This window comes from Paenibacillus sp. sptzw28 (genome assembly GCF_019550795.1).
Lineage (GTDB): Bacteria > Bacillota > Bacilli > Paenibacillales > Paenibacillaceae > Paenibacillus_Z.
The window spans coordinates 1,579,559-1,694,901 of sequence record NZ_CP080545.1 but is presented as its reverse complement, the minus strand read 5'-3'; the positions used below and the strand labels follow the sequence as shown (position 1 = coordinate 1,694,901).

Sequence of the window (115,343 nt, the reverse complement as noted above, 5' to 3'; positions counted from 1 at the left end):
TCCCTGCTGGACCAGCTTTCGGATTCGTTCAAACAAGGCGGGCTCGTATTCCTCGACCCATTTGTACAAAATCACCTCGTTGTGATTAAACACATAACCTTCAAATTCCTCGCAAAAATCCGCCGCTGCGCGAAAAGTCGACACCGCGGCCGCCGCCCCTTCCTCCCACTCCCACTGCCATACCGGATCCAAATGGCCGTTGCTAAGTAAATGAAGCCTTTTCAATACCAATCCCTCCCGACATTAGAATTAAGTTCTCTCAGGACTATTCGGCAAGTTAAGCGCTGTCATTCATGGAGAAATCTTAGACGAAGCTACCAGCCCATCCGGTCAATCAGCCGTGTAATGTGGGCGATATGATGGTTACCGTGCCACGCATAGTTACCGATATTCCAGTCAAGACGGATACTGCCGCCTGATTCCGGATGAATGAAGGAATGCGACAGCTGCTCCCGCTGCAAAGATCGAAGCAGGATCAACCACCGGCTGTGCAGCGCATCCAGAAGTGTAAGCGATAGCTCGATTGGAGCGGTCCTGCCATCGGCCAGTTCGGCCCAACGATCCTCATAATAGGGCTTGATTGTCGGTTCTTCCTCAGTAAGAGCCAGCTTGAACCGGGTATAGCTGTTCAAATGGCTGTCCGCCAAATGATGAACCACTTGCCGCACGGTCCAGCCGCCCTGACGATACGGTGTATCAAGCTGCTCGTCCGTCAGTCCATCCACCGCTTCACGGAGCCTTCCCGGCATCGACCCGATTTCCGCCACCCATTGCCGAAGCTGTTCCTGTGTGATGTCTCCTTCATGAGTAAAAAGTCCGATTGGAAAACGTACTTGATCCATTGTCTCTGGTCTCCTTCTATACGATATTTGCTCCGGCCAAGATCGTCCATATTCCGGATATTATAATCAGCCATAAAGCCATTCTTTTGAAGGTGACTTCGTTAATCCGCTTCACCGCCCAAATCCCTAACAAAACCCCAACCACCATCGCCGGGATCATCCAGGATATGTATGTAACGACCTGCGTATTTAGCAGTCCGGTGAAAATATAGGTGCATACGGTAATGATATTCAGAATAATACCGTAAGCGGTGATATTCGCACGAAAGGTTTGTTTATCCGCTCCTTGGTTGGAAAGAAATAAGGCTACAGGCGGCCCGCTCATAGAGATGCTGCCGTTAAGCAAGCCGCTGGTGAGACCGACCGGAATAAAGGCGGCTTTCTCGTTTCGAACCGGAACTGAGAACCCTATTATGAGCGCCAGCGCAAACAGAACAATCAATACTCCGGTAAACATTTTCAGAATATTCGCGTCGACATATAACAGCAGATAAGTCCCTGCCGGAGCGGCTGCAATGCTGGAAATTATCAATATCCAGATCTTCTTCAAATCAACATACTTTCTGGCGTTAATCATAACGGCAATGTTTGTAAGTAAGCTCAGTACAACAACGATCGGTACAACCTGCTGCAATGGAATGAATTGGGTTAATAAGGGCATGGAGATCAAAGCAAATCCGAAGCTGGTCACGCCTTGCACAAACCCTGCCATGATGATAACAATAATAGCAATTCCAACGATTTGATATGTGTCCATTAGTTCCCCTTATATCTCCTCTACCGCAGCTAATTGCTGTGCTGCTCTTAGTATGATATGATTTATTTAACAAAGAGCCAAGTGCAGCGAACACTTGGCCTCGTACAATTGGCTTAAAAGACAAAAGCCCACCTCCGGCGTTGCCAACCTAGGGGTGGGTTTTTACTTTCTCTTGTTGTTATTACTGATGTATATTAAGAGAGCAATTATAAACATGCCAAAAAGAAACATGATCGTTATAGCATCCTTTACTTCCATGGCTTCACCTCCTTTCGAAGGGAAACCATACCCACCCAAGGTTCAATTGTGCTATCATTGTAACTTTTATTTCCAATGCGCACAAGTGTTCCATTCGTGTTTTATCCCCACTTGGGTTCAAAAGGAAAGGGACATTGGGAGGTTTGAAGTTTGGTTTTTATTTCAACGAGGCAGCCGCAGTAACGGCAGGTAGTACCATATTGAAGGGCCGGACAGCTAAGGCATATACCCATTCGCCGTTCATATTCTTCCTCCGGTACAGGCTCTTTGCCGGTCAGAGCGATCTCTACCAATCGTGCTATTCTTTCCGGGGAAATCCTGACGGTTTCCGAACATCCTTTGCAATCGGCGGTTTGTTTCATCCTTGTGCCCTCCCGTCCTGTTCAGGGCTGATGAATTGAGAATTCCACCGGTCCCCAGATAAAGGTAGCATGTTGTCCCTGTGGTGGCAACGAAAAATTTTAGCATTATTATTGCAGGGTTATATGGGCTTCCAGTCCATCCTGCCAATCGATGCCTGCTTTCTCGCCGGCGCGGCAAACAAGGTCATTCAAATACGGCATTAGGACGGGATACAGCTCCTCCCGCTGCAAGCCGATTTCAATGATGGCCTTAATGTAACCGATTTTGTCCCCAATATCGTATCGCTTCCCTCTAAGCTCCAGGGCCATCATCCCTTCCCTTCCGCACATTGCATGCATCGCGTCCGTCAGCTGGTATTCTCCTCCGGCGCCTCTCTGGATCGTCTCAAGTACGGGGAAAATCGACGGCTCCAATATATAGCGGCCCATAATCGCCAAGTTGGAAGGGGCATCGCGGAAGGAAGGCTTTTCTACAAGGCCGGTCACCTTATGGATTCCGTCCCGTTTGCCTGCAGAAGCAATAATACCGTATTTATGGACATCCGAGTCCGGAACAGGCTTAACTCCGACCACTTGCTTGCCGGTCTGCTCGTATACGTCCATCATCTGCATGAGCGCGGGCGGGTCCGATACCATGATGTCGTCTCCCAAGAGTACGGCGAACGGCTCGTCACCGATAAACTGTCTGGCGCATAGAATCGCATGGCCAAGCCCGAGCGGCTCCTTCTGGCGGATATAATGAATTCCTGCCACGCCGCTGATGGCCTGTACTTCCTGAAGCAGCTTCCTCTTTCCTTTCTCCAGCAGAAGCTGCTCCAGCTCAACGGATTTGTCAAAGTGATCCTCTATCGACTTCTTATTGCGGCCGGTTACAATGATGATGCTCTCGATTCCGGATTGAACGGCTTCTTCAACAATATATTGGATGGCCGGCTTATCGACGATCGGCAGCATCTCTTTAGGCTGGGCTTTGGTGGCGGGCAGAAACCGGGTACCGAGTCCTGCAGCCGGAATTACCGCTTTTTTTATCGTCATGTTGGTTCACTCCTTGTTATTTGCGAGGGAACCGAATACCCAATAACGGCTCCCCGCATAATTTATTACCATACTTGCACAAGTAACGATGAGCTTGCTTGCCGGGAGCGTCAGTGCGCTCCCGTCCGGTCGATACAGCCATGTCAGAAGCGCCGAGGAAACAGCCAGAGCCGTCAGATTGACGATGATGAAACGAATGATCTCTTTGCCCTTCCTGCTCGAGCCATGCCGGAATGTCCAGGACCGGTTGAGTAGGTAACTGTTAAGGACGCCGCAGCTGTACGAGATTATTTGGGCGGCGAGATACGGGAGGCCTTGTGCTGTCAATAGGGTGAACACGATCAGGTCGACTGCTGTATTGACTGCTCCGACAAGACCGAACTTGAGCATCTGGATAAACCGGTTATTCATATCCGACTGCGCGGCTCATGGAAGGACTCTCCTTCTTCTCCACACCGTGGCATTCACGAACGATGTACAAAGGCCGGCCTTTCGTTTCATCGTAGATGCGTCCGATATATTCGCCGAGTACCCCGAGCATCAGCAGAACGAATCCGTTGAAAATAAGCGTGATGCTGATGAGCGACGGCCATCCTTTAATCGTCTCATTGGTAAAGAAGGCCAGATAGAGCACATACACCAGAAAGACAAACCCTGCACCGGACAGCACCATGCCCAGATAACCGGCAAGCTTCAGCGGTTTATAAGAGAAAGAGGTGATCCCGTCCAAGCACAGCTTTACCATTCTACGGAGGGGGTATTTCGTTTCTCCCGCCAGGCGTTCGTCGCGCTCGTATTCAATGGCTGTTTGGCGGAAACCGACCCAACTGACCAGTCCCCGGACAAAACGGTTGTTCTCCGGAAGCCGCTTCATCTCCTCGCATACCTTCCGGTCCATGAGGCGGAAATCTCCGGTATCGACAGGTATGGAAATTTCGGTCGATGCGCGGAGTACGCGGTAGAACAGGCTTGCCGACCACTTCTTGAACAAGGATTCGCCGCTGCGCTTCACCCGTTTGGCATATACCACTTCAAAGCCTTGCTTCCACTTCTCGATCATTTGTAAAATCAGCTCGGGCGGGTCCTGTAGATCGGCGTCGATAATAATGACGGCGTCGCCCGAGGCATAATCCATTCCAGCCGTTATCGCAATCTGGTGCCCAAAGTTCCGCGAGAAGTCAATCACCTTCACCGTTTCGTCCCAGTAGCTGAATTCCTTCATCATTTCGGCGCATTTGTCCTTACTGCCGTCATTGACGAAAAGAAGTTCGTAAGTCTGCCCTGTCATGCCCATCACTTTCTTGAGGCGCCTGTAAGTTTCCTGAATGACGGCTTCCTCGTTATACATCGGGATGATTACCGAATAACGCACCTTCTGTGCCATTTTCAATTCCTCCTTAAGAGTTTTTTGCGATACTTCCCAAGACAATACAACTCTGAAAGCTAAAAACTCACTTCGGAAGCATACGCTTATAATTTCACTTCATAAAGAGTCATGCTTCCGCCCCGTCCGCCAAACGAAGCTGTCGATGCATTGCCGCTGCCGGTAGTTGTTTGCCATTCCGAGGCGGGAACAATAGTGCCATGCCCGGTGATCCATTGCGTCAATTCGGAGCTTCCTCCACGGCCGCCTCCCATGCCTCCACCCGAAATCATGAAGTATTTCAATTTGCCGCTGGCCACCAAGGCTTCCAGCTCTGCGACCGAATAGACAGGATCGGAGCCCGAAAAGCCTCCAAGCGTAACGACGGATTCTCTTGCATCGATGATATAAGGAGCCGCCGTATTGTAGTCGAAGGTGGCGAACAAATAGGCCTCGCCCGTGTTATGTTCAATGAGATACGACAACGTTTTATTGTCTACGCTGCCTCCTGAACCCATACCGCCAGGCATTCCGCCGGGCATACCCGTGGGCATTTCCCCGCCGGTTGCTGCGGCCGAGCCGCCGTTTGCTCCGGAGCTTGCTCCGTCCGCAACTGTATTTGTACCATCGGTTGGAGCTGCTGCCATTGCCGCTACGGCATTTGGACCGCTACCCATGCCGTTATTCGAGCCTGGTCCGGCTTGCGGAAGCATGCTGTTCTGACCGTACGTAATCGGCGTTGCGGCCCAGTAAAGGGGACCGACCAACAGCAGCAGCAGGCTGGTTAGCTGTGCGGCATAACCAAATGTACGTTCCTTGCGTTTAAGACCAATCAACAGAAGCGTCAACAACATGCCCGCGGTTGCAATAACAATGGGCCACCCGTTTCCAATCTTGGCGCCATAAGGCTGCAGGATATACCATTCGAATACAGTTGTAGCCAAGACCGCCGCCGGCAGCAGCCAGGATATAAATCCGGAGCGGTTCCGGTACGAATCCCACATTTCAATCCAACCCGCACCGACAAGCGCCGCGAGCGGAGGGGCGAGCATAATTAGATAATATTGATGAAAGAATCCTGCTACGCTGAAGAATGCCATCACGGGAACCAGCCAGGCGAGCCAGAACAAGGTTTCCTTATGCTTTTGCGTTATGCTTCTTCTCCGCAGGCCGGCAAACAATCCGATGCAGCCAAACAGCGCTAACGGAACCAGCCAGCTTGCTTGTCCGGACAGCTCGCTCTGGAACAGCCGCAGCGGTCCCGGATTGCCCGTACCGAACATTCCGCCCATACCATTCCTTTCGGGAAAGCCGCCGCTGCCGTTAAAGCCGGGAGGTTGGCCCATTCCGCCCCCAAAGTTCGTCCCCGTGGCACTGCCCCCAGTCTGTGCTCCACCGGAGCTCTGCGCTTGAGATCCAACACCCGGATTAGAGGCGCCATCCGCCTGATTTGTCACAGCGTCAACAGAGGGTGTACCGGGAGCACCGCCGCCACCGCCACCCTGCTGGCCGGTCAGGCGGGCAATCCCGTTATAGCCGAAGGCAAGCTCCAATACCGAGTTTGTCTGGCTGCTCCCGATATACGGGCGCTTACTGGCCGGGATCGAATCAACGATTACCGCCCAGGACAGCGAAATCACCAGCATAACTGCCGTAGCTCCAGCAAGAACGGCAATTTTCTTCTTCCAGCTCGTCCTCGCCGCGATTATATAAAAGAGATAAAATGCAGGTAAAACCATATAAGCCTGGAGCATCTTCATGTTGAACCCGGCACCGATCATGGCGAAACCTCCGAGCACACTCCAAACGTTTGTTTTTCTGACTCCCCTGAATAACAGCCATGCGCCGAGCAGCAGAGTGAAAACCAGCATGCTGTCAATATTGTTGGTTCGGCTGACTGCAACCGCCACCGGCATACAGGCCATCACTAAAGCGCCGATACGGGCTGATGCCAAGCCGAATGTCGGTTTGAGGAGCAGGTAAACCAGCACTACCGAACCCACGCCTGCCAAAGCCTGCGGCAGGATTACGCTCCAACCGTGCAGGCCGAATATATATGCGCTTGCGGTCTGAATCCAGAATGTCAGAGGCGGCTTATCGACCGTCACTGAGCCGGCTGGATCGAGTGACCCGTAGAAGAAATTGTGGAAGCTTTGCAGCATGCTTGCGACGGCGGTCGTGTAGTACGTGTTCGCATATTTATCCGTCCAAATGTTGTACCCGTTCAAAACAACCGATAATAGTAATATGAGGGCCAAGTAAATGTCACCGCGCAGCCTTGTTGTTGCTTTTCTCATCATTCACCACTCCTGCTCTTTTTTCAGATCGATTAAACTCCCGATTGCTCGTTCATCGACTGCCTATGTACACATTTTGGCCCCAGTTCCTGAAGTTGTTATGAATAGGTGCTGAATGTTTGCTGAAAGCGGACCATAGTCATTGCTTCGCGGCACTCAAGCTGCCTATAATGCAATTGTAGGAGGAGATTGTTATGTTAAAGCCATCTAAAGAAATTAAGATACTGCTTGCGGATGATGAGCCGAATATTCTGCAGTTTCTGGAGCTTGGTTTAGCAAGCGAAGGCTTTCTGGTACAGACCGCGTCCGACGGCATGAGCGCTTATAATTCAGCTCAGGATTTCCGTCCTCATGTAGCCATACTGGACGTCATGATGCCTGGCATGGATGGGTATCAGGTCTGCCGGATGTTGAAAGAGACGGGAGACAACATTGCGGTAATCATGCTGACCGCCAAGGATGAAGTCGACGACAAAGTGAAAGGCCTGCTGCTTGGAGCGGACGATTACGTCGTCAAGCCTTTCAGCTTCGAAGAACTGCTTGCCCGGATTCAGGCCCGGCTGCGCAACCAATTTCCCGATCTGCTCGGCAGAGTCGTATACGGCCCCTTCGGCATCGATGACCGCAGGAACGAAATCGTTTATCAAGAAAAGGTTTTGGAGCTGTCTCCGACGGAGCACGGGCTGCTCAAATTCATGGTGATTAACCACGGCACTGTGCTGAGCAAGGCATTGATTCTTGATAAAGTGTGGGGGTATAACTTCGGGGGCGAAGAAAATATCGTGGAGGTGTACATTCGTTCGTTAAGGGAGAAATTGAACGATAAAGAGCATCGTCTGATCCGAACCTTAAGAGGCGCCGGTTACAGAGTGGACCTGCCATGATGCGGAAATGGAAAAAGTCTGTAAAACGCTGGTTTATGCCCCGCTCCCTCCGCTACCAGCTTCTCACACGTTCCCTTTTTATTCTGGCCGCCCTTTTTATTCTTATCGGGCTTATGCAGAGCTGGTTGATGAGAGATTTTCTTTACCGGAATCAGGCGAATTCACTTGAATCACAGTTGATGTCGATGCCGAAGCAATTGTTCGGCGACCCGCATCCTGAACGACACAGCTTCAAATCTCGCCCGGGGCCTAAAGATGACGGCGCACCTGGAGAACCGGAAAAACCGACTCTGTTCTTGTCCGATACATCATTAGCAATTATCGGGTTCGACGGCAGCTTTACTGATATATCGGGAGGACAATCGGGAACCCCGTCGCCCCGGTTGACAGAACCGGAATATACGGAGATCAAGAATGAGCTCCTGAAACATGTTCATGTGAATTACAAGCTGGTTCAAGACCCGACGGGAATGGAGCAGCTGGTCGTGTACAGCCTGGTTGGTCCGCCGAATAATCCGGAAGGTCTATCCCAGATGGGCGCTGCGACAAGTCCTCTTAAACAGGTTATGATGCAGCAGCTTGTTATTTTTGCTTGTTTATCCGTGCTGGCGCTTGGCGGCGGGATGGCGCTGTATATGCCGGTTCTGAGGCGAACGCTGATACCTCTCTCCCGCATCGTAAGAGCCGTCGAACAGACAGACTCCGGCAATTTAACCGAGCGTCTGCCCGACCATCAGGGGCAGGAGGAAATCGACCGCCTGTCCGTCAGCTTTAACGGTATGCTTGAACGGCTTGATACCTCTTTCGAAGCCGAGAGAATGGCGAATGAGCGAATGAGGCGATTCATCGCTGATGCTTCCCATGAACTAAGGACTCCGCTTACTTCGATTCACGGTTTCCTTGAGGTATTGCTCCGCGGTGCCGCCACCAACTCGGAGCAGCTTTACGGCGCATTGAACAGCATGCACAGCGAATCCAGGCGCATTAACAAGCTGGTGGAGGATCTGCTGCTTCTCTCGAAGCTCGATCAGGCGCCTCAGCTTAGACTGACCGAAGGCGGATTGGATCATTTGATTCGCGAGATGGAGCCTCAGCTGCAGGTATTGGCGGGGAACCGGTCGGTCCGCTTTCATTTAGCCGAGAACGTAAGGGGAAAGTTTGACCTTGATAAGATCAAGCAGGTGCTGCTCAACCTGTTCCATAATGCCGTTCAGCATACGGATCCGGAAAGGGGAGTTATAACCGTTTCCCTGGAAATTGCAAAGGGGAAAGCCGAGCTGACAGTTCGGGATAACGGACCGGGTATCGGTAAAGAACATCTGCCGAAGGTGTTTGAACGCTTTTATCGCAGCGACTCTTCAAGAACGCGCAAATACGGAGGCGCGGGCCTTGGTCTGTCCATTTCCAAATCAATAATTGAAGCCCATGACGGGTCGATTGATGTAGAGAGCACGCCCGGGGAAGGCACTGCTTTTCGATGTACGCTCCCTATCCTTAGCTACGGGCGGTCCGAAACCTCTTCCTGATGATTCCGACCCCGAGAACCGTTGCAGGGAGAACAAATCCGATTATCGCGGAATAAGCCGGCCTAATGTTAATATGAAACGTCATCAGGTTGCTGATATTGGGAGCTATCAAGACCCCTGAAGCATAAAAGAGCAATCCCAGGGGCAGCGAAATTGTTCGATATTCGGATAGATTCAACGTCTGCGAGAGAGATAGAACCGTTATGTAGAAGACAAGGACCAGTTTAAAAAAAATGGTAATAAACCATATCGCAGCTATGATGACTTCCACCCTTTGGATAAAACCCCCTATTTCGATTTCTTTGGCTAATTCAAAGCTGGAAAATATATCGCTCGCTGTACTTTCGGCACCCAAAACCAGAATACTAAGCCCGGTAACCAGCGTGATAACCGATCCTCCGAGTAAAGTTCCCCGAAGGAAAGCTCGCCCGGCAGCTTTGGAATGCTTTACTTTCGGATAAACTATAAGCAGCAAAATAAGTTCCAAATACGGGAACGCAATATGCGGATATGCGCCTTTAAGGATGGATTGTATCCCTTCCCCATACACCGGCTCAAGTCGACTGATTTCAATATCCGGGACCAGCATGACAGCAAATAAGATAACCAGCCCTATAACCCATGGGAAGAAAACATCCACGGTGCGTGCGATGTTGGAAATTCCATAACGAACCCCAATTACTACAATACACAAATAGACGATAAATATCGCTTCGACCGGTGTTTCCGGTATCATCGTCGATTTCAGAAATTCACCGAGGCTGCGTAGAGCCAGAGAACTCAGAATGAAGGCATACAAAAACCACAGCAAGGAAACGAGCGAACCTAGCCATTTCCCGAAGGCTTCCTTACTGATCTCCACCAGGTCTTTGCCCGGGTATAGACGTCCCAGTGCGCTATACAGCAATACCAGCAGGACTCCGGCAGCCATCCCGACAATGGAGGAGATCCATGCATCCTGTTTGGCCTGCGATGCCATAATGGTCGGAATCACAATGCTTGAAGTGCCGATGATGAAGAGGCACACCAGTTTCATAAAGTGACTCGCTTCAATCTTATCATTGTCAGACACTGGGTTCACGCCTCACTTTCACATGTCTTGCTACGGTTTGTAAATAGCTCTGGCCCAAGTAAGCGGAGTCGGAACTTCAATACCGGTTATTTCGGCAAGGTTAAGAGCCAGGCCGGCCAGGAGCAGTAAGGAAAAAGCCCACGCTTCCTTCCGCTGTTTTCTCTTCACTAAAGACGGCAATTCGATCATCGCCATGATTATACAAACCAATAACAGCGCTGCGATATTTCCCACCATCCGTTTAGTCCCCCATTCTCTCTTCTACCGATCTCGTGGTTTTAAAGATTCGGCGGATATTTATATTTACATCAATGTTTACCTGCAGCTTTGAGAAAGGTTCATCCCAATTTTTTTTTACTTCCCCCCAATATTTAGGGTACTTTCGCGCAATATCGTCTCCGAACCCGAAAATATCCGACTTATACCGGCTTTGCACCGTTTGGACCGAAGAGGAGATCATGGATTTGATTCGACGGTTGGTCAGGTTCTCCAGCTCAGAGATGACCTGCGGTTTGGTCAGGTCGGCTGCGCATTGGGCTTCAGTCACAGCTCCATCTGACTTGATCTGGAGTTTGATTACCGGAATGCCATTCTCCATAGACACTTTCGTTTTATTAATGGTATGAAGCAGCTCGACTGTCACGTATTCTTTTTTCTTCTTCAGACAAGGTATACGAATGCTTGTACTTTTTATATTTCCCTGAGTGAAGTTGTAACCTATGCTATTCTCCTCGTTTAACCAGCCGAGCAGCTTGTCTTTTTTGAAAACACCCAATCCGTTGTATACGAGTTGGGCGGAAGGCTCAATTTTCTGTACATTCGAATTCTCATTACCCTTTTCAGGATTACCAGTGAGTGTGATAGCAGTTACAACGGGCTCTTTCCCTCTGCTTATAACATCGGAAAGCAGTTGTTCGAATGTAACCTGAGCGGTCGAACCCCATGCTCTCGCCGAGCTTTCGAGGGTAACTTTCATCTTGGTCGCCGGTATTTTCTCCAAAGGAGTGAGCACCTTGATAATTTCTTCCGCCTTTACTCCGCGGGCGATCACTACAGAAATATCCTTCCTGTATTCATGGTCTCTTGAGATATGATCCAGCACTTTCCCCAGGCCATCTCTTGCGAATTCCTCTCCGAAAATAAGCATCTGCATTTGTCCGACATATATTTTTCTAGTACTTTTCAATGTCATTTTTCTGGCTGTCTCCTGAAAAGCGTCTCCCTTCTCCTGAAACACTGTGACCGGGGCAGTGGCAGCGCCCGCCTTTTGCCCTGCAATAGCTCCGGTATTGAGAACCTGATTGGAGATCAAAATCTGATCTCCTGCTTTATCAACGCCAATGGCGACGGAAACGGCCAGCTCATTCAATTCACGGCGGTTCCAGCATCCCGACAGAAGCGATATACACAGGACGGAAACGATCGTCTTGTACCCTCTTTTCATATTGGCTCCTCCTAAAACTTTTCGAGGAAAAGTTGCTTCGTAAGTATAAGCTGACTTTTCGTACAACCCGAGGCAGCATCAGCTTTCGGGTTCCGGTTCCCGGGCCGGCCTGCTCTTCTCCCTATTTCTATTCCGGCTTAAGAACGAAGGGCGAGTATTCATGCTGCGCCATGAAACGCGCAGCGCCGTATCCTTATTGTCCATCGTAGTAGCAGGTGCGAATGAGGACATATACGGCACCCCGAATGAACGCAGATGACAGAGGTGCTGGACGATCCCGATCATTCCCGCGATAATGCCGTACAAGCCGAAGGAAGCGGCCAGCCCCATCATCCCGAACCGCAGTATCCGGATAGCGATGCTCATGTTATAAGCGGGAATAACAAAGCTGGCAATAGCCGTGATTGAGACGACAATGACCATGGCTGCCGATACGATTCCCGCCTGAACGGCTGCTTGACCGATAACGAGCGCTCCCACGATTGAGATCGCCTGGCCAACCGCTTTGGGTAGACGCACTCCAGCCTCCCGCAAAAGCTCGAATGTCACTTCCATCAATAAAGCTTCAATGAAAGCGGGAAACGGGACACCTTCCCTCTGAGCGGATAAACTTATCAGCAGTTGAGGAGGCAGCATTTCATGGTGAAAAGTGGTAACTGCAATGTATAAAGAGGGACCCAGCAATGCGATCGCCAAAGCCAAGTACCGGAGGAGACGCAGGAAGCTGGAAATATCGTATCGCTGATAATAATCTTCAGCTGCCTGGAAGAACTGTACGAATAAAGCCGGAACCAGGAGAACAAACGGCGTTCCATCCACGAAAATCGCGATTCGCCCTTCAAGCAGACCTGCTGCAATCACGTCCGGCCTTTCAGTGTTATAAATAGTGGGGAACAGGGTAAGAGACTTATCCTGAATAAATTCCTCAATATACCCGCTTTCCAAAATTCCATCTATATCAATGCCTTTAATTCGCGCACGGACCTCTTGAACCGTTTCGTCCTTAACGATACCGTTGATATACATGACCGATACGCCTGTTTTGGTAACCCGGCCAACCTCGAAGTGTTCAAACCAGAGATTATGGTCCTTAATTTTTCGGCGCACCAACGAAATATTGGTCGCCATATTTTCGGTGAAGCCTTCTTTCGGTCCTCTGATAACCTGCTGCGTAGAGGACTCTTGAACTCCTCGATCCTCCCCCCCTTTCGAAGCAATGAGCAGTCCTCGAGCACACCCTTGGCATAATATGATGGTATCTCCGGACAAAACAGCCGACAGCAGCTTGTCGAGATCATCGGTATCGCCAATCCCGCCGACAGGAAGCGATTGCCTGATAGTATCAATCAAGTTTCCTTCAGACGAACTTGCCGTGAGGGTGCTGCTGTTCCGGCTAAGCGACATCAGCGGTTCCATAATAAACTCATTGACGAATTTGGAATCTGCGAGACCTGAAGCATACACAATTGCGGCTTCGACGGACTCATGTCCGCCGGATCGCCATTCTCTTATGACAATATCCGGGCTGTTCCCGACTACCTTCTTGATTTCTTCAATATTCTCTCGGAGGTTGTTCTTCAGGCAGAGCTTGGCAAGGGTCTCCTGCTGCCGTGAATCCTGAGTCTCTGTTTGTGAATTTTGCCTTATTCTGTTGAATAAATATTTAATCATTCCCAAGTGTACGCACCTCCTCTCTTACAGAATTCGTTAAAAGTGGAGTTAATATTCACTTTGCTGCTCAGAGATAAAGAATGGGCTTATTAAGGCATCGATACCGGAAGATTGGCTCACAAAAAAAAGCTGCGGCAGTCATTGATATGACACCGCAGCTTTATTATTTTGCATATCCCTCAGTTTCCCATTCATCAGAAAACTTAACTGCTCTGGAATTCAGGTTGCCAGCGGAGTCGTATCGTGAAGCCACTTGGCCCAGCGCTTCAGCACGGCGGCCTGCTCGTCCGTCAATGCTTTACCGCTTTGTGCTGTCACTTGATTCATATAAGCTTCCAGGAGGTCGCGAGCCGCAGCGCCTTCCCCTTTAAGAGCGTTCGCACTGGCATTTTCCAATTTCTTCTTAAGTGCATCGGCAATGCCATTCGCACCGCTTGCCCCCGTCTCACCCAGGAACATATCTGTCAGCGATCCCAGACTGTTAAATGTTGCAGATACGGTAAACGAGAACTCAGCCGCCTGGCGATGTCCCGCAGCATCTTCGGCTGTCGCCGTCACAGTATGAATTCCAGGCGCCAAGTTATACGCTTTGGCCTGTAAAAGAGGTGTGGCACACGGCGAGCCGGCTATACCTGAAACACTATCGCTTGCTGTACAGGAAATGATGATGTCCTGATCAATTGTGTAAGAATCTTCCCCTTGAAACTGTACATGCGGCGGTGTCAGATCCGTTTGGATCGATTGCGATTTCGTATCTTCTACATTGCCCGCCCGGTCAATGGAACGGTACAGAATCTGGAACTGCCCTTCAAGATCCAGAGTAACCTGAGCGTTGTATGGCGTCCAGCTGCTTCCGCCGTCTAAACTATACTCCGTACCAGCTGCGCCCGATTGATTGTCGGTGGCGCTTAGGTTTAACGAAACCGGATTCACGTACCATCCGCTGAGTCCATCCGGTTCGGATGGTGTTACAACAGCTGTCGTCACAGGCGGTGTTGTATCTGCCGGTAACGTAAAATCGCTCAGACCTCTTGGTTTCAGCTGAAATACGCCTTTGAAAATAGAGGCAATCCCTTGGATGTTTACCGTTTGACCCGCATGATACGGGAATGTACTTTGCGTTAAACCGGTGCGTGCATCCACGCGAATATGATTGCTTACAGAGCCATTCACCGCATCGAATTCGAAAGAGCCTGCAGGTGAAGCACTGACGATACTGCTAATCGTTACGCCGCTTAGCTCTACCAGCTGACCTTGATTATCATTGGTAACGGCATTCGCAGGAGCTGCCGCCGGAAGCGCAGAAGTTCCTGTTTTCGCAATTTCAACCGGATCCGTCAATTCGAGCTCCGTGTTAAATACCGCTGTAGGGGCCGTGATTTTCACAATATCACCTTGATGGAATCCGCTTAAGCTTTGAAAGACGTAAATACCGCCCGTCGCATCCTGCAAGTAGAAGGCTTGACTTCCAAAAGCGCCTGGTTCCGTCGTTACAACACCCTCTAACGTGACCAGTGTGCCTGCTGCTTTGCTGCGAGCTTCTGCGATGGTGATTTTAGCAGGTATCGGGTTCTGCTCCTCCGGCAGCGGCTCGGCCGGAACGTTCCCGAGAGTTACCGATTCGGTTTTCAGGTTCGTGCCGTTTTGGCGCAGACGAAGGTTCGCTGGCGCTGTCGTCCCTGGTTTGATGCGGACATTCAAATCCTTGAAGGCATGACCCTTGCTATCGGAGGTCAAGCTGAATGCCGTACTGTAGCCGTCAGCAGCCGGCCATGAGCCGTCGGCATTCTGAACCTTGGCAATTTGCGCGCCGCCGCTTACCAAATAGATGCCTGTTTGAAAGCCCGAAACTGTCGTATTGGCAGGAAGATTATCAATGACTACACGAATTTGAAAATCCTGTGCGTTTGGCAAAACGGCTTGATGCACGAAACTGTAAACGGCACTGGCCGTTGCGGCCGGACCGCCATAGGAACCCGGTTTGAACGTGCTGCGGTCGTACCATTTGTAGCCGGCATTCGGCGGCGCCCATGGTTCGGGCTGCGGTTCCGTGGAAGCCGCCGGATCTTCGAACGGAAGCAAAGCTGTCGGCTCATCAAGCTGCAAGCCGCTCACTTGAGAAAGGCTGGTGTAGCTCTCTTTGGTGGCCAACCAATTAACCATATTTACAAGCAGCTTGCCGTCGTCAACTTCTTTGAAGCCATCATATGTCGTCTTCTTCGCACCCGTATCTTCACGTAAATATTTCGGAGTCGCATCCTCAACCGGCGAGGAATCGCCGATAAATGCGGCTTTCCCCGCTCCAGCTTTGGAAACTGCAACATATGGACCTTCAGCTGCGCCGCCGCCATTATATACACCCTGGTCAACCGCATTCGGCCAAGCCTCATTCGTTTGCGGCAGGTAGACGATCCCTTTGGCCTTCGTCGGATCCATGATCGCCAGTGTAGAGCCCGCATGCATGGCAACGCCGGACACGCCGTTCGTAATGCCGAAGGCTTGATCCGGGGCCACAATTTGATTCGCCGTAATGTCGCCGAGCGCGTTATATCGGAAACGAACACCGAATTGCGTGGCCAGCCAGTCGGAGTTAGCGACATCCACCATTGCAGAGGAAGCGCTCTCTTCGGCGCTCATGCCTTGTGCCGGATTCGTCCAGGCGCCGCGGCGATAGCCGTTGAATACTTCGGAGCCGTCCCAACGATTTTTATTGCGATCGGCATTATAATGGTCACCGATGAAGAAAATACTTCCGCCGCCTTGTACATATTGCACCATGGCCGCCTGCTCGCTTGTTTTATAAGGAACGTTCGCTTCCGCAACGACGAAGACATCGTAACCGCTTAGATCACTCAATGTGATAGGCGTTGTTTTGCGAAGCTCTTTCACGTAATAGCCGTTATCCGCAAGCGCATTGGCAAAATCGGAGAACCCTCCGTCAATGACCCAATCCGCAGCACCGGCCGTTTGTTCATGCGTATTATCGAAAAGCACTTTTTTGCCGGCATTCTGATTCACGACTTTGGCTTCTATGAACGGCGCCGGGTCAGCCGGCCCCTCCGCCACGACCGTTTGCCAGCTGCCTGCAGCCATTACTTGCAGCATTAGTGCAGCGGTTAAAGCGAATGTAGATTTAAACAATTTCTTTTTCCATTTTGCCCAAATCCCCATTAATATCCTCCTCGTAATAAAAGACTATGAAACTAGTGAACCTATTCTACCAATAATGTACAAATAAAAGTGATATATTATTGTAAATGACAAAAGATTCCGTAAATCGACAATGTTTCAGACAAAAAATATAAAAAAAGCGAGTCTCCCACCCCTGGGTGGAAGACATCGCCTAAACAACTGACTAATATATATTTGCTTGCCTGTCACTCTTTACGCACGGTAAAATTGTTCGAGCTGCTCTACTACGTCCTGCTTGCTGTGTTCGACGATCACTTGATGCTGCGGTTTATCGAAGAGCTGCTCTATAGCCTGCGGGAATGTTTGTTTGATTCCGCACAAGCTGATTGCTTCATCGAACTTTGCCGGATGGGCTGTCGCCAGCGAGATACAGATTTCGCCTTGACTGAACTTCTCGGAAGCGGCGATTCCGCACGCCGAGTGCGGATCGAGCAAATACCCGTAGCGGCCTTCATAAGCTTGAATCGTTTGCAGGCATTCCTCTCCGTTTACGCTGTGCGCGGCAAAATCCTTCTGTATCTGCTGCAGCTCCGCTTCGCCAAAGACAAGCTTGCCCTCGGACTTGAAGCGTTCCATCCGCTGCCCGGTTTCATTCGCATTCCCGCCACAAAGGTAATACAAATACCGCTCGAAATTGCTGGCGATTTGAATATCCATCGAAGGGCTGTGCGTGCTGTAAAACTTGTCCGGCATATAAACGCCTTCATGGACGAAGCGCTGAAGAATGTTGTTTTCGTTAGTGGCCAGAATCAGCTTATCAATCGGAAGTCCCATTTTCTTGGCTAAATAGCCGGAGAATATGTTGCCGAAATTACCGGTTGGAATACTAAAGCTGACGCCTTTGGCCCTTGCTTCCTCCGGTAACCGGAAATAAGCATAGAAATAATAAACCGTTTGGGCCAGAATCCGCACAAAGTTAATCGAATTGATGGCGCGCAGATGGTATTTCGTTTTAAATTCGAGATCGGCGAACAGCTCCTTAATGATCTGCTGGCAATCGTCGAAATTGCCCTTCACCGATAAATTCAGTACATTGTCATCCTGTACCGTCGTCATCTGCAGCTCCTGGACGCGGCTCACCTTGCCGTGAGGATGCAAAATGCAAATTTGAATGCCTTCCTTGGACCTTACTCCGCTGATCGCCGCGGCGCCCGTATCGCCGGATGTGGCGCCTAATATATTGATCACTTTATTCTGCTTGCGGGCGACATACGCGTACAGGTTGCCCATAAACTGCAGGGCTACATCCTTGAATGCAAACGTCGGTCCGTGATAGAGCTCCAGCACATACAGCGAATCGTTCAACGCCGTAAGGGGCGCAACTTCCGGACTGCGGAATCCGGCATAGCTCTCGTAGACGAGTTCCTTCAAATCTTGCCCCGGAATTTCACCATTCGTATAAAGCGAGAAAATGGCCAGCATGAGATCCTGATACGACAGCCCCTCCCATTCCGCTAATGTTTCCCTTGATACCGCAGGTATCGTCTCTGGAATCATCAGACCGCCGTCATCGCCGAGCCCCATTAAAAACGTATCGATAAAACCGCATTCCCGTACTTTGCCACGGGTACTGATAAAGTTCATCCTGCATTCTCCTCTTACTGTTGTTCGGTGTAACTCCTATTTTGGATGTAAAAGGCGAGGATTTCAAGATGTTTCGCCTCTTTTCCAGCAATAAAGCGAAAAAATGCCCAATTGCTTGAGCATTTTTCATTAATTCATGATGTTGCATCCCGCAAACTCAACTGATTGACGATGCTTCGGGCGCGGTCATATATACCTTCCTTGGACAGCGCTTGATGAATGGCATCGTGGAGCTCGCTCATATCCTTGTAGATCTCACGCATCGTTCTGTCCGACGTTCTCATGCGCTGCATATCGAGCTGACCCATTGCATCGTGCGCTTCGAGCAAATCTTTGAAGACCTTCAGAGATGTAAAGCCGATCATCGCCGCTCCGAGCGCCGTTGCCTGCTCATTCTTGTTAGGAATAATGACCAGCCCGTAAATATCTGCCTGAATTTGATTAAACAAATCGGATCGAACCAGTCCGCCGCTGACATGTACAGCCGTTATTCTCACATGACCAGGTTCCTGCTCACCCGCCAGAAGGGCGTCGATGATTTTCAGGTTTTTGTTCACTTCGAAGCAGATACCTTCCAAATATGCTCGGACAATGTCGCTCTTCTTGGATCCAAGCGTCATATTGAACAGCACGCCGGAAGCATTCGGATTCCAATAAGGGGCCGCGCTGCCTGCATAATGAGGAATATGGAGAATGCCTCCCGCACCCGGGCTGGACATGCCTGCGAGCTCGTTCAGCAGGTCATACGATCCGTCGGATGCCAGAAAATCCCGCAGCCAGCGATATGTTGACCCTGTCGTGAATATGCCTGCTTCGATCACATAATCGCCGGGAACAGCCGACGCGCTGCAAACGACCTTATGTTCCGAGCTCTTAACCGGCTCCTGTATCGGGGCGACGACGAACGAACCTGTACCTGTCGTCACCTTGACGATCCCCGGACGAATCGCACCGAGCCCGACAGCGGCGCACTGCTGATCTCCCCCTGCCATGACGACCGGGATATCCTCCCTCAGCCCGAAGCGGACTGCAGCCTCTTTCGTTACGCTGCCGGCTACCGTTCCCGTAGGATAAGCCGGCGGCATTTTAGCCAGGTCGACATTCATCCGGACCGCTATTTCCCCGTCCCACTCAAACGTATTAATATTGAACAGCATCGTCCGCGAAGCTTGCGTCCAATCCGTCTTGAACTGACCGGTCAATGCATGGACGACATAATCGTGAGCTGTCAGAAAACGGAAAGTGCGCGCGTAGATCTCCGGCTTGTTATCCCGGAACCACATGATTTTCGGCAGAGAAAAGTACGGGTCGATCTTGAGGCCGGTCCGCGAGTAAATATCGGCCGCCCCGATTCGCTCACCTATCTCCTTCGCTTCGCGCACACTGCGCTTATCCTGCCACAGAATCGCCATCGCAAGCGGATTGCCGCTCTCATCCACCGGAACGATCGTCGCTCTCTGGGTGGTTACGGAGACGCCGCTTACGCGGGCGATCTCCTCCGGCTTATCTCGGTTCAGCTCCGCGAGCCCTTCTCTAATCGCATCAAGCCATGTGGCGGGATCATGATCAATCACATTTGCCGCGTGAAAGACACTTGTATATTCCCGGTACGCCGTTCCGTGAATGTTACCGGCGGAATCGAACAGAATGACACGTCCGCCGGTCGTTCCAATATCCAAAACCATAATGAGAGGGCGCGAATCAGCCTCATATCGCATTCAGGTTTCCCCTCCACTCCTATTTATATCTCTAACAATCCGGTGAACACTCCCGCTGAGCGCGGACCACCGTGATTTTATATGAACAAGCTAAGAATCAGAATAAATCCGAAGGATACGAACGACAGAATGGTTTCCATTGCCGTCCACGTTTTTAATGTTTCCGCTACCGACATATTGAAGTATTCTTTGATCAACCAGAACCCGGAATCGTTGACGTGCGAGAGCATAATGGAGCCGGAGCCGGTGGCCAGAACAAGCAGCTCAAGATTGGTGCCGGGTACCGTAGCCGCGATTGGAGCGACGATTCCGGCGGCCGTCGTCATCGCTACCGTGGCAGAGCCTACAGAAGCCCGGATGAGTCCCGCTATGATCCAGCCCAGGAACAACAAGGAGATATGGGCGCTTGTCGCATAAGCCGCAATCGCATCGCCTACGCCGCTTGCGGTGAGTACAGCGTTGAAGCCGCCGCCTGCACCGATAATGAGGATGATGGAAGCTGTCGGCGCAAGACAATCATTCGTTATTTTGGCAAGTCGGTTAGCCGTTAATCCGCGTGAGAAACCGAATGTGTACATAGCAACAAGCAGGGCGATCAGCAGGGATGTGATCGGTGTGCCGATAAAATCAATCCACATCCGGAACACATTGCCTTCAGGTATCGTGAAATCGACTACCGTTGTGATCAGCATGAGAATAATCGGCAGCAGAATGGTGAACAATGTGATGCCGAAGCCTGGCAGATTTTTAGTCTCGCTCACGCTGAACTGTTCCATTAATTCTTTGGACGGCTCGACATGGACCCTTTTTGCAATCCAGCTTGAGAACAGCGGGCCTGCTATAGCCGCCGACGGCAGACCTACAATGAGGGACAATAATATGGTCTTCCCGATATCCGCATGCAAAATTCCGACGGCCGCAAGCGCGGCTGGATGCGGAGGCACCAGGCTGTGAACGACGGATAAGCCCGCAACCATCGCTATACCGATTTTAATGAGAGATGTTCCCGTTTTCTTGGCGAGCGTAAATACAAGCGGTATAAGAAGCACCACTCCGACCTGCAAAAAGACGGGAATACCGCAAATGAACGCGACGACCATCATGACCCAGTGGACTCTCTTCTCCCCGAACACGCGCACCATCGTGCCCGCCAGCCGCTCGGCTCCGCCTGACTCGGCCATCAATTTCCCGAGCATCGTTCCGAGGCCCAGCACGATTGCGATAAATCCAAGCACATTGCCGACGCCGGTCTGATACGCCTTCGCGATGTCCCCCAGCTTCATGCCCGAGACGAGACCCATGAACAAGCCTGCAATAATTAAAGCGATAAACGGATTAAGCTTGAATTTGGCGATCAGAAAAATCAATCCTGCGATTGAAATCGCTGCGTAAAGCAGCAAGCTTGCATTATGACTTAAGCCAAATAAAGTATCCACGTTGTTAAGACCCCCCGCGAAATTTTGCGAAATCTTCGAAGCATTGGGATTAAGAATTGAAATGAAAGGGCTTTCAAAATGTATTATAGAGCAGGCGCATTTCAGGCCTCATTGATATCGCCTCCGTCCTGCTTCTTGCAGGCAGGACGGAAGTTAATTGATATTATTGCGAGACTTCCGACAACGAGCTTAGCCATTCCTTTACTTTCGGATGGTTCAGCACCTCCGGATTTTTCACCCAGTTTGCTTTTCCGCCGTCCAGAATCTTCTTCACTTCCTCGGCAAGAAGATAAGGCGACTGCGTCAGAGCGTCAGAGGTTGTTCCCGCAATATGGGTCGTCAGCGTAACATTGTCCAGAGCGAGCAGCGGATGATCGTGCGGAATCGGCTCGATATCGAATACGTCAAGTCCCGCACCGGCGATCTTCTTCTCGGCAAGTGCCTGAACCAAGGCATCCGTATCCACGAGGCCGGATCTCGCACAGTTGATCAAATACGCCGTCGGCTTCATTTGCGCCAGCTCCGCATGACTGATGAAATGGTGATTTTCCGCGGTCAATCGCGCATGCAGGGAAATGAAATCGGATTCGGCGAGCAGTGTTTCCTTATCAACCAATTGGACACCCGGCATATCGATCGATTCAGGCTTCACGAACGGGTCATAGACTTTAATCTGCACGTCGAAGCCGCTCAGCTTCTTCGCAACCAGCCTTCCGATGTAGCCGAACCCGACAAGTCCTATGTTTTTCCCTTTCAGCTCCGGAATATAATCCGCGTTGCTGAACACTTTGCGCCATTCGCCGTTCTTGATCGACATATGGGCCCTCGCGATATTCCGCGATTCCGAGAGCATCAGGCCAACTGAGAAATCCGACACCGCTTGCGCATTCCGGCCCATGACATGCACAACGACGATCCCTCGGTCCGTAGCCGCCTTCACGTCTACATTCTCCGTGCCAGCGCGGGCAACACCGATCAATTTCAAATTATCGAATGAGTCCATCCCGTCAGGCGAGAACGGGCCAAACAAGCCAAGGACCATATCGGCATCCTTGTTTTCCTTGAACATCGGCGGTACTTCTTCGACGGCGGGACCCTGCTGCTCGATAACAAGCCGTCTGTTCTGCAATCTGCCCCAGTCCGGTTCCCAGTCCGTGGTTACGATCTCGTGGTTGCCCAGCATACGGGCCGCTTCGGTAAATTGCTTGCCGTTAATCATTGCATCGCCAAACGTTAAAATTTTCATTTTCATTCCTCTTTTCAGCTACGTTTTCAGTTTCGCCACCGCAAGTCTTGAGGCGTTTACCGCTTCAATGGCTGACTTCCCTTTCGCAAGAACGGTTTTGACGTACAAGCAATCGATAATAGTCAGCTGCACAATCCGGCTAACCATCGCATCGGACCGAAAGTCCGTTTCCGTTGCGCTCGTGACCAGCAGCTCATCCGCTAACTGGGCGACTGATGATTTGCTGAAACCGGTAATCACGATGATACGGGCGCCCTTTTGCTTTGCGATTTCCAGCGCGTTCAGCAGCGCCTGGCTTTCTCCGGAGTGGGATAGAGCGACAATGACATCTTCTCCGTTCATATGAGAAGCCGCTATCGCTTCAATATGAGGATCCGTAATATGAATGACGGTCTCGCCCAGTCTTAGAAACTTATGCGCGGCATCGCCTGCGATTATGCCCGATACCCCTTGCCCGAAGAAATACAGCCTCTTCGCATCAACAAGCAGCTTTCCCGCACGCTCTACAGCTGAGTAATTGATCAAATGCTTAGTCGTATTCAAAGCGACGACGGTCTGCTCGAGCACCTTCTCAAATACTTGCTCGGTCGTATCCGTAAGGTTAATGGCTTCGAATATATTTCTTGCTTCGTTATCGCTTGTATTTTCTTGTGCGAGAGCGACCTTAAGCTCTTGGTAGCTCGTGTAGCCCAGTCTTCGGTAAAACCTGACAACACTCGGTTCGCTGACCTTGCTTAATTTGGACAACTCATTCATTGAGAGTAAAAAAGGCTTTTCCTCACTCGTAAGTACGAACAGGATTTTCTTCTCAGAATTGGTCATCTCCTTTTCAATTGCGTTAACCCGGTTTTGAAAAGTAGCCATTATCGCTTCCCCGCTTTCGGTTAAATGTAATTTTACTACTTTTTAAATATAAAATCAATGTATTTTTTTCTACAAAAATGTAGTTTCAATAATCTTCGCTTAATTATACTACATGCATCAAATGATTTCTAATCCATATCAGAAGGATAAATTCAACCGATTTTCTGATGAAATGCTAGGATATTCCCTTATTAAAAAGTAATAATACTACATTGTATTTATATAATAAATGTAGTATGATTTCGGTATCTTATAATCTGGGTTGTAGTTTTTCTACAAATTAAGGAGATGACTTATGCTATCAAATACGAAAGCAATGTTAAGTAGAGCTCAAGTGAGCAAACAAGCCGTTGCCGCTTTCAACGTGTACAGCCTTGAAACGGTCCAAGCGGCGGTGTCCGCTGCCGAGAAGGCGGGACAGCCCGTAATTATAGCCCTTGGGGAACGTTACTTCGGCACGGTCGATGTAGAAGGCTTCGCGGCGATGGTTAAAGCGATCGCGGCGAAATCCGGCGTACCTGTCGCCCTTCATCTGGACCACGCTTATGAGAAACAATCAGTCATCCGCGCGATTCGCAGCGGTTTTACATCCGTTATGTACGACGGTTCCAAATTTCCGCTGGAGGAAAATATCTCGATTACCCGGGAAATCGTGTCGATCGCCCACATGGTTGACGTTGCTGTGGAAGCCGAGATCGGTTCGCTCGCCCGCGGAGCATTCTCGGACGAGGAAGAAGGGGACGGCACGCTGACCGATCCGCAGTCGGCCAAGCAATTCGTCGAAGCGACCGGAGTTGATTTCCTTGCTGCGGCCATCGGGACGGTTCACGGCATGTACACCGGCGAGCCAAACATTAATATTGGGCTGCTGAAGCAAATCCGGGAGGCTGTCCATGTACCGCTTGTCCTGCACGGGGGCTCCGGGACTCCGGATGAAGTCATCAGAGAGACAATTCGTAACGGTATTTGCAAAATCAATGTTAATACGGAAATATCCATGGCCGCTGTTTCCTATTTGAAATCTCTTCACGAGAATGCAAAAACACCGCACTTGTCAGACGTCATGTCGCATATGCAGGGCATTATGGAAGAGTCGATGGAGAAGTTTATCCGCCTGTTCTCCGAGTAGAATTGGCAGCCTCTTTTAACTTGCAGACGGATCAATGGAATCATTCTCCCTGCTCCGTTTTTCTTTTTCTAGCCCTCATTCGTCTTCCAAATGAAACAAAAGACAAAGAGCCTCATGGACAAACGAATCCATGAGGCTCTCTTTTTCAATTATTTCCTACACAAACCGCAGCCCTCGCACAAACAGTCCGATGTGATCCCGGTCAGACCACAGGATGAAATAGTTATATAAGGTTCCTTGAATGGAAACAGGACGGGGATACTTTACGATAAGCGCCGACTGGTTCCTCATTTCCGCCGGTTGATCGTCTGACGGGAATATGATGCAGGCATTCTGCAATTGGATCGATGCAGGGACAATCCGCGGATTGGAACCGTAAGGTCTTAAGGGGTGAAACGCTTCCGAACGGCATATTTCCTCGATTGGGTCCCCAGATGAAATGGCGGATATTTGGAAAAAGCCGTCCATGCCTTCGTACCGCTCCTCCGTTACTCTGTTCCAGTGTGCCGGATACGGAAAAGAGACACGATAAACGGAATTGATATACACGTTGAAACGGGGATTGACAAACGACGACGGCGACCACTGAATGGCGGTGATGCGGCCTCCTTCGATAATTTTATAGGATACCGGATTTCGCAAATCCACTACCCGGATTTGGTTTGCCGGTTCTTCATCCGTGCATCCGGATAAATACGCGATTTGATTACCGTCCGGTGACCAGGTTACCGGAGTGGCGAAGCAATCCGAGACCGCCCATGTTTGTTTATTTCCACCGGTGCGGCGGTCGGTTTGAACCAGGGATACGTATCTGTTTTCAATAAGATCGGTGGCGCTGTAGGCTATTGAGGACGAGTCCGGGGACCATTCGGGAAAGTAGTTTTTGGCTTGCGGTCCGCCTTCCAAGGTATACGTCTGCCCTGTGGCCAGATCGACGGTCGAGATAATGGAAATGCTCACCCCAGGTGAAGTGTAGAGCGCAAATCGGCCATCAGGGGAAAGCCTGACGTTGTTAAGCGGTCCCTCCGTGTTTTGCGTCAGCTGCCGTTTGTTCAGTCCACCAACGTCAATCATGTAAAGCTGGCTGATTCCGGCGGAATCAGGCGCGGCGAACAGGAGCTCCCTGCCCGAAGGAAACCACTGGGCGTCGCTTGCGCCCGGCTGGATGATGTTAAAGCTGGTGTGTGATTCCGTATCGTAAATAACGATCCTGCCATTATTGACATAGCTTAAGTACCTGCTGTCGGGGGACCAGTCCAGAAGTGTATATGGCTCGACCTGGTCGATGCGGGCAGCGAACCTCGTTCTTGTATCTATTACATAGACGATGTTTTGCTTTCCGATAAAGGTTATTTTACGGTTGTCAGGCGACCAATACGGAGTAGAAAATGCCTCTCCCAGCCCTTGAGTAAGCGCCAAATTACGGGCATCCTTAGGACGATATAGCCAAATATCGAAAACCCCGCTGCGATCAGACGTATAAGCAATCCATCCGGTGCCGATTGGCAGCCGCATTTTGTCATTTTGCATAGGCAAATCCCCCTGTGTGAACCCGAAGCTTCATTTCAGTTTATTCGGGGAGGGATACAATGTGCCTACTCCCGGTCCGAAAGCCTACAGCCTTAAGCCGCGCGGTACGATACCCGGCAGGGCAATGATAAACAATAGCAGCGCCGTCCTTGTCGATATCATGAAAGTCCTTTTTTCGCTGTCACGGTATGGATAAATTAACCCGCTGCGGAGAAGCTAATTTAAAACAAAGGGAGGGTCTGAGCATGCCCAGAGATAAAATCGTTGCAGAAACCGACGGGGATCCGAAAACGGAGTATGAGGATAAAACGGCTCACGAGCGGGCGGGATTTGTAATAGATGATTCGCAGAAGAGCGAAGAGCATCCGGAAAAATCTCAAGGACCGCTCTCGTGACAGCCTCTCGAGAAGGATAAGGAAGGTTTACCGAGAGCTCATATTTAAAGAAATACCGTCTGGGAAGAGCCCTGACGGTATTTTAGATTATTTCTCGTTCCCTCGAAGCTACGGTGTTCAGAAGAGTCGGCAGGAGCGAGTAATGCAGCTGCCGGATCCTTGAGATTTCCCCATTAGCGCATCATTCACCCTTTCACCGCTCCGAGCATAACGCTGTTGACAAAGTACCGCTGAAGCCACGGATAGACGATCAGAATCGGTACGGTCGCAAACACTACGCTGGCCGCCTTAAGGCTTTCCGGCATCATCGTTTGCTGCTGCGAGCCTTCCATTTGCGTTAGATCGGTGATCATGTTGTTTTGAATAAGCTGGTACAGCTTGAGCTGCAGCGGGTACAATTCCGGACTCGTGATATACATGAGCGTGTCCTGAAACCCGTTCCAACGTCCTACCGCGTAGAACAGGCTTAGCGTGGCTATAACCGGCATCGACAGCGGGATAACGATGCTCACAAGCGTGCGGAAATGGCTGCATCCGTCGATTTCCGCCGACTCCTCAAGACTGGACGGAATATTGTTAAAGAACGAGATCAGGATGATCAGATAGAACGGACTTATCAGTCCGGGCAGAATAAGCGCTCCCATCGTGTTAAGCAAATGCAGGCTGCGGACCAGGATATATTCCGGGATGATGCCGCCGCTGAAAAACATCGTAAGCACGATGATAAACATGAATATTTTGCGGCCCTTCAAATTCCGTTTCGACAGCGGATAAGCGGCGGCGATCGTCATGAGTATGCATGAAACGGTAAACACGACGGTGAGCAGCACCGTGAATCCGAGCGAGTGAATCATACTAGGATCGCTATACACCTGATAGTAAGCGTCGAGGGTGAAATCAACCGGAAACAGGTATACCTTGCCGGACATGATCGGCGCGCTCGAGCTTAACGATACTGCAATTATATTAAGAAACGGAGCCAGACACAGCAGCACACTGATTACCAGAAGAATGACGTTAACCGTATTGAACAGCCGGTTGGCGGTATGAACATTCATGCCGTACGCTCCTTTCACGCTTTCTAAATTATAGGATGCTTTCATCCGTCATTTTTTTGGATGCATAGTTGGCGCCGAGAATAAACACAAGCGCTACAACCGCCTGGAACAAGCCGACAACAGCAGCAAGCGTATACTGGCCGGACTGCAGACCGACGCGGTAAACGAACGTGCTGAGCACGTCGGAATAGTCGCTAACCGCCGCATTCCCCATAATAAACGGCCTGTCGAAGCTGATGGTAATCATATTGCCGAGCTGAATGATAAGCAAAGTGACAGTCGTCGTTTTAAGTCCCGGAAGCGTAATATGCCAAATTCGTTTCATGCGCCCTGCCCCGTCCACCTCGGCGGCTTCAAACAATTCCTTGTTGATGCCGGTCAGCGCTGCCAAATAAATGATCGTGCCCCAGCCTGCGCTTTGCCAGACGCCGACGAGAAGGTATGTGACAAGCCAGTAATTTTTGTCGGTCATAAACGGGATCGAATCGACGCCAAGCGATGCCAGGAGATTGTTGATCATGCCGGACTGCGTGCCGAACACTTGAAGGGCGATGCCGCCGATGATGACCCAGGAAATAAAATGCGGGAGATAAAGGATCGTCTGCGATAGCTTCTTGAACCAGACGACGTTCAGCTCGAACAGCATAATAGCCAGAAAGAGCGGCGCCGGGAAAGAAACGAGCAGATCGAAAAAATTCAGCATCAGCGTGTTGCGAAGCGTAATATAAAAATCTCGCATCCCGAACACTTCTTTGAACGCATCGAACCCGATCCATTTGCTGCCGCTGATGCCCTGAAAGAAGTTGAAATCCTTGAATGCGATCTGGATTCCGTACAACGGACCGTATTTGAACACGATGAAGTACGCCAGCGGCAGAACAAGCAGTGCATACAATTGCCAAAACCTGCGTAAATACGTGGCCATGCTCACGACGATTTGCCTCCTTTAACGGCCGGACAAGTGCCGGGGCGGGGGAATGCCCCGCCCCGAAAACACCTTGCCCTTATTTCGATTGCTGTGCTTTCCAGTCAGCAGTCCGCTCGTCCAGGATCGCCTGACCGCCGCTCTGCATGTAGTCTTTTATCATCGCTTCGTAAGTGCTTTCGAATTGGTTAGGCTTCACCATCGTCGTCTTGACGATAAGCGTGTAATATTTGTCCTCCAGCGTCGTACCGTATTTCGTTTCCGCTTCGATCGGCTTGCTGGTAAGCACCGGCGGGAATGTGTCACTATTGGAGATATTCAGCGCTTCGAGCGCTTTTTCCTGATATTTCGGATCCATTTTCAGCGAATTCGCTTCTCTATTTTTCTCGTCGCTGCCAAACTGCATGCCGTTCGAAACGATGGCCATGTCGCCCGCGGTGGCCAACCGTTTTTTCACGGCGTCCGAAGCATCCGGTTTCGCTACCGGGATGCCGTCCTTATTGAGCGTGTAGTTCTCTCCTTCGATGCCGTTCTGCATCTTCATCAGGTTGTCGCCCGAAGCCATCCAGTTCAAATATTTAATGGCTTCGGCAGCGCGCTCACTCGATTTCGGAATCATGATATACATGCCGTTTGGCGCGTAGCGCGGCTTTGGATGCTTGCCTTCCGAGTTCGAATAGGCATCCACGGGAATCATGTTGGCGCCCGGAACATTTTTATCCAAAGTCGTCAGCATACCGTCAGGATAGTAAGGATTAATATCATCCTCGCTAAAGAAGCCGACAAGTCCGTTTGAGATGTCCTGGCCCATTTGCTTCTTATCTTTGTCCAGGCTGAAATCCTTGCTCATCAGCCCTGCATTATAAAGCTTGTTCATAAACTGAAGTGCGTCCTTGAAGCCCGGCAGCAGAATCGGGAAATCATTGGAGCCAAGCCTCTGGGTCAGCGTATATTTCTGCTCGTCGGTTGTCGGTTGAATGAATGACCATACCAGCGGATCGATTTGAGCAGGCGCGATGGTCATGCCAAGCGGAATCACTTTGCCGCCTGTTTTGCCCGGATCCTTTTCCTTAAACGCTACCAATGTGTTGTAGAGCTCGTCGGTCGTTTTCGGCACCGGCAGGCCCAGCTTATCCAGCCAATCCTTGCGGATTGCGGAGGCGTATTTGCCCAGGTTAGCCCGCTTCGCCGGAATTGCGTACTGCTTGCCGTCGAATTGGCCGTAGGCGAGCGTGTCGTCGCCAAGGAACTTTTTCAGGTCTGGACCATGTTGGTCGAGCAGCTGTGCAAGGTCGGTCAAGCCGCCTTGCTCGGCGTACCGGTTAAACGTAGGCGTGTCGTAGGTGAACACGATGTCCGGAACGTCACCGCCGCTTGCCATCAGTACGTTCAGCTTCTGAACTTCTTCGGAGCGAGGAACCGGAACATACTGGACGTTAATGTTGTTCGGCTTCCCGAAGCTCTCATTAACAAATTGTGTCTCCCAATTGTTCGTTACGTTGACGCCGGAAGCGCCGCGGTCGAACACTTCGACCTTCAATGTAACAGGTGCTTCTTTGGATGAATTGCCGTCTCCCGTCGAACCCGTATCTGTTCCGCTTCCCGAATTGCTATTCGATGAACAAGCGGATAATACGAGTGTACAGATAAGTACGAGTGCAAGGGTAAGCGTTGCAGACTTTTTAAAGCGTCTTGTTTTGTTGCTGTCAGCCATTGTTACAACCCCTCTTCGCCTAAATTTATTACCGACATTCCGAATCATTAGGCTGGGTCTGCTTCATCCCGGGCGCTCATGTCCGGTTCGGATGTTCACAGTATGGCACGCACTACAAACTCCTGGCAATAAACCAGTTTCCAATCGGCAAACTGTTCAGCCAACCGATTTGAAAGCTCCGAAGCAACCGTTTTCCTGAGATAAACCGTTTTCTAAATCCGCAAATCCCTTGTGCTGCCTATCTTTTTTGCTATCCCGACACAAAAAAAGTCCAAGCAATACCGGCGGCGAACCGGGCTGCTTGGCATTATACTGGCACATTCTGAAGGGAAATAGATGGCTAATATCCTCGTCAAGGCGTCTGAGTAAAGCGGAAAAGAGGAAGCGCCGGGCAGGTTTCTGCAGGCGCTTCCCCTATTCAGACCGGGCTGTTCGACCGAACGGCTGCCCGGGATAGCAGCGGCGGAGGCAACAATAACCATAGGCCATTGGCCAAACCGTGTTGACGCAGCTGTTTACGCGGACTTTAAGTGGCCTTGTTCTTCTTGGCCGGTTCCGGCGGCCGATTTGTGCGTACGGCCCACAAAACCGTCGTGGAGTGAGCGCACCGTTGGCGAAGCGGACCGGAGGCTGCGGCCGGCCGGCGGTGGCGATGCGATGCCGGCCGAACGGTCTTCTACGCTCTGTGCCGCCTGTGACTTGGTAGAATGAGAGTGCCGTGGTTGAACCAGCACGGGGGTTCCGGTAATGCCACTCACCGGATGATGCGGCCCCGTGCGCGGAGGAAGCAGTTCCCCGCCGGTGTAAGCGGCGCGTACGATCGATCGATACAGCGCCACCGGTCCAACTGCAGGGGAGCCGGCCTCAATACGGGAAAGGAGCATCGGATTGGCCCCTCGCATCGCCAAGCCCTCCCGTGTCGTGAATGCGTATCGGATACCCGATTGTTTCAGCACCTTGATGACGATCGGCGTGTGAAGACCGTACGGATAGGCAAAGGTATCTATTGGCCTGCCGTTAAGCGGCTGCAGCTTGTTTATGCAGGTTCTCGTATCGTTAAGAATCCGCTGCACATACTGCGCGCCCGTTTCTTTCACTCCGTTTACGGTCAAATAGCCCGTAAGCGCATCATGTCTCTTGTCGGTTTTATAATGCAGCGAGTCGGTATGCGCTTGAACCTCGATGGATGGATCATCGGCGGTCATCGCAGAGATTTGAATAGGAGTCATATGGGGCGTATAGACGAGAGCGCCTTTACTGAAATCGCCGGTGATCACGAAGCAGACGCCGCCCATCCCATGCTTTTTCAGAATCGGATAGACATATTTATAGAAGCTTTCATAACCGTCGTCAAACGTAATAAGCGCCGCATTCGCCGGTACGCTCCCACCTTTCATGTAGCTTCGGAACTGCTGCAGCGTAATGAAATGCATGCCCTGTCTGTTGAGGTAATCGAGATCGCTCTCAAACTGCCGAGGCGTAATAATGTCATTATTGATGGATCTGGTTTCAATATCGTGGAACATAAGTACGGCGACCTTATTCGTGTAAAGTGTCGTACCCGGAGGAAGATTGAAATCTCCCGGGCCTGCCGCCTTTTGAGTCGGGGCGGAGCCTGCTTTTGAACCTGCCGGCGAATGAACGCCGCCCCGGAAGCTTGAACTCCGGAGAGCGCTGAGTGCAGGCCGTATCCCGAATAAGGCGGTCCCAAACAGGCAGGCTGCCGCGGTTATGCAGAAATAAATATATAATTTTTTGCGTCTCAATTGGTTCATACCGATCGCCCACCTCTCCGCTGGATATCCTGAATTCAAGATAGCACCGGATGCTTAAAAAAAACTTAAAAAGAGATTAGTTTTTCCAATGTCCGTTTAGCCATTCGAATTCTAACCATCATCCGCGGAAGGGCCGGATATAAAGTTTAATTTTTTACCTTAGAAGCGCCTCATCCTGCAATCTCGTCAAAATTTCGATTACGGTTTCATCAGGTGTCAATTCCGATGAGTCAACCCACATCCCGATTCGGGGTGTTTCATTTCGCAGCACATTGTCCAACCCCTCTACGGTCCAAGCACCATATCCTTTTTTTAAACGGGCTGCTTCCCTCTTTGCGACGACTGACGAGTCCGGACATAGCACCACAACATAGAAGGGGCGACTTTGAATGGAAGAAATAAAATCGTTTAGCATTGGACCAATTACAACATCCTGAACTACAACGGTAAACCCGGCTTGATAATAGGCATCCGCACACTGTGCGGCCAGTCGATACCTGAGCCGCAATTGATCCATCTCGTCTTTTCCCGCATTTGGCTGTACTTCTTTGCGGTTATTAACGATCATTCTCCGGAAGATATCCCCCCGTAAATGCACGGATTTCTCGAACCGTTCGGAAAGTAACTGTGCAACCGTAGATTTTCCACTTGCCATTATTCCTGTAACCAGAATGACAGCAGGACGTTCTGTGAGCATTATGATCACTCCTTAATCCAATTGATAAAAAGAGGCGAAAGATAAAGCCGGAAGGAGCATGCCAATGAAGAAGCTCCACCGTCAAATTTACCGCTGCGACCTGAATTGGCTCGGCGTAATACCCGTGAACCTTTTAAACTGCCGCATAAAATGGGTGTCGTTCTCATATCCGCACATCTTCGCAATGGCAGCTATCGATAACGAGCTGTTTCCCAGAAGATACTTGGCGTACTCCAGTCTGCTTTGGATAATGTCGGAAACCACAGAGCAGCCGAATAGTTCTTTATAGATATGCTGGAAATAAGACTTGCTCAAATTGACGCGTGAAGCAATCTGTTCTACCGGCAAATGTATTTGGGGCGAGCTGTACAGTTCATTGCGGAGCTCGGAGAACTGACGGAAGTAGCGGCTCGTTTTATCAGGGAGGACTGCTCTTTCGAGAAGATTGCTCAGCTTCATGAACAGCGATCTAATATCGGAATCAATAATCTTCTCGCGCAGCGGGCCTCCCAGCCTGTTAATGCTGTGCATATCCCGAATGTATCTGGTAATCAAAAGCGGATCAATAGCCTTGATGAGCGTGTCGAGCGGAAGATTCAATTCCTGTAGAAATTCCATCATTTCAATGCCTTCACAATGGAACCAATCGTTGACGAACGGGTTATCAAGTTCCCGGTAAAGATGGGAGGTTGCCGGGCTGAATATAATGTAGGAATTTTTTTCCGCAGTGAGCAGCCTCCCGTCCACTATAACCTCCGAATTGCTTCTGAAAAAGACAAAGGCATAATTCCCCGCCCCTGACGGACGATCGATCGTGATCCCGTCCCGATGGACAAAATTATATCCGCAGCTAATCAAATGTATCATTTATTTTCTCCCCAAAAAGCACGATAGGTAAGTTTTTAGCCATTATAAATTATTGTTTTTGAATGTACAAGCACTTAAAATTTAAAAATAAGAAAGAAGTAAAGGAGACAAAAAGCAATGAAAGCACAAGCGACGTTAACTATAGCTGCACAAGAGCGCGGAGCGGAATTAGGCGACTTGTTCGGCATTTTTTTCGAGGATTTGAATCATGCGGCGGACGGAGGGCTGTATGCGGAGCTTGTTCAAAACCGCTCTTTTGAATTCGACCCGATCGACCGAGCGGAGTACCATGCCTTGACAGCCTGGGAAAAAGTCGAACGAGGCGGCGGGAAAGCGGAAATCACCGTAGAAGAGAGCCGTCCTTTAAATGCGCGCAACGTGCATTATGCAGCCATCGATATTATAACGGAGGGCGATGGCGTCGGGATTATGAACCTGGGCTTTAACAGCGGTATTCCCGTCAGGCAGGGTGAAAACTATCTGTTTTCGATATATGCAAGGCGCGATGCCGGCTTTGACGTACCCGTGGTCGTAACGATTGAAGGGATTGACGGAACCGTTCATGCTGAGGGAACGATCGCGGTACAATCGTCCGAATGGACCAAATACGAAATGACACTGACATCGAATGCCACCGACTTCAGCAGCCGTCTTGTCATAGTGACGAAAGGAAAAGGAAAGCTTTATCTCGATATGGTGTCGCTTTTTCCGGAAAAGACATTTCTGGGCCGGCCGAACGGTATGCGTGAAGACATTGCGGCGCTGATCGCGGATCTGAAGCCGAAGTTTATGCGTTTTCCAGGAGGATGCCTGGTGCATGACGGTTCACTCAATCCCGACGACAGAAACTCGATGTACCGCTGGAAAAACACGTTGGGCGATTTGGAGCAAAGACCGCCCAGACGGAATAACTGGAGCTACAATCAGACACTCGGTCTTGGTTATTATGAATACTTTCTGTTCTGCGAGGATATCAGCGCCAAGCCGATCCCTATCCTTCCGGGCGGATATGACCCTCATCATAAACGAATCGTCCCGCTTGGTGAGCTGCAGCCCTGGATTGATGACGCGCTTGATTTGATTGAGTTTGCATGCGGCGACTCTTCGACCGAATGGGGAGCGCTGCGGGCGGAGCTTGGCCATCCGGAGCCGTTTGGCCTCGAGTATATCGGCATCGGAAACGAAGAGGTCGGAGAGCCGTTCTTTGAACGTTACGCGTATTTCCATAAAGCGATTAAAGAGAAATATCCGGATATCAAAATCATTAACTCCAGCGGGCCGTTTGCGGCCGGCGGCGAGTATGACCGCGGATGGAAATCCGCCAAAGAGAATGGCTCGGATCTTGTGGACGAGCACTACTATCAGACACCGGAATGGTTTCTGGCGCATTATGACCGTTATGACAATTTCAAAGCAGATGAACCGAAAGTATTTTTAGGCGAGTATGCTTCATGGGGTAATACGTACTATAACGCGCTTGTCGAAGCCGCTTTTATGACCGGCCTGGAGAAAAACGCGCATGCGGTGGGACTGGCCTGCTACGCGCCGATGCTCTGCAATGTCGATTATATCAATTGGAAACCGGACATGATCTGGTTCAACAACCATGAAGTATACGGCAGCGCAAACTATTATGTGCAGAAGCTCTTTATGCACCATCAAGGAGATCAACTGTTAAAAATTGAAGCAAGCGGATTGGAGAAAAAACAGGAATCTGAGAACGCGAAGCCGATTAACGGAGCTTTTGCGCTTGATACCGACCTTTGCTCCGTCCGATTCTGGGATATGAAACTGGTAAACAACGATACTGGTGAAACGAAGGACTTCGGCTCTGCCGAGCTATCTGATACGAGGGAAGATCGCGAACACGGAACCGCAAAGAAATCGGTGGATCTGGGAGAAACGGATTGGGAGAACTATACGCTGAGGCTCAAAGCTGCTAAAATGAGCGGACCGAAAGGCTTCAACCTTTATTTCGGAAAAAGCGACGACAACAATCAGTTGTTCTGGGATGTAGGGGGCTGGCAGAATCAGGATTCGGCGGTATGTTCCCGCGTAAATGCAAGAACGTCCTGCCTGACCCAAAGCATATTTACGTTGGAGCCCGGCATCGAATATGAATTTAGATTGGAAGTGTCGGGAAGACGGATCCGCACTTACATCGATAATGTGTTGATCAATGACACGGAAGACAAGCTACCGGTAATCGAGCCCTTGTATTATTCGGCAAGCTTTGAACATTCCACAGGTGATGTCATCGTCAAGGTTGTCAATGTGCAGGAGAATAGTGTTAATGCCCGGGTTGTTTTGGAGGATTTGCAAAAAACGTCTTTAACCGTTGACGTGTTCGAGTTGTCCGGTCACGCGCTAGATGAAGAAAACAGTTTTGAGGCGCCTGAGCGGGTACTGCCGAAACATAAGAACTTCAGCGCGGAAGGCTGCAGCTTTTCCCACGAATTTCCGAAGCATTCGGTTACTGTATTCAGAGTGAAATGATACGAACAATAGCACCGATCAAGATTTAAGGTTGGATACACTTACATGTAATTACGCAAAACAACGCCCGCCTTCCTTTTATTCGGAAGGCGGGCGTTGTTTTCTCACACGCTCGCGAGTGCGGCTTGGCATTCGAGTACTTGCGCTTGTGCGGTATTAATCAGATTGGCGGCATTAATCAGCTGAACATAGGCATTGATTTGGTTCTCCACTATAACTCGCTGGGAATCCAATAGCTGCGCCTGCGTAGTCTCTAGGAGCTGCTGGCACTGTATAAATTGAATAAGCGTATTGTTCAGCTCGGCTTGACACATGGCCAGCAATTCTTCGCAGGTCGGTCCGATAAGATTGGTTGTAAGAAACGGAATAAATTCCACCACGGATGGTACGTTATCATCGATTACGGCATCCCCGGTTCCGCCGGGATTGGCCGGATTGGTCGGTCCGGTCTTACTTCCCCAGAAGTTGTTCGTGGCATCCAGCCTCCGGTTCGGCGGCGTATCGTCATAAGCGCCTGCGTCGACCCTAAGCCCGGCGCTGTCGTTCCCCTGAATCGTGTTGTTTTTGGCGCGAATATTGGTGTTGGAAACGGCCAGAAAGATCGTGTTTACGTAAATTCCATTGCTAACGCTGTTCTGCAGATGATTCCCTTCAATTTCAATGAGGTTGTTCCCGCCGGCGATAAATATCGATGACCCCTGGGTATCGATCATCCTGTTATCCCGGATTTTTACATTGGTGGTATTTATGAGCGCAATCGAGTTGTCAGTCACCATTAGATTATTTGAAATTACAATATTTTCCTGCGTATTGGCAACTGAGGCAAAATTAATCGATGCCGCAGGCTGGTGACCGGTTAATTGGTTACTGTCGATCAAGATATTGACGGCGCCAATATCCGAGTAAATTCCGTTTCCGCCTGCGCCGCCCGGTTGGTTGTTTGCACGGAAAAAGTTTTGGATCGCTTGGGAGAATGTAATGTCCGGGGACGTCGAGTCCGAATTGAAATACAATCCCCCTTCATTGTTCTCCACGATGTTATTGAAAATCCAGTATCCGGAAAATAATGAAGATGTAACAATACCGAAACCAGTCGTGTTGTTCCTGACCGTAAACCCGTTAAAGACCACATTATTCTGGTTAATCAGCACGCTTCCGTTCGGGTCGACAATCTCGATGATGGATTCGTTTGTTCCAGGCCGCGTCCGGGCGTCGACATTCGCCTGGGCGCCAAGCAGCTGAACGATTTTAGTGACAATGATCGGACCGCCTTCGGTTGCGTTAGTATACAGACCGGGAGCGACACGAATTGTATCGTAGTCCATAACCAACGGACTAGCCAATGCCGAGTTGATCGTCGGAAAATCCCCAGGAACCTGCCATTCATTAGCCATTTATATACCTCCCTTGTATAGATGCTCTCTTTTACACAATATTCTCTTACCTCTACTCCGATAAGGGCCAAATCATATGGAGCAAACACACATTTGCAGCTCAGAATTATAAAAAACTGTTCTTGTCACTGATACCAATGAATTCACACAAAAACCCGTAACCATGAAATTGATTGCGGGTTTTTGTGGGTTTAGAATCTGAATAAGATTAGACCCGACTCAGGCTATGGGAAATATGCCTATCAAGAAACGGCAAGGGCAGCGATTTCTCCGGCAGTAAGATGTCGGGTATAGATTCGGAAATCATCCACAAGCCCATTGAGATATGGATCGTTATACTGGGAGCGGCCGATCCTGTTTTGTGTGGTGGCACCCATATCGGACGGTTTAAGGGTCATAGCGCTGTTGCGCCCTGCTTCAGCACCGTCAACATAGAGGATACCGGTAGCGCCATTTAATGTGACGGCGACATGATGCCAGCCGCCTGCCGCCAGCGCGGACGTCCCGTCAATGATTTGCTCGCTAGATCCGTTGTTTTTGATTGCAAAACGGATTTTGCCGGCTCCATTGCTCGGCGTCAGAAACATGTAAGTCGATGTTCCGGAACCGAAATCAAAAATACGCGCCCAGTTGCTAACGGTATCCAAATTAACCCAAGCTGCAACGGTTATCGTGTCAGCGCCTGAGACGATTCCGGCAGGAAGAGAAGCATAGTCATCGGTTCCGTCGAGATCCACTGCATTGCCCAATTGGCCTGTTGTCCAAGCTGCGCCGCCATTTAATATCCCGTTATTCGCATATCCGGATGAGTCTGCAGCTGCAGTCCCGCTTGTTTGGTTAAATTTATACCAGGTTATCAGGCTGGTATCCGCTATGCCGCCGGTCGCTGCTGAAGCAATGGCCGACATGGCGGATTCGCCTGTGGCATTTACGGCGGTCACCTTAAAGTAGTACGTTTTATTCGCCTTTAATCCCTGGCTGGTGTAGCTTGTCCCTGAAATCGCATCGCTATTTGACTTTGTATAGACGGCATTAACCGCTAAAGAATCCGAAACGTAGACATGATAGCCCGTTGCTCCCGTTACTGCCGGCCAGCTCAGGTTGACCGAACTGCCGTCCGCCGCCGCTGCCGTTACGGCTGTCGGCGCCGTCGTCACGGTGGCGAGCGTTTGTCCGTTCATGACATTCGTAGTTTCCGACGCGCTTAAGGCGCGATTATAGATTCGGAAATCGTCAATTTGCCCTTTTAAATATTTATCACCTGTCCATGCCGATTTTCCGATAAAGTTTCCACTGGTCGTCGGCGCCAAATCCGAAGGTTTGACCGTCATCCCTGTATTGGTTGCAGCCTGTACGCCATCTATATAGAGAATCCCGGTGCTGCCGGACAGCGTTACGGCAATGTGCTTCCATGTATTGGCCGTTAAATTGCCGCTCGGTGAAATATTCTGTTCCGCAATATTTCCGCTTGCGGTAATCGTAAACCGGCTTCCATTCAGAAGCATCATCATATATTTCGTAGGGGTTGCAGCAGCCGCCGGCCCGGCCGTAAACAAGCTTACGGCATCGGCAGTATTGCTGCAATAAACCCAGGCGGCGAATGTCATGCTGTTCATGTTGTCCACAAGATTGCCTGGCAGCGCCACATAGGCCGCAGTCGTATTCGTTCCTCCAAAGCTGATTGCATTGCCGTATTTGCCTGTTGCCCAGGTCGCATTGCTTCCGCCGTTTACGGTCCCGTTGTTGCCGTATCCTGATGAGTCCGCGGCGGTTGTCCCGCTTGTTTCGTCAAACTTGTACCATGTTTTCTGGCTGGTATCCGGGACCACTTTTACCGCTGCGTTGTAAGTTTGCCCGTTATAGGTGGCAGTAATCGTAGCTGTACCGGCGCTAATCCCGGTAACCAATCCCGCTGAATTTACAGTCGCGACGGCTGTGCTGGATGAAGCATAACTCGCTTGGCTCGTGAGGTCTTGTGTGCTTCTATCAGCATTAATAACCCTTAATACCGTCTGATGCGTATGACTGACATTCAGGTCATAACTGCTTGCATCCAAGGCAGGAACGCCCGTTCCTCCCGTTGTTGCGGATACGACGGACGACGTCGATCCTCCGGCTACTCCTACCTGATAATAGTAAATCGTATTGGGCGTTAGCCCCGTATCGCTGTAAGAGACCGATGTAAGCGGCTCGCTGTTAATCTTGGTAAAAGTGCCGTCTGCCGCTGTGGATCTGTAAATGTTGTAACCCAGTGCTCCCGATACGGCCGTCCAGCTTAAATCGATCGTCGTCGAGCCTGACGCCGTTGCAGTCAACCCTGTAATTCCGCCTAACGTGATTTGGTTGCTAAGGCCGACAGTCTTTGCCGCATCGGGCGTGTACAGCAAAGTGGCAAGCGGGTAATCCTTTGCTGCTACTTCCGGCATCCTCGTTTCATAGGCATAGGCCAGGTACTTGTATTTCTCCTGGGTCATATCCCGCCCTTCGATATATTTATAATAATTGTATAACACATTAAAGTAAGAATCGATTCTGCCCCGGCCGTCCGCGTTGATCGCATCATAATGCGCGGATCCGGATGTGGTTCCGTCCGAGTAGGCAGGTGTCCACAATACATCATAACCCAGATGGTACTTCAGCAGGTAAGTGACCCCTGCGAGCAGCCGGTCGTCCAAGAAATTAAACGGATTTACCGCATTGGCGGCCGTGGACATCGCTCCGCTTACAGGGTCAACCTTCGTGCCTTGGGCATAGATGGTTCGCGCCAGTGTTGAAAGTCCGCCAACATTGCCGTAGGAATGCCCCACATCGCGGCCCATTTCCATTAACTGCACATGATAATCCGAAGGAGACAAGGCGGCTCCGGTTACTTCATTGGCCGTCATATAACGCATCTCGTACTTGATCGAACCGTTTCTTCCGCCCGCTTGTCCTGCGGAATTCACTGTCGCTGCTTCTACGGCCTCCGCATAAAGCTGCAGGTTATTTGTAAAGATCGCTCTTCCCATCGTTCCCATTACGGTAAACTGATGCTGGTTCATAAAAAAGGTATGAGGATTATAAGTAACCGTAACAATGTTCATCGCATTGGTAAGATTCGTCGTATCCGCTTCTGTCCAATCCAGACTGGACGTTGGAGTATCGGAATAGCGCAAAATTTCTGCCGCCGCCGCGAGCAAATAAGTCATCGTAGCGAAACGGAAGCTCGTATGGGTAGCACAAGACTGTATGGCCGAATAATTTCTTATGATCGTCATGGCATTGGAACGATAGGTTTCATCGCCCGTAATATACCACATAATCGCCTGTATGAAAGCTGTTTCAGAATCGGTATTGGCACGCGTCCCTACATAATCGCTGGGATTAGAATAATACACGCCATTTACGGTTTCCGCCCAAGGACCACGAATATTTATGAATATGTCATTGCCTGCCTCATAGTAGATTCTTGGCGTTTTGCTGGCCTGGGAGTCGCTGGAAAAGGCACTGAATGCCGTATTCCAAGGCTCGTCTCCCGCTCTTACGTGATCGCGCATATTGTCCAAATCCGACTGTCTCATGGCAATACCCGGATGATGGATGGTTCCCGATATCGTGTTCCCGGAAGAATCCGTGTAGGAAACATCCACATCGGTGTTGACGACCTGCGGCTGGTAAGAAGTAATCAGCGGTGAAATCGCCGCATACGCCGTATCGCTGCTCCCCAGACCGAAAAAGGTTGTCGTTGTCAACATAAAACAAAGGATTCCGAAAAAAAACCGTTGGCAGCGCTTTCTTTCCTTGACTACATTCATTCCATTTTCCTCCTTTTTATTGATGCTCATCGTTTCTCCTGCCGCAGCATGTCGGCGTTTGCCCAATATCATCCTCCCTTTTCATTTCGACTTTATCCTGATTTCAGCTTGCCGGTCCATCACCTCCCTTAAGATGATCGATGCGTAGCGAAACGAAAATAGGTTTAATAGAGAGGAAGGCACTGCTGCCTTCCTCTCCTCTACTTACGTTAAATCACGATTTGAGCCCATCGGATCAGGATGTCCGCTTGTTCCTTCGTAAAGTATTTGCCGGTTTGATCCGTCACTTGCTTGATATAGTCAGCCATCATGCTCCTCGCCGCGTCGATTTTGCCGCTTTCAGCTGCATCTTTCGCCTGATCGAGCTTGTGATTGTACGAGCCGGCTACCTTTTCCCAAGCTTTGCTCCCTGTTGTCTTCAGGAAGCCGTTCGTCACATTCTTCAAGCTGTCAAACGTGACCGTTACCGTAAACGTATGGGTAACCGTCGTTTGATTGCCCGCCATATCCTCTGCCGTAACCGATACCGTATTCTGGCCCGCAGGCAGCGTGTACGCCTTCGCTTGAACAAGCGGCGTCCCGCACGGCGCACCATATACGCTCGAAATAACATCGGTCGCGCTGCACGTAATAGCGACATCCTGATCAATCGTGTACGACGCCGCGCCCGTTATCTGAACGACCGGTGCGGTACGGTCAATCTTGATCTCCAGCTTTTTGGCTTCTCCCGGATCGATCGAACGGCGGTACTGAACCTGATTCGTTCCCTCATGGTCCAGGGTGACAGGCGCGCCGTATACTGCCCAGGTGACTCCTCCGTCCAGGCTGTATTCCGCGATTGACGCGGGAGACAGCGTCACCATGACCGGGGACGTATACCAACCGTTCTTGCCGCTTGGTGCCGCAGGATCCAAGGATGCGGATACGTCCATCCACTGCAGCGCATCAAGCGCACTCTGCAGCTGTTCGGCCGAAGCGTCGATGGCAGCTTGATTGGCATTCGACGCCAATGCTTGTGCGTTCCGGGCGGCTGCCGCAACTGCTTGCCAGCTCGATTCGGTGTAAAGCTTGGCGTCAAGCGCTGCAGCTTTATCCAGCAGGTACGCCAGTAAGGAATTGTCCCCCTGTGGCGCCGTATTGTTTGCTAGCTGAAGGATCTCATCAGCGCTTAATACATGATCATAAATACGGAATTCGTCCAGCATGCCGCCAAACAGCGGATCGGCGTACTGGCTTTTCCCGAGATAATTTTGTTTCGGTTTGAAGTCGCTCGGCTTGATCGTGACATTAGTGGATGCCTGTTCCACACCGTTCACATACAGCTTCTCCGTACCGTTCCCGAGTGTTACCGCCACATGAACCCACGTATTCGCTGCAAGCTGCGAGGTTTGCACGATTTGCTCGCCGCCGCCGTTCTTGATCGCGAAACGCAGCGTGTTGCTGCCAGATCTCGGCGTCAGGAACATGTACTGGTTCGTGCCGTTGCCGAAGTCGAAGATGCGCTGCCAAGCGTTGCCGCCCTTCCAGTACACCCAGGTTGACAAGGTGATCTGATCGTAACCGGACAGAGGATGCGTAGAGGGCAGCGTGACATAACTATTGGTGCCGTTCAATTCGATCGCTTTCCCGACTATCCCGTCTTTGTACGAAGAGGTGCCGGAAACCGTCCCGTTGGCAGATCCGAATGCATTATCGGCGTTTCCTTCAAACGAATAGAGGGACAACGGATTGCCGGCAAGCAAGCTCTTCGCATCGTAAAGCTCCTTGGCAAGTTCCATTTCAGAATAACCCGGAGTCATTTCCGCTTTGATGCGTTCAACTTCTTGGTTGAACAGATAATAGCTCAGTCTAGAATAATTTCCTGCCTCAAGATTTGCCGCTTTATCGAGTGCAACCTGAAGCGGGTCAATGACCGTTACCGACGCACCGTCCGTGGTACCGGTCACGACAGGCCCATTATCGTACAGGATCACAAATGGAATTTTGCCCGTTTGATAAGTAGTTCCAATCGTATACCGGGCTTTCCAATGAAGATTGTCATCGGAAGTGGACTCCACCAATTTGTCGCCGAAATAAACCCTGACATTCTCAAGAGCCTTACCGGCAGCAAAATCCAGGGTGACCGTATTCCCCGTCACGGCTAAGGAAGAATCCTCCGGGTTATCCGACTTCAGCGATACCGTGTCCAGAAGGACCGGGCTACCCGTATGGATCATGGTACCATAGAACTTGACTTCGGCAAGATTGCCGAACCATTGGGCCCCGTTGTAAATCCGGATATAACGGTAGGCTTTCGGATTCTGGACCGTTAACGTTTGCCAATTCACCGTATTTACAGCCGGGGCGGTCAACGTCTCCCACGGCTCGTAACCGATGTGATTGGTTCCCTGGATGACAATACCTGCCGCACGGGCGGGAATGTCTTGTCTTGCAAGCAATTTGACTTGGGTTAATTGCACTTTATCCTGATCGCCGAGGTCAAATGCAACCCAAGAGCCCCAGCCTCCGCTATCGGAGCGAAAATCGGAGTAGCTGGCTGCATTCCCGTCAAACAGATAGGCCGCTATCTGAATTGTCGAATCCGTGCTTCGACCCGGTGTAGAATCAATCAAAGAAAGCTTCTTGAATGCATCGTTGATGAGCCCTTCTTCATTCACGATCGTCACCGAGGTGCCATCAATGGTACTTCTGACCGATTTCCCGAAATTCGCATCTTGATTGTAGTCGATGCGGAACTGGATTTTACCAGACGTATAGATTTCCCCAAGCTTTTGCGTCACGGTAAAATGACGGGCATCTGCGGAAACGGCATTCATCTTCGTATTGCCGAAATAAACGGCAACACTATCGATCGGTTCGCTGGCAGTAAACGATAACGTCACGGTATCTCCCGCCGTTGCGATGGAAGGATTGCCCGGATGATCGGATACGATGGATACATCTTGCAGCAGATCGACAAACGGGATATCCGCATTGTCAAAACTGAAGTAATCGACTTCCACACTGCCATCGGCAGTTCCGCCGGTTGCTTGCAGCCTGAGAAAAATCCCGCCTTCTCGCGCAGCATAACCCGATTTCGCCAAATCGTATGCGATCGTTACGAACTCGCCGTTCGTATTCGGAACAGCAAATTCAGCTACGGTATTCGTGGCTGCATCTCCATTGCGAAGATCGATGGCTTTCATGACAACTGGCTCGTTGCTCTTCACCCGCAAAGACATGAAGCGCCGGTCATCACCTTTGGACCCCATGTTGGCATTAGGATATGCGACTGCGGAGCCGTCTCCTTTTAATACGACATTATCCCCGATTTTCTGGGCGTTGCCGTACAGATCGGAAAAATAGCTTCCACCCTGCGTCTTTGTCGACTGAACTGTTCCGGAAGAGGATGGCGTTACGTATTTAAAGCTGTTAAAGGTCAGAGAGCCGGTCCCTCTGTAGACAAAATAAAGATCGTTGTTGCCTCCGTTATTGCCATATATAATTTCATCATTCTGATGGTCGAACGCGGCGGTCACCGTGCTGCCTGTCGTATCCTCAATCGGATACGTCTTGACGAGCTGGCCCTGCGGGCCTCCAAGCCTCATTTCAAGCATGCCGCTTCCTGCGGCTATGTGATTCAACTGCATCTGCATGGTTCCGCTGTCAAAATTCATATTGCGATATCCGATATAACCAACGTCTGTCAAGGTAACGTTTTTCGCCGCCTCGTTTTTCATATAACCTGTACTGCTCGTATAAGGGGCTTCAATCGCCTTGTTATCGGTTTTGGCGAATCCGCCCGAAAATTGAAACCAGAACGATTCGGCGGCTAAATTATAAACGTTGTTGGAACCCGTAATTTTGAAATACAGATTTTTCTTGCCTTTTAGTTTATCGCCGATGTTATCGAATTTTTGAACATGGGTGTTCTGTATTGTCCACCAGCCTGTATTGGGGATTTGGAAGACGGCCATCGGCGTTGTTTGGGCCATCGTCTCGTCGGTAAGCTTTACGTCAGGCTCGGTAACGTACATGCTGATGGTCGACCCGGCCGACGAGTTCATGGAATAGTTGTACGCGAGCGTATCTGCTGGAACCAAGCCGAAATCGAAGTTTTCGTAGCCGATCCAGTTGCCGTTCATCGTCCCTTCGGCTTTGTATTGGACAAAACCGTTTTCGTCCAGATAACTGGCGATTCCGGGTTTTACAAAGCCGTTCTTAAACCAAACTGCGTTGTTGGACGAAAAAGGTACAGACGGGTACCGGTTATACAGACCATATAAATTTCCCTTTTCCTGCAAAGGCTGCGGCGGGCCCTTCGGCTCCGTGGCCAAGGCACCGTTCACAGGGGTAAAGAGCAGCTGGCCAAAACCCGGCATATCGATGGACTGGCCTTGAGGATTGTCGACGCTCATCATAAGCTCGGGATATTTGTACAATTCGTCGTAAATACCGCCGGAATATCCTTTCTCATATTTATAATGATTGTAGATGGAAGCGATATCCGTTCCGCTTCCCCGTCCCGCCGGACTGACGGTGGACCATCCGGTCCTTTGTCCCAAGCCGTTGACATTGGGAATATAGTCCACATCGTTCCCTGCATTGTATTTCGTATAATAAGATAAGGCCTTTAGCAGCTTTTGATTCTGGAACTCATAGGGGTCTACCCCGCCCTCGGCAACCGGAACCCCGGTTACAGGGTCAAGCTTCGTCCCCTGAACATTGATGGTTCGGGCCGCTGCGCCGAGCGCCGCAACGTCAACGCCCGAATGAGGCTGGTCACGTCCCATCTCGACGATCTGTCCATTATCCAATACCATCGCGGCAACCGAGAAATTGATGCTGTTTGCTCCGGTTGTATTAGCGTCGTCTACGGCTTTTTTATTGTAGGCAAACCGCTCCACCGCTTCGTTATAACCGTTGATATCGTCCAGGAAGATGGAAATGGACATATACCCCATGTTCCCTACGGCCGCTTGATTGAAAAATCCGTACCACTTGTTCGTTTCCTGCCAGATGAGTCTGAAGAAATTATCGTAGACCTTCTTTGCTTCATAATCGATATTGCCTTGGGCGTCCCGGCACCACCCTGAGCTTGGCGTATAGAGAAGAATTTCTGCGGCGGCAGCCATCTTCTGACCTGCTACACCGGAGCTGAGAACGCTGGATGCCCCCCATACCTGTGCGACAGTATCCCAATTGGCCGGCTCCGTCGTATTGAAAAATTGCTTGAGACCATTGCCCCACGCGTCCAATACCTTCTTGGCATTGTTCAGGTAAACCTGATCCCCCGTGATGTACCACATGAGCGCTTGTTGATAGGCTGTCGTGGCATCCTGGCGCAATTGCTTGTCCCCGTTGCTGTCAGAGACTTGGGAATAAACGAATTCCTTCTGCGTTCCTCCGTTCCCATAGATCACTACATTCTTCGAAGATTCGGGAGTCTTTCTGAATTTATCGAATGCAGACGCCCAAGGCTCTTTCCCGAGCCAAACCATATCCCTCATGGTATTCAGATCCGCCCGCGAGTGCAGAACACCCGGGTGGACAAGTCCTGTCGGACCTTTGACCACGTAGTTGTCATAGCTGCGGTCATAGTTCGGATTGATGACTGCGCTATTTTGCGGTGTCGGCACAGTGGAAACATAGGTGGCATTGGGTGCAATGGCTGAGGCTTCGGCAGCATGTACGGTTACACTGCTATCCGGTATGGCACCGCTTAATATTAGCAGAGAAAATACGATAGAAAATAAACGCTTACATTTTGGCAGAAACCCTTTCATTTAAAGACTTCCTCCTTTCAAATTTGAGAGCCTTTTGAAACCGAAATCATTCATTCATTAACTCGATGTAAACTCACCCCCCTGACATCAAAATCATAGCCGTGAAGGCGTTCGTTTTCTTTTATAAAACAAGGGATGCCCAGATGCAAAAATCGCGATCGGAGCATCCCTTGAAGCCCTCAAGACATTAGTAGCCTTGAACGGCAGCGGAAATGCCATCTTCTAGGATGTCAATTTTTCTCACTTGACAGTAACGGAGACCGTCTCGCTGCTAGTCTCGCCCGCCGCATTGACCAATACGGCGCGGTACTCGTACACCCCCGGCACCTTGCCGGTAACATTCGTGACCGCCTTCTGGGCATTCGGCGTCGCTTCGCTCAGCGTCTGCGTGTCGATCAGTACGCCGTTCTCGTACAGGCGGTATTCGGAACCGTTCGTTCCCCACCACATGTTCATCGTGACGTCGTAATTCCCGTCTTTGTCCCAGTTATTATGGGACAAGACCGGCTTGCCCGGAGCGGCGTCAGTGACGGTGACGACAAGCGGATCGCATGCCGTCGTGCCGAAGACGTTCGTCAGTTCGCAGGTGTATGTATACGTACCGTTCGCTTTACCCGTGATATCGATTTTCACGGTTTGGGCCTCCGGCGAGTTGTCCGTCAGCTTCTGCGTGGAGATCAGCTTGCCGTTCTCGTACAGCTTGAACTCGGTGCCGTTGTTCCCCCACCACAGGTTCATGGTGACGGTATAGCTGCCGTCCTTCAATCCCGTGTCATATCCGTTGTTGTCCGACAGGACCGGTTTACCCGGTGCTCCCGATGCCAGCGGCGTCACATCGTGCAGCCACTGCGCCCAGCGGACCAGCACTGCCGCCTGCCCGGCCGTGAACACGTTACCGCTTTGCTTGTTCACTTCCGTTATATACGCTTGCAGCAGTTTGCGGGCTTCCGCGCCTTTTCTTTCTGCCGCTCTCGCTTCAGCCGTTTCCAGCTGCTGCTGCAGCGATGCCGCAACTTGATTGGCACCTTCAGCGCCGGTCTCAGCCGCGAACGTACCGGTCAGTGCAGACAGGCTGTCGAATGTCGCAACTATACTATACGAATATTCGGCCGATCCGCGATGTCCCGCGGCATCTTCCGCTTCCGCCGTCACCTTATGGACGCCCGGCTCAAGCGTATACGCCTTGACATTCACAAGCGGTTCATCGCACCGCGAGTAGGTCACGCCGGATACGGTATCAACCGCGCTGCACGTGATGCCGACCGTCTGATCAATGGTATACGAAGCTTCCCCGGCAATCGTGATTTGCGGTGCAGTCAGATCGATCTTGACATTCACCGATTTCGGATAGACCGAACCGGTCACCGTTACCGGTCGATACAGCATTTGGTTCGGCCCTTCCTGACCAAGAGCAACAGGCGTGTCATAGACGTTCCAGCTGCTTCCGCCGTCCAGGCTGTACTGCACACTTCCGTAGGCCGATAGCGTTACCGTAACGGGTGCCGTGTACCAGCCGTTCTTGCCGTTCGGCTGGGCCGGATCAATCGCTGCCGCTGCTTCCTGATTGATCGTGACGTCGTACTGCTTCTCTGTTCCATCTTCTGCCGTTACTAAAATCCGGACTACGGTGCTTTCACCGGCAAGTTCAACGCTGTGCGAGCTGCCGCTTTCCACTACAGTACCGTTAATCTGTACTGCGGCCGCATCGTTGCTCGCAACCGCCGTGATATTGACGGTTGATGTGCCAACAGGCACACTGGCTGAGTAGCTTGTTACGTCTTGCTGAAATACCGGGTTCAGCGATACTTCGCTCAGTGCCAAGCTGGACAGCGCGGCATCAGATGATTTTAGTTTTCTGAAGACAGCCTTCAGATTCCAGTCTCTCACGACATTGTAGGTCTTGACTCCCCCCAGATAACCGCCTGAATAGGTTGTCAGGTTGAACACGGGGTATGCCGTCCATAAATAATCTGCCATCATGCCATAGGTTGTCGTCGGCTCTACCCATTTGACGAATTCATAGCCTTCAGCAGGCTTCGCCACAACGGTCACGGCCGTTTGATCGCCATGCACCGTCAGAGAGGTTCCCTCATCCCCTGTCGGCTCCGGGGCAGGCGGAAGGCCGTTCGGATTGACATAAACCAAGGTCGTTCCTGCCGCGGGATCACTCGACGTTGTCGTGATTGTATACGTAGGGTCGTATCCCTTCAGATCCTCGCCGACTTTCCCGAACATACGCAGTTCCGAGATATTCCCAAACCAGTTTCCTCCGTAAATACGGAAATATCGGAAGGCGGCATCCTTGTATTGATCCAACACTTTAACCGGCTGCCAGGTATCATAGTTGTAACCCTTTGATACTTCGGATATGGTTCGCCAATTTACGCCATCCGCAGAAGCGCTTACGCTCACCGCTCCAGCCCTGCCAGGAAAGCCGCTGCGGTTCAAAATCTCGATTCGGTCAAGCTGCATCAACTTGTTGCTGTTGCTCGCGCCGAAATCAAAATTGTAGTATCCATATCCGCTGCCGCCGGCTCTTACATCGGGACCGGTGGATATTTTGCCATCGAACAAATAAGTGATTTCGGCCGCGTCCAATGTATTGTCTGAGCCGCTTATTTGCGATTCGGCTGCCGCATTGATCTCATTGGACGTATCGGAAATCAACACTTTCTGGGACACTTGTACGTTATTTGAATTGGTAATGAATGTATCCGGATAGCTGTACACGGTATAGGCCGGCGTGCCGTCCGCAAAGTTGTAGTCAATGGAAATCGCAGCGTAGCCTGACTTCGATCCGGCATGAACAACATACTCAGCGTTATAGGAACCGTCCCCGTTATCCGTAACGCCAACCGCCTCGCCCTGAATGGTGGCGCGCACATTGCTGATCGGTTGATCCGCTTTGAATGTGAGTATCACCTTATCCCCTATGACGGCTCTAGGCGGAATATCGATAATGTCCTGGACAGGCGAAGCAGATTGCAGTTTCAAGCTTATATCCTTCACCACATTACCCGTCTCAAACCGTTCGCCAAAAATGTGGAGGTCAGCGATAGTGAACGGTTGGTCCTCCGTATAATCGTCCTTGTTTAATACCCCGGAGGTCACATCCTTCATACGGAAATAACGGAATCCGGTATTCTTGTACTCCTCTTTAACCGTATAGGTGAACCAATCCGTGGTATATTCCGATATATCGTCAGAGATTCGTACCCAGTTCGTATAGTCATTGGATGCCAGGATGATGGCTCCCTCTGATCGTGCCGGGAATCCGGAGTCGGGCAATAGCCGGAATTCGTTAGGCTTTACTTTGAAGCCTTCACCGAAATCCATCGTAAACTGCTTCTGATCCCAAATCCATCTAATCGGAATGCCTGAAGCGTGGAGATCTACTAACGAACCCATATTGATGCCGCTGCTGTCCGGCGCTCCCACTGCGATCCCCGTTAAATCAAGGGCTCCGTCCGCTATCAACGGATTTAAGAGGCGCAACCCGCTCACAGCTTCCTTCAGATCAAGCAATGCCTGATTCATGGCAGCTGCGTCGCCGGATTCAACAAGAGCCAGCGCAGCTTCATGCTTCGTCCGGAATACGGTATAGCTTGCCGTTTCATACTTTTGAGCAGGATCATAGGTTCGGATTACATTCTCGATCGCTTCGCTATAGCTGCCTGTGACGGTGACGGTGACCGTCAGTACATTCATCGCCGTACCATTCGATGCCGTCACATAGAAGGAATAATTACCGCTTGGGAAGGATGACGGAATGTTCGCCGACAGTACGCCATTGTTATCGACGGTAATATTGGCATTACTCACGAATCCGGCGCTATCTTCAACTACGCTATACGTTATGCTTTGGCCTGCATTGCTTGCTGAATTGGACAAATCATATTGCAGCTGCGCAGAAATATAAGATTCAAGATGCAGCTCATTCACGCCTCCCTTGAAGTAAGGCGCTTTCACCGTTGTACTGTTGAGCAATAGGTGATCAAACTCGACGTATTCCCCCGTCTTGCCGAATACATTGAAATAAATCATGGAGTCTGCTTGGAAATCGGTGCCAGGCACACTTGCCAGGTTGACGATCACATACTTCCATTCCCCTCCCGTATCGGGCAGGTGAACCGCGGCAAACGGCTCTTTGCCAATATCGCGTTGGAACTTCAGCGTCGTCATCGCATTGCTCTTGATTCGGAGCGCCAAGTTGCCATTGCGCCAGATACCCATACTAGGGACAGCGAATAGTGAGCCGGATTCATCGGCCTCGATGCGGACCGAATCGTTTGTCCTCGCAATGCCGCTGTCTAACGCGGTAAAATGTTTTTCAAACTGGTACGGAACCGTGCTCCCATTCTCTTGGGCAATAACAGCAGGTACGGGTGTGCCTAAAGCGCCATCAGGAATATAAAGCCATAAATCGCTGGTTCTCAAACCATAAATATCCCAATACTTATTCATCGCTTCGGCTACATACTTAAAGTCGGGATCGTTATCCGCATAGCCCTTGCCATACTTATAAATGTAGTAATAGTCCTCGCGGGCACCAATGCGTCCTCGTCTGTCCGGGCTAACCGGATTATTCAAGCCGTCATTGAATGGTATAGCGTATCCCAGGTTGTATTTATAATAGGTATTGACACCCTTAAGAAGCCGGTCGTCCAAGAAGGAATAGACGTCCTTTCCATTGTCGGCTGTCGTAGCTGTCCCGCCCACCGGATCGAGTGACGTGCCTTGTGCCGCTATGATTTGAGCTATAATGGACAAGTTCACCACGTTGTCGAACGAATGCGGTTGATCCCTCACCATTTCCTTGACAGCCACGACAGGCTCGTCCAGCACAGTCCCATTGCTGTCCGTGGAGTATTCGAACATGGCGTTGGCTATCGCACCGTTATGGTATGCGTGTTGAGATGGAGTGCTGGCGTTTACTGTCGCCCACTCTAACACACGCTCATAATCCGCCTTGCTGTCCATGAAAACATAGGAGGACAATGTTCCCATAACCGAAGTTTGGTGCTGATTCATCCAGTTGGTGTTTCGTTCCAACCAGAGACGAAGCGCCGGTTTCTGAAAGTTATCGCTATATTTCTGGGAATACTCATCCTTCCATTTCAGCTCTTCATGACCAGTACTCGTATAACGCAGCAATTCCGCGGCCGCATTCATATAGTACACGGGCCGTCCTTGATGAATATGCGCATCCGTCACATACTTCGCTTTGGACGGATCCAGACTCCCCCACAGCAGGACGATTCGCATACCTTTTTCCCGATAGGCGGGATCACCTGTCATAAAATACATGATCGCCTGATAGTGCGCTGCGGTGGCATCCTGCGTCATCTGATTGTTAAAGAGGCTGGTGCTATAGCTGTCGTAGCTGTACCTCGGTTCAAGATGATCAAAGTCGGCAGACGGGTTATTATCATTTCGGATCGCATACGATTTGGAAGCGAAATCGCTGGATGCAAAGTTCGTATAATAGCCGTACCAAGGCTGATCTTTATTCAAGATATGCTGCCGTACGCGCAGCAAGTCCTGAGGTGCGACGCTAACGGCGGGATGGACAAGCTGTGTACCTGTGTTATTGACGAAATTTGGCAGGGGCTCAGCAAGACCTTGAATGGCGGCAAGCAGTTCTTCCGCCATTGCATCAATTGCCGCTTGAGTCGCAGCAGGATCTCCCTGCAATGCTTTCGCACGTTCGTAGACGTCCAGAAGCTTCGCCCAAGTTTCGTCGGACCAATATTGCTGTCCGCTGTCGATGATTTTTTGAGCTTGCGCGATCGTGGCTGCCAGATTGGAATCCTTGTATACCGTATTAATCTCGTCTGCGCTTAAGGCGCGATTATAGATGCGGAATTCGTCGATCGAGCCGCCGAACAACGCATCGGCCGCGAACTGGCTTTTGCCGATGTAGTTCTTGCTCGGTTTAAAATCGCTCGGCTTGATCGTCACGTTAGCGGTGGATTTCGCTTCGCCGTTCACGTACAGGGTCGCTTTCCCGCTCCCGAGCGTCAACGCCACATGAACCCACTGGCCAGCCGGAAGCGCCGCCGTCTGCACGATCTGCTCGCTGCTGCCGTTCTTGATCGCAAACCGCATGAAATTGCCGGTTTTCGGCGTTAAGAACATGTATTGGGTCGTGCCGGTGCCGAAGTCGAAGATCCGCTGCCAATCCTTGCCTCCCTTCCAATTCACCCAGGTTGATAATGTAATTTCCGTATAATTAGAAAGTGCGTGATTGGATGGAAGAGTTACATAGGAATCGGTGCCGTTCAGGGCAATGGCTTGCCCGACTCTGCCGTCTCCGTAGACGGAGGTGCCGGACACCGTACCATTGTATAACCCGTCTGTACTATTGGCATTTCCATCGAACGGGTACAAGGTCAATCCGTTCGTACCGGAAGTTGCGGTAACGGTGCTGTCCGCCGCTTGCGCAGGCAATACCGGTGTGATGAACAATATCAAGGCGACCACCAGCGCAACGAATTTGTGCATTTTATCATTTGGGGTTCTCATTGTTTCCTCCTAGAGTTCATTTTTTTGGTCATGTAAGAATGAACCCAATCTTTTCTTTGAAATCGCTTGCAATATTATACTCACCTCCTTGCCCCGAAGGATTGCAAAGTCGCCAGCAGAACCGATGGTTCTGCCGGCATTTATGCTATCACTAGGAAAAATGGCGGTGAATGCGGTCGTACTCCTCCGCCGTAATAGCAAGCACGGTACCATGCTTAAAGCGGTAGGGAAAGCTGAACCGCTCATCAGAACGGATAAAGCGTCCGCTCTTCAAGTCGTCTGCGATAAACGGGACATAGCCCTGACCTTCTCCTTGAACACCGTAATAGTCCAGCATCAGAACCCATCGCCCATCCTGGAGCTTGAATGCAGTGGGCCCCTCATACTGACCATACCCGAGTTTGACCATCTCTTCTTTGAAAGCTTGGTTCTCCACGTATTCGCCACTTATCGACTCCCCCTGCTCAAGAATGATGTGAATGGGGTTCTCATGCTTCACAAAGCGATAGTACATACCATTCTCTTCATATATAGCCGAGTCTATGATGCCGCTTCCGTCTTTCCTGCATAAGAGCTGCGGTTTATCGAAGTGTATAAAGTCCTTGGTTCGCGTATAAAATATCGCCTTATGTCCGTAGTTGTTCGAAGCATGGGACGATGACCAATGAATGACATAGTCGTCCCGGTTCCGATCATACAGTACGTCCGGTGCCCATAGCATGCCGTAATCTTCATCGCCAAGCTCGATCATTCGCTGCTCCGACCAATTCACGAGATCGTCCGACTCCCAGAGTGCCAGACACTTGCTTCCGTTCCGCGCAATATTTGCCCAGGTACCTTCATACTTGGTATCGAAGCAGCTCGCCAGGCTAAGGTCCGTAGACAAAATATAAAATTTACCGGACTTGGTACGGACTATCGTGTGATCCCGTACACCCTTGTCGCCTTTATCGCTCCATAACACAGGCTCGCCGCCATTCACCTGTTCCCAATTGAAACCGTCCTTACTCAAGCCAAAGTAGACCTGTTCGCCGTCCGGCGTTTTTTTCTCTTTGAAATGTACGAATAAATATGCACTCATCGACTTTCTCCCTTTTCGGTTACTTTTACGTCTGTATCGTTAAGAGATCTCTTCACCCGCATGACAGTAAGTGAATGCCTCGGAATCTCGTATTCGAACGCATTGCCTTGCAGATGAAGCGTCTGGTTCGCCGGCACAATCCGTTCCGGTTGTTCGAAGCTGTTCTCTTCTTCAAGCGAATATCCGGACAATTCCGAAATATCGATCATTACCTCTTCCTTCTCGCCAAGTCCCTCCAGCACAATCCCGGTACGGACCTGCGCATCCTGCACATTGACCACTTTCAGGATGACGTCGCCGGTCGCCTCTTCGATGCTCGAGGAATAGTAGAGCGGCTCGATGACAGGAATCAGATCCTCCGTATTGGCTACAAGAGCCCCGTCGATATAAGCCCGTATTTTTCTGCCGCAAACCTCTATCAACAGATGATAGTCCACATCGTCTTCTACATCGAACAGGCAATGGGTAAGGACGCAGCTTGTCCCGTTTATTTGAGAGCTGATTATTGAATCATTATTATGCCATCCTCCGATTCTCCACAGGAGCTCATTGCGATCGTCGACCTTCCCGAAGTGAATCATGAAGCCTCTGCCCCAGGCTTTCCTTCTTGCCGTCATCGATAGCGTATAATGCTCGCTATCTATCGATTCCAGCTCTGCCATTCGCCGTGCATGTCCATTGGCCCGGTCTTCCTCCGTATCGGAAAGGAGGAACTGCCCGTCTGCAAATTCTTGTAGGTCCCCGGTTACATGGTTGATGAGCTTAATCTGCGAATATTCGACCGTTCCGCCTTCGGTTCCGACGGCTAGCATTCCTGCAATCGGTTTGCTTTCGCTCTGAACAGGCTGTTCGAACCCTTCTGCTTGAACCCGAAGCGCATGATCGCCCTGATGATGCATAAAGAGCTTCTGGACATAGTAGTTGGCCGTTCCGAACACGTCATGATTGTTGAACCAGATCAAATCCGGCTTCCAGTTCACGTAATCGACGTTACAGAGCAAAGGCGCATAGCAGGCAAGGCCGACTGCGTGGGCATTGCGTTCAAGCCCGGTCATATAAGCTGCTTCCGCAAGCGCGTTGTAATAAGTATTGCCGCAGGAAGCATACTCGCCAAGGAATACTTTGGGATCGTAGGTCTTGAACGAATCGTAACGGCGATGATTGGCGAGCAGCCATTCCGGGGACTGGTAATAATGTTCGTCCACGAAGTCGGAGCCGTTCTCGCGGGCCGATCTCCAGCCGCGCTCGTACTCTTCTCCGGATGCGAACGGACCGCTGTTATTAATGATTTTGATCGCCGGATATTTGGCCTTGATCGCTCGATGAAAATACGCGTACCGCTCGAAGAACGGTTCGCCGACCTCTTCGTTACCGATGCCGATAAACTCCAGGCCGAATGGCTCCGGATGTCCCAGCTTGGCGCGAATGGCCCCCCATGGGGACGAGGCATCCCCATTCGCAAACTCGATCAGATCGAGCGCGTCGTCAATCCATGGCTGCAGCTCGTCCAAGGGCACGTTTCTCTTGTGATGCGGATCGGAGCCCGCCGGTACGACAGGAATCGGTTTGGCGCCAATGTCCTCGCAGAACAGAAAATATTCGTAATACCCAAGGCCCAACGTTTGATTGTACCGCCAATTGTTTCGCCGTGCAGGCCGCTCGGCGACATCGCCGAGCGTGTTCTTCCACCGGTACATCGAGTCACGGTCATCTGCATTCAGCGACCCGTCATGGATGAGACAACCGCCCGGAAACCGCATGAACTTAGGTCTAAGATCGGCAAGCAATGTGGCAATGTCCTCACGGAGGCCGTTGGGCCGATTGCGGAACGTTCGTGCCGGGAACAAAGAAACCATGTCGAGGCAGAGCAACCCGGATCCTTTCGTGGTGAGAACCAGCCGTCCGCTGTAATCGGTAGCGGAAGCCGTCAGCCTCGCTACGTATTTCGTCCATTGGTCCGATGCGACAACGATAGCCGCTTCCGAATAAACGCTTCCTTCGACTCCCTCCAACGTGACGGTGATTGGCACGTCGAAGCTGCTATTCCTGCGCGCATACATGGAGAAGACATAGGTTTCTCCTTCTCTGACCGGGATGCCGGTATTAAATCCGTGGTTCATGAGTCCAACGCCGTCACCTGCCATCCGAATGTCAATTACCGCATAATTGTTATTTTGCTTATTCAGGGGTAATCCGCTTTCGACTCGAACCTCGCACTCGCCGCCTCCCCGCTCCACCTTCTCCCATGCCGTCAGTGAATGGTAATCCGGGTGATCGATGGGACCAAATTCGAACGAACGGTTTCGTACGAGTTCGGCATACAGCCCGCCGTCGGCCGCATGATTCAAATCTTCGAAAAAGATGCCGAACAGGTCGCCCATCGCCGCCCCACGGTCTTTCGTATTTATGGTCAAAGTCCCTTGCAAGCTCATCTACTCTCGTCGCCTCCGCCAAATGTTAGGTTTAGTTCGAATCGTTCATCCCTAATATGGCTGTCCATGCGAAATCTGAAAAGCTTAATTAACGGGACATCGTTTAATAACGAGAAAACGGCGTATTTAAAAAATGACAAATTGAATAAATAACAAGCGTTAACGGCTTTTGCCGTCTTCTGATGGTAAAAGCTCGTTCCGCGGAAACGTCCTTTGCTTCCGGATGAAAAAAGACTCATAATTGTCCAGCGTAAACTCAACAAATGCCATTGGATGACCGAAGGCAGCCGTTCGTTCTGGTCGGCTGCCTTCGATTAAGTTTTTTTATTTAAGTACCGGATGTCAAATTTTATTGAGCAAGGTATCGATCTCGCTTTCATTAAGAGCTCTCGTGTAAATACGGAAGTCATCCACTCATCAATTGAAATACGGATCCGCGAATTGAGAACGGCCGATACAATTTTGTGTGGTGAGCATGGGCTTTATGTAAGTGAAAGCCGACTAGTCTTTAACTTCGTCGGCCTCACTTTATCTATTGAATTTTAGCTAAACCACGATTTGCGCCCACCGGATCAGAATTTCCGCTTGTTCATGCGTAAAGAACTTTCCGGCATGGTCTCTCACTTGATCGATAAAACCATCCATGATGCCTTTAGCGGCTTCGATCTTTCCGCTGTCGGCCTTCTCTTTCGCCAGATCGAGCTTTTGCTTGTACGACTTGGCCACCGATTCCCATGCTTTGTCGCCCGTTTGCTGCAGAAACGCATTCGTCACGGTCTTCAAGCTGTCAAACGTCACCGTTACCGCAAATGTATGGGTAACCGTTGTTTGATGGCCTGCCTCGTCTTCCGCTGTCGCTGTTACCGTATGCTGTCCGGACTCCAGCGTATATGCTTTAACCTGAAGCAGCGGTACGGCGCAAGGCGAGTACGTGACTCCCGACACTGTGTCGGTTGCGTTGCAGGTAATCGCGATCTGTTGATCAATTGTGTAGTACGTATCCCCGGTTACCGTTACTTGAGGAGCCGTTAGATCAATTTTGACCTCGAGCGAGTTCGTTTCCCCAGTACTGACGGAACGGCGGTACTGAACCTTATTCGTTCCCTCTTTATTCAAGATCACAGGCTCACTGTAGGCTAACCAAGTGGTTCCGCCGTCCAGACTGTATTCCGCGATTTTCGCAGGAGACAGTGTCAGCGTGACCGGAGACGTATACCATCCGTTCTTGCCATTCGGCTCGGCAGCATTCAAGGATGCGGTGATATCCTTCCACTGCAGTCCTTCGAGCGCCGCAAGCAGGCTTGCTGCTGCCGCATCGATCTCTTCTTGCGCTGCATCTGCTTTGTTATACACTGATTGAGCTTTCGTTACTTCCGCCTGAAGCGCTTGTACACTCTCCTCTTTGTAGAGTTCGTTGTCAGCAGCGCCGGCTTCTTCCAGCAAGACCGGGATTAAAGTTTTGTCAGTCCACTGTGTTGCCGTACTGTTCATGGCCGCCTGAATTTCTTCAGCGTTCAAGACGTAGTTATAAATGCGGAATTGGTCAATCATGCCGTTATACAGCGGGTCAGGCCACTGGCTTTTGCCGATGTAGTTTACTCTTGGTTTGAAATCGCTCGGCTTGATCGTGAACTTATTATTCTCAGCCTTCAACTGGCCATTTACATACAGCTTCGCCGTACCGGTGCCCAGCGTCACCGCCACATGCACCCATTGGTTGGCGGGCAGCTGCGACGTCTCCACGATTTGTTCGCCGCCGCCGTTCTTGATCGCGAAACGCAGCGTATTGCTGCCCGATCTCGGCGTAAGGAACAGGTAGTCGCTGGTGTTGTTGCCAAAATCGAAAATTCGCTGCCAATTGCCGCCTCCCTTCCAGTACACCCAGGTGGACAAAGTGACGAAGTCGGATGTGGACAACGGGTGCGACGAAGGCAAGGTGACGAAGTTGTCAGTGCCGTTCAGATTGATCGCCTGACCGGTCTTTCCTTCCGCGTAAACAGGTACCCCTGCGACAACCCCGTGAGTCGTCCCGAAAGCATTGTTCGCATTTCCTTCGAACGAGTAGAGCGACATGTGGACAAGAAGCTTCTCGGCCTGATCGAGTTGTGCCGCAAGTTTTGCCTTATCGGCTTCCGGCTTTTGCATCTCCGCTTCAATCCGCTCTACTTCATTCTTGTACAGGTAGTAGCTGCCTTTCGTGTATTCCCCGGCAGGAAGCACATGCAGCTTGACGTTAATGTCCACCGTCCGGCTCGCTTCGAAGCTCCCGTTGCTTACCGTGAAGGTTACCGGATGGCTGCCGTAGTCCGCTTGAGCCGGTGTCCAAGTGAGGATGCCGTTCGCGGAGTCAAACCACGCGCCTGACGGCACATTCGCTGCGCTGTATGTGAACGAAGCGCCTGATGGATCGGATGCGGCCACTTGATATGTGAATAACTGCTTCGCGGTAGCCTCCACCATCGTATCGGGACCGATTACCGGCTGCCCTTTGACGGTGATCTTGACCGTACGGGACGAAGACAAATCGCCGGAAGTGACGGTAAACGTCACCGAATAGATGCCGCTTTGTTCTTTAGCCGGAGTCCATTCGAACGTACGGGTTTCCGCGTTAAACGTTGCCCCTTCCGGCAAACCGGTTGCCCCGTATACAATATTATCCGCATTCGATGCTTGAACCGTGAACGCAAGCCGCTCGCCGGCCAAGACGAATTTGTTGCCAATGGGATCAAGCACCGGCAAGCCGGGAACATATTCCAGTCCATTGAGCGCCGCCAGCAGATCTGCGGAAGCCGCATCCACATCCGCCTGAGTCGCAATGGCGCTCGACGCAACCGATTTTGCATTCGCAACCGACGATTGCAACGCCTCATAACTTTCGGCTGTATAATGATCGGCGACAGCCGCGGCAGCTTCATCCAGCAGCAGCGTGAGCAAGCTATTGTCAAACCATGTCGACGTTTTATTATAGATCGCTATGATCTCGTCAGCGCTCAAGACGGAGTTATAAACGCGGAACTCATCAATTCTGCCGCTAAACAGCGGATCGGCAAATTGGCTCTTCCCGATATAGTTCTTACTTGGCTTGAAGTCGCTCGGTTTGATCGTGACATTCTTATTCTCGGCCTTCAGCTCTCCGTTCACATACAGCTTCGCCGTACCGCTTCCAAGCGTTACCGCCACATGCACCCATTGATTTACGGGGAACTGCGACGTTTCGACAAATTGTTCTCCTCCGCCGTTTTTGATCGCGAAACGCAGCGTGTTATTGCCCGATCTGGGTGTCAGGCTCATATATTGATTCGTGCTGCTGCCAAAATCGAAGATTCGCTGCCACTGGCTGCTTCCATTCCAATTCACCCAAGTTGTAACGGTGATTTGATCGGAAGCGGCCAGGTTATGTGTCGGAGGCAGCGCAACGTAACTGTCCGTGCCGTTCAGTTCGATGGCCTGACCGATCTTTCCGGCCGAATAAGCAGGCGTTCCGGCGACAGTACCGTCGGACGAGCCGAATGTATTGTCTGCATTCCCTTCGAACGAATAAAGCGATGTTGTATGCGGAACAAGCAAATTGCGGGCATAGTAAATTTCGTTGATCAGCGCATCCTCGTCGGCGTCCGGCTTCGCCATTTCCGCCTTGATGCGGCCCAGCTCCTTATGGAACAGGTAGAAGCTGGCCTTCGTATAATCCGAAGCCGGTAAGCTCTCCGCGTACTCCATAACGACTTCAATCTGATCCGCGGAAACTGATGCGGCATAGAACGGCTGAGGCGATCCGTCTCCGTGAACCGGCAGTATCTTGTAGTGCACGCTGCCGTGCCGCAGGCCCGCCTCCTGGTACGAAGTCGCTCTCGAATCCGCAAGAACGAGCTTCCAAGGGGAACCGTCCACCGGCTCCGCCGTACCCGGCTTCAATACCGGATCGGTCTGGCCCGCCGCCGCGTCTGTGGTGCGGTACAAGTTGAACCAGGAAGCCTGCTTCGGTTTGTTCCAGTACAGCGTCGCTTGATCCTGCACTTTGGCAACGAACGGTGTAAGGCTGCCTTGCGGCGTTTCTACTACCGTAACTTCGCTGAACTGTGCTGAATCGGTTGAGACAACGCCGATATAATACGCATAAGTCAACAGGGTAGACATCTTCGTCACATACTTCCAGTCCGTTCCGTCTTTGGAGACGAAAGCGTAGACCGTTTGTGAATCATGGTCGCGCATCAGTTTGACATAAGGATATTCCGCAACCGTGTAGCCTTCGATTTTCGCATTCAGCGGACTTGCGACTTCATTCGTCCATTGATGGAACGATACTCTCGTACGGGTTTGCAGGACAAGGTTCCCGTTCCCGTCCGCGCCAAAATAGATGTAGCGGGCGTTCTCGGACGTGAGCCGGTCACGCATCATGATTCCGCTTGCTTCACCGGATGAGCTCTCGATCTTTGCGCTGATCGAGCTGTTGCCGGAAGCGATCCGGCTTACATAATGAAGCGAATCCTTAATATCCCGTTTATAAATATTGCTGTCATCGCCTTCGCCAAGGCCTGTCCCGCCCACAGCGTCGATCGATATGGACGATCCGTCGATTGCAGCGCTGCCTGACGTCCCGCCGATCCGGTCGTCGCGCCAAAACGTACCCGTGTCACCTGACACCGGAGCCGGCAAATCGGCCTTAGCGCGGTACGAATCTGGGCCTTCGCCGTTCTCGTTTACTGCTGCGACTTTATAATAGTAAACGTTGCCGTTCTGAACCGTTGTATCCTTATAATAATTGCCGGTGACTCCGCTGGCGATAATCTCGTATTCGCCGTCTTCCGTTTCCGAACGTTTAATCGTGTATGATTCCCCGCCCGATGTCGTTTTCCACGAGATGCCCGCGTAGCCGTTGCCTGCAAGCGCATTAACGAAATCAACGTGGAATGGTTTCGGTGCGAGTTCGATATCCGACGCCAGCTTCAACACCATCGCGGTTTTCGGCGCAATGGTCACTTTTCCGTTAACGACCGGAACATTCGTCCCTGTGACAAGGTCGATCACCGTGCTGCCCGAGAAATCGGCCGGCAGCTCAACGTCGAACGTCTTCTTGTTGCCAAAATCATCGCGGGTCGTGTTGAAAATCATAAAATATTTGCCGTATCTCGAAGTCAGCAATTCCGGGTAACCGGAGTACGGGTTATCCACCTCGAAATTATCCCGCTTCACGGTCCCGACGCCCGGCTGATAAGAAACAGGCGATACTTCGCCGGCCAGCGCCTGCGGCACACCGTTCCAAATGGTCCCTCTGTCGGAGTAAATATCCACTTCCATGTTAGGCGCCCGCAAGTAATAATCTTCATACCTGAACACATTGTTGGTGGCGATCTGTACGATATGGTCGTAATTGTCTTTAATAATATGTAGGCGTCCGTTGCTTGTCATACCGCGATTGCGGTAAAACAGCGAGCCCAACATTCTGAAGTCGGCGTCTCTTACCGACACGTACATATTGTCGATATCCGCCCATGCAAACTGCTCGTAGTCGTCAGGATTGACGCCCCGGGCGGCGATTTCTTCAGGCTTGTAAGCATCGAAATCCGTGTGCGGAAGCACAACCTCTGCTAAAGCCTTGCCGCCAAACCGGCTGTAATTGGCCCGGTCGGAAGTGATATATTTGTAAGTTTCCGCTAACCGAAAATCCGGTCCGCTCATCGTTCCTCTGGATCCGAAGTCTTTCGTTTGCAACAGCTGGCGATCCGCAAGCTGCTGCTGCACGTAACCGACCGCTTCCCTCGCATGCTGCCAGTACTCGCCCCACTCCGGACCGTTGTATCTTTGCTCGTTCTTAGCCATCGTCATTTCCAGGGATGCAAACTGAAGCCCCATTCCGCGTCCCACACCCGCACCGTAAGCGATGAAGCCTGGCAAATTCTGATTTCGCTCATCCGTCGCTTGCTCCGCTCTCATCACTCTTCTGCCGCTGCCATCCAATGACGGAATACGGACAAATCCGCGGGCGTGGATCGATTTTAATGCCGCTTTCAGGATTTCGTCGTTCATTTCCTCGTCGCCGGCGTGGTTCAACGTCTTATAGAAATAAGTTACAAGATAGTTGGCCGCCTCTCCATAGTTGGCGACATAACCGTTCTCCCTAGACAGTCCCGCCTCCGTCAAGCCGGTATAATGTTCGCCGTAGGGCAACCGTCTGACGACGTTGCCGTCCGCATTCAGCTTACTCTTCGCAAGCCCTTTGCCGACAATGTGGACGAAGTCATCCGTAAACTGCGCTGCCCCGTCATGATAAAACAACGAATGGTACAAATCCAATTCTTCGCCGCTGGGACCGACCAGCACCTCTTCTCCCAAGAATGGTCTGATCCCCAATGATTCCAGCAGGATTTGATTGCTGCGCTCTTTGCCTTCGTAAAAGCTTGAGCCGATAAGACGCAGCCCTTCGTGAGCCTCCCACGCGCCTACGTACGTATAGTACACCTGGTTATAGATATAAGAAAGCCGTGTACGGGCAAAGTCGAAGTTCGCCTTCAGCACCCGCTCCCACGCTTCGCGGCGCGTCAGCTCGCCCCCGTTCCAGTCCGCGCCTGCAAGAGAGAATTCGCCTTCGACGGTTCCGGTGACGAACGGCTGATCCAGAAACGCGCCCCACGCCGTTTCCCCATAAATCGTGTCGTCTTTGATCAGGTTCTCGACGATGTACAGCGCTTCGCCAAGCGCGCCGTAGTAGCCGCCCCAATCGCCCTGGTGTCCGCCGCGCAGCACCAGTCTCGTATTGCCGTAGTAATCCTTGACATGATTATCGATCGTCTTGAAAATACGCTGAAGCGCCACCTGCTTCTCTTCCGGCGTCTTCGCCGGAGACCAGTCGTACTTGAGCACACTGGCGTAAAACATAAGCTCATCCTGATAGCGGATGATCGACATCTTACCGCCTGCGCTGCCATCCACTTTATTCGATAACGAGTTAAACAGATTGATCTGATCCTGCACGTATGCGTCTATGGTCGCCTGCTTCTCCGCATTCGTCAGATCCGGCGCCAGCATCGTATCCGGATTCTGGTCGGGCATGAATTTGTAGCCCTGCTGCTCTCCATCTACGTTAATATAGGCTGCCGTGTGAGTATAAGCATTGTAATAGCCTCTTGAGGCCGAGTTCATATTCCCGCCCACATGGATCGTTTTGATTGTAATTTCGACCATATTTTTCCCAATCGTTGATTCGAGCGGAAGCATGATCGTATTGTAGTAAAAACGGTTCGGCAATGACCCGCCCTTGTTAAGGGCATCATAATCGCCGTGGTCAACTCCGACTTTCTCGCCGTTAATCATGACCGTACTGAGGTAACCCTTCGAATCTTCCTCCCCCGAAAATTTCACGGTGAAATAGTTGCGTAGATTCGGATCGACCTTCATGGTAAACGTCAGATCCCCGCCTTGCCCTTCAACCGGAAAACGCGGATTCGATACCCGAGCGGGCTCGCCCATAAAGCCGGTGATTACACTTGTAATATCGCCCCTGAAATTGTGAGCGCTTTCAGATACCGCATTACCGAAATTGATGTTATCCAGAAAAGCGTCAGTTGACAGCTCTTCTGCCGCATGCACCACTGTACCCGGCACAGGTCCGAACACCGGTAAAATCAACGCGGCGATCAGGAAAATAATCAAGACCCTTCCGGCTTGTCTTTGCATTTTCTTTACTCGCTTGAATACGCCCCCGCTACTTTGCATTAATTTTTGTCCTCCCTTATCTTTAGCGATAACACTGCCTTCATTGCCTGCATTCCATTCTCCATTCATATCCGTTCTTTCTCCAAAAATGTTCTGAAATCACCTCCTGTAAGGGTATGATGAATCGGCAGCAGATAAATCTGCGCTGACAATCGAACCGGCATTACGCACTTTTTGTGATTGTCCTTTGTAGGGTATGGTTCTCTCCATTTGACCGCTCCTTTGAGTCTTGTTGTAACTGTTTCTATTAATTCAAATATGCCTATCCATGCAAAATTTGAAAAGCTTAACTAAAGATATATTGATTAATAATGAAGCAAACGACGTATTCAAAAAGCGGCAAATTGAATAAATTTCAAAGAAAAAGCTACAAAATAAACGAAAAACCGCCAGCTCCATAAAGGAATCTGGCGGTCAGTGTGCAATCCCCGTCTCCTTTCATTGCGTCAGCGAATCATCCCTTGACCGAACCGAGCAGTACACCTTTAAGGAAAAACCGCTGTGCGAAAGGATACATGACAATCATCGGAATCGAAGCGATGACCATCGCCGCCAGTTCTAGCGTCTTCGCCGATACGAGCTTTTGTCCGCCCGCGCTATTCAGCAGCTGCGACACAACCAGACTGTTTTCTTGAACCAGGCTCACCATATTTTCAACTGCGCGGTTGGACTGAATCAATCTTAGAATCATGTATTGCAACGTCTGCAAGTCGTTTGATTGCGTAAAGTAAAGCGTTGTTGCATAGTCATTCCAAACGCCGACGGCGGTAAATACGGAGAGAGCAGCCAGCACCGGTTTCGAGAGAGGAATGACGATCTGCAAGAAAATCCTGAATTCGCCGGCGCCGTCCATCTTGGCCGATTCGAACAAGGCGTCAGGAATACCTTTATAGTTTGCGTTGAATATGATCACATTCCAGAATCCCCCAAAGAGGGCTGGAATAATATACACGAGATAAGTATCGTACAGCCCCAGCCAATTCATCAGCATGAAAGAAGGAATCAATCCTCCGCTGAAATACATGCTGGTGAAACCGACGATAATATAAAACTTCTTGGCTCTCAAATAAGGCCGCGAGAACGCATAGGCGAACATCGCCGTATACAGGATGGAAACAACAGTCACAATGACCGTTCGTGAGGCGGTAATCCACAACGCCTTGAGAATGCCTGGATCCGCCAGCACCGTCTGCCAACTCGCCCATGTAAACTCTCTCGGCCAAAGAAACACCGGTCCGCGCACCAAATCATCGCCGTTATTCAGGGAGCTGATCAGCGAGAACCAGAACGGATATATGGTCAGGCCCATCAGAACGACCATGGTAAGGACATTGGAATAATGAAATGTGCGTTCTCCGAAGCTCTTGCCACCAACCATCGTATCAATCTCCCCTTAAAACAAGCCTGTTTTCGTTAATTTTTTCGAGAGCATATTCGCTCCAGCCAGCAGCAGAAGCGCGAAAACCGCTTTGGTCAATCCGATCGCCGTCGCCTGGGCAAACTGGAATTGCTGCAAGCCGATTTGATATACATACGTATCGATGACTTGACTCGCTTCCAAGTTCAAGCTGTTCTGAAGTACGTATATTTGTGTGAAGTTGTTATTCAGCATGCCGCTTACTGCAAATATGATCAACACCATCAAGGTCGGCAAAATCCCGGGAATGGTAACATGAATGATCCGTTTCAACCGGCCCGCGCCATCGATTGCGGCGGCTTCATATAAGCTCTGATCGATACCCGCAATGGCCGCCAAGTAAAGAATCGCTCCCCAACCGAGTTCCTTAAGCAGCGAAGTTCCGATTGCCACACCCCAGAAATATGCCGGATCGCCCAGAAACGAAATAGGATTGTCGAAGAATTGCAGCTTCATGAGCAACACATTGACGATTCCGTTCGTGTTCAGCAGCGTAATAAACAGACCGCCGAATATAACCCAGGAAAGAAAATGCGGAAGATAAGTAATCGTTTGGACCAACGATTTGAACTTCGGGTGGCGGATTTCATTCAACAGCAAGGCAAAGCCGAGCGTCACAGGAATTCCCACCAATGCGCCAAGAAGATTGATTCCCAACGTATTTTTCACCATCGGCCAAAACTGGAAGTTTTCGAAAAGACGCGTGAAGTGTTGAAAATTATTCCACGGGCTCGTAAAGATGCCTTGAATACCCATAATTGGCTCGAAGCTCTTGAAAGCCATCAACAATCCGAACATGGGAGTGAAATCAAACAAACAGATCAGAAGCACAGCAGGCCACAACATTACCAGCAGTTCCAACTGTGTCTTTGTATCATAGCCAAACCTGTACCGCTTATGTCTGCGCGACAGCATATCCTCTCCTCCAGTCTAATTGCAGTGCCAAAGCGCGAAATTCCAGACACGCTTTGGCACCGCACTTATCTACGGATGCGATTAGGAGTTGATCCCTTTCACATCGAGCCCGTATTCTTTAAGTTTTTGTTGAACGTACTTGTTTTTTTCCGCGATCAGCTGCTCAATCCCGAGCTTCTTCAGCTGAGTAATCATCTCTTCATACTGTTTTTCAAACTCGGCATCATTTTTGGCCATGACGATCTTGGTGATCTGTGACTCTCTATACGCTTTAATCTGCAGTTCATCGTTGGCGAATTTACTGTCAGGCGGGAATAAATCCCCTGGAAGCCCAAATGCCGCATTGTTATAAATATGGGTTTCCGGCGCCTTTCCGTATGCAGTTTGAACTCTGTTGGCCGTCACCGCTTGAAGATCCGTTTTCTCATTAGGAGGTTGTTGTATGCTCCAAGAGAACGAAGTGTGGTGGAACGGCCAGAAGGCGCTCACTCCTGTCTTCATATATTCCTGGGCATCCTTGATCCCTTGCTCCGTCTTGACCACAAGTCCGTCCTGATCAAGAGTGTAATGAACCCCTTCTATGCCGTATATATGCAGCATCATGCCTTCCCTGCTGCTCATAAAACTGAGCCATTTCGCAACTTTCTCCGGATTTTCGACACTCTTGGAAATATACGTCTTCATCCAGCCTCCGCCCGCCCGTTTGTTTCTCCCGAGCACAGGCTTCGTGCCGGCATCCGACAAGATCGGACCGGGAGATGTCCAGTAGTCGTTAATTTGGAAGGAAGTGTTCGCCGAGTTGCCGATGAAGGAGAACACCCGGCCCGAAGCCATATCCGCCTTGACTGCGGCGTTGTCAACCGTCATTTGGCCCGGATCGAAATAGCCGCCCTTTTGCGCCTTGTAGAGAAACTTCAACGCCAACTTCATTTCAGGAGCAAGCAGTGAGTCTCTAAAGTTACCGTCCTTGTCAACCGGCATGTACCCGAACGAATCCAGCAGGAAACCCACTGTAGGATACATATAACCCTTGCCATCCAAGAGCAACGGAATGACCGGCGCCCCATTGACCTTCAGGTTCATATCCTTGATTTTCTGGTACGCGGCAAGCAGTCCGCTTTCGGTTCTAATATCATCCAGCGTGAGACCGGCCTCTTTCAACAAATTTCCATTGACAACGATGGCCCCGTTGGATATGTATTCGGTCATATCCTTATAAAATTCGCCGGCAGGCGGATATTGCTTTCTCGCGTCCTCCGAACCGATATGGCTCGGGAACGCATAAAAGCCGCCGTCCCGCGCTACGATCGTTTCTTTCACGTCAGCCGGGAAATCTTGTAACAGATGGGATTCCGGATCGTATTTCTTTATGAACTCGTCCAACTCCCAAACCTTGCCGGCCTCAATCAATTTCTTGCCCAACACATCATTCGTTATCGTGATAATGTCGGGAAAATCGCTGCCCGATACGAGCATCAAGTTCAACTTCGTTTCCCCATCCTGCGCCGGAATGTTGAATTCGAAGGTCACACCTGTTTTCTCTGTGATTTTGCCTGTAACAGTGTTCGGATCCGTGCTCCATACGGAAGGCGGATTCCAGAAATCGATCGACGAGAACCACACAAGCTTTGTCGGCTTCCCGGATGCTTCGGCGTTCCCTTCCGAAGTCTCTGTGCCGGACTTCTGTTTATTTGATGTGTTAACGCTTTCATTTCCACCGCTTGTGCCGCATGCGGACAGCAATAGGACCAGCGCCAAAAAAACTGTTAATAACGGCTTTCCTTTCATCTTGAAAAACAACCTCCCCTATTTGCTTTGATTGCTTACACCTTCATATTAGCCTACCGCTCGGACACTCCATATGTTTAGATTTGATACTTTTGGTGTTCTGTTCACGAAGTTATATTTTCCGATACTTACTGGGCGTGATGCCGGAATGTTTCTTAAACAGCTTATTGAAGTGGAAATAATCTTTATACCCGACGCGTTGAACAATTTCGTGTATCGACAGAAAGGGGTCGGACAGCAGTTCCTTTGCCAAGCTCAATCTTCTATTGACAATATAATCGGAATACGTCTTCCCGGTTTCCTTCTTAATGAGTTTGCTAATGTATCCGAGGCTGACCTTGTATTTTTTCGCAAGTTGATTCAAGGAAATTTCTTCCGTGAAATGAGCGTCGATATCCTCGATAATTCTCTTGGCTTCCTCGTTTGATACCGGAATATCCGCTTGGGCGCTCCCGAACATTGCTTTGACCGAGTCAAACATCTGCTCGATCGAACGGTATTGCCGGACAATTTGGTAGTAGTTATAGTACTCAACTTCACTGGCGGTATAGCTGTCACTGTAATACTTGTAAATGAGCGAGACGATCTGATTGTACACATTGGAAACATGATGGATATACAATCGTTGCGATACGCACTCCTCCGACAACTCATCCAATCTTCTATGAATCAGCTCCTGCTTTTGCTCTTTAATCGCAAGTTCAATACTCCAAATCGACTTCGTCAGCTCCGCAGGCATTTCTGATTCCTTATATGCAATGATGCGGCTCTCCGGTTGGCTGAACGCGCTGAAGAGAGAGATATCCGACTCCTGATAAAGCTTGGCGATCGGTGTTGAGAATACTCCTATGTCGCTAATTCCGAGGTTCAGACAATCGTTCGAATGATCCGAAATGAAATTCAAAAAACCGATCGGCTTGTTCAACTCATCATAATTGATCAAGTACGAAAGCTTGTTTTGCCCGGTGCGGAAACGGATTACATTCATTTCATTGCCGTATGGCGCATCATCATGCAATTCCGAAGCAGTTTCAGACGGGTACAAACAACTCACAAACCGGTAATGGGGATACGAGAAGTCGTATCCTTTATTCAGCAAGAAATTTTGAATTTTGATTTTGTTGTCGGGCTCGAATAAATCGAACAGATCGTTTAGCAACAAATCAAATTCCTTCGACTCTTGCTTCTTTTTATCCAACTTCTCTTTTACTCGCTCTATCGTTTTTGACAGTTGTGTTTTGTCGATTTGTTTCAACAAATAGTCAAATGCGCCGAGTTTGAGCGCCTGTTGAGCATAGGCAAATTCGGCGTAGCCGCTGACAAGAATTACCTCTGCTTCTATTTCTTCGTCATGAAGGCGTTCCAATAGCTCTATGCCGTCCAATCCGGGCATCCGGATATCTGAAATGACAACATCCGGTTTTTGTTCTCTGATGGTCTGCAATGCCGATAGTCCGTCATAGGCTTCCCCAATAATAGTAAAGCCCTTGCTCTTCCAATCGATTAGCTTGGCAATGCCGCAGGTTACCAATGGCTCATCGTCCACGATCAATACTCGGTACATAAGCTTCCCCTCCCGCTTCTTCAATGTGTGGGACAATCATCGGAAATGTGATGCAGACGGTCGTGCCTTCATGCAACCGGCTCCATATCTTCATATCCGCCCCATCACCGTAAAACAGCTTCATTCTCCGATAAATGTTCAATAACCCGATTCCTTTTGCCGTGTCTTTATCCAAGAACGCTCCAGAATCGGCATAACGATGAAGCTTGCTCATCAAGTCCGAATAGCGGACCTCATCCATTCCATGTCCGTCATCTTGAATGGTGATCCCGATTTGGCCTTCGTCCATTCTGCAAACCCGGATGTGAACTTTTCCTTTCCCAATTTTTCTCTCCAAACCGTGAAACACCGCATTTTCAACGATGGGCTGCAGCAGCATTTTGAGCATACGTTCCGACATCAATCGTTCGTCGGTGTCGATTTCGATTTGAAATCTTCCTCTGAACCGGAACTCAATGATTTTCGAATATTCGTTCACATGCTCGATTTCTTCCCTCACGGTTACAAAATTGCTTCCCTTCACCGCATAGCGGAACATGTTCGACATGGAAGCGGATATGTCGGCGATCTCCTCAACATCGTAAATTAAAGCGACGGCACGAATGCTTTCCAACGTGTTATACAGAAAGTGCGGATTGATCTGGTTGCGGAATGCGGAAATTTCCATCTGTTTTTTCGCGAGCTCCATTTCATACATTCGCGCTTGGGTCGACTGCACTTGTTTACTTAACATATCGATGTCATCCAGCATGCTGTTCAATTTGGAGCCGAGCACGCCGATTTCATTATGATAAACGACATTGAACCGGCTCTCTCCGCCTTTCTTCGAGAAAGACTTCATAAAATCCATCAGCTCTTTGATCGGTTTCAATATTCGGGAGAAGAAAATGAATAAGAAGATGCACAATATGAAAAACATGATCGAATAAGTGACTATATTGAATCGTTTCACCGTATCCATGTCTTCCAACAGCTCGTTTCTCGGTATCAAGCTGATCAATTTCCATTCCGACCGGGGCAAGGTGATCGTTTGAATGATATAATCCTTCTTATTCTCCCACTGTTTGACATAAAACATGGTTTGACCCGGAGGAAGCGGCCCTTCCGCGGCGATGATATTGTTCATGGCGTCAATCAGCAGCACCTGGGAGTTCGGTGTGATCTTGGCGCTTTTCAGTATCGGGCTGAAATTGGTGGCATCCATAAAAAAACGGCCAATTCCCTTGTATCCCCTTACGAGTCTGTTTTGATCCAATTGATAGATTGGTGTGGAAATGGCATAGAATGACCGCTTGCTGTCCCGATGGTCTGACAGCGGCGTAGTCAATAATCCGGAGTATTCGATCGACTGAATCGGAGACGGAACGGAACGCACGGACCCGCTCCCGATCGACGCGATGATGTTTCCGTCCTTATCGAACAGTTGAATGCCTCTTATATTTTTTTTCAAAGAGACCGCATTCGCGAACATCGACACAACTTCCCGATTCCCCAAGATTCTCTCAAGGTCATCTTCCGTTCCCAAATAGTTTTGAATGGTCGGACTGTAAAAGAGAAAATCGAAGATTCCTTCGATATCCGAATTGAAGCTCACCATCTTCTCCTCGACCTGCAGGAAAATCTTGCTGACCGACTCCGTTACTTTGCGCTCTACAATACGCTTGGCGATCATATCGGAAATAACGAACGATGTAAGCAGGATAAGCAGCATTAATAGGATTAAAAAAATGATTTGCCGGATCAAACTAAGCTTGCGAAATCGACTCATCTTGTTTCACTCCCGCCATGTTTTCAGCCGTTCACCCTCACTGCATCGACGCTTTTCGCTGTACCGTCCCCTTTGTGTTCTCAGGAAACGCGAAAAAACAACCAAAGACTTCCGAGGATATCCCTGAAGTCTTTGGTGCTTGCTTTAATTAAATATTAGTATACTTCGAGCGTCAATAAGAACGACGTACCTTACCACTACCAGATGTCGTCAAACCGCCGACCAGCAGCATCAGCTTTCATCATCCGGCGATAACTTGAGCCCGAAACTCTCGTTCCGGTCACAGGTCAAAAAGCCGTCCAACACATCCAATCTGGCTACCTGTATTGAAGTACGGCGACATTGATAGGTTCCATCATCGATCCCGTTCACCCTTCCGGGATGAGTAAAATAAAAGATATAGGCTTGATCACCCTGGACGACCACGTCTGCGTGATTAGCGATCGTTCCGTCTTCCTCCCGCAAACCTGGCTTGTCAAGAATTCGGCCTTGCCGCTCCCATTTCTCCAAATCATCGGAACGGTAAACGCCTTGTCCCATCCATTCGTCTATGATAAGCCAATAATATCCTTTAAAGTGAAACACATTCGGTCCTTCGTGTTTTGTTTCGGTAATTACCGGTCCAATCGGCTGCCAATCATACAGATCCTTGCTATCCGCAGCGTAGGTATGATTCCACTGTTTAAACCACATCCGAAAGGTGCCGTTCGGCAGACGATACACACAGGCATCGATCACGTTCTCCTCACTAATTCCAAGCGTGGACTCGAACTTCCAACGAATAAGGTCGGGGCTTGTATAATGCCTGATACGAGCCTTGCCCGTCCAATCCTTTGGTACGCCGTGGACATAAGTGACATACATATGGTACAGACCATCATGCCAAATGATTTCAGGCGCCCAGAACGTATTTCTGCCCCAGCCTGTTTCGAGACCTTCCAAGGTTCCCCGGTATAACCAGGTTGATCCGCCATCCGATGAAGAAGCAACACCGAGATCGGTGCCGTGTACCCATCCGAACTTCGGACCTTCCTGCGTTGCCCGGCGATTCGTATAGATCATCCACCATTCCTTTGCTTCCCTGTTCCAGATGAGAACGGGATCGGCAGCTCCGTCATATATTGGATCCCTGAATAAAGGTGCATTCATATATATCCTCCTGTCGTAACGCTATCATAATTCAAGTACCCAGTAATTCAGGGCCCACCCGGCGCAGCACTTCAAGCCGGAAGGCTGTCGGCCACGCCACCAGCCATTCCGAAACGTCGAACGGCAGCAAAATCGAAAGCTTGCACGCCGCGGGCGATTCGCCTCGATAGGTGAACTTCCGCGTCCACTGGACCAATCCTTCCCTTAACTGTTCGAACGTATCGGTTGCTGCGAAGCGTTCATCCTCGAACGTCAAGACGTCTCCGATGGTCCTTTCGCCCAAGTGGAACCTATAGCCGTTGCCATTTTCAAGATGTTTCCAGTTGATCTCCACCGTTATACTTTCTCCTATAGAAACCCCCACGCTTCCTAAAGGAAGTATGGGGGTTTGATTAATTATTTCACCTTATAAAGAGACTTTCCGCTTATTTGCCGCCTGCATCAAGATAAGCTTGGACTTGCTTGATCACCTCTGCGCGTACCTTTTCAAGTCCTAATTGACGCCATTCGCTATTCGATTTCTGGGCAAGCTCTTTCCATTTCGGTTCCAAACCGGTCATCAGAATATCCGCCGTTTCCTGCAGCTTAGGCTTGATTTGAGCGATTTCCGTTGCAACTGGCTTGGAATCGAAGACGAATCCGGACAGCGGAATTTGGTAGTAGCTGTTTTTATCCATGGTATACTGAATATATTTAATCGTTTCCGGATCATTGTCGGTATTAATTCTGGACAAAGTCGGATTCCAGGTTAGTTCATAGCCTTGGAACAAATAGTTGGTTGTTTTATCCGTTGTTTTGTAACCGTTATCTCCGTCTTTGACCCAGTGCTCTCCCTCGATTCCAAGTTCGAACAAGTCATGATTGTCCTTGCTGCTGTACAACCAATCCAGGAATTTCATGGTGCGGTCGATATTTTTCGAGCTTGCAGGGATTACGACACTGTTATTAGCGCGGAAATCTGTCCGGATCGCGCCGGGTTTCATGTCCGCAATATCTTGGCTGGTATAGAAGAAAGGCTCAAGATCTCCATTTGGAACCACTTTCTTCAAATCTTTTTTTCCGAATACCAGGCCGTTGATGGTGCCTTCGGTTGAAGCGTTCTTAGCAGGATCGAGAGCTGAGTTTGCTTGGGCGGACAACGGATCCTTATTGTTGAACTTTCTAAATTCCGTTCTCAATCCGAAATGGCCGTAAATCGAATCGTGCGTATTAAACGGTGCCGGGAATGAAGCGAATTCGGAGTCCGGGTCGCCGATGGTTGCCGCACCGAGCATCTTCTTTCCGTCCGCCGACAGGGCTACGCTAAATGGAATTCCGCCGGTGAACGAATCTTGAACGACAGCGGCAAGCCGAATATCGTTGTGTCCTTTTTCCTCCGGTATGCCCAGTCTATAAATTCCACGTCCGCCGATGGCAGCCGGCACGTAATCCGGATGCTTCTCCTGAACTTTTTCCAAATAATTTTTGTAGTCCGCCAGGGTTTTTACCGGCGGCAAGCCCAATTCTTCCCGAATATCCTTCCGAATATTAATGACGAACGGATCCGAGTAAGAGGTCATAAACGGAATGGTATAGCTGTGTCCGTTAATTTTGTTCGCTTCAATAAGCTCCGACGGAAACGCTTGCTTCAGACCCGGATACTCGTCATTATTGAAGTACTTGTCCAATTGCTGGTAGTAGCCCTGGCTGACGTTGTTATAGAGGAACATCCAAGGTGCATCGAACATCAGGTCAACCGATTCGCCTGTCGACATTTTCAACTGCATTTTTTGTTTATGATCCGCAGGCGGGTTGTACTCAATATTAAGCTTCGTATTCAACGTATCTTTCGTCTCTTCCTCGAATTTGGCCAGCACCTTTTCCAAATCAGCCGGCTTCTCGCCGAAGAGCATTACTTTCAACGTTACCGGCTCTGGAGCCTTCGCATTGGAATCTGCGGTTTGCGCGGTGTTATTCTTGCCGGCATTCTTGCCGGCATTTTCACCGGCTGTCTCATTGCTTGAGCAAGCGGCCAAAAATGTGCTCATACCTAGGATCAGGGCAAGTGCGGGTAAAGCGGCCTTTCTGATTGTGCCTTTCATTTCTGTTTGCCTCCCTTAATGTTGTCGTTCATCTATACTAAACCGCTGCAAGCGTGTTTAGCCAATCATGAGGATCAGCCTTTAACTGCGCCGACCAATAAGCCTTTGACGAAATATTTTTGCAGGAACGGATACAAGAAGATGATTGGCCCGATCGTTACAACCGTTGTCGCCATCCTTGTTGTAAGCGTAGGGGTCACATAGTTTGGTATGAAAGAACTTGCGGCGAGCTGCTTCCCAAATTCGGCGTTTTCGAGAATCCGTTTAATCAGATACTGCAACGGGAATAGATCCTTGTTCGATATAAAAAGCATCGCCTCAAACCATTTGTTCCAAAAGGCCAATGCATAAAACAGGCTGATGGTCGCGATAGCGGGCAAGGAAATCGGAAGCATGATTCGAAACATAATATATATGTCGTTAGCTCCGTCGATTTTGGCCGATTCCGCGAGCGATTCATCAATCGATTTAAAAAAATTGCGCATTAGGAACATATTAAAAGGGTTGATTAATGAAGGGATGATCAGTACCCATATCGAATCTTTCATCCCCAAATATTTTGTTATCAGGATATAGGTGGAGACGAGTCCCCCATGAAACAGCATCGTAAAGAACACATAAAACGTGATAGGGTTGCGGTACTTTAAGGAACGAAGGGACAACGGATACGCCATTGCGCAAGTAACCAGCATAGCAAGAACGGTCCCGACAACCGTTATAAAGATGGTTACGCCGTATGCTTTATAAATCGTGCTGTCTTTGAATAACAGCCGGAACGCTTCTAACGAAAACTCTTTCGGAAATATGCTGAAGCCATACTTCATCAGGGCCGTTTCCGTGGATAACGAGCTGCTGATCACGGACACGAACGGAATCAAACAAGCAAGGGCAAATACGATAATTGCCGCATACATAAAAATGAGAAGCAAACGGTCCCCTATACTTTCTTTAATCGTCATGTTACATACCCTCTATCTTGTTAAAGTTTTAATACAAAGCCGATTCCGGCGAATATTTGCGCGTGATTTGATTCACCGTAACGACAAGCATGAACCCGATAAAGGATTGGAAAACCCCAACGGCCGCCGACATGCTGACGTTGCCTAAATCCACAAGCGCACGATACACATAAGTATCGATAACATCGGTGGTTGGATATAGAAGCGCATTCTTCCCGACAATGGCGTAAATCATTCCAAAATCGCCGTAGAAAATGCCTCCCAAGGCCAGGAGCAGCAGCAATATAATCGTCGGCTTCAACATAGGCAAGGTGATATAACATATTTTTTTCCACCTGCTTGCGCCATCCATCGACGCTGATTCATAAATCTCCGGATTAATGCCGCTTATCGTTGCTAAGTAAACAATTGATCCGAAGCCGGCACCATGCCAGATTTTGATGCATACAAGGAACAATGGCCAATATCCGGGTTCATTAAAGAATATAATGGATTCGAACCCGATCGCGTTCAAGATTTGATTGAGCACGCCGCCCTGATACGTAAAGTAAACCGATACGATCATAGCAACTACCGTCCAGGACAAAAAGTTGGGCAATGTTACCATGGTTTGCGTTATCGTTTTGAACTTTTTAGAATTCAGCTCCGAAAACATGATCGCAAACGATACGGAAACAATCGTCCCGCATAGAATAAACAATAAGTTAAGAAAAACGGTATTAAACAAAACCTTGACTATTTCGCTTGATCCAATTAAAAAACGGAAATTTTTGAAGCCTACAAACGCACTTCCGAATACCCCTTTCACCGGGTTATAGTCCTGAAAGGCAATGGCAATCCCGAATATCGGCAAATAAGCGAAAACAAAGATTAGCAGGATGCCTGGCAAAGTAAGAAGGTAAAGCAAATGATTTTTGCGAATTTCGCGAAAAAACGAGTTTTTACTTTTAGCCTCTCTTTTTTGTGACTGGTTTTGATAGGTTATAGTTCTCTCCATACGACCACTCCTTGTAATCTTGTTGGTGCCGCTGCTCTTGACACCAATATGCCTCACCATGCGGAATCTGAAAAGCTTAACTAACGGGAGATTGTTTAATAACGGGAAAACCGCGTATTTAAAAATCTGCAAATTGCATGATTTTCAGAGAAAAACCTTCAAATGAATGAAAAACCGTTTGTTACCGGAAAGGAACCTGGCGGCGAAAGGTGCCTTCATTCTATCTGTCCTCTCTTCGTTTCGTCTTGCAAAGCATCGGGAATACCTGCCTGATAGGAAAATTCGCTAAACGTCACATTGCCTTCGCCTGTTGCATTCAACGCGATGCGGAGACTTAGAAACTGGCCCAATACATTGTGATGATAGCCGGACAATTCGAAGCCGTGGTCCAGCTTGGACCACTGTCCTGTCGAGTCACGGAAGTACAAGCTTACCTCATGATGATCATTGACGATACGGAGCGTTACGGATCCTCCGGACACTGCATTTCGTTCCGTGGTATTCTGATTCCGGAAAACAAACGTCCCCTTGCCATCAAAGCCGATGCCACAGTAAAAGCCCGGTTTATAGAACAAGCCAAGCGTGCCTGCTGCCTCGCCTTCCACTGTGACGGACACTTCGGCCGTATAGGCGTGGTGCATCGGAATGCTCAAGAGCGGTTCTGCGCGTTCCAAAGAGACTGCCTTCAGTGCCAAACGGTTATCTTCTATTTTATAATCGCTGAGACGTTCTCCTCCGAAAAAGTGCCAATGCAGCCCCAAACGTCCGGAATCCGCAAGCGCCAGAGCTCCATCCGAAGGCTGTGCAGTTACAGCAGCCTCAGGAACGGCTCCGCCTTCGGCATCAACCACAGTAAACCAGCCATCGGCTGTCCATTCAATCAGTTCGATCAGCGTCTGCCTGCCGAGGGTATAATAGTCTTTTTCATAGGCATGATAAACGACAAACCAATTCCCTTCGGGCGTATCAACCAGCGTCCCGTGACCCTTGGACCACCAGGTTTCGCTGCGGTGCTTCGTACGCACAACCGGATTGTAAGGCGAATTCTCCCATGGCCCTTCCAGCGATCTGGAGCGGGCGGAGACGATCATGTGGCTGGTCGCAGGCCCGGCAGTCCCCCCTTGCGCGCTGGTCATATAGTAGTATCCATCCTTGTACGTAAGCTTTGGAGACTCCAGATAAAAGCCTTCCGTCAACCATTCCTTGGGATATCTCCAACCGTCGTAGACCTTCCTTAAATCTCCTACGGTCGATAAGCCATCCCTTGACAATCGGACCATATATCCTTCGGACAAAAATAGGAAACGATTCCCTTCTTCATCTGCCGCATGTCCCGGGTCGATATAGCCGACCTTTAGATCGATCGGTTTGCTCCACGGCCCTGCAGGGTTTTCTGCCGTTACGACCCAATTCGTTCCGCCGGCTGGAAAATAGATATAATAGAGTCCCTCATGGTAGATCAAATCCGGCGCCATGATCGATCCACCCACATGCTGGTGAATCGCGTGACCGATCGGCTCCCAATCAATCAGATTACGGGAATGCCACACGAGCAGACCCGGGGTATAGTGGAATGAAGAATGTGTCATATAATAGTGCCGGCCGACTCTAACAATGGATGGATCCGGATAGTCGCCTGCCAAAATAGCGTGAATCCCTTGAATTCGTGACATGTGTAGCCTCCAGTTATATAATAAATTCATAAATACTTTGAGGCACTTTGCGGAATCTGAAAAGCTTAACTATCGGGATATTGTTTAATAACGAGAAATACAAGTAATTAAAAAGCGGTAGATTGAATAAATTTCAGAGAAAAACTTACAAAATAATTAAAAAAACCGCCAGTTTCTGTTAGGAATCTGGCGGTCATCATTTAGTCCGTCATCATGTTTTCCAACTTATTCTCCCTGCGGTAATGATCCGGCGTCATCCCTACGTGCTTCTTAAACAGTACATAAAAGTAACTCGGGTTATCGAATCCGACCATTTCACCGATTTTTTTAGCCGGATGATCGGTGTGCATCAGGAGCTCTTGTGCTTTTTGGAATCGATGCTCGGCAATATGTTCGGCCACAGACTTGCCAGTCTCCTCCTTGAACAATTTTCTCACATAACTGGATGACAAACCGATCAATTGCGCTAACATATCCACGGATAAATTGGGATCCGTATAGTGATCTTTAATGTATTCCGCCATTTTTTCAACCGTTTTGTTATTTTTGGACCGTGATTCTCTGTCTCGGATCGCGATTATCCTCTCGCATAATGAAAGGTACCAACTCTCGATTTGTTCTAACGTATCCAAGCGTAATACTTGCTGCTGACACGTATGAATCTCCAAATCGGCGTCTTCACGACCAAAGCTTGACATGCCTTTAGCCGTTCGAATGGTCATAACAAGCAATTGCACAAGTGAAAGAATAATTTCATCGTATTTGAACCGATGAACACCCGCAAAAAATTCATCCGACAGCTCCCGCAGCTGCTCCAATTCGCCTGCTTTCAGGCTGTACATCATCTGCTTCTCTAATGTTACGGGATATTGATACTCTTTGGTTTCTTCCGTGATAATTTGCTCATAGGAAATCAAGCTATTCGTTCCGTATACCAACCTGAAGTGTACAGCCTGGTCTGCGCCTAGTCTGGAGAGCTTCAGGTCTTCAGCTCTTTCTGCAACGGGACCAATCGATGCCGTAACGGTGATTTTTAGAAATTTTTCAACATTGTTCTGAATCTCCGCCAATAAAGCCTTGATTTGTAACCCGTGAGGTTCATCATCAGAGCCGATATTAAATATTAGGTCGAGAGAATCATGGCCGTCTTCAAGAACTTCCAATTTATAGCGGCTTGAAGCCATTTCCCTGCTAATATTCTCAATCGCGTATTTCAATAATGAAATGTCGACCATATCATATTTCTCCGACATCTCATGGAAGGAATCCATTTTAAGCACGCAAACCACATACCGGTCCGATTCCTGGCCAAGACCCAGTTTCTTCATCGCTTGCTGCACATCGGCTCCCTTTCCTAACGTCCCATGCAGTATGGAACGAAGAAAGCTTTGCCTGCGGGCTGATACCGATTGATTGATATCGGATTGAAGGTTGCTAACCTTACTCTCCAGCAGAGAGAATGATTTATTTAATAAATCATACTCATTTAGCAGCGGCTTGTCCTTTGACTCTGTCGTTGCTAAAGTTCTTTTAATTAATTGATATATAGGAACATAAATAATTTTGGTGAAGAATGCCGATGTAATCGCCATGATAGCCAAACATAGCAGGGTTATTCTCAAAATAAAGCTTTTGAGTGTATATACTTTGCCGAGCAGCTTGTCATAATCGGCCAATATAATGAAGTTCCAGCCAAGCCGATCCGCTTTCACATAAGACACCATATAATTCTTGTCGCTTAGTTGGGTAATGAAACTCCCGCGTTTTCCATTATTTCCCATAATTGGTTTCAGCATCTCTGTTGGAATATCGATTTTCTGGAAAATATCCCCTTCAGGGCTGGAAATGATGCGTCCTTGATCATTAACGATCATCATTTGATAATTTCCTTCCCCGCTTCCCTTCATGACAAGCTGCTGCAATACATTTTGGTCCAAGTTCACAATCATGCTGTCCCGATTTCCATCTGGCCGTAAATTAGAATAAATCACTGAAATCAAATTTTGGCTTAGTCCGGTATTTGTACTATTGGGAAACGTGAAGGTGGCTTTCCTGGGGATGAATATACCCTCACCGTGCATTTTTTTCTGTTCAAGCAGGTCTGTCATGCCTTTATCGAAAAAATTGTCAATGGTGCTGAAAGTCAAAGACGAGGAAAAGACAAGTCTTCTATTGTAGTTATACACATAAATAGAAGATACCAATGGGTTCGTCTGTTTGAAATTGTTAAGCTGACTGTTAATTTTGTGAATATCGCCTGGAGTAAAGTCGTTCCCAAACATTGCGCTGTTAATCCATTCATTCTTGAGAAACAATTGCGAATAATAGTTATAGGTAGACGATAGAAGGATATCTGCCGTATTGTATGATTGTTCAATCATTCTGGCAGAGGTTTCATTGACTTCATTAGTCAACTCACTTGAGACCTTGAACAGGATGACGTAAGAAAACCCGGTAACAAATAAAAAACCGACGAGTGAATAAGAGAGAATGATTTTAAACAGTATATTCTTCTTCCGGATAAATGCGAAAATCGTTTTCATCATGCTCCCCACCTGGATGATATTATTGAAACACTGCTATTATAACTTTAAGTCGGCTTTAGTTATATAAGCTTTTCTTTTCCAAATAGTTTAAAAATGCGCAAATTGATTGAATATCGCGAATGTGCTGTTGATGAGATGATGTTCTAAAGTTTTAAGTACACCAAAATGGGTTGCGGATGTTCCGCAACCCATTTTGTCCTCGTAAGATTACCCCTTAACGCCCGAAGTGACGACCCCTTCAATCAAGAACCGTTGGCCGATGAAGAAAAGAAGAATGACCGGAAGCATGAACAGAATGGAAGCGGCTGCAGCGAGCTGCTGTATAACAACGGCCGCATTCTCCGGTTGGACATAGCCGATTGTGCTTAAGGCGGTAGCCAGCGGGTATTTCGCTTCGTTCAGAAACATGAACGGACCAATGAAATCTCCCCATGACCATTGAAAGCTCATAATCGAAACCGTGGCCATGACAGGCAGGGACAACGGAAGAAAAATATTCCAGTACGTACGGAAAATCGAGCAGCCATCGATTCTTGCCGCTTCTTCCAATTCCTTCGGAATGGCGGAGAAGAACTGCCGATAGAGGAATATAAAGAACGGCGAACCGCCAATTCCCCAGATCAACCAGGGATAGAACGTATTGAGCAGGCCATATTTATGAAACAGGATAAAGGTCGGGATTTGAGTAACTATTCCCGGCAGCATCATCGTAGATAACACAATCATGAATAAAAACTTTTTCCCCGGCGCTTGTATCCTTGAGAAAGCGTATCCGACTAGCCCGCTCGACAAAGTCGTCGTTGTGACGGAAATCACGCAAATAATGATGCTGTTTTGCGTAAATTTCCAGAAGTCAATCATCGTAGTCGCAAGTTTATAATTTTCGATATGGAAGCCCTGCGGGAAAAATGTCGGCAGGGAGAAAAACGGGCTCAGTGAATTGGATACAGTGAGAAAGAGCGGGATGATAAAAACAGCTGAAAATACGAGCAACAATGCATAAACTAAAAACTGGCTGATACGGTTTGATGCTGAATTTACCATTTTCTATCCCTCCTGATCCGTTTCATAGTAGACCCAATATTTACTTGTAGTGAAGACAATGATTGTCATCATAAGAATGACGATAAACATGATCCATAATAATGCCATCCCGTATGCATATCTTTGGTATGCGAAGATTTGCTGGAAAGCATGCACAGTATAGAAGTAATTCGGGCGGATGGGAGAATCCAGCAGCTTCGTTCCGGTTAACAGGATCGGCTGAATGTAGATTTGCAGCGCATTTATAATTCCCATAATCACGTTAAAGAAGATAACCGGAGTCATTAACGGCGCCGTAATCCTCATAAACTGCCTGAACGTGGAGGCGCCGTCAATAGATGCTGCTTCGTACAGATCCTTGGAGATTCCCTTTAACCCCGCCAGATTGATCAGGATACCGGCTCCTGCTCCCCACAGCATCATAATAATTAGGGAAAAGGTGGCATGGTCGTAATCCAGCCAATTGACTGTCGGCAGGTGGAGAAACTTTAAAATATTGTTGAGGATGCCATCCTGATCAGCGTACAAAAATCGGAACATTAAACCTATGGAAACGACGGGAACAATCGACGGTAAATAAAAGATTGTCCGATAAATCCCCACTCCTCGAATTTTTCGATTTAATAGTAAGGCAAGCAGTAAACCAATGGCTGTTGAGATCGGAACATAAATGATGGAAACATACAATGTTCTCCCCAGGGAATACATAGCATCCGAATCTTGAAAAACATTAACATAATTTTTGAACCCGACGATTTTTAAATTATTAATGTTAAAACCGACAAAGTTGGTAAAGCTCAAATAAAGACCATACAACAACGGATACAAGCCAAAAATAAGAAAAACAATGAACCACGGCGAAATCATCAGGTAGAATGCGGTCGTACGACGCGTCTTCTCGCTTAGACCTTTGCGAGTTGTGCTCTTCTCTTTCACTGTCGCGCTCAAAGCAGGTGTATTCATTGCAGGTTCTCTCCTCTTGTCCCAAGAAGGGAGAGTACAGATTAGGCTCTCCCTCGTATTTGGTCTCTTTATTTAGCTGCTTGGCACCGCGTCTTTACTTTCTTGAATGATTCTGTTCGCGTCATTCGTTAAAGCCGCCATTGCACTGTCAAGCGTCGCTTTGCCGAAGTATACCGGCGTCAGTTGTTTCTGCAAAAGTGTATTTCCGTTAATCAGGTACGGGTTCATTTCAATAAATTCTCCGCTGTATTTCAATTCATCCTGAAGAACCGTGAACGTTTGTTTATCAAAAGCCGTTGCTTGCGGAAGCATCGGAAGTAGATGTTTGTAAGCCGGAACACCCCAGCCGCTTTTCGCACGGTCTTCAGCAGGCTTGCCACCAAAGAACCACTCATACACTTTCCACGTTTCATCCGGATGTTTCGTTGCACTGTTAATAATGGCGCCTGTTGCAGAGCCGGTAGGGGATACGCGTTTACCGCCTTCCGCGATCGGAGCGGGAATCATGATGTAATCGTCAAGATGCGTTTTGGCCTTCTCGTCACTACGCAGAAGTCCCGAGAACCAATAGCCGGATTGAAACATTGCCAGCTTATCGGCAAGGAACGGCTCGCCGCCCCAGGCCGTTTTATCCTGGTTGACCACGTTCGGCCCGTAATTGCCTTTCACCCCATCCACCCAGAACTGCAAGGCTTCTTTGACTTCCGGTTTTGTAAAGTCGATTTTACTGTTATCGTCGGAGGAAAGCTTTACGCCTTTGCTTAACAGATAATCCATCAGGAACGGTAAATCGGCTTCGCCTCTTCCGCCTGACAAGCCGTATTGAATAACCTTGCCGTCTTTGACAATGGTTAATTTTTTGGCAAGCTCGAACAATTGATTATAGGTCAAAGGCTCGGTTTGACTTGGGACCGGAACACCTGCAGCCTCAAACAACTTCTTATTCACCCAAATCGTGAAATCCGGTGAAAAGTCTTTGGGAATTCCATAAATCGGGCCTTTTCCCTGTACCTTGCCGTCAAACCGGTAAACATTAACAGCAGGGGTAAAGTCGTCCATCTTGATCAATGTGCTTGTTTCAATGCGTGAGGTTAAATCCATTGCAATCCCGCGAATGACATAGGAAGGGAGGTCGTTGACTCCGGTCATCCGAATGATGTCCGGTGCTTCGCCGGTTGCCAACTGGGCAGCCAGCTTTGTAGCGTCCACATCTTCGCGTTGAATTTTAATATTCGGATTTGCCGCTTCAAATTCTTTGATTTGGTCTTTAGTAATTTCACCGTCTCCCATATTGAAACGGACCGTTACAGGATCGCCGCTCTTCGTGCTTTTTGTCGCTCCCGCATCTGTTGAAGCATTAGTACCCCCGGCCATTTTGTCGTCGTTAGTTGTGCTTTTGCTGCCGCAGGCAGACAAAACCAGTACGGTGGAAAGGAAGAGGACGAGCAAAGTTGCAAGCTTCTTTTTCAAAGTAGACCCTCCTGGAAAATTTGATTGTTGAGAGCGTTTTCTTCTCTCTAAATCAATTATATTCGGCGCTGATAGAGCTTCCAATCCGATAAAAAGACGAAATCTATGGTATTAAGATGATTATTCATAAGCCAGCGGGAAAGACACGGATACTGTTGTTCCCTTCATCGGACTGCTGTAGACCTTCATGCTTGCTTGTCCTTTGTAGAACAATTGAAGACGATGGTACACATTACTCAGTCCGATGCCTCCCTGGTTTTTCCCGCTGCCGTTCATTTGGTCTTCCAAGCTTCTCTGAATCTCTTCATTCACATGCATAACCGCATTCTTGTCCATGCCGATCCCGTTATCACTGATTTCAATTAACATGAGTTCACCGTCTTCCACGGCTCTGATCCGAATCAATCCGCCTTCTTCAAAGCCTGCTAATCCATGCTTCAAGCAATTTTCCACGATCGGCTGGAGAATGAATTTCGCCACGGCTACATGGCTTAAATGGTCGGAGACCTCCAGCTCAAACCGAAATTGATCGCCAAAGCGGAGTTTCTGAATGGAAATATAGTTCTGTACATGCCCAAGCTCAAGCTCAAGCGGAACCTTCCCCATACCGTTGCTGACACTGTAGCGGAACATCTCGGCTAATGCACCGACAATAAGGCTGATTTCATTGTTTCCATCCCTCATACTCCGCATATTAATCGCTTCAAGAGTGTTGTACAGAAAATGAGGATTAATCTGTGCCTGAAGCATTCTTAATTCCGCCTCGGTCTTCAGGGACAGCAATTCTTGTTCTCTTACTTTATTGTTGACGTTCTCTTCCATGATCTTCATATTTTCGCTGATCATACCGTTCAGCTGCTGAATCATATGGTTATAGCTTCGAATAATATCGCCGATTTCATTATTCCCGCTATAGCTCATCGCCTGACTCAATTCACCTTCACCGACGGACGTCATCGTACGTTTCAGCAGCTCAATCGGCTTTAACAGGATGAGGGTGATGATAAGAGAAATGATAATCGACAGAATGAGCACGAGAACGATAATGTAGAAAAAACTGTAGTAATATTGTCTGTTTTTAAGAACGATATCCTCATTGGAGTATTCAAGTTTGAGCTTCCAGTTCGTACCCGGTATGCCCCCTGACCACATCATAGGATAATCCAATTGTTCCGACGCAGAAGAATTGGATGAATAAATTTTCTTGCCTTGTGTGTCTTCGATTTGCACCGCCGAGCCGACTGGATTTATTTCCGAGAAAAGCGAGTCTCTTGGAACAAGCAGCAAATAATTGTGTGCGGCACTGCCATAATGCAAAAAGTCGATTCGCTTGATAATGGCCGGCGTCGTATGGCCGAACACATCCTTATATCCGGAAATCCAATAGGGATCGCTCGAATCCTTCAAATAATCGGTATCGATTTTAAAAATATCGAGATTGTTTGAGAACACGGATGAATAAATACTTTGTCCGCTGCTATCGAACAAGATAAAATAATCAACCTCATTAAGCCCGGGGAACATAGATATAGCAATCGGTGGGGCGATGTTCCGCACGGCATCCAGACGCATGGCATCATAATCCTCCCGTCTCGTCAGGTATTCCTGCAGCTGGCGGCTTACCGACAACTGGTTTATCAGCTGATCCATGAAATTCATACGGTTCTGGATGGAGACGTTCATAAAGTCACCCATTTCCGTAACCGCTACATTCATTTGGCTTTGGACGGCTTGATTGAACGCCTGGGAGTATAACAATCCATTCGAAATAGTCGGAATAATAACGGACAAGGAAAACAGCACAATCAGCTTGTTGCGCAGTGACAATGAATGAAGTCCCTTTTTGCTCCACTCGTCGGAAATATATTTTAAATCCAATTCGTTTGCCCGTGATTGAAGCTTCATTCTGCTCGATAACATCAGAAAGGGGTAAAGTATTTTTTTCGTATAAAAGAAGCTGATCAAGAAGGTGGCAAAAGCAGAAATACAAGATAACAAAATAAACTTGGAGAAAATAGATCTTTTGGAGAAGAGGACAAAATCTGAAGTTTGCGTATAGATGATACGATACGGATATGGATTTAACTCTTTTTCGGATTGCGTGCAATCCGGACAATTCTGTGAAAACGGGCTGCTTATGAGCTTTTGCTGTGCCGGATCCGATGCCCAGATCACTTCATTCTTCTTATTTACAATAGAAAATTGATAAGCGGCAGAGTAAACCTCCGGTAAGCCGGTCCGGAAGAAATCCCGGTTTAATTCGATTATAACGAGTACGCCGTTAATATTTCCGTTGGTAATGATAAGTTTATCCTTCAAGCTGTCAATGAAGGCTTTCAGCTCCGCTTTGCTCTCATTATTGCCGTCAAGCTGTTTGCGCTTACCCGGATTTTCTAATTCCTTGCTCGAATATTCAACCAGCTGGTTATTGTCCCGGAGAAAAAGTTGACCAATATTATTATCCTCGAGCATATCCATCCGAAGGTGACGGAGCTCGGTAAAACCCGCTTTATCCGTATCTTTGATCAATGACACTTGATTTATATCGCTGCCGATAAAATAGATACGTCTGACCATCTTTGTTGACAGATGAAGCTCGTTTAATTTATTTAATAAATCGCTTTTGCTCAGTGACACAGTCTTATCATCCCGGATACTCATATAGCCTTTAAAAAAATCGCTGAAGTCCGGTGTTTGCAGCAGCTGCAATAAATTGTTGATCTCGCCCAGCTGTGTCAATGTATTTTTGAAAAATTGGTTTGAGACGTTCGTTTCTCTTTTTTGCTGCACGATTTGATTCATATTTCGAGCATAAGATAAGCCGATATAAACAAGCACAATCTGCGCTAATACCGTAAGAAGCACCGAAACGATGACGATGCGCCTGCGGGTTGGACTAAGCTTGCTGAAATAGTTTGTAATCACATCAGCAGCCCCCTTCTCTCTATTTCGCTGCCCCTCTGAATTCCATTGGCGTTTGCCCTGTATGCTTTTTAAATATTTCGGAAAAATAAGCTTGATCGGAATAACCGACGAGCTCAGCAACCTCATATATTTTATAACGGACATCCGCAAGCAGCTTCACGGCTTGAGCCATGCGTTTTTCCGTTAAATATTGAAGGTACGTTTCCCCGGATTCTCTGAAGAGCGCACTCAGATGCCCGGGAGTTACATGGACTGTACCGGCTACTTCCTTTAACGTGATGCTCCGATGGAAATTTTCTTCAATAAATTGTTTCGCCAGCTGTACGACTATGTGGTCTTTCTTCTTGTCTTTCGATTGATCCGCCGGGGATGTTTCTTTCGCAGCTGCAGTAAGCTCTTTATCCACTAGGGATGAACTGTAGTGACGAATACAGTCTTCTTCGGACGCTTGATCAAGCAGCTGCTTTGCCGACCCGGCGGAGCTCCATATATCCATGCTCCGATGTACGGTTCTTCCTATGCTTAAAGAGAGGGTCGATTTAAGTAGTCCCATAAATCTGGTCAGCTGTTGTTTCAATTGAATAAACTCGTCCATTGCGGACGCTTTCATGGAGAGCAAATAAATCTCCGCATTCTCTTTATTAATCAGGTGATACGCTGAGCCGTTCGCATCCCAAATGTCAGCAAGAATATTATCCAGAGAAAAGGTAATCAGCTTCATCTCGCGGTCGGGTAAAAAATCCCCGTTCAAGGAAATACGGTCCAGCCGAAGCAGCGCTACCGTGTATTCGGTACCGACCAGCAATATTTCACTCTCCGAGCAGCCCAGCTCGATCTCATCCGCTGTCATCTTGTTTTTAAATAACACCGATAGAAACTCTTCACGCAGCAGCTTGGACAGCAGCAGCTCTTTGCGCAGAAGAACGGATTTTCTGTACTCCTCCTGTTTTTCCGCATCCAATTTACGGATTAACCGCTCGAAAGACTGGAACAGCGGTTCAAATTGGGTAGGCTTTAGCAAATAATCGGAAGCACCGTATTCAAGCGCTTTCTGCGCATAACCGAAGTCGCTGTGGCCAGATAAAATGACGATTCGAATGAACGGATGCTGACGCTGCAATACACTCGTTAGTTCGATTCCATCCATAAAGGGCATACGAACGTCCGTAAGCACAATATCTGTGGGATGCTCCGTAATAAATTGCAGAGCCTCCAGGCCGTGCTTCGCACAGCCTATTAAATTCACTCCCATGTTGTCCCACGGGATCATCGACAGGCCTTCGCGAATCTCTTTCTCGTCATCGACAATAAGCAGATTATACATATGAGATACACCTCCGGGAAAAGCTGCAAAACGATCAGAACCAGAATTGTTCTATTAAAGTAAGTATAAAGAAGCCCTTTGTATTGGGCAACGAAAAACAAAAACCATGATTTTCTATTTATAAATTGAAAACGCTATGACCTCGTGTGTTAGTGACAGCCTCGAAAAACGCCGGTAAAAGACCCGTAGGTTTTTCACCAGCGTTAATTATTCGCAGTTCTTCGTGGAAAGCTGCATGAGCGGGACATTTGCTTTTTCGTTGGACAAAGACAGTTTGTCTAGTGAGCACATCAAGCTGTGATGGAGAAAAATTGAAGTTGAATGTATTTATTTCCTTTGCTTGAAATAGGAAACAATGTATGGAACGAACATCATGGACAATAAGATGATCACGATTACGTATTCCGGAAATGTCATGGATAAGAATGGTTCAGCCATATTTTTTAATGACCTGGAAAATTTCAGTCCTGCCATCATATCAACTATGTAAACAAAGCCCAAATTTAATAAATAAACCGATAAAAAGATACCTAATACTTTCATACAGTAACACCTCCTGTTAATAAATCCAATTACGCATAATGCAGTTATTATTTACAATCAAAGTATAAAATATATCCTGACAGTGCAATATAAAAACAATTCAAATGTGAATAAATGGAATTAAAAAGGAGGGGCTATCATGTTTAATCGGAGTCGATTTTTTAAGAGCGAGGCAGCAGGAAACAGAATTGACAAAATGACCGGTAATACGGATACACGGCCCCTGTCATCGGATTTAAAAGAGAACCTTGAACAAATCAGGCAGAAACTTGGACACAGTCCCGATGTCAAGATTAGGGAATTTGAGATTGCAAGCAAGTTTCAAGCAGCCGTAGTTTTTATCGACAATTTGTCGGACAAGAAATTAATCGATGATTTTGTCATGCGCTCCTTGATGACTGAGACCGCGCATGAGACCTTGAAAAACATGGCATCGGATAAGAATATCCTGGAATTTATTATAAATAATGCTTTGACTATAGGAGAGGTTCAAGTCATCAAGGATTGGAATGGCTTAATGTTTGCCTTTCTGTCAGGGGAAACCGTCATCTTGATTGATGGTTCAGCGGAAGCAATCAGCGGCGATACGAGAGGCGGAGGAGGGGCGAGATCAGTTACCGAACCGTCCTCCCAGGTTGTCATTCGGGGTCCTAAAGACGGTTTTATCGAGTCAATTGCGACGAATGTGTCCCTTATCCGCCATCGAATCAAGAGTCCCGACCTATGGCTTGAGCCAATGATAATCGGCAAGGTCACACGTACAGCGATAGCGATCATGTATATGAAAGGAATCGCAAACGATCAAGTTGTGCAGGAGGTAAAGAAAAGGCTAAATGACATCAAAATTGACGGCATTTTAGAGTCCGGTAATATCGAAGAGCTGATTCAGGATCACCCGTATAGCCCATTTCCTACAGTGTTCAATACCGAGCGGCCGGATGCTGTAGTCGCGAACTTATTGGAAGGCCGTATAGCTGTTTTGGTGGACGGAACACCATTTGCCCTTATTTTACCCGTGACTTTTTTTATGTTCTTTCAGTCCGTTGAAGACTACTACCAACGTTTTGATATTGGAATAACGATTCGCTTGTTAAGGTATGTATCGCTTTTTATTTCATTATTGGGACCTTCCATCTACATCGCCGCCATTACATTCCATCAGGAAATGATTCCGACTCCCCTCTTGATCAGTTTGGCGGCACAGAGGGAAGGTGTTCCTTTCCCCGCTTTTGTCGAGGCCTTCCTGATGGAGACCAGCTTTGAGATTTTGCGCGAGGCCGGTGTTCGCATGCCGCGGGCAATCGGTCAAGCGGTATCGATCGTTGGAGCGCTTGTATTGGGACAAGCAGCGGTACAAGCTGGGATCATCTCTTCAGCGATGGTGATTGTGGTTGCTATTACGGGGATTGCCAGTTTTGTCACCCCAGCTTTCAATATGGCGATTTCAGTGCGTCTGCTCCGATTTCTGCTCATGTTTTTTGCTGCGAGCTTTGGTTTTTACGGAATCGCGATCATCATGATCGTTATTACAGCCCATTTATGCAGCTTGCGTTCTTTTGGAATACCTTATATGGCTCCGCTCGCCCCGTTTATTCCGGCAGATCAAAAGGATGCAGTGCTCCGGTTGCCCTTGTGGACATTCCTTACTCGTCCCCGCTTGATCAGCCAAAAGAACATGACTCGGATGAAACCGGATTTGAAGCCTATGCCGCCTGAACAGAACAAGGCCGAGGGGAATAAGGATGAAAGCTAAATGGATCATTACAATCGTTTTGTTGATATTTATTGTACCTCTGCTCACAAGCTGCTGGAACAGAAGAGAGTTGAAGGATCTGGCCATTGTTGCGGCAATGGGGGTGGATAAAGCTCCCAAAACGGATAATTTTAAAGTGTCTTTTCAAATTGTCAACCCAGGTACCGTAGCAACAGGCGTCGTAGCAGGAGGGGGATCGCAAATGGCTACACCGGTAACTGTCTATACGGGAACAGGAAAGAACTTGTTCGAAGCAATCCGCAAAGCTTCGCAAAAAGTACCGCGGCAGCTTTTCTTTGCGCATTTGCAGCTGCTGGTCATAGGAGAATCATTTGCGAAACAAGGAGTTAACGATTTATTCGATTTTTCTGAAAGATCCCACGAAATACGTCTTACTACGATGCTGCTCATTGCCAAAGGAAGCGAGGCCGAGCCGATTGTCAGGATTCTTGCGCCGCTCGAGAAAATTCCGGCAAATGATATAGCGGGTAAACTGAAAACGACGTCAAGAATTTGGTCGGAGAACATAAGAGTGGAACTTGATGATGTGATAAAGCCGCTACAAGGCGAAGGAGAGCCGATCATCAGCGGGGTTAAAATCGTAGGAGACCCGGAAGTTGGAAATAAGAATTCGAACTTGCGGCAGACTAATCCGACAACCCGGGTTGATATCGCGGGAATCGCCCTTTTCAAGAACGGAAAGCTGAAACGGTGGTTGAATGGCAATGAGGGACGCGGAGTCTTATGGATTCGAAATGAAATGAAGGGCACCGTAGTTAATCTTGATTGTAAAGATCAAAAAGATGCCTTAGGCATTGAGATTACCCGTTCCCAAACGAAGGTTAAAGCGAAAGTTCAAACACGAAAGCCCGTTTTCCATATCTACATACGCGAAGAGGGAAATGTGAGCGAAGTAAGATGCCCATTGGACTTGAGCAAGGCGGAGGAAATCACGAAACTGGAAAAACAATGGGCTTTGGAGACAAAAAAGGAAGTCATGAAGGCTGTAAAGATCGCGCAGAGTGAGGAAAGCGATATCTTTGGTTTTGGGGTAACCCTCAACCGGTCAAACCCGAAAGCGTGGAAGAAAATGAAGAAAGAGTGGGGTAAGATATTTGCCGATAGTAAGGTTGACGTGACGGTGGATGCTTTCATCCGGCGTTCAGGCATGCGAGTAAAACCATATGTGACTGAAATAGAATGATAAAAGGAAAAAAGGGGGGCGGTATGAAATGGAAAACGCGAGAATTAACGTAAGGCAACTGTTTGCCTTGATTATTTTGTTTAATTTCGGAACCGCCCTTGTTTTACCCATAGGATTTGTCTCGGAACAGAGTGTTTGGTTATCCATCTTATTGGCTTTAGTTGGAGGCCTCCTTTTATTTCTTCTTTATGATTATCTATATCGTCAGTACCCCGGTCTGTCTCTAAGCGGCTATATCCGCAAAATTCTCGGAAACTATATCGGTTGGCCGGTAAGTCTCTTTTACCTTGGATTCTTCATCCATAATGACGCAAGAGTTTTGCGGGAAACCGGTGAGCTGCTGGTAACGACTGCATTAGACGAGACGCCGCCATTTGTGATCAATGCGTTTTTGATGATGGCGGTTCTTTATGTTCTGTATTTAGGAATCGAAGTATTGGCAAGAACGGCAGAAATCTACCTGCTCATCATCATAATTTTAGGCGTGTTAGGCAATCTTTTTGTATTATTTTCCGGTATTATGGATTTTCATAATCTGTTTCCTTTGTTTGGTGAGGGGTGGAAGCCTATTGTAGAATCAGCATTTCGCAATATACTTATGTTTCCCTTCGCCGAGATGATTTGTTTTGCGACCATTCTTCCGTATCTGAATAAAATCCAGTCGGGAAGGAGGACGGGATTCATCGCCCTGATCGTCAGCGGGCTCCTATTAAGCTTCACGCATGCAGTCGAGATCTCTGTTCTTGGGGTCAATATTTATAGCCGATCCACCTTTCCGTTATTTTTAACAATCAGTAAAGTGAACATCGCGGATTTTCTAACGCGTTTGGATGCCATTGTCATTCTCACATTAATTATTAATGCTTTTTTCAAATGCGCGATTGAGTGTTATGCGGCAGTAATTATCGCAGCGGATTTATTCCATGTGGAGAAGCCGCAAAAGTTGGTGCTGCCAATAGGAATAACCGTTCTTTTCACCTCCATGATGACAGCGGGAAACTGGAGCGAGTTTTCACTGAAAGGGGAAAAAGTGATCATGGGTGTGCTCATACCTCTAACCGGTATTTTAATTCCCGTCTTGCTTATCGTGGTCCATCTTATACGTAAACGTTTCGGTCTATACAAATCCGATAATAATGGTTAATACAAAAAACGCCTCCGCTTGATGCGTGGCGTCTTGGTCGTTCATTCAGGTATGCCGAAGTTCGGAGTTCCAGCCTCATTCCAATTCAATTGCTGCGCGCGTGTATGACGATTGGGGTCATACAGCGGTTCGCCCACGATTTGCTTGTAGCTTCGCGAATGATACACCAGTATGTCTGCCGATCCATCCTCCGAAACGGTGAAGCTGTTGTGGCCCGGACCGTATTGACCGGTTTCTTCGCTCGTCCGGAATACGGGCTCCGGCGATTTGGTCCATGAATTCGGATCCAGCAAATCGCTGGTGTCCGAAGCCGTCAGCAGTCCCATGCAGTAATTGCTGTCCGTAGCGCTTGCCGAATAACTGATGAATATTTTCCCGTTCCTCTTAAGTACCGCTGGCCCTTCGTTCACGAGGAAGCCTATGGTTTCCCATTCATATTCCGGTTTCGTAAGCAAGACCTGCTTGCCCTTAATTGTCCATGGATTGGACATTTCGGCGATATACAAATTGGAGCTTGCTGGCGTTTCCAGGTCGTATTGCGCCCAAACCAGATATCTTACGCTGCGATGCTCGAAGGTTGTGGCATCCAAGGAGAAGGATTCCCAATCGGTCCGAATCTGGCCCTTCTCCGCCCATGTCTGCTCCAGCGGGCTCTCCGCATCATTTTCCAGGACGTACATACGGATCTCCCAGGCCGTCTCGCACTCATCCGAGCCTCCGGCGGCAAAATAAATATACCATTTACCATCGATATAATGGATTTCAGGCGCCCAAATATGCCCGCTCATTCTGCCCTTCTCATGTTTCCTCCATACGACGACCGGTTCGGCGGTCCCGAGCTCCTGAATCGTTCTTGCCCTTCTGAGCTCGATGCAGTCGTATGCGGGAACGGAAGCGGTAAAATAATAATAGCCGTCCGTATGCTTATAAATCCACGGGTCCGCACGCTGCTCGATGATCGGGTTGCGGAATTGCCGCTTAATGCTTAAGCAGCCATTCTCCTCGGTGACCGGCAAAAATAGCGGCCTTTCATTCGGGGTATTATTGGGCCTGTGAATAGCAAGCATCAATTCCCCCTCGAACGTGGTAAACAGCATGCCGTGACCGCCGTCTTGTCCGAATAACGGCTCGCTGTCCTGCGCCCACGGCCCCTTAATGTCACCTGATTCCGAACGGGCGATACCGATCGCATAACCGTTCGTTCCGTGGCTTGACCACAGCATCAGTAGATCTCCGTTTGCCGCCCGGTGCAGGAAAGGCCCTTCCGTTACGAAATTCTTTTTCCCGTTTGAAGCGCCGCCGCTTCCTACTGCCCACTGCGCATCGGAAGCATGGAATAACAGCACAGGCTCTCCGGCAGCCGATTTCAAGTCTTTGGTAAGTGGGATAGCACACATTTCACCGTCCTGCACCTGCACCCATTCGTGGCAAAATACCATCCAAGGATCGCCCGCCTCGTCGATATACAGTGTGCCGTCCAGACATTCCCAATCAACGGGTGTAACGGGTCCCACCGAATGAGGCTGGAAGGGTCCGGCTGGATTATCCGACACGAGAATTTGCGTGCCCCTGCGTTTGCTCGCCGCCTTAAAGCTCGCGAACATATAATACTTGCCGTCATATACGTACACTTCCGGCGCCCAGTAATGCCGGTCCGCCCAGAAGCCTTCTTGCGGCCGAAAAGCGGGGAACGGTCCTTCCCATTGATCAAGGTTGTCGCTCACATACACATCAAAGCCGTTCGCTTTTCCTTCCCATACATTTTTATCCGTCGTTCCGTAGAGGTAATATTTCTTGTCATCTTTGTCAGCCAGTACGAACGGATCCCTGATTTGAATTTGTTCTTTGGTCAGCATGCCGCACTCCTATCTTCTAAATGAGAATATACCGTCATTAATTATAACGCAAATTAATTAAGGAAACTATTATTAGGCAAAAAATAAGGCCGGCCCTCGGTCTCGAGACCGGGGCCGGCCGCCTGTACTTCTTGCTGCCTTGCGTTATCGCTCGGTTACCGTGATATCGTCGGCATAACCGCATGCGGATAAGAGCATGATTGTTGCAATGATGGCTGCAATTACACACTTCGATTTTCTGTAAGATAAGAGAGATACAGCGGATAAAATCTTTCTTATACTGCAAGAAGAACCGTCAAGGAAGAGCCCTGACGGTTTTTTTAATTGCACGTCTTCCCGAAAAAAAATACGTGATTAAGACCCTGCTTAATCACGCTTAAACGCACCTATTGTAGAGTAGAGACATCGTTTTCAACATTTACAGCCTGCTGGAGAGCCCACATGAAGTACAGGACTTTAGCTGCTTTTTCTCTGGTTACTGTCGCTATCGGTTCAAGCTCTACTCCGTTAACCATTTGTCCCCTCGCAATGCCTTTCTCGGATCGGATGAGGCCCAGTTCATAGGCATAGACAAAGAAAGCCGATGTTCATTAACCTGCGCTGCACGCCGGTTAGCTGAACAAAACCCGTCATTTTGTTGATGGGCATACGCATGATTCAGGAAGTTATTGGTTTAATGCTCATTAGTTTTGGTTGCTGCCATCTTTTGGTTGTATACTCAATGAAATACTCTTGACCTTCATATATCGTGCCACTAAAGCCAGTTGGTAATGTTACTATCACGCTTTTACCGCTATAATCCGCAACAATAATATTAGTTTCGCTTACCTTTTCCATGGTAACCATTTGTCCAGTGTGCTCGGTGTTCGACAAATAAACAATTAATCCAAACACTAAAAGTGTAATAATAAGAGCCTGAATCTTTATAAATCCTCTATTTAACCCAATCATTTTTATGCCCCCTATCCACTCGACAATTTTACCACGAACTTTAATCTCACACACCAGTACTGGTGAGAAAAAATAAGGCCCATGAATGAATTCATGAGCCTAATCAATTTGGGAAACGAATTCCTGTTATACAATACTAAGTCTGATGACGTTCCAAGAATGCTTCGGCAGCTTTGCGTAGACCTTGCCTGAATCAGCCGTTGCCAAGCCGCCCGAATGAGGCGCAACACGTTTTTGGTCGAAGGCTGTATTGTGTGCCTTGACATCCTCATGCTCAAGCACAATATGCTCTATAACACGGATTTCCCCGAAGCTGCGGAGATCCGCCTCGAAGTCGATGGAATCGGTTAAGCACCGGTTAACGGCGAACACCGTCACGGTATTGCCCTCTTCATTGTGAACGGCAATGGCCTCCAGGTAGGGGACATCCGTGAAATCTTTCGAATCGTACTTATCCGATGTAATGACAGGCTGAAGCGCTGTGCCTCTGCCGTAAAGTGCTGCATGCAAATAAGGGTAGAATGTTGTTTGCAGCCAGACCGTCCCGCCCTTTACGGTTGTGATCGGCGCGATAACATTGACCAGCTGCGCGATGCAAGCCATTTTAACGCGTCCAGCATGTTTCATAAGCGTTATGAGGAAACACCCTACAGCCAAGGCATCCTCCAAAGAATAGACATCTTCGTATAGAGGAGGCGCCACTTGCCAACGATCAATTACAGCGGACCCATTGTTGCTGTACCATACATTCCATTCGTCAAAAGACAAGTACAGCTGTTTTTTGCTGCGCTTCTTGGCTTTAACATAATCGCAAATGGAGATGACGCTTTTGATGAACTCATCCATATCAAGCGACTTGGCGAGGAAGTTCTCGGTATTATTTTCTTTATTATCGTAATAGCTGTGAAGCGAAATATACTCAACGTTATCGTAGGTCAAATCAAGAACAGTTGCCTCCCATTCAGCAAATGTCTGCATCCCGCTCCCTGAGCTTCCGCAGGCTACCAGTTCAATTGAAGGGTCAACCCATTTCATCGCTTTAGCGGTTTCGTTAGCTAAGCGGCCGTATTCCGCAGCGGTTTTCTGCCCGATTTGCCATGGACCATCCATCTCATTGCCGAGGCACCACGTCTTGAACCGATGGGGCTCCTTATAACCGTGTGATATCCGTTTGTCACTCCAGAACGATCCGGATGGGTGATTGCAATATTCCACAAGATTTCGGGCGGCGTCTATGCCCCGAGTCCCGAGATTGACAGCCATCATCACCTCCGTATTTGCCTTTTTGGCCCAATCGGCGAATTCATTTGTACCGATTTCGTTGGTCTCCAGGCTTACCCAGGCGAGCTCCAGAACTTTGGGTCTCTCTGCGAGCGGACCGACGCCATCTTCCCAGTTGTAGCCTGAGACGAAGTTCCCGCCGGGATACCGGACGATTGGAACCTGCAGGGAACGGACGATATCCAGAACATCTCGTCGAAACCCTTGCGAATCGGCTGATGGATGATCGGGTTCATAAATCCCTTCATAGACAGCGCGTCCAAGGTGTTCGATGAAAGCTCCGTAAATACGATTGTCGATCTCGGACAGGATGAAGCTTTTGTCAGCCAGTAGTGTTGCTTTTTTACTCAAATCGGGTCACCTCTTAGGATTAATATATATATTGATTCAAAATATACTACTTAATATTATGATAAATTATCAAATGCAATAACGCAACAGATAATAAATACATTTACACAAGTTAAATCAGGAATTATATTTATATTAATTCTAAAAATAAACAGCATGGAGGTTACTTTCTGGTGCAAATCGATACGAGCCTGTCCTATTTGCCGATATACGAGGCACTTGCCAGCAAAATTCGCCTTCAAGTCATCGAAATGATTCGTACCAAAGAATTAAGTGTGAAAGACCTTGCCCAAGCGTGTGGTGTCAGCAGCGCAATCATGAGTATGCATGTGAAAAAATTGGAGCAGGCCGGTCTGATCCAATGTGTCATGAAGCGAATAAATGGGGGCACATATAAGTTTTGTTCCCTTCTTGTTCCTTCCCTTGTTGTTGATTTGGCGGGAGCTGAGGCGAGCGAGCTGCGAGTCTATGAAACGTCCGTCCCGATTGGCCACTATACAGACTTTTGCGTGCTTCCGACATGCGGCATTGCCACAAGGGAGAAGCTTATCGGCCAATATGACGACCCCCGTTGTTTTCTTGATCCGGAACGCGTGAATGCGCATGTACTTTGGTTTACAAAGGGATTTGTCGAATACAAAATTCCTAATTATATAAAGCAAAGCGAGCATATCCGGGAAATAGAAATCTCTTTTGAAATCAGTTCCGAGGCACCGCGGATCAATGAAAATTGGCTGTCTGATATCGCATTTTCTTTAAATGGAAAAGAACTGGGGAATTGGACGAGTCCAGGCGATTTTGGCTTGACAAGAGGAAGGTTCACTCCGGAGTGGTGGCATGAGGACGTCAACCAATACGGACTGTTAAAGAGATTGAAGGTGACTGCCGAAGGAACGTACATGGATGAAGAACGAATATCGGATGTCGGGCTTTCAATGGTCGAAATTGACCGCAATCAATGGACGCTGCGCATGGAAGTGAGCGAGGCCAGGAAACCGGCAGGAGGAATCACATTGTTCGGCAGTGGATTCGGCAACTACGATCAAGATATCGTGTTTCGCATATCTTACGATCCGGGCGGTGCAAACGATGGCGGTACATAATACCATTCTAAGGGACTGAACGTATGGGATGAGCGGATTGTGTGTCGGCGCTCCTGCCATATTACGCAGCGCGGCATATGAGCTAATTCTCACATAGGAAAGAGCAGGAACAAATCGCTTATTCCTGCTCCGTCGTCCACGCCGCGACCGCGCCGCCGGCTTTCTAATATGCTATTTATCTACACTGCCGCTCTGTTCCGCGAATATTTCAGGTAAATCCGTTACACCGTTGTTCCCGATAACATCCCTGTACCAGTAAGCGCTGTCCTTCACGGTTCGTTTCTGAGTTTCATAATCGACATAGACCATCCCGAAACGTTTGTCATAGCCGAACGCCCATTCAAAATTGTCCATGAACGACCAGAAATAATAGCCCGCCAGCGGCCCGCCTTCCCGGATGAAGCGGTGCGCTGCAGCCAAATGCTGATGCACGTATTCAATCCGCCGGGGATCGGCGACCTTGTCTCCTGCGCACTCATCATCCATCGCCGCTCCGTTCTCGGTAATGAAGAGCGGCAATTCTCCCGTGTAGTCCCGCTGCACCCGGGTGAGCAGCTTGTATAAAGAAGCGGCGTGGATCTCCCAACCTAATGCAGTCACAGGGCCCCGGGGTTTGGTCTTGCCGATCTGCAGCAGTTCATCATCCCGCCCGCCGGCAGCTGCCTGAGAAGCTTGAACAATACTCCGGCTGTAGTAGTTAATTTCTGCTCCAGCTGTTTATGCACATAGTTGTCGTCGGCTTCAGGAGCGTTGAAGTTGTTCGCCCACGTAATCTCGATCCGTTGTTCGCTCACCTCGGGCTTCGCAGTAACGGGCGACTTCGCTGGAGTCCCGTGATCGCTTAAGTCACCGCAACCGACTACGGCCAGCGACAGCGACATAGACAAGACGATGCCCGTTAAACCCTGCAAAATTTTCTTTCTTTGCCTCTTTATTTGTACCATCGCTTTGACCTCCCCTTTTTTTTACGTTGTATCAATGGAAGAAACCGCGCAGCCGTAAACAGAATTGACTATGGAGAAATCGCTAATTGGTTGTACCCGGCGTTTGTTTCGTTTGCCTGTACTGAACCGGAGTAATACCAAATCGGGCCTTGAATTTAACATGAAAATATTGCACGTTTCGATACCCGACAAGTGATGCGATTTCCATAACGGACAACTTATCGTCCTCTCGCAACAAGCGGGCGGCTTTTTCGAGTCTCATTCTGGTCACGTATTCGGTAAACGATTCGTTCATCACTTCGCCGAATAAGGTGGAAATGTACCCGGGAGCGTGCGATGCCACTTCGGAAAGAATGTTGAGCGAAAGCTCGTCGTGCAAATGCTCATCGATATAGGCTTTCAGCTTGAAAATGACTTTGGCTTGCTTATGATTGACCGAATCCCGTACATGGACCCCATTACGTTCGGAAAGGCTTCGAATCGATGCGATCGTGTCTGCCAGCGTTTCTTTCTTGAGCTCGTCAAATAGATTGGAAGGAGGAATGATCTGCTGGAGCTCCAGTTCAATGATCGTTTCGTACAGTGTGAATCCAGGAAGTAAATAACAGCCGCTTCCCGAGGATTCAAGCAAACAAACTCGCATGACACGGTTCGGTCGAATTCTTCGTATCGCATTTTGAGCTTCTCGCTATCGCCTTCTGTGAGTTGAATATGTACCACCTGATAGCGGCAATCATAACCGGAATTGTGAAGACATCAGGCTCTCCAACAGTCCAGTATTCAGCAATTATATATGGGGAAATTTTTAGTTTTTAAAAAGCGATGGAATCTATCATCAAGAGTTACCATCGCCAACTGCGCAAAGTGACGAAGGGAAAAGCATCTTTCAGACGGATGAACCCTTATTGAAAATGCTGTATCTGATCACCATGGATGTCACGTGTAAATGGACAGGCCGTGTTCAAGACTTGGGTCAAATGCTGCAGCTCTCCCTATTCTATCCGGGCCGCATCGGACAGCAACTGCAATAAAATCCCCCTCGGGGGAAGGCATGGATAGAGTTTACACAAAATTTGACAGACCCTCCCGTGTCTCAACGGGGCATTATATTCTCTTGGTGGGAACATTTTGTCTAGGATGTAATCGTTAAACGAGCATGAGAATTGCCAGACAGAAACCAGCGTACGTCTACTTCACCAGTACCAAAATTTGGTTTGGCCCGGTTCGTTTCATTACCCGGTATCCTTCATTGGAATCCGTGGCAATCCCTTCATTATTCGATTTGGCGTATTTGCCGATTTTGCATGATCCGTCATCATGAACCAGCAATTTCCCAAGCAAACCGACGGAGACCCATTCAGGACGGAGCAAACGCGAAACATAAGTATTGGAAGGATCGTATTCAGGGTTTAAGATCGGTTCTCTTTTCGTCGAAGACGGAGAAATCACATTCCCCCCTCCGACTGCTTTTACGGGTACGCTAACTTCATGATACTGAGTTCTGCCCCATTCGTCTGTAAGAAAGAGTTTATGCCATCGCAAGTCGCTTGCATCTGCAATTACAGCCGGGTTTGCGCTTACAATCCCAAGGATATAATCGTCAGCTGCAGTTGCTTTTCTTATTTTATCGCTTTCACCGTCGAAAGTAACAAAATATCCAGGTTCAATCGGATTGGCATCTGAGGTTTCAAACATTTCAGCAAAATCCGCAGCCCCTGAAGAGATTAGAGAACCATCAAGCCTAAGGTTTCCTGCATTATCCAGTATTGAAGCGTTAAGAGTTGGTCCATCGACAAGGCCGTTTCCGAGATGAAAAGAATAAGGATAGGCCGCAATCGCATTTTGTCCGATAATAAAGGCCCCCTCCAAGCCCCCCGTATTCGTGTTTAATCCTCCTGCATGAGAATACGAGGCATCCGCAACGGTAAGGGAGCCTTCGGAATGAGAACCGACTCCTGTTGAACGCGTATTCGTCCCTTCCGCATGAGAAGCAGGTCCGCTCGATACCGTGAATTGTCCTTCAGAGTGAGAACCAAACCCACTGGAATCAGTTATATACCCTTCAGCATGGGAAGCAAACTCGCTTGCAACCGAAAGGAAACCCTCTGCATGCGACCCGATCCCGCTGGCCGTAGTTCCACCGAACCCCTCCGCATGAGAAAAATCTCCACTTGCCACCGGCCCGGAAGAGAAACTTATATTATTAATACCTCCTTCCGCATGAGCGCCGAACCCGCTGGCGATCGTACCTACACCTTCCGCGTGAGAGCTCGGTCCACTCGCCAAATTCGGAGCAGATTGATCAAGCTGGTCCAGACCACCGCCTTCCGCGTGTGAAGCGTTGCCGCTTGCCGTGTTTCCCTGGCCTTCGGCATGAGCATTAAGGCCCGATGCTGTCGTTAAACTGCCTTCGGCGTGCGACGTCGTTCCCGAAGAGGTGGTTAAATATCCTTCCGCATGTGAGCCAGCCCCACTGGCGGTAGTACCGTATCCCTCTGCATGGGCGGTGTCGGCGCTCGCATTCGTTAGGTAGCCTTCAGAATGAGAGGCGCTGCCGCTGGACGTCGTCGTGCTGCCTTCCGCATGTGCCGTATTGAAAGATGCAATCGTCCGATAACCTTCCGCATGGGCACCGACACCGCTCGCAGTTGTTTCAATGCCTTCCGCACAAGCTCCCATGCCACTTGCAGTCGTATTTATTCCGTTGCATGCCAACTTATTCCCCTCCTTAAGTTATATAGTCAATAAAAGCAACTATTATCTATGTTTATTCATTCTTCCACTTGTGGTAACGGCATTTTATAGGGTCTAGGACTGCAGCACAATTAGACTGCCGACACATTGCCCTTTCGGCAGCCTTCACGTCTTTGTATTAACGCACAGGCCTCACCCATCATTAGCTTCACTGGAGGTCGTGACGTTCGTGGCCGCCGGCATATTGAACGCTCAGTTTTCCTACCCGGGAAAACAGACGGACTGCGGTATCCGCTCATTGAAAATCAACTGGTACTTAACGTTGTACTATCGACAAGACGATGAGTAAGAGGAAGAAGCCGGCAAGCTGCAGCTTGCCGGCTTCTTCCTAGAAAAACCACGGTGTTTATTTTACATTTCAATCATTCAGTGTTCGAAAAGCAGGTTCTCCAACGCGGGGCAGAAGGATTATCGAATATCCGAATGCTAAGTGATTACAAATTCGACCATAATCGGAGTCGCGCCATCCAGCTCATCCCCGTCAGGGATCGTAATCGCAGTAGTCGTCACTGATGAGGTATCCGCTGTTTGGATGACTGCATTAATATATAGATTATAATAAGCATACGATGCGGGAAATGCTGTAGCTGCTACGCCTGCGTCAGTTGTAAACGCAGTAGCGGCAATAGCATAAGCCGCACCGGTTCCGGTTCCGCTGCCAGCCGTAGCGGAAAACCTTCTGCCAGCGACAAAGGGTTTAATTATCGCCATCTTGTCCACCTCCCTTCCCCATATAGTATGTCTTGATCAAGCAAGCGGAAGGGTATTTAAACCAAGCTATTAATGGATTTTTATTAAACGATTATTTGAACTGTAAATTGAACAATTTCTATAATAATGGATGCACCGGCATAGATTGTGGAATCGGGAAAAATGGTAATTTCGTTCAAACTTACAGCGTACAAGCCGCTTTGCTGCAATATGCCGTTAATGTAAACGTTAGTAATGCTATTTGGTCCCGTATTTAAGAATTCGGCTGTCATACTTCCATTATCGTTAATGAACTGATTAGCCGGTATTACCGTGTTACCCTCAATATCTGAAGGTACAATATAAAAAAACCTTTGATCATCCGCAAGAATCGCGATGTCCGGTACAACCGAGGGTCCCGGCGGGCCCTGAATACCCTGAGTGCCCCGTGGGCCTTGTGGTCCTTGAGAACCCTGCAAACCCCGAGGGCCCTGAGGTCCTGGAATGCCTTCAGATCCTTGTGGCCCAGCGGGGCCTTGAACTCCCGGCAAACCCTGTGGTCCTTCTGTACCAGTTGGACCTGTTAAACCGCGTCCACCCCTCTGCCCTGCAGCTCCCGGATCCCCCCGTGAGCCTTGTAGTCTTTTCGTACCGTTCAAGGACACAGCACGGCGCCGGGGTAACGGACACAGCTTGGAAACCGTTTTCTTCCTTTTCTTCTCTGGTTTCTTTGTTCTTCTTGGCAGACAAACAAGTCTCGGTCTGTTCTCCCTCTTCCTAGTTCTGCACTTCCGCTTCCTTATACACCCCAATTCGATGCCTCCTCTACATTATTTGTCGGATTCACTTGGACTCCTCCCTGTCTGCTGTAAGGCCATTATATTCATGTATTTAATTTTTGAATTGGAGTTAAACCCTTTCTGTGCGACCTATTATCATACAGCTTGTTTAAGAAGCTGGCGGGAATGGGAAGACGCTGCATAGGTCGACGATTATACTGTTCACCGTTTTCCAAAGTAAAGCGTGCAGGCCTAACCCGCCCGAGCACGTACAAGTATCGAACGTTTCATGAGGACATCGTACGCGCAAAGCGGGAAATCCACTAGCTCAGAAACTCCGATTTACATCGGACATACTCTTGACCACCACAGCTTGATGAACAGCAAATGCGGAATAAGTATCCCGAGGATTTATCATATTTGCGGCTCTCACAACTTGATACCATGCTATAATTAGAAACATAGTCGAAGTCAAAATATCGGGAAGAGAACGATGTTTTTATGTTCTTGTCATCCGACAGAGAACAACAGGTTATGGAGGTACTGAGGTTTATGCATGAATTCAATGCTACATTTATTCAACTACTGATTTTGCTGGGAATCTCAATGTTTGTTATCGCGGCTGCCAAGAAATTAAATCAGCCTTATTCCATCGCTTTAGTCCTTGTCGGTTTACTTCTAGGTGTTACGCAAATCCCCTTTTTGGAGGAAGCCGAGACTTACATCACACAATCCCATGTGTTTCAAGCCATTATCATTTCCTTGTTTTTGCCTATCCTGCTCGGAGATGCGACACTGAAACTGCCTTTCTCACATTTGAAGGAGCAAAGGAAACCTGTGCTCGCTTTAGCATTTGGGGGCACGTTCCTTTCATTCCTGATCATTGCCTTATTATCGTACTACATAATGGATTTACCACTGGTCGTGGCATTCACGTTTGCTTCACTAATGAGTGCAACGGATCCAATTAGTGTCATCACGATTTTTAAATCGATTGGTGTTCCGAAGTCCATTGTGACTGTCATAGAAGGGGAATCATTGTTAAATGATGGGATCGCCGTCGTTTTATTTCAAATCTCCTCAATCTACCTGCTTTCATACATGGAAATGGGTTGGGCTGGGATCGGCAGCGGCATTTGGCTATTTCTGAAGTTCGTACTTGGCGGGATTACCATTGGCGCAATATTGGGATATGTGTTCTCACAGCTAATTCGTCTGTATGACGATTATCCGCTTGAAATCGGCTTTTCTATGCTGCTCTTTTTTGGAAGCTTCTTCATTGCAGAGCATTTCCATGTCTCCGGTGTTATTGCCGTCGTCGTTAGCGGATTAATCTTGGGCAGCTACGGGGCAAAAGTTGGAATGTCTGAAACGACGCTCACCAATATCAACTCATTTTGGGATGTTGTAACGTTGATTGCGAACTCACTGATTTTCCTTATGATCGGCCTTGAGATTAAAAACATCGACTTTTCGGATAAATGGCATATTATTGCAATAGCTATCATCATTGTCCTTGCCGGCCGTACTGTTGCGTTGTACGTTAGTACCGCTAAAATACGAAACTTCCCAGGCTCCTGGAAAGCTGTATTAAATTGGGGTGGTCTTAAAGGCAGTCTTTCGATTGCACTTGCTTTAAGCTTGCCTCAATCATTCGAGGGCCGCGAAACGGTATTGGTGTTGACGTTCAGCGTTGTACTATTCTCGTTGCTAGTTCAGGGCCTTACCATAAAACCGCTAGTACTCAAGTTGGGGCTAGGAGAGAAAGCCAAAGAGAGGCATTGATTGGAGAGTTGAATGAAAGCATTGCTTGAGGAGTCTGCCACTAAGGGAGGACTGTGAATACCATGGACAATGTTGGTTTTGGGATTGACGACGCGGCAGGGTTCACTTGGCACCCATATAAAATTAATTCACCCCAATATTAGTCGAATTATAGAATATGACAGGGTTACGCACGGTCCTGCCCGTAAAAGGAGCTGCCGCAAAGCAAGCTCCTCAGCTACGAACCTATTAGTTGAATAGATGACGGCAATTATTTATGTTCTATCTCGATAAGAAAGAAATAAATAAGTGCATTATCGTACCTCCTATTCATGATTCACAGGTTGTCCTTGATCGGCAATGTGCTGCCAAGTGACGCCATGATCTTTGGAAATATACACATCTTTTTTTTCAGTGGCGAAGGCCAACTCTTCCCGATTCGTCGGACTCCCCGACAGGTATACAATTGCGTCACCATTTTGCACCGGCGTTTTAATGGTGCTAGGTTGTTTCGTTTCCAGATTAACACTGACCAGTTCTGATTTTCCGGTACCGATCAGTAGCTCCCCTTGATCCGTAAAAGCTACGGCAGAAACCGGCTGACCGGAATAAATAGCGGCAAACGTTTGGCCGTTATCCTTTGAAAGATAAGCGCCCGAAGTTGTGCCGATCGTGACAATCGCGTCCTGTGTCGGATGCACCGCGAGCGACGTAATTTGCCCCAGAACACCTGACAATGGGCTGCTTACCCAAGTCTCACCTTCATCTCGACTGTAGAACAACCCCGCCTTTTTCATTTTCGAATTTGGCTCAGAATTTAGAACATAAAGGGTATGCGTGCGATAACTCACACTCATGTAATGAAGGTCCACTTCGCCTTCTAAAGCAAGAACGGTAATTGATTTCCCTTCATCGGTGCTTTTGATCAGACCCATAGGATTTTTGAAGGCGGAACCGGCTGCAGGATGACCGCTGCTGTAAAAGCTGTTATCAGCCATTGAAAAACCCATGTAATCGTGCTTTTCCCCAGCGGCGTCGATCCACCTGCCGTCGGCATATACTTTTAGCCCGTTATGTGCCGGAATAAAAAGTCGCTTGCCGTCGCTGGAGTAACCGAGGCCATGAACATGCGTCAAAGTTGCATCCCCCGCATCGTGGGGCCCGTGGTCGGCCGTTTTCTTAGCACAAGCTGTAAACACTGTTACAATAACAACTGCAATTACAAGTATAATAATGATTTTTTTCAGGAAAACATCCCCTTTAACAAATTTTCTATATTGTCCTTGTTTATTCACGCCATTCATATATTTTCAGACATTGATATTAGCATGAAGTTCTTAGAAATGCAGGTCCGCTATCGGTCGTCTGCCCACCTCCCCTCTATCATGTTATCACCAAAAAAAGAATCGTACAAATCGAACAAATAATAACCAGACCCACAACGAGCATTCAACGGGGGCCTCGTTTTCTATTCTTCACGCTACTCTAAATTTTCCACTTTTCTCCGCTGTACATGTTCAAGGAAGCAAACGCATGCAGCCTTCCTCGGTCTTCTCACTTACAAGCTTCCCACCGTTCAGCACTCTGCATACAGTGGCTACGGATACGTTCGCTCGGTCCGCAGCATCGACAATTCGGCTGTCATTCATAGCATCACTTTCTTTATCTCGTATTGGATAGTTTGCCGTTGTTGACATTTGCGATTGTTACGGTTCCGTCTTCATTCTCCGCAATAGTCCATCGTTGATTGTCGTACCAAGATACGTATAAAGCTGAAGTTTATTCTGGCCTATGTCGAGATCAAGCGCCTTGCCTCCCGTAGTGCGGATCGAATAGGAGCCTCGCTCGTCCCCGGCAGGCACAAGCACCCAGCTTTGAAAAGCGGCTTCATCCGCATCACCAATGTTAACGACCTCTCCGTTTTGCGACTGTGCGGCCGATAACCGTTTCCCTGATCCGGCATTGATAATGGCTACCGTATCCAGCTGTGCCTCGCTTGCGCCCGTTACAAAGACGTTCTGATAGGACGCGCGTCCTCCGAATACGTTAATCCCGAAATGTCCTTCCGCAAATGTGCCGTCGTTCAAGTCGATGATTTTCTCCCCGTTGACGTAAATTTCGATGTGCGGTCCGCTCGCAACAATCTTTACCTTGTAGGTGAGGCCCGCTTGCACGAAATGAGGTACTCTCGCCAATACCTGGCGTTCCGCAAAGCGTCCGTCCACTTTATAAAATAAACGGTATGCTTTCATGCTCGTATCCAGGTTAAAATAATAACCGCTCTGTCCGTCTTCGCTCGCCCGGAACAGGATCGAGCCGGCCCCGCCCGTCTCGGCGAGCTTCATATCGGCTTCATACGTAAAGTTGCCGGCAGCCTCTTGGGCCATATAATTGGCGTCGGTGAAATAGCTGCCGCGAATGCCGTCATCGGTCAGTACCCAGTCGGACCCCGACGGATGCGCACTCCAACCGGATAAGTTCGTCTTAAACTCGCCTCCGGTCACGCTGATCTTTACGCTAGCGGATGCTTTGCCGTTCGGTGTGGAGGCTGTGATGACCGCTTCTCCGATTCCTGCCGCTTTAATGGCAGCACTCGTCTTATCCTGGGATTCCAGCCTCACGATACTGGGATTGCTGCTTTTCCAAACGATCGGCTGCCCTCCTTTGCCGGGACCATTCCGGGCGGCGGCGTACAGCGTTTCTGTTTGTCCGGCGCTAAGCTCCCTCAAAGTGGTATCCATTACGACTTTCGCAGACGAATCGGCATTGTCCCTCCACGTATTGTCCAATGCGAAAGCATTCATCGAGACGACTTTGACTTCTCCGCCATTAGCATAGAAGCTCATCGTTCTGCTTGCGGGATCCGGCAGTATGACATCCGAGAAGACGACAAGACCGTCGTTCCCGAAAACCTCAACGGATGATTCATCCACGAAAATATGCATTTTCACCCTAGAATGATCCGGTGTCAAAGGAGCCTCATGGTAGGTTGTGAACAAAGGAGAGAAATCCGTCTCGCCGGAAGCGGCCCGGTCGATGAACATGATGCTGTCGCCGGTTTTGTAACCCACTACCGTTTTGCTGCCGCCTGCCCCTTCGCGAAGGTTGAAGCCGAAATCCGTTACGGTGCTGCCTGCCGGAATTTCCACTTCGGCTTCGATTTCATAAGCCCCGGAAACCAGACCTTTCAGCAAGTTTGGCGAATCCGGGCCGACGACTTTATTCGCTGTCGAATAAAGATTGTTCCGCAGCGCCGAGAGCTCATTAATAGGAGCTTGATATAAGCGCACCCCTTCCTCCGTCGATCTGAGCGATAGCTCTCTCGGAATGGTCATCTCCCCGCTCCAGCCCGAAGTCGGGAACGCGAACGGATAATCCCAATTCGTCATCCAAGCCAGCATCACTCTGCGATCATTAGGCATGTCCGCGAACGTCATGGAAGCATAAAATTCTTTGCCGAAATCCGTCTTGAGCACTTGGCCTGCCGGATTATCGTTCACAAACTTTCCTTCCGCGGTCAGCTCGCCGACAAAATATTCGGCATCGGATCCGGCCGTCTTCGGGTTAGCCCCGGTGCTGATCATGAGCACCCATTTCTTCTCACCGCTGCCGTCAACGGTAAGCTGGAATAAATCCGGGCATTCCCATACCCCTCCGCGCACATAATTGCCATAACCGAATAAATCCGTCAGTGTCCAATCGATCAAATTCGTCGATGTAAAGATCCGGACGTGATCGCCTCCGGATACGACCATCACCCAGCGATTGTGATCATTATCCCGAACCACCTTCGGGTCACGGAAATCCCATCCTCCCGGATCCCCGCCATTTTTGCCCGGATTTTCGATGACGATCGGCCCATATTGCCACGTACGCCCTTTATCAGTGCTGTAGGCAATACCGATCCGCTGGTTGCCGTTTGGGCTGTCCGGATTGTAGGCTGTGTAATAGGCGATTAAGCCTTTTCCTCCGGATTCGCCGAACAAACCGGAAGCATTGTTCATATCCGCAACTGCCGAGCCGGACCAGACATGGCCAAGATCGTTCCAAGGCAGTGCAATAGGAAGTTGCTTCCAATGAACCAGATCCGTGCTGACCGCATGCGCCCACGTTCCGCCATCCTGATGGAACAAATGATATTCGCCCTCGAAATAGACAAGCCCATTCGGATCACTTGCCGATCCCCGGATCGGCGAATAATGATATTGCGGGCGATATTTTTCCGTGTAATAGTCCGATGCAGCCGTTACATAAGTATCCTGGAAGCTTGCAGTGCCCTGCCCCACCGCATACCCAACGTAACCGCTCTCATAGCTGCTATCCGCGACGTCGATCGCCGCAGGCGTATAGCCGTCGATAAAGATCCGAATCCGTTTGCCCTCCGTATTCACTTCCAGATGGTGAACGGCCGCCGGCTGGCTCGGGTAAGCCTGAACCGCATCCCGTATAACCGTGCCATCCGATTTCTGCAGCCGTACGCGGACTTGATCCCCTTCTTTCTTCAGCAGCGCCTCATAGCCCTTCGACCCGTCAGCGCTTGTCCTGAAAACAAGTGCAGCTTCTGCGCCCGTATCGCCGAGAGCAATATTCCCTTCATAAACAAAATCCGCGGCCTGCTTGTCATATTCATATATTTTCACCGCTTTGCTCTGGCCGCTCACAATGCCTTTATCGCCTTTCAGATCGGGCTGCCATGTTCCTTGCTCCACAATCGTCTGCCCCAAATTGCCGTTCAGTCCGCTGACTCGGATGTTTTGGAACAAAGCCGATCCATCCCAAACATGAAGACCGAGATAGCCTGTATGGTACGCGCTGTCATTGACGTCGATAATCGGTTTATACTGGCTGCCCCAGTACACTTTCAGATTGTCACCGTCGGCCTTCACCTTGAGGTGATAGATTTCTCCTTCCTTTAAAGTGACCTGCCGTTCCTCAAACAGCCTGCCGTCACCTCCGCGGGCATCCTTCAGCCGCAGGAGACCGGCACTCGGCACAACTTGCAGCATATAAGACGACCAGCCGTCTTCATTCGAACGGAAGACCAGCGTTGCGTCGGCCTTCATGTCTTTTATTTGGACATCCGCTTCATAAATGAAATCGTCCGATCTGGTCTCGGACATCACAATCGCGTTGTCACCCGGCCCGGAGGTGATCAGCATGCCCTGCTCGGTATCCTCTAACGTTCCTTTTCCTGTAACCCGCCAACCGGACAGGTTGGTGTTTGCTTTCATCTGGACATTATCTGCTGCGAAACCTGTTTGCGGAGCGGCAACAGAAATTCCAATCGAAGCAGTCAAGATTGCGGCTGACAAAAGTAACCTCATAACATTGGTTGCAAGTTTTATGATGCATCCCTCTTTTCCAAGAAATGAATGATCGTCAAACAGTGAAAGTAACCGATCATCTCCGCGATCTCTTCAGAGCGTTAAGACCCAGAGCCAGCGAACCGGCCAGCCCTGCATTTTCTCCCAATCCTGGGGGAACGACATAGTTATCGATCCGATCCAGAATTTCGTCTGCCTGAACATACCCGTTCAGATTTTTACGGACTTCGCTGCGAATAAGCGGAAATAACTGCTGCTGATGCATGACGCCACCGCCCAAAATCACTTTTTTCGGGGACAGCGTCAGGATGACGTTGCTTATCGCTTGACCGATATAGAACGCCTCGATTTCCCAGGCAGGATGACGGGCGGGGATTTCACTCCCTCTCACTCCCCATCTTGCTTCAATCGCAGGACCGGCCGCCATGCCTTCCAGGCAATCGCCATGATAAGGACACACTCCGGCAAAACGGTCTTCGGGGTGGCGTCTTGTCAGCACGTGACCGCCTTCGGGATGAACAAGCCCGTGAATAAGCTTCCCTTCCGAATAGACACCTACGCCGACACCGGTACCTACCGTGAAATAAACACAACTGTCAAGCCCCTTTGCAGCTCCCCAAGTCGCTTCGCCATAAGCGGCCGCGTTCACGTCGGTATCCCATCCGAACGGGACGTCAAATACTTTCCTGAACACATCCAGAAACGGATAGTTTGCCCAACCTGGTTTCGGGGTCGTCGTGACGAATCCATAATAGGGGCTCTGAGGATCGATATTTAGCGGGCCGAATGACCCGATCCCGATGGCTTCCACTTGCTTGTTTTTGAAAAAATCGATGACGCTTTCCATCGTTCGTTCGGGACGCTCCGTAGGAAAGCTTACGCGCTCTTCGATGACGCCGTGTTCATTTCCTATGCCGCATACAAATTTGGTTCCGCCTGCTTCGATTGCGCCGATACGCATCTCTCATAACCTCCACCAGATTTCGAGACTATCTTTTGAATGTTTCCATTTCCTGCAGAACCGTATCTTCGTAGGCATGCTTATGACCGAAAATGATCTCCTGAACCGCAACAGGCTGTCCGATCGTCGCCGACTCCAACGCGGCAAATACTACCCCCAGAGCCTCCAGCCCCCGTTCCGCGCTGGAGATCGGCGGCTTGCGATCCGCGATAGCATCCCACAATTCCACATAGGAATGGGTAAACGGATTTTCCGCCACATCCGGCGCATAACGTTCGATGATCTCGGCCATCGGCATGGTTTGTCCGTTCTCAAGGGTCGCATGGCTGCCTGGGCGGAAACAGCCTTTGCTGCCGTAGATCCAAACTCCGCCGGTGCTCTCCCCATGTGCGGCCGTACTGCACATCCAGTGTCCGAGCCCTCCGTTATCGAATCGGAAAACCGTTACCGACGTATCTTCGCCGGTCGGATGAATCGTCGTTTCCCCGTTGCTGAGCTGCTTCTCGAAAATTTCCGCATAAGCGAAAACTTCTTTGATCGGACCGTTCACTTCCGTGAAAAAATGGGTGCAGTGGACGCCGTGATCGTTGATCCACCCCGCACCTGCCCTTTAAGCTCGAACGTCTCCCTGCCTGCACGCTTTAACTGCTCAAGCCCTTCCAAATGTGCCGTGGAAATGACCCCGCAGCCGATAAACCCAAGAAGTTTCATATCGTGTGTCCCTCCTGGTTGCTGCCCAATTCATGTCCGTACTGGTTACCCTTACTTCTTGTTGTCATACACAAATATGTTGAAAGTCGCACTCACGCTGCCGTCTTCGCTGGTCGCTTTGATCTCTGCCGATCCCGGCTTCAGCCCTTTCACGATAACGCCGTCTTCCGCCGTTTCAACAGCCGCGACTGCAGCATCGCTTGCTTCCCACCTGATCAGCTGGGGGGAGCTGAGCGGTAGGACAGCGGCCGCCATCTTCCGGCTGTCGCCCACGGGTACATCCAGCGAGTCCTTGCCAAAGACAATTCGAAGCGGCATAGGGTCATCCGGATCTTCATCGCGCCAAACCGATCGCATCGGATAGAAGTGAGCCTCATTTAGCGTCACGCCGCCTTCCGCCGCGGTTAATTCCAACCCGCTGCTTGTCTGGTCCGGGAAAATGAGGTTGGAAAAAACAGTCTCACCGTCGTTCACAAACAGCTCAATGCTCGATGAATCGACGAAGAACCGGAGCTTCAGCTTATTGTTGATCAGCCTTACCGGCGCAGACATCGTCTCCGCGAACCCTTGCTCAAACGAGGCAGCGCCTGAATGTGTACGATCGAAGGTAAGCCGCCCGGTCTGGGCGTCATAGCTTACAACGGTCGTCTGGCCGTTTCCTTGTCTCAGATTGAAGGCAAATTTCGCATTTGGCTGGACGGTCAATTCCGTTTCCAGCTCATAGGACGTTCCTTTTATACCTGCGAACGGGTTATGGCTTGCATCCAATGACTGCTCAGGCAGAGACACTTCCTTGCCCCGCAGCGTCTGCAGCTCCTTGATCGGCTCTTGAATCATCCGCAAGCCTTCACCCTCCACCTGCCTAAGCCGCAGCTCCCGCGGGATCGACATATTCCCTTTCCATCCGTCTGTCGGCATGGCGAACGGATAACGCCAGTTGGACATCCAGCCCAGCCATATGCGGCGGCCGTCTTTGGCCGGAATATCGGAATAGGACACAGCAGCGTAGAAATCTTTGCCATAGTCCGTCCACAGCACGTCCGAAGGCTTGTTGTCATTTGTGAACGTTGTGCCGTCGAACGACCCTATGAAGTATTGAGCGGTTGACCCTTTGGTTTGCGCATTGCTGCCAATGCTCACGGTCAACACCCACTTCTTCTCTTTGGTCCCCTCCACGGGCAGCTCGAACAAATCCGGACATTCCCAGACAGCCGCGTGCGAGCCTTGGTCGCTTCCGAACTCGCTGGCCATCTTCCATGTTTTCAGATCAGGCGATCTGTAGAAGCGAACACGGTTATCGACCGAGACGATCATGACCCAGGAATGACTCGGTTCGTGCCAGAACACTTTCGGATCCCTGAAATCTTTCAGTCCCGGGCTGGGTATAACCGGATTCCCCTCGTATTTGGTCCACGTTCTGCCTTTATCTTTACTGTAGGCAATGCTCTGGGACTGAACGCCACCTTTAAAATGGGTAAAGATCGCGACTAGACCTGCTTTGCCTCCGAAAAATCCGCTTGTATCGTTCCAATCGACCACCGCGCTGCCGGACCATATTTCTCCTAGCGAATCCCTGGCAAGAGCCACATCCAGGTTCTCCCAATGGACCAAATTCTTGCTGACGGCATGTCCCCATTGCCCGCTGTTTTGATAAAACTGATGGTACTCGCCCTCAAAATACACCATGCCGTTCGGATCGCTCATATTGCCATAGGGCGGCGATAAATGATACTGGGGACGGTATCGTTCCGTATAGTAATTCGGATCGCTCGAATACTGGAACGCCGATTCTTCTTCCGAGACCGATCC

The 115,343-nt window shown here is 49.2% G+C and carries 77 protein-coding genes and 2 pseudogenes (2 of these 79 running past the window's edge); 11 read left to right on the top strand and 68 right to left on the bottom strand.

The annotated features are described in order from the left end of the window. The 9 genes from KZ483_RS07650 to KZ483_RS07610 form a co-directional block, all read right to left on the bottom strand. Nucleotides 1-225 carry the 5' portion of a glycoside hydrolase family 38 N-terminal domain-containing protein gene (locus tag KZ483_RS07650; protein ID WP_220352073.1) on the bottom strand. Its footprint begins 2,268 nt before the window's first position, so only the first 225 of its 2,493 coding nucleotides appear in the window; its start codon is at nucleotides 223-225; its stop codon lies off the left edge, out of view. A gap of 89 nt (nucleotides 226-314) precedes the next feature. Continuing rightward, a complete protein-coding gene (locus tag KZ483_RS07645; RefSeq protein ID WP_220352072.1) occupies nucleotides 315-842 on the bottom strand; it encodes a YfiT family bacillithiol transferase in 528 nt (175 codons plus the stop codon). Nucleotides 843-858: 16 nt separating this feature from the next. Continuing rightward, nucleotides 859-1,599: a sulfite exporter TauE/SafE family protein gene (locus KZ483_RS07640; protein WP_220352071.1), complete on the bottom strand. Its 741-nt coding sequence runs from the start codon at nucleotides 1,597-1,599 to the stop codon at nucleotides 859-861. Nucleotides 1,600-1,761: 162 nt separating this feature from the next. Beyond that, nucleotides 1,762-1,857 (bottom strand): putative holin-like toxin, encoded by a 96-nt coding sequence (locus KZ483_RS07635; RefSeq protein WP_220352070.1) that lies wholly within the window; start codon nucleotides 1,855-1,857, stop codon nucleotides 1,762-1,764. Nucleotides 1,858-1,958: 101 nt separating this feature from the next. After that, on the bottom strand, nucleotides 1,959-2,219 hold the full coding sequence (locus tag KZ483_RS07630) for a DUF6171 family protein (protein ID WP_220352069.1): 261 nt from the start codon (nucleotides 2,217-2,219) through the stop codon (nucleotides 1,959-1,961). Between the two features lie 108 nt (nucleotides 2,220-2,327). Continuing rightward, nucleotides 2,328-3,254, bottom strand: a complete 927-nt coding sequence (gene galU, locus KZ483_RS07625) for a UTP--glucose-1-phosphate uridylyltransferase GalU (protein WP_220352068.1) — start codon at nucleotides 3,252-3,254, stop codon at nucleotides 2,328-2,330. A gap of 6 nt (nucleotides 3,255-3,260) precedes the next feature. Further along, nucleotides 3,261-3,665 carry a GtrA family protein gene (locus tag KZ483_RS07620; RefSeq protein WP_220352067.1) on the bottom strand — a complete coding sequence of 135 codons (405 nt, stop codon included), beginning with the start codon at nucleotides 3,663-3,665 and terminating at the stop codon, nucleotides 3,261-3,263. Beyond that, on the bottom strand, nucleotides 3,658-4,638 hold the full coding sequence (locus tag KZ483_RS07615) for a glycosyltransferase family 2 protein (RefSeq protein ID WP_220352066.1): 981 nt from the start codon (nucleotides 4,636-4,638) through the stop codon (nucleotides 3,658-3,660). Before KZ483_RS07615 ends, KZ483_RS07620 begins: the two co-directional genes overlap by 8 nt. A gap of 86 nt (nucleotides 4,639-4,724) precedes the next feature. Then, nucleotides 4,725-6,914: an ArnT family glycosyltransferase gene (locus KZ483_RS07610; protein ID WP_220353316.1), complete on the bottom strand. Its 2,190-nt coding sequence runs from the start codon at nucleotides 6,912-6,914 to the stop codon at nucleotides 4,725-4,727. Nucleotides 6,915-7,108: 194 nt separating this feature from the next. On the opposite strand from KZ483_RS07610, the gene KZ483_RS07605 reads away from it, so the two are divergent. Beyond that, nucleotides 7,109-7,798: a response regulator transcription factor gene (locus KZ483_RS07605; RefSeq protein WP_220352065.1), complete on the top strand. Its 690-nt coding sequence runs from the start codon at nucleotides 7,109-7,111 to the stop codon at nucleotides 7,796-7,798. Continuing rightward, entirely contained in the window at nucleotides 7,795-9,324 is a 1,530-nt protein-coding gene (locus KZ483_RS07600) for a sensor histidine kinase (RefSeq protein WP_220352064.1), read from the top strand. Before KZ483_RS07605 ends, KZ483_RS07600 begins: the two co-directional genes overlap by 4 nt. Here the strand turns inward: KZ483_RS07600 and KZ483_RS07595 are convergent. From KZ483_RS07595 to KZ483_RS07550, 10 genes are all read right to left on the bottom strand, one after another. Further along, complete coding sequence (locus tag KZ483_RS07595; RefSeq protein WP_220352063.1) at nucleotides 9,293-10,396, bottom strand: GerAB/ArcD/ProY family transporter; 1,104 nt, start codon at nucleotides 10,394-10,396, stop codon at nucleotides 9,293-9,295. The two genes, KZ483_RS07600 and KZ483_RS07595, sit on opposite strands and share 32 nt — an antisense overlap. Nucleotides 10,397-10,426: 30 nt before the next feature. Beyond that, a complete protein-coding gene (locus KZ483_RS07590; RefSeq protein ID WP_220353754.1) occupies nucleotides 10,427-10,633 on the bottom strand; it encodes a hypothetical protein in 207 nt (68 codons plus the stop codon). A 4-nt stretch (nucleotides 10,634-10,637) separates the two neighbouring features. Beyond that, complete coding sequence (locus KZ483_RS07585; RefSeq protein ID WP_220352062.1) at nucleotides 10,638-11,840, bottom strand: Ger(x)C family spore germination protein; 1,203 nt, start codon at nucleotides 11,838-11,840, stop codon at nucleotides 10,638-10,640. Between the two features lie 78 nt (nucleotides 11,841-11,918). After that, nucleotides 11,919-13,511, bottom strand: a complete 1,593-nt coding sequence (locus KZ483_RS07580; RefSeq protein WP_220353315.1) for a spore germination protein — start codon at nucleotides 13,509-13,511, stop codon at nucleotides 11,919-11,921. Between the two features lie 219 nt (nucleotides 13,512-13,730). Beyond that, on the bottom strand, nucleotides 13,731-16,682 hold the full coding sequence (locus tag KZ483_RS07575) for an OmpL47-type beta-barrel domain-containing protein (protein WP_258881578.1): 2,952 nt from the start codon (nucleotides 16,680-16,682) through the stop codon (nucleotides 13,731-13,733). Nucleotides 16,683-16,895: 213 nt separating this feature from the next. Continuing rightward, the gene (gene thrC / locus KZ483_RS07570; RefSeq protein WP_220352061.1) at nucleotides 16,896-18,287 is read right to left on the bottom strand and encodes a threonine synthase; all 1,392 of its coding nucleotides are present in this window, start codon (nucleotides 18,285-18,287) and stop codon (nucleotides 16,896-16,898) included. Between the two features lie 134 nt (nucleotides 18,288-18,421). Next, the gene (locus KZ483_RS07565) at nucleotides 18,422-20,005 is read right to left on the bottom strand and encodes an FGGY-family carbohydrate kinase (RefSeq protein WP_220352060.1); all 1,584 of its coding nucleotides are present in this window, start codon (nucleotides 20,003-20,005) and stop codon (nucleotides 18,422-18,424) included. Nucleotides 20,006-20,082: 77 nt separating this feature from the next. Next, nucleotides 20,083-21,441 carry a GntT/GntP/DsdX family permease gene (locus KZ483_RS07560; RefSeq protein WP_220352059.1) on the bottom strand — a complete coding sequence of 453 codons (1,359 nt, stop codon included), beginning with the start codon at nucleotides 21,439-21,441 and terminating at the stop codon, nucleotides 20,083-20,085. 163 nt (nucleotides 21,442-21,604) lie between these two features. After that, nucleotides 21,605-22,687 (bottom strand): 2-hydroxyacid dehydrogenase, encoded by a 1,083-nt coding sequence (locus tag KZ483_RS07555; RefSeq protein ID WP_220352058.1) that lies wholly within the window; start codon nucleotides 22,685-22,687, stop codon nucleotides 21,605-21,607. Between the two features lie 18 nt (nucleotides 22,688-22,705). Beyond that, nucleotides 22,706-23,551: a MurR/RpiR family transcriptional regulator gene (locus tag KZ483_RS07550; RefSeq protein ID WP_220352057.1), complete on the bottom strand. Its 846-nt coding sequence runs from the start codon at nucleotides 23,549-23,551 to the stop codon at nucleotides 22,706-22,708. Nucleotides 23,552-23,846: 295 nt separating this feature from the next. Here KZ483_RS07550 and KZ483_RS07545 point away from each other — a divergent pair, with 295 nt between their 5' ends. After that, the gene (locus KZ483_RS07545) at nucleotides 23,847-24,680 is read left to right on the top strand and encodes a class II fructose-bisphosphate aldolase (protein WP_220352056.1); all 834 of its coding nucleotides are present in this window, start codon (nucleotides 23,847-23,849) and stop codon (nucleotides 24,678-24,680) included. A gap of 156 nt (nucleotides 24,681-24,836) precedes the next feature. On the opposite strand, the gene KZ483_RS07540 is transcribed toward KZ483_RS07545, so the two are convergent. Continuing rightward, nucleotides 24,837-26,210, bottom strand: coding sequence for a TolB family protein (locus KZ483_RS07540; RefSeq protein WP_258881577.1), 1,374 nt, complete (start codon nucleotides 26,208-26,210; stop codon nucleotides 24,837-24,839). 245 nt (nucleotides 26,211-26,455) lie between these two features. Here KZ483_RS07540 and KZ483_RS07535 point away from each other — a divergent pair, with 245 nt between their 5' ends. Further along, on the top strand, nucleotides 26,456-26,605 hold the full coding sequence (locus KZ483_RS07535) for a hypothetical protein (protein ID WP_220352055.1): 150 nt from the start codon (nucleotides 26,456-26,458) through the stop codon (nucleotides 26,603-26,605). Between the two features lie 185 nt (nucleotides 26,606-26,790). Here the strand turns inward: KZ483_RS07535 and KZ483_RS07530 are convergent, their stop codons facing one another. The 6 genes from KZ483_RS07530 to KZ483_RS07505 form a co-directional block, all read right to left on the bottom strand. Beyond that, complete coding sequence (locus tag KZ483_RS07530; protein ID WP_220352054.1) at nucleotides 26,791-27,663, bottom strand: carbohydrate ABC transporter permease; 873 nt, start codon at nucleotides 27,661-27,663, stop codon at nucleotides 26,791-26,793. A gap of 28 nt (nucleotides 27,664-27,691) precedes the next feature. Beyond that, nucleotides 27,692-28,588 carry an ABC transporter permease gene (locus KZ483_RS07525; RefSeq protein ID WP_220353313.1) on the bottom strand — a complete coding sequence of 299 codons (897 nt, stop codon included), beginning with the start codon at nucleotides 28,586-28,588 and terminating at the stop codon, nucleotides 27,692-27,694. A gap of 79 nt (nucleotides 28,589-28,667) precedes the next feature. Next, entirely contained in the window at nucleotides 28,668-30,302 is a 1,635-nt protein-coding gene (locus KZ483_RS07520) for an extracellular solute-binding protein (protein ID WP_220352053.1), read from the bottom strand. Between the two features lie 515 nt (nucleotides 30,303-30,817). After that, nucleotides 30,818-32,077 carry a polysaccharide deacetylase family protein gene (locus tag KZ483_RS07515; RefSeq protein WP_220352052.1) on the bottom strand — a complete coding sequence of 420 codons (1,260 nt, stop codon included), beginning with the start codon at nucleotides 32,075-32,077 and terminating at the stop codon, nucleotides 30,818-30,820. Nucleotides 32,078-32,231: 154 nt separating this feature from the next. Then, nucleotides 32,232-32,774, bottom strand: a complete 543-nt coding sequence (locus tag KZ483_RS07510) for an AAA family ATPase (RefSeq protein WP_220352051.1) — start codon at nucleotides 32,772-32,774, stop codon at nucleotides 32,232-32,234. A gap of 87 nt (nucleotides 32,775-32,861) precedes the next feature. Next, nucleotides 32,862-33,641 carry a helix-turn-helix domain-containing protein gene (locus KZ483_RS07505; protein ID WP_220352050.1) on the bottom strand — a complete coding sequence of 260 codons (780 nt, stop codon included), beginning with the start codon at nucleotides 33,639-33,641 and terminating at the stop codon, nucleotides 32,862-32,864. Nucleotides 33,642-33,758: 117 nt separating this feature from the next. Here KZ483_RS07505 and KZ483_RS07500 point away from each other — a divergent pair, with 117 nt between their 5' ends. Next, nucleotides 33,759-36,137: an alpha-L-arabinofuranosidase C-terminal domain-containing protein gene (locus tag KZ483_RS07500; protein ID WP_220352049.1), complete on the top strand. Its 2,379-nt coding sequence runs from the start codon at nucleotides 33,759-33,761 to the stop codon at nucleotides 36,135-36,137. A 104-nt stretch (nucleotides 36,138-36,241) separates the two neighbouring features. On the opposite strand, the gene KZ483_RS07495 is transcribed toward KZ483_RS07500, so the two are convergent. The 25 genes from KZ483_RS07495 to KZ483_RS07375 form a co-directional block, all read right to left on the bottom strand. Then, the gene (locus KZ483_RS07495; RefSeq protein ID WP_220352048.1) at nucleotides 36,242-37,531 is read right to left on the bottom strand and encodes a right-handed parallel beta-helix repeat-containing protein; all 1,290 of its coding nucleotides are present in this window, start codon (nucleotides 37,529-37,531) and stop codon (nucleotides 36,242-36,244) included. Nucleotides 37,532-37,773: 242 nt separating this feature from the next. Continuing rightward, nucleotides 37,774-41,265: a LamG-like jellyroll fold domain-containing protein gene (locus KZ483_RS07490; protein WP_220352047.1), complete on the bottom strand. Its 3,492-nt coding sequence runs from the start codon at nucleotides 41,263-41,265 to the stop codon at nucleotides 37,774-37,776. A gap of 269 nt (nucleotides 41,266-41,534) precedes the next feature. Next, nucleotides 41,535-47,090, bottom strand: a complete 5,556-nt coding sequence (locus tag KZ483_RS07485; RefSeq protein ID WP_220352046.1) for a LamG-like jellyroll fold domain-containing protein — start codon at nucleotides 47,088-47,090, stop codon at nucleotides 41,535-41,537. Nucleotides 47,091-47,330: 240 nt separating this feature from the next. Further along, nucleotides 47,331-53,615, bottom strand: a complete 6,285-nt coding sequence (locus KZ483_RS07480) for a LamG-like jellyroll fold domain-containing protein (protein WP_220352045.1) — start codon at nucleotides 53,613-53,615, stop codon at nucleotides 47,331-47,333. A gap of 151 nt (nucleotides 53,616-53,766) precedes the next feature. Beyond that, nucleotides 53,767-54,696, bottom strand: a complete 930-nt coding sequence (locus KZ483_RS07475; protein WP_220352044.1) for a glycoside hydrolase family 43 protein — start codon at nucleotides 54,694-54,696, stop codon at nucleotides 53,767-53,769. Then, nucleotides 54,693-57,128 (bottom strand): alpha-L-arabinofuranosidase C-terminal domain-containing protein, encoded by a 2,436-nt coding sequence (locus tag KZ483_RS07470; RefSeq protein ID WP_220352043.1) that lies wholly within the window; start codon nucleotides 57,126-57,128, stop codon nucleotides 54,693-54,695. Before KZ483_RS07470 ends, KZ483_RS07475 begins: the two co-directional genes overlap by 4 nt. Before the next feature lie 546 nt (nucleotides 57,129-57,674). Further along, entirely contained in the window at nucleotides 57,675-64,907 is a 7,233-nt protein-coding gene (locus KZ483_RS07465) for a LamG-like jellyroll fold domain-containing protein (RefSeq protein ID WP_220352042.1), read from the bottom strand. Between the two features lie 385 nt (nucleotides 64,908-65,292). Then, the gene (locus KZ483_RS07460; RefSeq protein WP_220352041.1) at nucleotides 65,293-66,216 is read right to left on the bottom strand and encodes a carbohydrate ABC transporter permease; all 924 of its coding nucleotides are present in this window, start codon (nucleotides 66,214-66,216) and stop codon (nucleotides 65,293-65,295) included. 15 nt (nucleotides 66,217-66,231) lie between these two features. Next, complete coding sequence (locus tag KZ483_RS07455) at nucleotides 66,232-67,170, bottom strand: ABC transporter permease (RefSeq protein ID WP_220352040.1); 939 nt, start codon at nucleotides 67,168-67,170, stop codon at nucleotides 66,232-66,234. Between the two features lie 81 nt (nucleotides 67,171-67,251). Further along, a complete protein-coding gene (locus KZ483_RS07450) occupies nucleotides 67,252-68,958 on the bottom strand; it encodes an extracellular solute-binding protein (protein WP_220352039.1) in 1,707 nt (568 codons plus the stop codon). A gap of 112 nt (nucleotides 68,959-69,070) precedes the next feature. Further along, on the bottom strand, nucleotides 69,071-70,522 hold the full coding sequence (locus KZ483_RS07445; protein ID WP_220352038.1) for a response regulator transcription factor: 1,452 nt from the start codon (nucleotides 70,520-70,522) through the stop codon (nucleotides 69,071-69,073). Continuing rightward, the gene (locus KZ483_RS07440) at nucleotides 70,494-72,290 is read right to left on the bottom strand and encodes a sensor histidine kinase (protein WP_220352037.1); all 1,797 of its coding nucleotides are present in this window, start codon (nucleotides 72,288-72,290) and stop codon (nucleotides 70,494-70,496) included. The genes KZ483_RS07445 and KZ483_RS07440 overlap by 29 nt, the downstream gene beginning before the upstream one ends. A 231-nt stretch (nucleotides 72,291-72,521) precedes the next feature. Next, a complete protein-coding gene (locus KZ483_RS07435) occupies nucleotides 72,522-73,439 on the bottom strand; it encodes a glycoside hydrolase family protein (RefSeq protein WP_220352036.1) in 918 nt (305 codons plus the stop codon). Between the two features lie 31 nt (nucleotides 73,440-73,470). After that, nucleotides 73,471-73,722: a hypothetical protein gene (locus KZ483_RS28375; RefSeq protein WP_258881576.1), complete on the bottom strand. Its 252-nt coding sequence runs from the start codon at nucleotides 73,720-73,722 to the stop codon at nucleotides 73,471-73,473. Nucleotides 73,723-73,864: 142 nt separating this feature from the next. Next, nucleotides 73,865-75,520, bottom strand: a complete 1,656-nt coding sequence (locus KZ483_RS07425) for an extracellular solute-binding protein (RefSeq protein WP_220352035.1) — start codon at nucleotides 75,518-75,520, stop codon at nucleotides 73,865-73,867. A 74-nt stretch (nucleotides 75,521-75,594) separates the two neighbouring features. Then, nucleotides 75,595-76,479 carry a carbohydrate ABC transporter permease gene (locus KZ483_RS07420; RefSeq protein ID WP_220352034.1) on the bottom strand — a complete coding sequence of 295 codons (885 nt, stop codon included), beginning with the start codon at nucleotides 76,477-76,479 and terminating at the stop codon, nucleotides 75,595-75,597. A 28-nt stretch (nucleotides 76,480-76,507) separates the two neighbouring features. After that, nucleotides 76,508-77,476, bottom strand: a complete 969-nt coding sequence (locus KZ483_RS07415) for an ABC transporter permease (protein WP_220352033.1) — start codon at nucleotides 77,474-77,476, stop codon at nucleotides 76,508-76,510. Nucleotides 77,477-77,691: 215 nt separating this feature from the next. Beyond that, complete coding sequence (locus KZ483_RS07410; RefSeq protein WP_220352032.1) at nucleotides 77,692-79,149, bottom strand: family 43 glycosylhydrolase; 1,458 nt, start codon at nucleotides 79,147-79,149, stop codon at nucleotides 77,692-77,694. 200 nt (nucleotides 79,150-79,349) lie between these two features. Continuing rightward, nucleotides 79,350-81,695 (bottom strand): helix-turn-helix domain-containing protein, encoded by a 2,346-nt coding sequence (locus KZ483_RS07405; RefSeq protein ID WP_220352031.1) that lies wholly within the window; start codon nucleotides 81,693-81,695, stop codon nucleotides 79,350-79,352. A 207-nt stretch (nucleotides 81,696-81,902) separates the two neighbouring features. Continuing rightward, nucleotides 81,903-82,739 (bottom strand): carbohydrate ABC transporter permease, encoded by an 837-nt coding sequence (locus KZ483_RS07400; RefSeq protein WP_220352030.1) that lies wholly within the window; start codon nucleotides 82,737-82,739, stop codon nucleotides 81,903-81,905. A gap of 3 nt (nucleotides 82,740-82,742) precedes the next feature. Continuing rightward, nucleotides 82,743-83,702 (bottom strand): carbohydrate ABC transporter permease, encoded by a 960-nt coding sequence (locus KZ483_RS07395; protein WP_220352029.1) that lies wholly within the window; start codon nucleotides 83,700-83,702, stop codon nucleotides 82,743-82,745. A gap of 72 nt (nucleotides 83,703-83,774) precedes the next feature. After that, nucleotides 83,775-85,172: an ABC transporter substrate-binding protein gene (locus KZ483_RS07390; RefSeq protein WP_220352028.1), complete on the bottom strand. Its 1,398-nt coding sequence runs from the start codon at nucleotides 85,170-85,172 to the stop codon at nucleotides 83,775-83,777. 120 nt (nucleotides 85,173-85,292) lie between these two features. Further along, entirely contained in the window at nucleotides 85,293-88,097 is a 2,805-nt protein-coding gene (locus KZ483_RS07385) for a sensor histidine kinase (protein ID WP_220352027.1), read from the bottom strand. 19 nt (nucleotides 88,098-88,116) lie between these two features. Next, nucleotides 88,117-89,421, bottom strand: coding sequence for a response regulator transcription factor (locus tag KZ483_RS07380; RefSeq protein ID WP_220352026.1), 1,305 nt, complete (start codon nucleotides 89,419-89,421; stop codon nucleotides 88,117-88,119). Nucleotides 89,422-89,748: 327 nt separating this feature from the next. Beyond that, the gene (locus KZ483_RS07375; RefSeq protein WP_220352025.1) at nucleotides 89,749-89,964 is read right to left on the bottom strand and encodes a YczF family membrane protein; all 216 of its coding nucleotides are present in this window, start codon (nucleotides 89,962-89,964) and stop codon (nucleotides 89,749-89,751) included. A gap of 139 nt (nucleotides 89,965-90,103) precedes the next feature. On the opposite strand from KZ483_RS07375, the gene KZ483_RS07370 reads away from it, so the two are divergent. Genes KZ483_RS07370 through KZ483_RS07360 form a run of 3 tightly spaced genes read left to right on the top strand, consistent with a single transcriptional unit; the run spans nucleotide 90,104 to nucleotide 94,065 of the window. Further along, nucleotides 90,104-91,717 carry a spore germination protein gene (locus tag KZ483_RS07370; protein WP_220352024.1) on the top strand — a complete coding sequence of 538 codons (1,614 nt, stop codon included), beginning with the start codon at nucleotides 90,104-90,106 and terminating at the stop codon, nucleotides 91,715-91,717. Continuing rightward, nucleotides 91,707-92,921: a Ger(x)C family spore germination protein gene (locus tag KZ483_RS07365; RefSeq protein ID WP_220352023.1), complete on the top strand. Its 1,215-nt coding sequence runs from the start codon at nucleotides 91,707-91,709 to the stop codon at nucleotides 92,919-92,921. The genes KZ483_RS07370 and KZ483_RS07365 overlap by 11 nt, the downstream gene beginning before the upstream one ends. 28 nt (nucleotides 92,922-92,949) lie before the next feature. Then, nucleotides 92,950-94,065: a GerAB/ArcD/ProY family transporter gene (locus KZ483_RS07360; protein WP_220352022.1), complete on the top strand. Its 1,116-nt coding sequence runs from the start codon at nucleotides 92,950-92,952 to the stop codon at nucleotides 94,063-94,065. A gap of 41 nt (nucleotides 94,066-94,106) precedes the next feature. Here KZ483_RS07360 and KZ483_RS07355 read toward each other — a convergent pair whose 3' ends face one another. The 4 genes and pseudogenes from KZ483_RS07355 to KZ483_RS07345 form a co-directional block, all read right to left on the bottom strand. Next, a complete protein-coding gene (locus KZ483_RS07355) occupies nucleotides 94,107-95,048 on the bottom strand; it encodes a glycoside hydrolase family 43 protein (RefSeq protein ID WP_258881714.1) in 942 nt (313 codons plus the stop codon). A gap of 69 nt (nucleotides 95,049-95,117) precedes the next feature. Next, a pseudogene (locus KZ483_RS28370) lies at nucleotides 95,118-95,921 on the bottom strand (glycoside hydrolase family 43 protein); the annotation flags it as partial. A gap of 657 nt (nucleotides 95,922-96,578) precedes the next feature. Further along, nucleotides 96,579-96,872 carry a hypothetical protein gene (locus tag KZ483_RS07350; protein ID WP_220352021.1) on the bottom strand — a complete coding sequence of 98 codons (294 nt, stop codon included), beginning with the start codon at nucleotides 96,870-96,872 and terminating at the stop codon, nucleotides 96,579-96,581. A 126-nt stretch (nucleotides 96,873-96,998) separates the two neighbouring features. Beyond that, nucleotides 96,999-98,504: an arabinosylfuranosidase ArfA gene (locus tag KZ483_RS07345; RefSeq protein ID WP_220352020.1), complete on the bottom strand. Its 1,506-nt coding sequence runs from the start codon at nucleotides 98,502-98,504 to the stop codon at nucleotides 96,999-97,001. A gap of 173 nt (nucleotides 98,505-98,677) precedes the next feature. Between KZ483_RS07345 and KZ483_RS07340 the strand changes: the two genes are divergently transcribed. Then, nucleotides 98,678-99,607 (top strand): ArsR/SmtB family transcription factor, encoded by a 930-nt coding sequence (locus tag KZ483_RS07340; RefSeq protein ID WP_220352019.1) that lies wholly within the window; start codon nucleotides 98,678-98,680, stop codon nucleotides 99,605-99,607. 171 nt (nucleotides 99,608-99,778) lie between these two features. On the opposite strand, the gene KZ483_RS07335 is transcribed toward KZ483_RS07340, so the two are convergent. The 3 genes from KZ483_RS07335 to KZ483_RS07325 all read right to left on the bottom strand — a co-directional run bounded on the left by KZ483_RS07335 (nucleotide 99,779) and on the right by KZ483_RS07325 (nucleotide 101,194). Continuing rightward, nucleotides 99,779-100,288 carry a family 1 glycosylhydrolase gene (locus KZ483_RS07335; protein ID WP_258881713.1) on the bottom strand — a complete coding sequence of 170 codons (510 nt, stop codon included), beginning with the start codon at nucleotides 100,286-100,288 and terminating at the stop codon, nucleotides 99,779-99,781. Continuing rightward, nucleotides 100,204-100,551, bottom strand: coding sequence for a hypothetical protein (locus KZ483_RS07330; RefSeq protein ID WP_220352018.1), 348 nt, complete (start codon nucleotides 100,549-100,551; stop codon nucleotides 100,204-100,206). The genes KZ483_RS07335 and KZ483_RS07330 overlap by 85 nt, the downstream gene beginning before the upstream one ends. A gap of 82 nt (nucleotides 100,552-100,633) precedes the next feature. Then, nucleotides 100,634-101,194 (bottom strand): helix-turn-helix transcriptional regulator, encoded by a 561-nt coding sequence (locus KZ483_RS07325; protein ID WP_220352017.1) that lies wholly within the window; start codon nucleotides 101,192-101,194, stop codon nucleotides 100,634-100,636. Between the two features lie 185 nt (nucleotides 101,195-101,379). Between KZ483_RS07325 and KZ483_RS28365 the strand changes: the two are divergent. Further along, nucleotides 101,380-101,582 (top strand): annotated as a pseudogene (locus KZ483_RS28365) (IS256 family transposase); the annotation flags it as partial. Between the two features lie 157 nt (nucleotides 101,583-101,739). Here the strand turns inward: KZ483_RS28365 and KZ483_RS07320 are convergent. The 3 genes from KZ483_RS07320 to KZ483_RS29095 all read right to left on the bottom strand — a co-directional run bounded on the left by KZ483_RS07320 (nucleotide 101,740) and on the right by KZ483_RS29095 (nucleotide 104,288). Next, the gene (locus tag KZ483_RS07320; RefSeq protein WP_258881575.1) at nucleotides 101,740-103,266 is read right to left on the bottom strand and encodes a peptidase G2 autoproteolytic cleavage domain-containing protein; all 1,527 of its coding nucleotides are present in this window, start codon (nucleotides 103,264-103,266) and stop codon (nucleotides 101,740-101,742) included. A 465-nt stretch (nucleotides 103,267-103,731) separates the two neighbouring features. Then, nucleotides 103,732-104,016 carry a DUF4183 domain-containing protein gene (locus KZ483_RS07315; protein WP_220352016.1) on the bottom strand — a complete coding sequence of 95 codons (285 nt, stop codon included), beginning with the start codon at nucleotides 104,014-104,016 and terminating at the stop codon, nucleotides 103,732-103,734. An 83-nt stretch (nucleotides 104,017-104,099) separates the two neighbouring features. Continuing rightward, the gene (locus KZ483_RS29095) at nucleotides 104,100-104,288 is read right to left on the bottom strand and encodes a DUF4183 domain-containing protein (protein ID WP_397376189.1); all 189 of its coding nucleotides are present in this window, start codon (nucleotides 104,286-104,288) and stop codon (nucleotides 104,100-104,102) included. Nucleotides 104,289-105,326: 1,038 nt separating this feature from the next. On the opposite strand from KZ483_RS29095, the gene KZ483_RS07305 reads away from it, so the two are divergent. Further along, complete coding sequence (locus KZ483_RS07305; protein ID WP_220352014.1) at nucleotides 105,327-106,559, top strand: cation:proton antiporter; 1,233 nt, start codon at nucleotides 105,327-105,329, stop codon at nucleotides 106,557-106,559. 305 nt (nucleotides 106,560-106,864) lie between these two features. On the opposite strand, the gene KZ483_RS07300 is transcribed toward KZ483_RS07305, so the two are convergent. From KZ483_RS07300 to KZ483_RS07270, 7 genes are all read right to left on the bottom strand, one after another. Beyond that, nucleotides 106,865-107,842, bottom strand: a complete 978-nt coding sequence (locus KZ483_RS07300; RefSeq protein ID WP_220352013.1) for a F510_1955 family glycosylhydrolase — start codon at nucleotides 107,840-107,842, stop codon at nucleotides 106,865-106,867. Nucleotides 107,843-108,055: 213 nt separating this feature from the next. Beyond that, nucleotides 108,056-108,235 carry a LacI family DNA-binding transcriptional regulator gene (locus KZ483_RS07295; protein WP_258881574.1) on the bottom strand — a complete coding sequence of 60 codons (180 nt, stop codon included), beginning with the start codon at nucleotides 108,233-108,235 and terminating at the stop codon, nucleotides 108,056-108,058. A 9-nt stretch (nucleotides 108,236-108,244) separates the two neighbouring features. Continuing rightward, nucleotides 108,245-111,850 carry a GH32 C-terminal domain-containing protein gene (locus KZ483_RS07290; protein WP_309568651.1) on the bottom strand — a complete coding sequence of 1,202 codons (3,606 nt, stop codon included), beginning with the start codon at nucleotides 111,848-111,850 and terminating at the stop codon, nucleotides 108,245-108,247. 88 nt (nucleotides 111,851-111,938) lie between these two features. Further along, the gene (locus KZ483_RS07285) at nucleotides 111,939-112,823 is read right to left on the bottom strand and encodes an ROK family protein (RefSeq protein WP_220352011.1); all 885 of its coding nucleotides are present in this window, start codon (nucleotides 112,821-112,823) and stop codon (nucleotides 111,939-111,941) included. Between the two features lie 28 nt (nucleotides 112,824-112,851). Continuing rightward, entirely contained in the window at nucleotides 112,852-113,373 is a 522-nt protein-coding gene (locus KZ483_RS07280) for a Gfo/Idh/MocA family oxidoreductase (protein WP_220352010.1), read from the bottom strand. Then, a complete protein-coding gene (locus KZ483_RS07275; RefSeq protein ID WP_220352009.1) occupies nucleotides 113,370-113,534 on the bottom strand; it encodes a hypothetical protein in 165 nt (54 codons plus the stop codon). Before KZ483_RS07275 ends, KZ483_RS07280 begins: the two co-directional genes overlap by 4 nt. 51 nt (nucleotides 113,535-113,585) lie before the next feature. Further along, on the bottom strand, nucleotides 113,586-115,343 hold the 3' portion of the coding sequence (locus tag KZ483_RS07270; protein ID WP_220352008.1) for a glycoside hydrolase family 32 protein. Its footprint extends 111 nt past the window's final position; 1,758 of the gene's 1,869 nt are visible here — the last part of the coding sequence; its start codon lies beyond the right edge, outside the window — the gene reads right to left on this strand; it ends in the stop codon at nucleotides 113,586-113,588.

Excerpts from the sequence above, each read along its gene's own strand:
- KZ483_RS07605 (WP_220352065.1), top strand. The coding sequence starts at position 7,109 with ATGTTAAAGCCATCTAAAGAAATTAAGATACTGCTTGCGGATGATGAG.
- KZ483_RS07500 (WP_220352049.1), top strand. The coding sequence starts at position 33,759 with ATGAAAGCACAAGCGACGTTAACTATAGCTGCACAAGAGCGCGGAGCG.
- KZ483_RS07485 (WP_220352046.1), bottom strand. The coding sequence starts at position 47,090 with ATGAAAGGGTTTCTGCCAAAATGTAAGCGTTTATTTTCTATCGTATTT.
- KZ483_RS07615 (WP_220352066.1), bottom strand. The coding sequence starts at position 4,638 with ATGGCACAGAAGGTGCGTTATTCGGTAATCATCCCGATGTATAACGAG.
- KZ483_RS07410 (WP_220352032.1), bottom strand. The coding sequence starts at position 79,149 with ATGTCACGAATTCAAGGGATTCACGCTATTTTGGCAGGCGACTATCCG.
- KZ483_RS07330 (WP_220352018.1), bottom strand. The coding sequence starts at position 100,551 with ATGGTACAAATAAAGAGGCAAAGAAAGAAAATTTTGCAGGGTTTAACG.
- KZ483_RS07590 (WP_220353754.1), bottom strand. The coding sequence starts at position 10,633 with ATGGTGGGAAATATCGCAGCGCTGTTATTGGTTTGTATAATCATGGCG.
- KZ483_RS07515 (WP_220352052.1), bottom strand. The coding sequence starts at position 32,077 with ATGAACCAATTGAGACGCAAAAAATTATATATTTATTTCTGCATAACC.
- KZ483_RS07375 (WP_220352025.1), bottom strand. The coding sequence starts at position 89,964 with ATGAAAGTATTAGGTATCTTTTTATCGGTTTATTTATTAAATTTGGGC.
- thrC (WP_220352061.1), bottom strand. The coding sequence starts at position 18,287 with ATGAACTTTATCAGTACCCGTGGCAAAGTACGGGAATGCGGTTTTATC.
- KZ483_RS07470 (WP_220352043.1), bottom strand. The coding sequence starts at position 57,128 with ATGAGCTTGCAAGGGACTTTGACCATAAATACGAAAGACCGTGGGGCG.
- KZ483_RS07540 (WP_258881577.1), bottom strand. The coding sequence starts at position 26,210 with ATGCAAAATGACAAAATGCGGCTGCCAATCGGCACCGGATGGATTGCT.
- KZ483_RS07520 (WP_220352053.1), bottom strand. The coding sequence starts at position 30,302 with ATGGCTGACAGCAACAAAACAAGACGCTTTAAAAAGTCTGCAACGCTT.
- KZ483_RS07465 (WP_220352042.1), bottom strand. The coding sequence starts at position 64,907 with ATGAATGGAGAATGGAATGCAGGCAATGAAGGCAGTGTTATCGCTAAA.
- KZ483_RS07510 (WP_220352051.1), bottom strand. The coding sequence starts at position 32,774 with ATGCTCACAGAACGTCCTGCTGTCATTCTGGTTACAGGAATAATGGCA.
- KZ483_RS07365 (WP_220352023.1), top strand. The coding sequence starts at position 91,707 with ATGAAAGCTAAATGGATCATTACAATCGTTTTGTTGATATTTATTGTA.
- KZ483_RS07445 (WP_220352038.1), bottom strand. The coding sequence starts at position 70,522 with ATGTACCGAGTATTGATCGTGGACGATGAGCCATTGGTAACCTGCGGC.
- KZ483_RS07555 (WP_220352058.1), bottom strand. The coding sequence starts at position 22,687 with ATGAAAATTTTAACGTTTGGCGATGCAATGATTAACGGCAAGCAATTT.
- KZ483_RS07325 (WP_220352017.1), bottom strand. The coding sequence starts at position 101,194 with ATGCGAGTTTGTTTGCTTGAATCCTCGGGAAGCGGCTGTTATTTACTT.
- KZ483_RS07530 (WP_220352054.1), bottom strand. The coding sequence starts at position 27,663 with ATGAATGTTCATACCGCCAACCGGCTGTTCAATACGGTTAACGTCATT.
- KZ483_RS07420 (WP_220352034.1), bottom strand. The coding sequence starts at position 76,479 with ATGACGATTAAAGAAAGTATAGGGGACCGTTTGCTTCTCATTTTTATG.
- KZ483_RS07370 (WP_220352024.1), top strand. The coding sequence starts at position 90,104 with ATGTTTAATCGGAGTCGATTTTTTAAGAGCGAGGCAGCAGGAAACAGA.
- KZ483_RS07425 (WP_220352035.1), bottom strand. The coding sequence starts at position 75,520 with ATGAAAGGCACAATCAGAAAGGCCGCTTTACCCGCACTTGCCCTGATC.
- KZ483_RS07360 (WP_220352022.1), top strand. The coding sequence starts at position 92,950 with ATGGAAAACGCGAGAATTAACGTAAGGCAACTGTTTGCCTTGATTATT.
- KZ483_RS07295 (WP_258881574.1), bottom strand. The coding sequence starts at position 108,235 with ATGTCAACAACGGCAAACTATCCAATACGAGATAAAGAAAGTGATGCT.
- KZ483_RS07400 (WP_220352030.1), bottom strand. The coding sequence starts at position 82,739 with ATGGTAAATTCAGCATCAAACCGTATCAGCCAGTTTTTAGTTTATGCA.
- KZ483_RS07585 (WP_220352062.1), bottom strand. The coding sequence starts at position 11,840 with ATGAAAAGAGGGTACAAGACGATCGTTTCCGTCCTGTGTATATCGCTT.
- KZ483_RS07300 (WP_220352013.1), bottom strand. The coding sequence starts at position 107,842 with ATGAATGGCGTGAATAAACAAGGACAATATAGAAAATTTGTTAAAGGG.
- KZ483_RS07455 (WP_220352040.1), bottom strand. The coding sequence starts at position 67,170 with ATGCTGTCGCGCAGACATAAGCGGTACAGGTTTGGCTATGATACAAAG.
- KZ483_RS29095 (WP_397376189.1), bottom strand. The coding sequence starts at position 104,288 with ATGACAGCCGAATTCTTAAATACGGGACCAAATAGCATTACTAACGTT.
- KZ483_RS07405 (WP_220352031.1), bottom strand. The coding sequence starts at position 81,695 with ATGATGAAAACGATTTTCGCATTTATCCGGAAGAAGAATATACTGTTT.
- KZ483_RS07545 (WP_220352056.1), top strand. The coding sequence starts at position 23,847 with ATGCTATCAAATACGAAAGCAATGTTAAGTAGAGCTCAAGTGAGCAAA.
- KZ483_RS07380 (WP_220352026.1), bottom strand. The coding sequence starts at position 89,421 with ATGTATAATCTGCTTATTGTCGATGACGAGAAAGAGATTCGCGAAGGC.
- KZ483_RS07285 (WP_220352011.1), bottom strand. The coding sequence starts at position 112,823 with ATGCGTATCGGCGCAATCGAAGCAGGCGGAACCAAATTTGTATGCGGC.
- KZ483_RS07305 (WP_220352014.1), top strand. The coding sequence starts at position 105,327 with ATGCATGAATTCAATGCTACATTTATTCAACTACTGATTTTGCTGGGA.
- KZ483_RS07630 (WP_220352069.1), bottom strand. The coding sequence starts at position 2,219 with ATGAAACAAACCGCCGATTGCAAAGGATGTTCGGAAACCGTCAGGATT.
- KZ483_RS07645 (WP_220352072.1), bottom strand. The coding sequence starts at position 842 with ATGGATCAAGTACGTTTTCCAATCGGACTTTTTACTCATGAAGGAGAC.
- KZ483_RS07505 (WP_220352050.1), bottom strand. The coding sequence starts at position 33,641 with ATGATACATTTGATTAGCTGCGGATATAATTTTGTCCATCGGGACGGG.
- KZ483_RS07275 (WP_220352009.1), bottom strand. The coding sequence starts at position 113,534 with ATGAAACTTCTTGGGTTTATCGGCTGCGGGGTCATTTCCACGGCACAT.
- KZ483_RS07600 (WP_220352064.1), top strand. The coding sequence starts at position 7,795 with ATGATGCGGAAATGGAAAAAGTCTGTAAAACGCTGGTTTATGCCCCGC.
- KZ483_RS07435 (WP_220352036.1), bottom strand. The coding sequence starts at position 73,439 with ATGAATGCACCTTTATTCAGGGATCCAATATATGACGGAGCTGCCGAT.
- KZ483_RS07620 (WP_220352067.1), bottom strand. The coding sequence starts at position 3,665 with ATGAATAACCGGTTTATCCAGATGCTCAAGTTCGGTCTTGTCGGAGCA.
- KZ483_RS07635 (WP_220352070.1), bottom strand. The coding sequence starts at position 1,857 with ATGGAAGTAAAGGATGCTATAACGATCATGTTTCTTTTTGGCATGTTT.
- KZ483_RS07535 (WP_220352055.1), top strand. The coding sequence starts at position 26,456 with ATGCCCAGAGATAAAATCGTTGCAGAAACCGACGGGGATCCGAAAACG.
- KZ483_RS07490 (WP_220352047.1), bottom strand. The coding sequence starts at position 41,265 with ATGTTGACAACGACAACCTTTTTCGGTCTGGGGAGCAGCGATACGGCG.
- KZ483_RS07460 (WP_220352041.1), bottom strand. The coding sequence starts at position 66,216 with ATGGTTGGTGGCAAGAGCTTCGGAGAACGCACATTTCATTATTCCAAT.
- KZ483_RS07315 (WP_220352016.1), bottom strand. The coding sequence starts at position 104,016 with ATGGCGATAATTAAACCCTTTGTCGCTGGCAGAAGGTTTTCCGCTACG.
- galU (WP_220352068.1), bottom strand. The coding sequence starts at position 3,254 with ATGACGATAAAAAAAGCGGTAATTCCGGCTGCAGGACTCGGTACCCGG.
- KZ483_RS07550 (WP_220352057.1), bottom strand. The coding sequence starts at position 23,551 with ATGGCTACTTTTCAAAACCGGGTTAACGCAATTGAAAAGGAGATGACC.
- KZ483_RS07350 (WP_220352021.1), bottom strand. The coding sequence starts at position 96,872 with ATGATTGGGTTAAATAGAGGATTTATAAAGATTCAGGCTCTTATTATT.
- KZ483_RS07580 (WP_220353315.1), bottom strand. The coding sequence starts at position 13,511 with ATGATTAAATATTTATTCAACAGAATAAGGCAAAATTCACAAACAGAG.
- KZ483_RS07640 (WP_220352071.1), bottom strand. The coding sequence starts at position 1,599 with ATGGACACATATCAAATCGTTGGAATTGCTATTATTGTTATCATCATG.
- KZ483_RS07440 (WP_220352037.1), bottom strand. The coding sequence starts at position 72,290 with ATGAGTCGATTTCGCAAGCTTAGTTTGATCCGGCAAATCATTTTTTTA.
- KZ483_RS07610 (WP_220353316.1), bottom strand. The coding sequence starts at position 6,914 with ATGAGAAAAGCAACAACAAGGCTGCGCGGTGACATTTACTTGGCCCTC.
- KZ483_RS07575 (WP_258881578.1), bottom strand. The coding sequence starts at position 16,682 with ATGGGGATTTGGGCAAAATGGAAAAAGAAATTGTTTAAATCTACATTC.
- KZ483_RS07495 (WP_220352048.1), bottom strand. The coding sequence starts at position 37,531 with ATGGCTAATGAATGGCAGGTTCCTGGGGATTTTCCGACGATCAACTCG.
- KZ483_RS07395 (WP_220352029.1), bottom strand. The coding sequence starts at position 83,702 with ATGAATACACCTGCTTTGAGCGCGACAGTGAAAGAGAAGAGCACAACT.
- KZ483_RS07565 (WP_220352060.1), bottom strand. The coding sequence starts at position 20,005 with ATGCGATATGAGGCTGATTCGCGCCCTCTCATTATGGTTTTGGATATT.
- KZ483_RS07475 (WP_220352044.1), bottom strand. The coding sequence starts at position 54,696 with ATGAGTGCATATTTATTCGTACATTTCAAAGAGAAAAAAACGCCGGAC.
- KZ483_RS07415 (WP_220352033.1), bottom strand. The coding sequence starts at position 77,476 with ATGGAGAGAACTATAACCTATCAAAACCAGTCACAAAAAAGAGAGGCT.
- KZ483_RS07450 (WP_220352039.1), bottom strand. The coding sequence starts at position 68,958 with ATGAAAGGAAAGCCGTTATTAACAGTTTTTTTGGCGCTGGTCCTATTG.
- KZ483_RS07480 (WP_220352045.1), bottom strand. The coding sequence starts at position 53,615 with ATGAGAACCCCAAATGATAAAATGCACAAATTCGTTGCGCTGGTGGTC.
- KZ483_RS07525 (WP_220353313.1), bottom strand. The coding sequence starts at position 28,588 with ATGGCCACGTATTTACGCAGGTTTTGGCAATTGTATGCACTGCTTGTT.